Origin of the sequence: Streptomyces physcomitrii (genome assembly GCF_012273655.1) — a bacterium.
Lineage (GTDB): Bacteria > Actinomycetota > Actinomycetes > Streptomycetales > Streptomycetaceae > Streptomyces > Streptomyces physcomitrii.
The window spans coordinates 1-115063 of sequence record NZ_JAAWWP010000012.1 but is presented as its reverse complement, the minus strand read 5'-3'; the positions used below and the strand labels follow the sequence as shown (position 1 = coordinate 115063).

The window sequence follows — 115063 nt, the reverse complement described above, 5'->3', positions numbered from 1 at the left end:
TACCAGTAGCGGCCCTCGGCGCGGTAGAGGTCGGGGACGTCCAGGCGGGTGCGGCGGATGATCCAGTAGTCGGCGATGAGGATTCCGGCGACCGTGCCGAGCAGGCCGCCGACGACGCCGAGCCAGGTGAAGATGTACAGCTCGGGGGTGGAGGTCAGCTTCCAGGGCATGATCAGGACGCCGACCAGGCCGGTGAGCAGGGCGCCGGTGCGGAAGGAGATGCGCCGGGGGGCGAGGTTGGCCAGGTCGTACGCCGGGGAGACCACGTTGGCGGCGATGTTGACGGAGATGGTCGCGATGAAGACGGTGACCACCGCGAAGAGCAGGCCGAAGACGTTGTCGGTCTTGCCGGCCAGTTCCACCGGGTCCCAGACGGCGGCCCCGTAGACCTGCTGGGAACCGGCGGTCACCAGGACCGACATCAGCGCGAAGGCGGTCATCGTGGTGGGCAGGCCGAGGGTCTGGCCCCAGACCTGGGCGCGCTGGCCCTTGCCGAAGCGGGTGAAGTCGGGGATGTTCAGCGAGAGCGTCGACCAGAAGCCGATCATGCCCATCAGGCCCGGGAAGAAGACCGGCCAGAAGTCCGCTCCCCAGCCGAGCTCGGAGGGCTCGTGCAGCAGCGGTCCGAAGCCGCCCGCCTTGTTCGCGATCCAGACCAGCAGGACCACCGCGCCGACCAGGACGAAGGGCGCGGCCCAGTTCTCGAAGCGGCGCAGGGTGTCCATCCCCCGGTAGATGATGGCCATTTCGAGCACCCAGAAGACCAGGAAGCAGACCCAGAGCGTCCAGGGGTAGCCGCCGATCTCGGCGGCGCCGGTCCAGCCGCCGAAGATCTTGCCGACCAGGATGAAGATGCCCTGCCCGCCGATCCAGGTCTGGATGCCGAACCAGCAGCAGGCGACCGCGGCCCGTACCAGGGCGGGCAGGTTGGCGCCGCGCATGCCGAAGCTGGCGCGGGCCAGTACGGGGAAGGGGATGCCGTGCTTCGGCCCGGCGTGGCCGGTGAGCAGCATCGGCAGCAGCACGATGACGTTGGCCAGGGCGATGGTGAAGACCGCCTGCTTCCAGTCCATGCCGAGGGCGACGAGTCCGGAGGCGAGCGTCCAGGAGGGGATGTTGTGCGCCATCCCGATCCACAGGGCGGCGAAGTTGTACGTGGTCCAGTGCCGGTCGGCCTGCGGGACCGGCAGCAGGTCCTCGTTGCTGAAGCGGGAGTCCCCGGCCGGGGCGGGACCGGTGGAGCGGGGCGGGACGGTGGAGGTCATGGCGGCCTTTCGCTGGGGACTGCGGGGGAGGCCTCTGCTCCCCGGCACCTCCGGACCGGGTCCCGGGGCCGCGCTGCCCCGGGGCCGGGGTCAGAGCCCGGAGAGGGCGGGGATGACGGACTTCCCGTAGGCGTCGACGGTGCTCTCCTTGGCGTCGTGCATCGCGTAGACGGCGAACTGGTCGACGCCCGCGGACCGCAGTGTCCGCAGCTTCTCGATATGGGCCTCGACCGGGCCGAGCAGGCAGAACCGGTCGACGATCTCGTCGGGGACGAAGGCGGTGTCCGGGTTCCCGCTGCGGCCGTGGTGGCTGTAGTCGTAGCCCTGGCGCTCCTTGATGTACGCGGTCAAGGCCTCGGGCACCAGGCCGGAGTGCTCCCCGTAGCGGCTGACCAGGTCGGCCACGTGATTGCCGACCATGCCGCCGAACCAGCGGCACTGCTCGCGGGCGTGGTCGAGGTCCTCGCCCACGTAGGCGGGGGCGGCGACGCAGATGGTCAGCGCGTCGGGGTCGCGGCCCGCGTCCGCGGCGGCCTGGCGGACCGCCTTGACCATCCACTCGGTGAGGAAGGGATCCGCGAGCTGGAGGATGAAGCCGTCGGCCCGCTGCCCGGCGAGCGCGAGCGCCTTCGGCCCGTACGCGGCCATCCAGACCGGGAGTCTGCCGCCGTCCACCCAGGGGATCCGGACCGGGTTGCCGTCGACGACCGCCTCGCGGCCCTCGGCCAGGTCACGGATGGCGTCGATGGACTCGCCGAGGCGGGCCAGGGTGTTCGGGCGGCGTCCGGCGACCCGCATCGCGGAGTCGCCGCGGCCGATGCCGCAGACGGTGCGGTTGCCGTACATGTCGTTGAGGGTGGCGAAGGTGGAGGCGGTCACCTCCCAGGTGCGGGTCCCGGGGTTGGTGACCATCGGGCCGACGGTCAGGTGCTCGGTCTCGGCGAGGATGCGGCTGTAGATGACGAAGGGCTCCTGCCAGAGCACCGCCGAGTCGAAGGTCCAGCCGTAGCGGAAGCCGGCGTTCTCCGCGCGGCGCATCAGCTCCACGACCGCGGAGGCGGGCGGGTCGGTCTGCAGGACGAGTCCGAAGTCCATGGGCACTGCTCCTTGCTGACGGTCGGGGGCGGGTCAGCCCAGGTACTGGCAGGTGGCTCGGGGTACGTAGCTGCCGTGACCGGCGCGGCCGGTGAACTCCCGCTGGTCCAGGACGACTTCGCCGCGGGAGAGGACGGTCTCCACCCGCCCCCGGATGCGGCGGCCCTCGTAGGCCGAGTAGTCGACGTCCATGTGGTGGGTCTCGGCGGAGAGGGTCTGCTCGGCGGCCGGGTCGTAGACGACCACGTCGGCGTCGGCACCCGGGGCGATGGTGCCCTTCTTCGGGTAGAGGCCGAACATCCGGGCCGGGGCGGCGCAGGCGATGTCGATCCAGCGGCGGCGGGAGATGTGCCCGTCCACCACGGCCTGGTGGAGGAGGTCCATGCGGTTCTCCACCCCGGGCATGCCGTTGGGGATCTTGGAGAAGTCGCCGCGGCCCAGCTCCTTCTGGCCGGTGAAGCAGAAGGGGCAGTGGTCGGTGGAGACGACCTGGAGTTCGTCGGTGCGCAGGCCCTTCCAGAGCGCGGCCTGGTGCTCGCGGGGGCGCAGCGGGGTGGAGCAGACGTACTTGGCGCCCTCGAAGTCCGGCCGGTCGAGGTCGTCGGTGGACAGGAAGAGGTACTGCGGACAGGTCTCGCCGAAGACGGGCAGGCCCTTGTGCCGGGCGGCGGCCAGCTCCGCGACCGCCTCCTCGGCGGAGACGTGCACCACGTACAGCGGGGCCCCGGCGACCCGGGCGAGCTGGATGGCGCGGTGGGTGGCCTCGGCTTCGAGGAGGGTCTTGCGGACCTCGCCGTGTACGCGGGGATCGGTGCGGCCCTCGGCGAGCGCCTGCTCGACGAGGACGTCGATGGCGATGCCGTTCTCCGCGTGCATCATGATCAGCCCGCCGTTGGACGCGGCGCGCTGCATGGCCCGCAGGATCTGCCCGTCGTCGCTGTAGAAGACGCCCGGGTAGGCCATGAACTGCTTGAAGGAGGTGACGCCCTCGTCGACGAGCAGGTCCATCTCCTTGAGCGAGGACTCGTTGACGTCGGAGAGGATCATGTGGAAGGCGTAGTCGATCGCGCAGTTGCCCTCGGCCTTGGCGTGCCAGGCGTCGAGTCCCTCGCGCAGGGCCTTGCCGCGCGACTGGATGGCGAAGTCGACGATGGTGGTGGTGCCGCCCCAGGCGGCGGCCCGGGTGCCGGTCTCGAAGGTGTCGGCGGCGTAGGTGCCGCCGAAGGGCATCTCCATATGGGTGTGCGCGTCGACCCCGCCCGGCAGGACGTACTTCCCGCGTGCGTCGATCGTCCGCTCGACCGCCCAGCTCCCGGAGGCCGAGGGCGCGTCGGAGGCGGCGAGGGCGACGATACGGCCGTCCTCGATCAGGACGTCGGCGTAGGTCTCCTCGGCTGCGGTGACGACGAGACCGCCGCGGATCGCGGTGCGGGTCATGCTCCCACTCCTTAGCTGGGCTCACCCGGGCCGTTGGCCTGCGGGTGCGGTGCGGGCCGCGGGGCGGCGGACGTACCGGTGGACGGGTGACGGGTGACGGGACGGACGTGCGGGCCGGAAGTTCGGTGGGCCGGGGGCGGGAACGGCGGACCGGCGCGCGGGAGGCCGGGGCCGCCGCGCGCTGGTCCACCGGTGGAGCAGCCGCTGGAGGGCCGGGGTCAGCCGCCCCCGGTGGCGGTGCGCAGGGCCTCGCCGAGGATCCGGGCGCCCTCCTCGGCCTCGGCGACGGTGAGGCTGAGCGGGGGTGCGACCCGCAGCACGCTGCTGTGGTGGCCGCCGCCCTTGCCGACGAGCAGTCCGCCCGCGCGGGCCGCTTCGAGGACCGCCGCGGCGAGCGCGGGCGCGGGCCCGCCGGTCGCCGGGTCGGTCAGCTCGATGCCGATCATCAGGCCCCGGCCGCGTACCTCCCGTACCGCGGCGATCCCGGCCGTCGCCGCCCGCAGCCGCTCGATGAGCAGTCCGCCGACGCGGCGGGCGTTGCCCTGGAGGTCGTGTTCCAGGAGGTAGGAGAGGTTGGCCAGGCCCGCGGCCATGGTGACCGGGCTGCCGCCGAAGGTGGAGATGGAGTTGGCGCCGAGGCTGTTCATCACCTCGGCGCGGGCGACCACGCCGCCGATGGACACGCCGTTGCCGATGCCCTTGGCGAAGGTGAGGATGTCCGGCGGGCCGTTCTCCTGGTGGGCCTGCCAGCCCCAGAAGTGCTCGCCGGTACGGCCCCAGCCGGTCTGCACCTCGTCGCTGATCCACAGGATGCCGTGCCGGTCGAGGACCTCGCGGAAGGCGGCGAAGAGCCCGTCGGGGCCGGAGGTGAAGCCGCCGACGCCCTGCACCGGCTCCGCGATGAGGGCGGCGACCCCGCTCTGCGCCTGGCCGAGCAGGTCCTCCAGGTCGGCGACGCAGGCGGCGGTGAACTCCGCGTCGCTCAGCTCGGCGAACGGCCCGCTGGAGCGGACCCCGCCGTGCACCCAGAGGGTCTGCAGCGGGGACAGGCTCGTCGGCGACCAGGCGGTGTTGCCGGTGATGCCGACGGCGGAGAAGGACCGGCCGTGGTAGCTGTTGCGCATCGCCACGATCTGGTTGGAGCGCCGGTGGGTGGTGGCGAGCATCAGCGCGGTGTCGTTGGCCTCGGTGCCGGAGGCGGTGAAGAAGACCCGCGCGTCCGGGATGCCGGACAACTGGGCGACGCGCTCGGCGAGTTCGATCATCGGCCGGTTGAGGTAGAGGGTGGAGCTGTGCAGGATCCGGCCGGCCTGCTCGCTCACCGCCTTGGTGACCTCGGGCAGCGCGTGCGCCGTCATGGTGGTGAGGATGCCGCCGAAGAAGTCGAGGTAGCGGTTGCCCTCGGCGTCCCAGACGTGGCGGCCCTCGCCGTGGGTGATCTCGATCGGCCGGTCGTAGTAGAGCGCCAGCCAGTCGGGCAGGACCGCGCGGTGGCGCGCGTGCAGCTCCTCCGGGCGCCCGCTCACGGCTTGACCAGCCCCTGGTAGGCGTCGGGCCGTCGGTCCCGGTAGAAGGCCCACTGCTGGCGGACCTCGTCGATCAGGCCGAAGTCCAGGTCGCGCACGAGGAGTTCCTCCTGCTTGTCGTCGGCGACCTCGCCGACGAACTGGCCCCGCGGGTCGACGAAGTAGCTGGTGCCGTAGAAGTCGTTGTCGCCGTACTCCTCGACGCCGACCCGGTTGATGGCGGCGACGAAGTACTCGTTGGCGACGGCGGCGGCGGGCTGCTCCAGCTGCCACAGGTACGCGGAGAGGCCGCGCGAGGTGGCCGAGGGGTTGTAGACCAACTGGGCCCCGGCGAGGCCGAGTTCGCGCCAGCCCTCGGGGAAGTGGCGGTCGTAGCAGATGTAGACGCCGATCCGGCCGACGGCGGTGTCGAACACCGGCCAGCCGAGGTTGCCCGGCTTGAAGTAGTACTTCTCCCAGAAGCCCTTGACCTGGGGGATGTGGTGCTTGCGGTACTTGCCGAGGTAGCTGCCGTCGGCGTCGATGACCGCGGCGGTGTTGTAGTAGAAGCCGGACTGCTCGACCTCGTAGACCGGGACCACCAGGACCATGCCGGTCTCCCGGGCCAGCTCCTGCATCCGGGTCACCGTCGGGCCGTCCGGTACGGCCTCGGCCCACCGGTAGTGCTCGGCCTCCTGCACCTGGCAGAAGTAGGGGGCGTTGAACACCTCCTGGAAGCCGAGCACTTGCGCGCCCTGCTCCGCCGCCTGCCTCGCGTACGCCTCGTGCTTCGCGATCATCGATTCGGTGTCGCCGGTCCAAGTGGACTGGACGAGCGCCGCCCTGACGACCTTTCCCATGAACAGCTCCTTCAGGAGTCCGCTGCTGCTGTCTACGCACGTAGATCCGGGCCGTGGGGAAAGAACGTAGAAGCCCTCGCACCACTTAGGCAATACCGCCACCGTTACCCGCCGAAGACGATCACATTTCCGGGGCGCCCGGCAGGAGGCGCGCACGCCGGGGCGCGCACTCCCGGCACCCCGTCCGACCGGGCAGAATGACCCCATGCCCCGCCGCCCCGCACGCCCGCAGCCCGCCCCCGCCTGCCCCTGCGGCACCGGCGCCGCGTACGCCGCCTGCTGCGGCCGCTACCACGCCGGGAAGGAGTCCGCGCCCACCGCCGAGGCCCTGATGCGCTCGCGCTACGCCGCCTTCGCGCGCCGCGAGGAGGCCTATCTGCTGCGCACCTGGCATCCGCGCACCCGCCCGGGGCGGCTCGGGCTCGACCCCCGCACCCGCTGGCTGGGCCTGGAGATCCTGGCGGCCGAGGGCGGCTCCGCCTTCCACAGCACGGGCACCGTCGCCTTCCGCGCCTCCTACGAGGACGCGGCGGGCAGGCAGTCGCTCACCGAGCACAGCCGCTTCGAGCGGTACGCGGGCGCCTGGGTGTACGTGGACGGGGACCACGACTGAACTCCCCCGGCGCACAAGGGAGGTGACGGAGGCTCAGGGAGCCAGGACGTCGAGTTCGTGCAGGGCGCCGACGGTGATCTCCCGGGTCAGCTCCTCGGCGCGGCGGGCGTCGCCCTCGCGGACCGCCTCGGCGACCCTCACATGCAGGGTGACGGCCTCCGGATCGGGGTCCTCGAACATGACCTGGTGCTGGGTACGGCCGGTGAGCACCTCCGCCACCACATCCCCGAGGCGGGCGAACATCTCGTTGCCGGAGGCGGCGAGGATCACCCGGTGGAAGGCGACGTCGTGGACGAGGTACCCCTCCAGCTGATGGCCCCGGGAGGTGGCGACCATGCCGAGCGCGCACTCGGTCAGCTCGGCGCACTGCTCAGGGCCGGCGTTGCGCGCGGCGAGCCCGGCGGCCACCGGCTCGACCGCGGAGCGCAGCACGGTCAGCGAGCGCAGCTGCCGCGCGCGGTCCCGGCCGGCCAGCCGCCAGCGGATGACCTGGGGGTCGTAGACGTTCCACTCGGCGGTGGGCCGTACGGTCACGCCGACCCGGCGCCGGGACTCCACCAGGTGCATGGACTCCAGGACGCGGACGGCCTCGCGCATGACCGAGCGGGAGACCTCGAAGGACTGGGCCAGCTCGTCGGTGCGCAGCACACTTCCGGGCGGGTAGTCGCCGGCCGTGATGGCGGGCCCGAGCGCCTGGAGTACCCGCGCGTGCAGCCCTCTGGCCGGTGTTGTCATGGCGTCAGCCTACGAGGCGCCCACCCGGAATAAAAAGTCAGATGTTTGTGTCACAGGCTCTTGAATTCGTCATACCTAATGGGTTTCAGTGTCGTGTCACATGGATGTCGAAGAGGACGGCGAGGCCCGATGAGCACCCCCCAGGTAGTCGTCGTGATGGGCGTGTCAGGTACCGGCAAGACCACCATCGGCCCGCTGCTCGCCGCCCGGCTCGGTGTCCCCTACGCCGAGGGCGACGACTTCCATCCGCCCGCCAACATCGCCAAGATGTCCGCGGGCACCCCGCTCACCGACGAGGACCGCCGGCCCTGGCTCGACGCCATCGGCGCCTGGGCGCACCGGCGGGCCGGACTCGGCGGGGTGGTCAGCAGTTCGGCGCTCAAGCGCAGCTACCGCGACCGTCTGCGCGCCGCCGCCCCCGGCGTCGTCTTCGTCCACCTCACCGGCGCCCGGGAACTCATCGAGTCCCGGATGTCGCACCGTACCGGGCACTTCATGCCCGCCGCGCTGCTCGACTCCCAGTTCGCCACGCTCCAGCCGCTCCAGCCGGACGAGCCGGGCGTGGCCGTGGAGGTCTCCGGCAGCCCCGCCCAGATCACCGAGCGGGCCGTGACCGCGCTGCACGGTTACGCGGGCAGCCGCCCGGCCCCCTCGGCGTAGGCCCGTATCGCTCGACTCCCGTTCCCCGAACGGGCCGGACCGGTGTTCCGGCCCCCTCTCCCCCCGTCCTCCACCTTCCAAGGAAGATCGCCGTGACCCGTCTCAGCGTCGAGATGCTGGCAGCGGACGCCCCCGAGCCCATCACTTCGGCGGGCCATGCCCAGCTGGGGATAGCCGTGCTCGCCGGCATCGCCGTCATCGTCCTGCTCATCACCAAGTTCAAGCTGCACGCCTTCCTGGCGCTGACCATCGGCTCACTGGCCCTCGGGGCCTTCGCCGGGGCCCCGCTCGACAAGGTGATCACCAGCTTCACCGCCGGCCTCGGCTCGACCGTGGCGGGTGTCGGGGTACTGATCGCCCTCGGCGCGATCCTCGGCAAGCTGCTCGCCGACTCCGGCGGCGCCGACCAGATCGTGGACACCATCCTCGCCAGGGCGAGCGGGCGCGCCATGCCCTGGGCGATGGTGCTCATCGCCTCGGTGATCGGGCTGCCGCTCTTCTTCGAGGTCGGCATCGTGCTGCTGATCCCGGTGGTGCTCATGGTGGCCCGGCGCGGCAACTACTCCCTGATGCGGATCGGCATCCCCGCGCTCGCCGGACTCTCCGTGATGCACGGCCTGGTGCCCCCGCACCCCGGGCCGCTGGTCGCCATCGACGCGGTGCACGCCAACCTCGGGGTGACCCTGGCCCTCGGCGTCCTCGTCGCCATCCCGACGGTGATCATCGCGGGGCCGGTCTTCTCCCGCTTCGCCGCGCGCTGGGTGGACGTGCCGCCGCCGGAGAAGATGATCCCGCAGCGCGCCTCGGACGACCTGGAGCGGCGCCCCGGCTTCGGCGCCACGCTGGCCACCGTGCTGCTGCCCGTGGTCCTCATGCTCTCCAAGGCCCTGGTGGACATCGTGGTCGACGACCCCGAGGCCACCGTACAGCGGGTCTTCGACGTGGTCGGCTCGCCGCTGATCGCGCTGCTCGCCGCGGTGCTGGTGGGCATGTTCACGCTGGGGCGGGCGGCCGGGTTCACCCGGGACCGGCTCTCCTCGACGGTGGAGAAGTCGCTCGTACCGATCGCCGGGATCCTGCTGATCGTGGGCGCGGGCGGCGGCTTCAAGCAGACGCTGATCGACTCGGGCGTCGGCGAGATGATCCTGGAGATCTCGAAGGACTGGTCGATCCCGGCGCTGCTGCTCGCCTGGCTGATCGCCGTGGCGATCCGGCTCGCGACCGGTTCGGCGACGGTGGCGACCATCTCGGCCGCCGGTCTCGTCGCCCCGCTCGCGGCCGACATGTCGACCGCGCACACCGCGCTGCTCGTGCTGGCGATCGGCGCCGGATCCCTGTTCTTCTCACATGTGAACGACGCGGGGTTCTGGCTGGTGAAGGAGTACTTCGGGCTCGGTGTCGGGCAGACGATCAAGACCTGGTCGGTGATGGAGACCATCATCTCGGTGGTCGCCGGAGGCCTGGTGCTGCTGCTCTCGCTGATCCTGTAGCGCCTCGCCGCTCCCCCGGCGCCGAGGCGCCGCACCGCGGAGCGCCCCGGGTACCCGCGTACCCGGGGCGCTTGCGTGCCCGGGAGCCTCAGCGGGGCGAGGCCGCCGCCTTCTCCAGCTGGAAGGCCTCGTTGCCCAGGCCGATACGGGCGTGTGCCTCGGGGCGCCGGACCCTGAGGACGAGTCCGTGGACGACGCCGGTCAGCGCGGCGAGCAGGATCACCCCGGGCAGCACCCAGCTGAGCGGCGAGCCGGGGCCCGCGCCGACCAGGACGTCGAAGTCCTTGACCGTGTAGACGGCGATGACGAGCAGGGCGACGACGGCGAGGCCGGAGGCGAGCAGCCGCCAGGCCTGGGCGGCGGCCGCCCCGCGCCGCGCGAAGAAGACGATCACCGCGAGGCTGGCGGCGGCCATCAGCACGATGACGCCGAGGGCGCCGACATTGCCCATCCAGGTGAACAGGTGCAGCACGGGCGCCGTCGGGTCCCCGGTCGGCTTGTCGTCGGTGAGGGCGAAGACGCCGACCACCAGGAGCGAGACGGCGCTCTGCAGCAGGGCGCCGGTGCCGGGGGCGCCGCTGGTGCTGCTGGTCCGGCTGAAGACGGCGGGCAGCAGCCCCTCGCGGCCCATCGCGAAGGCGTAGCGGGCGACGACGTTGTGGAAGCTCAGCATCGCGGCGAACATGCCGGTGACGAAGAGGACATGGACCACGTCGGTGAAGGTGCCGCCGAGGCGCTCCTCGGTGAGGAAGAAGAGCAGCCCCGCGCTCTGCTCCCGGGAGGCGGAGACGATCCCCGCGGGCCCGGCCGCGACGGTCAGCGCCCAGCAGGTCAGCGCGAAGAAGACGGCCACGAAGCCGACCGCGAGGAACATCACCCGGGCCACCACCACCTGGGGGCGGCTGGTCTCCTCCGCGTAGACCGGCGCCTGCTCGAAGCCGAGGAAGGCCGCGACGCAGAAGCACAGGGCGGTGCCGACCCCGGCGCCGGTGAGGGTGTCCGGGTTGAAGGCGTGCAGGGACAGGCCCTCCTTGCCCGGGTCGGCGACCGCCGCGATGTCGAAGACGACGACCAGGACGACCTCGATGAGCAGCAGGACGCCCAGCACCTTGGCGTTGACGTCGATCTTCAGCAGGGCCAGCGCGCCGACCACCAGGACGGCGAGCAGCGAGGGGATCCACCAGGCGACCTCGGCGTCGAGGTAGGTGTGGCAGAGACTGGAGACCTCGTAGCCGAAGATGCCGTAGATGCCGACCTGCAGGGCGCTGTAGGCGACCAGGGCGACCACCGCGGCCCCGGCGCCGACGGTGCCGCCGAGTCCGCGGGAGATGTACGCGTAGAAGGCGCCCGCGTTGTGCACATGGCGGCTCATCTCGGCGTAGCCGAAGGAGAACAGGGCGAGGACCAGGCCGAGGAGGACGAAGAGCAGCGGCTGCCCGACGATCCCCATCACGCCGAAGGTCGTGGGCATGACACCCGCGACCACCATGAGCGGGGCGGTGGCGGCGAGCACCGAGAGCAGCAGCCCCACCGTGCCCAGGCGGCCCGCGCGCAGCGCGCGCTCCTCGCCCCGGAAGGTGCTGATGGATCCGGCGGCGCCTGACGCGGCTCTCGCCTGGCTCGACTGCGAACTGCCCGTCGTCATGGCGGGGTCGTCCTTTCCGGGGGAGGGGGGTGTGCGGTGCCTGGGGAGCCGTGCGGTGGCGGCTCAGGCCGAGCCGAGCGCGGCGTCGCGCGCGGCCCGGAAGGCGTCGAAGGGGTCGCGGTCCGGATACGACCACGGGTGCGGGGTCGCGTGCGGGCCGATCCGGTGGAAGAGCGCGGCGGCCTCGGCCGCGCGGCCCTCGCAGAACTTCGCGTGGGCGAGGAAGTTGAGGTCGACGCGGTTGCGCGGGTGCTGGTCGCGGCCGTACTGCAGCCACCAGTCGAAGGCGGACTTCATCACCTGGCGGGCCCGGCGCCCCACCCAGTGGCCCGCGGCGACCGGGTCGGCCGGTTCGCTGCCCGCGGCGGCGAGCACCCGGTAGCGCTCGGCGTGCGCGACCACCGGCAGCAGCGCCAACGGCGAGTCCACCGGCGCCTGTTCGGCCGCCCAGGCGGCGAAGTCGTAGACCTCGTGCAGCGGGTCCTGACCGGCGTCGGGCCGCCGCTCGGCGAGCCGGGCGACCATCAGATGGTGCGCGTGGTGGTGCTCGGGATGGCGGTGGCGGACCTCGTCGAAGAGCCGGACCACGTCCTCCTCGCGCCCCAGGCTGCGCTCCAGGATCAGCAGGCCGAGCCAGGGCGTCGGGTCCTCGGGCACGAGCAGCGCCACCCGGCGGCAGGCCTCCCGGGCGGCGTCCGGCTTCGCCTTGCGGTGCAGCGCGCGGAAGACGGTGGCGACGGACTCCAGGACCCGGGCGTCGGTGGACTCCGGCTCGACCAGCTGCCAGTCGCGGGCCCAGGCGACCGTGCTCGGCTCCTGCGCGAGGGCGGTGAGCCGGTGGCCTCTGCGGTCCCAGTCCTCGCCGGTCTCGGCGAGCAGGGCGCGTACGGCGCTCCAGCGGCCCTGCGCCAAGGAGACGCGGGCGGCGGCGAGTTCGGTGTCGTCCAGTGCGGCGTCGAAGACGTGCGCGGCCTTCTTGCGGCCACGTCCGAGGGGAGGCGGGGGTGGGGACACCGCGGGACTTCCTCCACGACGCGGCTCGGCTGGCGAATGATCTCGGACAGCAAAGCGGCCCCCGCGGCTCCGCGTCAAGGGCGGAGGGGAAGAGTGCACATCCTCCGGCGAGGGGCGCGGGGGCCGCTCCCGGGCGCCCCCGGAAGCCGTCCCGAAGGCCCGCCGGAGCACCCCGGGCGGCGCCCGCTCCGGCCCCGTACACCCCCTCACCTGCAACTCACCGAGGGTGGCGGCCCGTTCACTCAGCCCGTTCACCGGGGGCCCGGCCGCGCCCGCCCACCGCAGCTTTCGGCCACCACTCCCCCGATCCGGCCAAGCCCACAGTGGCGTGAATCATGGCGGCCGATTCTCCGCGATACCGGTACGGAGGGGAGGTCCCGGGCGGCGGCCCACGCCCTCACCAAGCGGCACCGCCCCCACACCGGAGGGAGAAGTTGCGCACGAATTGGACGCGTTTCGGCCGCGGCGGGCTATCGTCGGCCCTGCCCGCCCGCTTCCGCGGAACCGTGTCGAGTAGGTGCGTCAGGTGTCGGTTCTGGTCCTCGTCCTCGCCGTCGGCGCGGCCTGCTGCCTGGGCACCGGATTCGTCCTCCAGCAGCAGGCCGCCCAGCAGGCGCCGCTGAAGGACTTCATGTCCTGGCGGCTGCTGCTCGACCTGGTGCGCGTGCCGCGCTGGATCGGCGGCATCGCCTTCATGGTCTGCGGGATGGTGATGGGCGCGGTGGCGCTCGGCCGGGGCCAGGTCACCCTCGTCGAACCGCTCCTCGCCACCAACCTCCTCTTCGCCCTCCTCCTCTCCCGGCACCTGACCGGGCAGCCGCTCGGCCGCCAGGGCTGGGCCGGGCTCGCCCTGCTCGCGGGCGGCGTCACCGCCTTCATCCTGGCCGGGGAACCGGAGGGCTCCGACCAGGTGGCGGGCCCGCTGCGGCACTGGCTGATCTTCGGCATCGTCACCGGCATCGCCCTGCTCCTCGCCGCCGCGGCCCGCCACCGCCAACTGGCCGCGGGCCCGGTGCTGCTCGGCATCGCGGCGGGCCTGCTCTACGGGGTGCAGGACGCCCTGACCCGGGTGAGCGGGCTGCGCCTGAGCGAGGGCGGCTGGCCGCAGCTGCTCGCCAGCTGGCAGCCGTACGCGGTGGTCGTGATCGGGGTGACCGGGCTGCTGCTCGTGCAGAGCGCCTTCGAGACCGCGCCGCTGCGCCGCTCGCTGCCCGCGCTGACCGCCGCCCAGCCGCTGGCCGGGATCGTCTGCGGGGTGGGCTTCCTCGGCGACCGGGTGCGCACCGACACCGGCGCGCTCGCCTGGGAGGCGGCCGGGCTCGCCGCGGTGGTCACCGGGATCGTGCTGCTCGGTCTGCACCCGGCGATGCCGCCCGGCTCGGGCGGCAGCTCCGACGAGCGGCTGCGGGACCTCCAGCCGCACTGACGGCGAGGGCCCGCGGAGCGGGGGCGCGGGCCCCGGGGCCGGACGGCGCGCCCCCTGCTTGGATGGGAGGCATGAACCCCGCTGAGGAGATCCTCGACATCGTCGACGCCCGGGACCGGGTCCTCGGGCAGGCGCCCCGCGGCGAGGTCTACGCCCGCCGCCTGCGCCACCGCTGCGTCTTCGTCCTCGCCACCGCCCCGGACGGCCGGGTCTTCGTCCACCGCAGGGCCGCGGACAAGATGACCTTCGCCGGGTACTACGACATGTTCGTGGGCGGCGTCGTCGGCACCGGCGAGTCCTACGACCAGGCCGCCCTGCGCGAGGCCGAGGAGGAACTCGGCGTCAGCGGACTGCCGCAGCCCGCGCCCGCTCTGAAGTTCCTCTACGAGGCCCCCGAGGACGCCGCGCGGGGCGGCGGCGGGCAGGCGGGCGAGGCGGGGCCCTTCGGCTGGTGGTCCTGGGTGTACCAGGTGCCGCTCACCCTGCCGGTGCGCCCGCAGGCCGAGGAGATCGACTGGCACGGCTTCCTCACCGAGGAGGAGATCGACGCCCGGCTCGGCGACCGCGACTGGACCCCGGACAGCCTCGCCGCCTACGCCCTGCTGAAGTCCTGGCGGGCGAAGGAGCGCGGCTAGGTGCGCGCGGTGCGGCGGACGGTACGGCTGTGGCTGGCGCCCGGGCGCCTCGCCGAGGAGGGCGACACCCCGGACTACCGCTTCTCGCTGGCCAACGAGCGCACCTTCCTGGCCTGGCTGCGCACCGCGCTCGCGCTGATCGGCGGCGGCTTCGCGGTGGACCAGTTCCTGCCCGATCTGCGCTGGGGCCCCCGGGTCGGCCTCGCCCTCGCCCTGCTGCTCGCGGGGGCGCTGAGCGCGCTGCGCTCGGTCAGCCACTTCGTACGGTGCGAGCGGGCGATGCGGCGCGGCGAGGATCTGCCGCTGTCCCGCTTCCCCGCGCTGCTGAGCCTCGTGATCGCGGTGGTCGCGCTGGCCATGGTGGTGGTCGTCCTCGCCGGATGGCAGTCGTGAGCGGCCTCGCCGGGACCCGGCGGTGAACGGCCGGGACCCGGGGCTGCAGCCCGAGCGCACCCGGCTGGCCTGGCGGCGCACCACGCTGGCCGCCACCGTCGCCGTGGTCCTCGCCCTCAAGTCCGCGCTGACGGACGGCGCGGGACCCGCGGCCCTGCTCGGCTGCGCCCTGTGCCTGGCGGCCTGGCTGGGCTTCCTCGGCGTCGCCCACCGCCGGATCACCGCCCTCGCCTCGCGGACGGGGCGCCCCGTACCGCTGGCCCCGCGCCTCGCCGCCTCGGCCGCCGGGTGGACGGTGGCCCTCGCCCTGTGCGGGTCGGCGGTACTGCGCTGACGCCCGCCGGGGCCTCGGCGGCTCACCCTCAGGACCGGCTCGCCCAGGGCCTGTCCGGCAGAAGGCACCCGCAGTGCGCCGAACGGTCCCTAGTCCGCCCCGCCCAGGTCGGCCTCGCCCCAGTCCACGGTGACCACGAGCTTCCCGCGGGTGTGGCCCTCCTGGCTGCGGCGGTGCGCCTCGGCCGTCCGCTCCAGCGGGAAGGTCTCGGCCACCCGTACCGAGAGCACCCCGTCCTCCACGAACTCGCCGAGCCGCCGCAGGTCCTCGGCATCCGGCCGGACGAAGACGTACCGCCCGCCGAGACCGACCACCTCCGGGTCCGCGATGGAGACCAGCCGCCCCTCGGCGGGCAGCAGGGCCTCGGAGCGGCGCAGGGTGGCGCCGCCCACCGTGTCGAAGACCGCGTCCACGCCGTCGCCGGTCAGCTCGCGCACCTGCTCGCCGAGGTCCTCGGCGTAGTCCACCGGCTCGGCGCCCAGTGCGCGCAGCCAGTCGTGGTTGGCCGGGGAGGCGGTGCCGATGACCCGGGCGCCGAGGTGCAGGGCGAGCTGGACCGCGGCCGAGCCGACGCCGCCCGCCGCCGCGTGCACGAGCAGCACCTCGCCCTCGCGGATGCGCAGCGCCCTGGTGAGGACCTGGTAGGCGGTGAGCCCGGTCAGCGGCAGACCGGCGGCCTGGGCGAAGCTCATGTTGCGGGGCTTGCGGGCCAGGGTGCGGACGGGGGCGGCCACGTACTCGGCGCAGGTGCCCCGGGAGAGCATGTCCTCGCGTACGTAGCCGACGACCTCGTCGCCGACCGCGAACTCGGTGACCGAGACGCCGGGCTGGGTCACCACGCCGGAGACGTCCCAGCCGGGGATCACCGGGAAGACGGCGTCCAGGAGGCGGTCGAGCCCGCCCTCGCGGCACTTCCAGTCCACCGGGTTGACGCCCGCGGCGCACACCCGCACCAGCACCGAGTCCGGGCCCACCTTCGGGTCCTCGCACTCGCCGTACTCCAGGACCTCGGGTCCGCCGAAACTGCGGTAGCTGATCGCCCTCATGGTGCCCCCTGCTGCGGTGCCGGTGAGGTGGGCCTCTGCCGAGGCTGACACAGATGGTGCCGCCCGGCATCACGGGCGGGGCGGCACCGGGCGGGGCGGCACCGGGCGGGCGCCGCTCAGGGCCGCAGGGCGCGAAGGAGCAGGTCCGCGAGGTGGCCGGCGACCTGCTCGGCGGTGAGCGGGCCGCCGGGCCGGTACCAGGTGGAGAGGTGGTGCACCGAGCCGAAGTGGTAGTCGACCACCAGGTCGGCGGGGGTGGCCGAGGAGAAGACCCCGGAGCGCTGGCCCTCCTCGACCAGGGCCCGGAAGCGCTCGTGGTAGCGGCGGCGCTCGGCGCGTACCTGCTTGTGCTTCTCGGGGCCGAGGTGGTGCATGGAGCGGAAGAAGATGGCCGCGTCGTCGAGGTTCTCGATGGTGGTGACCACGACATCGGCCGCGGCCTCGCGCAGCCGCCGCTCGATCGGGGCGTCGGCCCCGGCGTAGGCGTTCAGGCGCTCCTGCTGGAGCCGGAGCACCCGCGCGTAGACCTCGTGCAGCAGGTCCTCCTTGGAGCCGAAGTAGTGGTAGAGCGCGCCCTTGGTGACGCCCGCCGCCTCGACGATCTCCTGTACGGAGGTGCGGTCGTAGCCCTGTTCGGCGAAGAGGCGGGTGGCGGCGGCAAGGAGTCGCTGGGGTACGGGGGCCGCCGCCCCCTCCGTCGCACTGTCCACTGCCGCCACCCCGTCCTTCTGCTCTGCCTGCTCAGCCGCCCTGCGCGCGCGACCGCAGTTCCCGTCGGAGGATCTTCCCACTAGTCGTCTTGGGAAGGTCCCGGAGGATCTCCACTTGTCGCGGGTACTTGAAGGCGGCGAGCCGCTCGGCGCAGTACGCGGACAGCTCCTCGGGCCCGGCCTCGGCTCCCGGGCGCAGGCTGACATAGGCGCGCACGGTCTCGCCCCGGTAGCCGTCGGGCGCCCCGACCACCGCGGCCTCCCGGACCGCGGGGTGGGTGTAGAGGACGTCCTCGACCTCGCGCGGCCAGACCTTGAAGCCGGAGGTGTTGATCATGTCCTTCTTGCGGTCCACGACGTACAGCCAGCCCTCGGCGTCCATGAAGCCGATGTCCCCGGTGCGCAGCTCGCCGTCCGGGAAGGTCTCGGCAGTCGCCTCGGGGCGGCCCCAGTAGCCGGGCACCACCTGCGGTCCGCGCACCGCGATCTCGCCCTGCTCCCCGAGCGGCACCTCCCGGCCCTCCGGGTCCAGGAGCCGCACCACGGTGTCCGGCCCGGGCACCCCGACCGCGAGGGTCCCGGAGACCGGGTCGACGGGGGCGCGCAGTCCGGGCGGTACGTGGGCGCAGGGCGCGCTGCACTCGGTGAGCCCGTAGCCGTTGTGGAGGTAGGGGCCGAAGGCGGCCTCGAAGCGTTCGACCAGGGCGGGCGGCAGCGGGGCGCCGCCGCTGGAGACGGAGGCGAAGGAGGCGAAGTGCTCCCGGCTCGCCGCGGGGTGCGCGGCGAGGGCCATGAAGGCGGTGGCCGGGCCGACCGTGTAGGCGGGCCGGTGCTCGGCGAAGGCGTCCAGGACCACCCCGGCCTCGAAGCGGTAGGCGAGCGCCAGGGTGCCGCCGCTGTTCAGGCAGGCGCAGAGCTGGGCGACCATGCCGGTGATGTGGAAGAGCGGGGCGAGCGCGAAGTAGCGGGGGCCCTCCGGCAGGGCGAGGCCGACCCGCTGCCGCTCGGCGTTGTAGAGCAGGTTGCCGTGGGTGTTGGCGGCGCCCTTGGGGGTGCCGCTGGTGCCGGAGGTGTAGCTGATCAGCGCGGTGTCCGCGGGCCGGGGCGGGGCGGTGCCCGGGTCGGGCAGCCCGGCGCGGGCGGTCTCGGTGAGGTCCTCGGCGTCCCCCGGCACCGGCAGCCGCTCGAAGCCGAGGACCCGCGGGTCGTCGCGGCTCTGCAGGTCGCGCTCGCAGGCGGTGAGGACGATCCGTACCGGGGAGTCGGCCGCGGTCGCGCGCAGGAAGGACTCCCAGGCGCGGTCGGAGCAGACCAGGGCGGCGGCGCCGGAGTCCCGCAGCGCGTGGCCGACCTCGGCGGACTTGTACATCGGGTTGAGCGGCACCACCGCGGCGCCCGCCTTCCAGGCGCCGAGCACGGCGAGCACGTACTGCGGGGAGTTCTGCAGGTGTACGGCCAGGCGCTCGCCGGGGGCCAGTCCGCGGGCGGCGAGCCGGGCGGCCACCGAGTCGGTGAAGGCGTCCAGTTCGCGGTAGCTCAGGCGGCCGTCGAAGTAGGCGAGGGCGGTGCGCTCCGGGTGGGCCGCGGCGCCCTCGCGCAGGGCGTGCACCAGGGAGTCGCGGGGGTGGACGGGGGCGCGCTGGGCCGGGTTCAGGACCCCGAGCCAGGGCATGGCCGCGTACGGGGAAGAGGTCATCAGCGCTTCGCCTCCCACTGCCGCTGGAGCTTGTTCATGCCGCCGAGCCAGCGGTCCGGCTCGGCGGCCCTGGCCCGGTAGAACTCCGCGACCTCGGGGTGCGGCAGGATCAGGAACCGCTCCTCGGCCATCCCCGCGAACAGGGCCTCGGCGACGTCCTCCGGCTCGATCGCGGTGGGCGCGAGGACCAGTTCCCCGGCCCCGCCCGCCGCGGTGAGCATGTCGGTGCGCACCCCCTGCGGGCAGATGGCGTGCACCTTGACGCCGCGGTGCCGGTAGGTCAGCGAGAGCCACTCGGCGAAGGCGAAGGCGCCGTGCTTGGAGACGCTGTACGGGGCGGCGCCGATCATGGTGAGCAGTCCGGCCGCGGAGACGGTGGAGACGAAGCGGCCGCCGCCGCGGGCGAGCCAGCCGGGCAGCAGCTGCCGGGCGGCCCGTACATGCGCCATCACATTGACGTCCCAGGCCGCCGCCCAGATCTCCTCCTCGGCGTCCTCGGCGCCCGGTGAGGGCAGCCCGGCGTTGGCGCAGTAGACGTCGATCCCGCCGCCGAGCGCCCGGGCGGCCTCCGGCACGACGGCCGAGGCGTCGCCCGGCACGGCGAGCCCGCCGATCTCCCGGGCCACGGCGGCGACCCGCTCCGCGTCCAGGTCGTTGACGGCGACCCGCGCCCCGGCGGCGGCGAACCGGCGGGCGAGCGCCGCCCCGATCCCTCCCCCGGCGCCGGTCACCACCACCTTGGCGTCCTCGAATGCGTCCACGGGATCGCGCACGGAATCGGTCACGGGATGGTCTCCTTCGACTCGGCTCTGGGCGCATACTAAGCAGTCGGTCAGGGCGGGTGGAAGGGTTGTGGAAGCACGGGCTCCGTTCCTCGTGGCGCCTGGTTCGTTCCGCGCGGGGGCGGGCCGCGCTAGCGTGCGTGGCCGCACATCCCAGCGAGCGAGAGCGCACGGAGGTCACCCATGAACGTGTCCAGAAGGGGCCTGCTGGCCGCGAGCACCACGGCGGCCGGCGCCCTGGCCCTCGGCGGCCCGGCCGCGGCGGCCGGTGCGGCCGGGACCGGACCGGCGGGCGGCCGGCTGCGCACCGGCTTCGAACGGCTGGCCGCCGACGGCTACGCGCTGCTCGACGGCGACCGGGTCGGCGTGGTCACCAACCCGACCGGGGTCACCGGCGGCCGGGCCCGCTCCCACGGCGCCCTGGCCCCGGTCCGGCACATCGTGGACGTGATGCACGCCGACGAACGCGTCGACCTGCGCGCGGTCTTCGGGCCCGAGCACGGCTTCCGGGGCACCGCGCAGGCGGGCGGTTCGGAGGGGCGCTACGACGACCCGGCCACCGGGCTGCCGGTCTACGACACGTACCAGAAGAGCGGGCAGGCGCTCGCCGAGATCTTCACCGCCTCGGGGGTCGACACCGTCGTCTTCGACATCCAGGACGCGGGCGCCCGCTTCTACACCTATATCTGGACCCTCTACGACTGCATGGAGGCCGCCCAGCTGGCGGGCAAGCGCTTCGTCGTCCTGGACCGGCCCAACCCGGTGACCGGCCGGGCGGCCCTCGGCCCTGTGCTGCACGAGGAGTTCGCGAGCTTCGTCGGGCGCAAGCCGATCGCGCAGGCGCACGGGATGACGGTGACCGAGCTGGCGCGGCTCTACAACGGCGAGTTCCTGAAGACGCCGGTGCCGCTGGAGACCGTCACCATGACCGGCTGGCGCCGCGGCGACTTCTACGAGGCCTCCGGTCTGCCCTGGGTGCCGCCGAGCCCCAATATGCCGACGCCGGACACCGCCCTGGTGTACTCCGGCACCTGCCTCTTCGAGGGCACCAACCTCTCCGAGGGCCGGGGCACCACGCGGCCCTTCGAACTCCTCGGCGCGGAGGGCGTCGACCGCCGCTGGGCGGAGGCCGCGAACGCCCTGGAGCTGCCCGGCGTCGGCTTCCGGGAGGCCTACTTCGCGCCGGTCTTCTCGAAGTTCGAGGGCAAGACGGTGGGCGGCGTCCAGCTGCACGTCCACGATCGCGAACGCTTCGACCCGGTGCGCACCGGCATCGCCCTGCTGGTCACCGCCAAGCGGAGCTGGAGCGGCTTCGCCTGGCGCGAGGACAACTGGATCGACAAGCTCACCGGCAGCACCCAGGTCCGTACGATGATCGACGCGGGGGCGGACACCGACGCGGTTGTGGACGCCTGGCAGCGGGAGCTCTCCACCTTCCGACACATCCGTGCACAGTACCTCCACTACCGCTGAAACCGGCCGCACCAAGGCTCGGGCGTTTAGGCATCCGCGCAGGTCAGCAGGGGTTGGTGGGCCGCCGCCCGGTCGTCTTCGGACGGCCGGGCGGCGGCCTTCTCATCGGATTCTCATCGCCGGCGGCCGATTGCCGGGATCCGGGAGGCCTGCTCGCACGTCTACGGGTAGACGTCCGTACGACGACGCCTGGTACGTGTGACGGAGGTACAGCGAGATGGCAGGATTCAGAAGCCTCGCAAGACAGGTACGCGACTCCCGCAACGACCTTGCTCTGCGCAGGTATTCACTGCGCAAATGCCTGGAGCGCTTCGCCCCCTACGGGCACCGCGCCACCTGGGACCACCTGTGCTCCCGGGCCGGTTTCGCTCCCGAGGACCGCTCCCCCGACCCCCGCCGGCTCCTCTTCGCCCTCGACGAGCTGGAGGCCGCCCGCGCGGTCTGGCTCGCCTACGAGGACGACTTCGCCGAGCGCCGCAGGCGCGAGAAGCACGAAGGACTGCGCAGCCCCGGCAGCATCGACGACTGGCACCGGCTGACCTGGGGCGGTTTCGGCGTCGCCTGGTGCGACGACCCCGAGCTGCATCCCGGCGAACCGCTCGCGGTGGTGCTCGGCCGCCTCATCGACGCCCTGGAGCGCAGCCCCGGCACCGCCTGCCCGGTCTGCGCCGGCCGCGAACTGGGCTGGAAGAACGACCTGGCCCACGAGCCCTCCTCGGCCCCGGTGTGCACCGACTGCGGAATCGTCGTCCCGCGCCCGGTCCTCACCGAGGCCGCCCTCGACCGGGCCTGGCGGACCAGGGAACTCGTCACGGCCTGAGACCTCCGGGCCCGGGCCGCCACCCGGGCCCCGGGCGCTCCGGTCCAGGTCCCGTTCACGGCCACGGTCTCGGCCACTGCCCCGGTCCCGGCCACCGCCCAGGTCTCAGCAGCAGCCCCCGAGCGGCTGCCCTTCCCCGGCGGGATCCGGCTCCGGCGCGTGAGTCCGCCGGGTCTGCCGGGTCTGCTCCGGGCGGGGCGCGTCCGCGCGGCCGCGCTCCCCGCCGGACCTGTCCTCGCGGGCCTTCTCGCCGAACAGGACCGAACCCGTGATGCGCTCACCGGTCACATCGTCGGGGTTGGAGAGCGCGCAGTTCTCCAGGGACAGGCAGCCGCAGCCGATGCAGTCGGTGAGGTAGTCCCGCAGACGGCTCAACTGCGCGATACGCGCGTCGAGTTCGGAGCGCCAGGACTCGGACAGGCGCGCCCAGTCGTCACGGTTCGGGGTGCGCTCCTCGGGCAGCTCCGTCAGCGCCTCGCGGATCGTGGCCAGCGGGATGCCCACCCGCTGGGCCGCCCGTACGAAGGCCACCCGGCGCAGCGCGTCACGCTGGTAGCGGCGCTGGTTGCCCGAGGTGCGGGTGCTGTGGATCAGCCCCTTGGACTCGTAGAAGTGCAGTGCCGAGACGGCGGCGCCGCTGCGCGCGGAGAGCTGGCCGACGGAGAGTTCGTGGATCTTCTCAGGAATCTTGGGCACTCTGCCCAGCCTACTCATCACCGGTACGGCCCGGACGGGGCCGGATCGCGTTGACATCCGGTCCCCGGCCACGCAAGCTGAGCAAGCGCTTGTACATCGATTGTGGGAGGCCCAGGGACATGGCAGAGCCGAGGATCTTCACTTCCGCCGAGGAGCTCACGGCGGCGGTGGGCGAGCAGCTCGGGTACAGCGACTGGCTGGAGGTCGACCAGAAGCGGATCGATCTCTTCGCCGAGGCGACGGGCGATCACCAGTGGATCCACGTGGACCCCGAGAAGGCGGCCGCGGGCCCCTTCGGCACGACCATCGCGCACGGCTATCTGACGCTGTCCCTGCTGCCCCTCTTCGTCCCGCAGCTGCTGCGGGTCGAGGGCGCCAAGATGGGCGTCAACTACGGCTCCAACAAGGTGCGTTACCCCTCCCCGGTGCCGGTCGGCTCCCGGCTGCGGGCGACCGGCGCGCTCACCGAGGTGACCGAGGCGGGCGGGGGCGTGCAGGTGACCGCCCGCGTCACGGTGGAGCGCGAGGGCGGCGAGAAGCCCGCCTGCGTCGCCGAGGCGGTCTCGCGCTACTACTTCTGACACCGGGGCCCCTCCCCGGCGCCGCGTACCGAACGCCCGCGCGCCGCCACCCGTCTCCCGGGTGGCGGCGCGCGGGCGTTCCGGCGTATGCGGGCTCGCGTGGTGTGCGGGCTCGCCTGGTGTGCGGGCTCGCGTGGTGCGGGCGGGCCTGGGGAACGAGGCCCCGCCCGTGTCCGGCGCCGAAAGCCTCGGCTTACCTCGATTGACGCCCCCCGGCGCGCGTTGGTCAGATCATGCCCCCACCGACTGCGGCACCTCGCAGGCCCGTGTGGCGGCACTTCTCCTCTGCACCCGCTCTCCCCTCCGGGCCGTCCGGCCGGGAGGCCCTGACGAGACCGCGCGCCCTGCCTCGGCTCGCGCGCCCGTATCCCGCACCCGGAGGTCCAGTTGACCGAGCACCGTCCCCACCGCAGAAGCTTCCTGAAGGCGGCCGGCGGCCTCTCCGCCGCCGTGGCGCTCGGCGGCGGCGGCGTCCTCGCCGCCGCGTCCACCGCGCACGCCGCCGGCGACGGCTTCGGACTGCGCATCGTGGACCGCAACGAGGGCGACCCGCGTATGTGGTACTACCGCTTCGCGACCGACGCGATCGAGTGGGACCCCGGCGTCAACGTCCTGCTGCCCGACGGATACCACACCAGCGGGCGCCGCTACCCCGTCCTCTACCTCTTCCACGGCGGCGGCACCGACCAGGACTTCATCACCTTCGACCGGGCGGGCGTCCGCGCCTGGACCGCCGGGAAGCCGATCATCGTCGTGATGCCCGACGGCGGGCACGCGGGCTGGTACTCCAACCCGGTCAGCTCCAACACCGGCCCCCGCAACTGGGAGACCTTCCACCTCAACCAGGTGCTGCCCTGGGTGGACGCCAACTTCCGTACGTACGCCGAGTACGACGGCCGCGCCGTGGCCGGGTTCTCGATGGGCGGCTTCGGCGCGCTGAAGTACGCCGCCAAGTACTACGGCCACTTCGCCTCGGTGAGCGCCCACTCCGGTCCGGCCAGCATGCGCCGTGACGCCGGGCTCGTCACCCACTGGGCCAACCTCTCCTCCGCAGCCCTCGACCTGGGCGGCGGGACCGTCTACGGGGCGCCGCTGTGGAACGAGGCGAGGGTCAACGCCGACAACCCGGTGCAGAACGTCGAGCGCTACCGCAACAAGCGGGTCTTCCTGGTGGCCGGCACCAGCCCCGACCCGGTCAACTGGTTCGACACCGCCAACGAGACCCAAGTGCTCGCGGGCCAGCGGGAGTTCCGGGGTCTGCTCGGCAACGCGGGCATCCCGCACGAGTGGCACGAGGAGCCCGGCGGCCACGTCATCCGGGACTACATGTTCCGGCGCGACCTCGACGGCATCATCGCCCGCCTCCGCAAGGCGTAGCCGCACAGGGGGGCGGCGCGGGTGTCCGCGCCGCCCCTTCGCGCGTCCGCCACCGGGCGGACGATGGGACCTGGCCGCCGGTCTAGCCTCCGGCCGGCTTCGCGCCGACCATGCGCAGCACCAGGTCCGCGTAGAGGGTGCCGACCTCGTCGGGGGTGCGGCGGCCCGCGGCGTTGAACCAGCGGGCCACGTCGATGCAGAGCGAGAGCACGGCGAGCGTGGTGCCGGGGATGTCCGGGACGTCGAACTCCCCCGCCGCCACCCCGTCGTCGAGGATGACGCGCACCTGGGCGTCGGCCTGCCTGCGCAGCGTCACGATCTCGGCGCGGCTCTCCGCGCCGAGCGCGTCCAGCTCGTACTGGACCACCCGCGCGGTGGTGTGCTGACCGGCGTGCCAGCGGACGAAGGAGCGTACGGCGCAGGCGAGCCGTTCGGCCGCGCCGCCCTCGCCCTCGGCGGCCGTCCGCAGGATCTCCACGGCCTTCTCGTGGCCGATCCGGCTGATCCGGTAGAGCAGCTCTTCCTTGGTTTTGTAGTGGATGTAGAGCGCGGCGGGGCTCATCCCGGCGCGGCCCGCGATGTCCCGCGTCGTGGTGGCGTGGTACCCGCGCTCGGCGAAGGCGTCCACCGCCGCGATGAGCAGCCGGCGCGCCGCCTCCGGGGCCACTTCGCCCCAGGGCCGGTCCTCGCCCGCGCTGTCGTCCTTGGCCGCCGCCATCCGATGCTCCTTCCGCCGTCGCGGGGAACACCCTACCTGCTGGTGAGCAAGCGCTTAGAGCTTTCGGATCCCGCGCGCGGCCGGGACCGTGCGCGGGCGCCCCGCGGACCGCGTGCTCAGGGGCCGCGCGCCCGGGGGCAGGACGCTCCCGGGCACGCGGCCGGGCTCAGAGCTTCTCGAAGGGGTCGTGCTGACTGAGCAGCTTGTCCACCCGCGCCTGGTCGACCCGGCTGACAAGGAGCCCCGCCTCCTGCCGGTCCCGGATGACCTTCGCCAGGGTGAAGCAGGAGGTCACCAGGAAGAGCACCGCGATGGTGAGGAATCCGCGGACCCAGGCGTTCGCCTCCAGGCGGTAGATGCCGACGGCGGTGGCGGTCAGGGCGACCGAGAAGGAGGCGACGGCCTGGCCGTAGAAGGCCGCCGTGCTCTGCTGCTTGACCTGTGTCTCACTCATGGGAAGAGCCTCGCGCGGCAGGGCGCCGGTCACATCCGTACGGGTACTCAGCCGCGCGGGCCCGGCGTACTCAGGACCACAGTGGGCTGAACTCCCCGTCCCCACCCGGGCGTTGCGGTTCAGAAGGCGCTGACCCCGGTGAGCGCCCGCCCGATGACGAGCTTCTGGATCTGGCTGGTGCCCTCGTAGAGGGTCATCACCCGGGCGTCGCGCAGGAGTTTGCCGACCGGGTACTCGTCGATGTAGCCGTAGCCGCCGAAGACCTGGAGGGCGTTGTTGGCGGCCCGTACCGCGGCCTCCGAGGCGAAGAGCTTGGCGGTGGAGGACTCGGTGGCGAAGGGGCGGCCGCGGTCGATGAGGTCCGCCACGCGCCAGGTGAGCAGGCGGGCCGCGTCCACGTCCACCGCGATGTCGCTGAGCAGCTCCTGCACCAGCTGGTGGTGGGCGATCGGCTTGCCGAACTGCTCGCGCTCGCCCGCGTATCCGACCGCCGCGTCCAGGGCCGCCTGCGCGATGCCGACACAGCCCGCGGCCACCGACATCCGCCCCTTGGCGAGCGCCGACATGGCCACCGAGAAGCCCTTGCCCTCGGGCGCCAGCATCGCCGAGGCGGGCACCCGTACGTTCTCGAAGTGCAGCTCCGCGGTGGCCTGGCCGCGCAGTCCGAGCTTGCCGTGCACGGTGCGGCGGCTCAGGCCGGGGGTGTCGGTGGGCACCAAGAAGGCGGAGACGCCCTTGTGGCCCGGGGCGCCGCCGGTGCGGGCGAAGAGCAGGACGACATCGGCCCAGGTGCCGTTGGTGATGAACATCTTGGTGCCGTCGATCAGATAGTCGCCGCCGTCACGGACCGCGCGGGTGGTGAGGTTGCCCGCGTCGGAGCCGGTGCCGGGCTCGGTGAGGCCGAAGCAGCCGACGTACGCGCCGGAGGTGAGCCCGGGCAGCCAGCGCTGCTTCTGCTCCTCGCTCCCCCAGTGCGCGATCGTCTTGGCGACCAGGCCGAGCGAGACGGAGACGATGCCGCGCACCGAGGAGTCGCCGCGCCCCAGCTCCTCGGTGACCAGGCAGTACGCGAGGTGGTCACCGCCGCTGCCGCCGTACCGCTCGTCGACGGTCAGGCCGAGGAAGCCGACCTCGCCCAGCTTCTTCACCAGGGAGCGGTCGACGCTCTCGGCGCGGTCCCAGTCGACGACATGCGGCGTGATCTCGCGGGCGACGAAGTCCTCGGCCAGCCGCCGTACGGCCGACTGCTCCTCGCTGAGCTCCAGGTTCACGGGTGCTCCCGTCGGAAATTAGCACTGCTAGTTTTTGGCTGGCAGCCCTACTATGTGCCGCATGGCCCGACCACGCAAGCCCCTCCTCAGCGCCGACCGGATCGTCGCCGCCGCACTCGTCCTGGTGGACGAGGAGGGGCTGGACGCGGTCTCCACCCGGCGGCTCGCCGCCGAACTCGGGGTGAGCGGGCCCTCGCTCTACAACCACTTCCGCACCAAGGACCAGATCCTGGAGGCGGTGGCCGACGCGGTCAGCGCCCAGGTCGACCTGTCGATGTTCGAGGACGGCCGGGACTGGCGCCGCGCCCTGCACGACTGGGCCGTCTCCTACCGCGAGGCGCTCACCGCCCACCCGCACCTGGTGCCCGTACTGGCGCGGGGCCCCGGGCGGCGCCCGGCCGGTCTGCGCCTGGCCGACGCGGTCTTCGGCGCGATGGTGGCGGCCGGGTGGCCGCCCGCACAGGCGACCTCGATCGGCGCGCTGATGCGGTACTTCGTGCTCGGCTCCGCGCTCGGCTCCTTCGCGGGCGGCTTCGTGGACGACGTCAGCGCCTATGACCCCGCCGACTACCCGCACCTCGGCCAGGCCCATCTGCTCGCCGAACGCCAGGAGCAGATCGACGCCCGCGCCTTCGAGACCGGCCTCAGCGCCCTGCTCGACGGACTCGCGCTCCAGCACGCCAGGTCGACCGGCGCCGGCACCCCCTCCTGAGCCCCGCGCCCCGCACGCCCCGCACACGCGAGGGGCGCCCGCCGCGCGCGGGCGCCCCCTGAGCCGCTGCCGGGCGGCCGTCCCGCCGCCCCGGTGGCCTCACCAGCCGACGGCGACCGCCAGCCACTGCGGGTCGTTGTGCGAGACGAAGGAGGACTGCCCCGCGAAGTCGTCGTACGGGAAGCCGTACGAGAGCCGGTCGATGGAGTGGTCGTGCCAGAACTTCGCGTAGTAGTTCGCCGGGGCCTCCTTGTAGTAGAGGTCCGGGGAGGACCACTGGTCCTCGGGGAGCTGCGCCACATGGCGGTTGAGCGCCGAGCACTTGCCGGCCTCGTTGGCCAGCACGCCCGCGCAGCCGAAGATGTCGGAGGTGGGCGCGTTGATCCCGACCGAACTGGCGTAACCGCTCATGTAGTCGGCGTACTTGCCGCCCTCCCGGAAGTCGGGGACGCCGCCGGGCGAGGGGATCCGGTACGGCTTCTCCACCTCGCTGAGGGAGGCGAACTCGGCGGGCACGGCGTCCTTGAACTTCTGCCAGGTGGCCTCCCGGTCCTCCTGGAAGGTCTCGTAGTCCTCGCCGACCTGCACGTCGTAGCCGTCCTCGGCGTGCAGCCGCATGGCCAGCTTCAGGGCGAAGGCGTCCACCCGCGTGGTGTTGCCGTTGAAAACGTTGTCACCCACCGTGAACTCGATGAAGTCGGCGTACTTGCTGTCCGGCGAACCGAGGTGGAAGTACATCCGCCCGGCGGAGTTGGCCGCCATGTCCAGCGTGTCCTGCTCGGCGATCGAGTGCGTTTCGTTGTTGAACGTCCAGTAGACCTCGCTGTCCGGGTACTTGCCGTTGGTCCGGTTGAGGATCTTGACCGTCAGGACGTTCTGCGCGGGCGGGATGCTGCCGGTGTCCCCCCAGAAGGAGTCCGGCGGCTGGCCGTCGGCGCGGACGGCGGGGTGGCGGTCGGGCGCCTGGCTCGCACCGGCGGGGGTGGCGCCCGTGAAGGCGCAGAGTGCTGCCAGCGCGGTGACCAGGAGTGCAGGACCGCGGCGGCGCGCCGTCGGACGAAGGGTGGGGGGCATGGTTCCTCCCTGACTCGGGTGGCGGGCACGGCAGGCGGGCGCCTGCGAGGCCATGGCGGGGCCTCCACCCCGTCCCGGTCGGCTCCGGGGGCGGAACGGGGGGCGAGGGCCCGCTCAGAGAGTCCGCCCATGGCATGCGCGTGTCAAGATGATGGATTCAAGACATGAACGGTGATCAAGGGAGAGCCCGGTCGGTGAGTTCGTTACCTCGACACGGGCACCCGCCACCGCCCGGCCGCCGCCCCGGCGCGGACTCCGGAGCGCCGTCGCCCGCCGGCCGCCGCCCGCCGGCCTTTCGACAGCCGCCGCCGCGGCCGGTTTTCGCGCCCCGGGCAGGCGGAGCCGAGCCTTCACCAGGACAACACATTCCGGTTCTCGACTGGCCCCCGGGACAGCGGCAAACTGACATGCTCACGCCTATCAGCCCGCCGTCCCCCACCAGGACTGATGAAGAGGACCCCTGTGAACGGCAATCCGCCCTCCCGGTTCATCCCCTCCCGTCGCGCGAGGCGACTGAGCCTCTCCGGCCTCGGCGCCGCCCTCGTACTCGTCGTCGCCTTCCCGACGGCCGCCTTCGCCGACCCGCCCGGCTCGCTCCCCACCAGCGCCGGGGAGCGGGAGAAGACCTACCAGCCCGCCTACGACTACGACACCGACGGCTGCTACGCCACCCCGGCCATCGGCCCCGACGGCACCATCGCCCCGGGCCTGGCCCTCGGCGGTGACGTCAACGGCAACTGCCGGGACGCCTCGGACCTGGACAACACCAACACCTACTCGCGCGAGAAGTGCAACAACGGCTGGTGCGCGATCGCCTACGCCAGCTACTTCGAGAAGGACCAGGCCGCCCTCGGCCCGGGCAGCGCCGGGCACCGGCACGACTGGGAGCACGTGGTCGTCTGGGTCAAGGACGGGGAGTCGGAGGCGCAGTACGTCTCGACCTCCAACCACGGCGGCTTCACGATCCACAACCGGGCCGACCTGCCCTTCGAGGGCACCCACCCGAAGGTCGTGTACCACAAGGACGGGATCCTGACCCACTGCTTCCGCGCGGCCAACGGCAACGACGAGCCGCCGGAGAACCACAAGGGCAGCTGGCAGTACCCGGCCCTGGTCGGCTGGGACGGCTACCCCGCGGGGCTGCGCGACCGCCTGGTCCAGGCCGACTTCGGCAGCGCCACCCTCGGCATCAAGGACGACACCTTCGCCTCGCACCTGGCCTCGGCCAAGCCGGCGGACATCCCCTTCGACCCCAACGCCTGAGCGGGGGGCGCCCGTCGGGGCGCCCCCGCCCGGGCTCAGCTCAGGGGAACACGACCAGCGCCCGGCCGCCCTTGCCCGCCACCATGCGGTCGAAGGCGGCCGGGATGTCCGCGAGGCCGATCCGCTCGGTCACCAGCACGCCCAGGTCGAAGGCGCCGCCGCGGATGTGCGCGGCGATCTCCGGCAGGTCCTTCGCCGGGTCGGAGTTGCCGTAGACGCAGCCGCTGAGGGTGCGGCCGTAGTGGAAGATCTCCAGGGCGTTGAAGCTGACCTGCTGGTCCTTGCCGCCGATGCCGACCACGGTGGTGCGGCCGCCGCGCCGGGTGGACTCCCAGGCGGTGCGGATGGTGACCGCGCGGCCCACGCACTCCACGGCGACATCCACGCCCTGGCCCCCGGTCAGCGCGCGGATCTCCTTGGCGGTGGTCTCGGAGGCGAGGACGAACTCGGTGGCGCCCGAGGCCCTGGCCAGCTCCTCCTTCTCCGGTGAGACGTCCACGGCGACGATGGTGGCGGCCCCGGCGATCCGCGCCGACTGCAGGGTGGCGAGACCCACTCCCCCGACGCCGAAGACGGCCACCGTCTCGCCGGGCTGCACCCGCGCCGAGTGGTGGACGGCCCCGTAACCGGTGAGCACCGCGCAGCCGAGCAGGGCGGCCTCGGCGAGCGGGACGCCCTTCGGCGCGGGCAGCAGGCACTTCTCCGCGACCACGCTCTCCTCGGCGAAGGCGGCGACGTTCAGGCCCGGGTACAGCTCGCCGCCGTCCGCCCGGTGCGCGTAGACGCTGCGGGCGCCGGTCAGCGCCTCGGCGCAGAGCCAGACCTCGCCGAGCGAGCAGGCATGGCAACTACCGCAGGACGGGGCCCAGTTGAGGACGACCTCGTCGCCCGGGGCCACGCTGGTCACCCCCTCGCCGACCTCCAGGACGGTCCCGGCGCCCTCGTGGCCGAGCACGGCGGGCACCGGCACCCGCATGGTGCCGTTGCTCAGCGAGAGGTCGGAGTGGCAGACCCCGGCGGCGGCGAGCCGCAGCCGCACCTGACCGGGTCCGGGGGCGGGCAGGTCGATCTCGGCGAGCTCCAGGGGGGAGCCGACGGCGGGCAGTACGGCGGCGCGGACCACGTTCACAACTCCTGACGAAGGCACAGCGGTTCGGGACCGGGAACAGTAGCGGCCCCGGGTGTCACGGCGGCCCGGAACGCGGAACTCCGGGGGCGGGCTCGGGGCGCAGGGCCCCGGACTCCGGACGGACTCCGGGCTCCGGGCCCCGGGCTCAGGCGACGGGGCTCGGGTTCCGGTTCGGGACGGGGCGCCCCGGGCTCTGAAGTCCGGGCCCGGGGACCGCCGTTCAGAACTGGAGCGACTTGGTCTGCAGGTACTCGCTGAGTCCGTGGCCGCCGAGTTCGCGGCCGACGCCGGACTGCTTGTAACCGCCGAAGGGGGCGAGGATGTTGAAGCGGCCGCCGTTGATATCGACCTGGCCGGTCTCCAGCCGCCGCGCGAAGGCGGCGGCCTCCTCCTGGTCCGCCGCCCAGACCGCCCCGGCGAGGCCGTAGACGGTGCCGTTGGCGATGCGTACCGCCTCGTCCTCGTCGCGGTACTTCAGGATGCTGAGGACCGGGCCGAAGATCTCCTCCTGGGCGATGGTCATCTCGGGGGTCACCTCGGCGAAGACCGTGGGGCTCACCCAGTAGCCCTGCTCGCGGGGCGCCTCGGGGCCGCCGGTGACCAGGCGGGCGCCCTCGGCGATGCCCTTCTCGATGTAGCCGCGGACCCGCTGGTGCTGCTTGGCGTTGACCACCGGGCCGATGCGGTCGCCGTACTTGTCCGCGGCCTGCGCGGCGAGGGCCACGGCCTGCTCGTACTGGTCCTCGTGGACGAGCATCCGGGTCCAGGCGCTGCACGTCTGGCCGGTGTTGGACATGACGTTGGCGACGCCGACGTTGACCGCCTTGGCGAGGTCGGCGCTCGGCAGGATGACATTGGCGGACTTGCCGCCGAGTTCGAGGGCGACCCGCTTGACGGCGCCGCCCGCGGTGGCGCCGATCTGCCGCCCGACCGCGGTCGATCCGGTGAAGGAGACCAGGTCCACGCCCTCGTGCTCGGCCAGCGCCTGCCCCGCGACCGGTCCGAGCCCGGTGACCAGGTTGAAGACGCCCGCCGGCACCCCGGCCTCGTGCACCGCCTCGGTGAAGAGCTGGGCGGTGAGCGGGGTGTCCTCGGCGGGCTTGAGGACCACGGTGCAGCCCGCGGCGAGGGCGGGGGCGACCTTGGCCACGATCTGGTGCAGCGGGTAGTTCCAGGGGGTGATCGCGCCGACCACGCCCACCGGTTCGAGCAGTACGGTCGAGTTGCCGACCTTCTCCTCGAAGGCGTACCCGGCCGCGAGTTCGGCGTACGAGCCCGCCACCGCGACCGGCATCCCGGTGTGCACCGACTGCGAGAAGGCGAGCGGGGCGCCCAGCTCGGCGGTGACGGTCTCGGCGATCTCGTCCTTGCGGGCGGCGAGCGCGTCGCGCAGGGCGCCGAGGCGGGCGGCCCGCTCCGCGGGCGGGGTGGCGGCCCAGGCCGGGAAGGCGGCCCGGGCCGCGCGTACCGCGGTGTCGATGTCCTCGGCGGTCCCGGCCGGGACCGTGGCGATCACCTGCTCGTCGGCCGGGTTCACGACGCTGAGCGACTCGGTTCCGGCGGCCGGCCGCCAGTCCCCGTCGATGTACATGCCGTCGTGCGCCTTCATCAGTACCTCCCGGGCAGTGGACTCGTCCGCGCCCCAAACTAGCGGCGTTAGTTTTGGGGCGCCAGAGCGAGCCGTCCACCACCGCGGAGCTTCCGCGCCGGAGAGCGGAGCGGACGGAGCCGGGAAGGGCTCAGCAGAACCAGCCGTCCTGCACCCAGCCCTTGCGGTTGACGTCTCCGTAGGCGAATCCGTAGACCCAGCTGCCCTGCTTGCTCTCGACGAGGAAGGTCTGGCCCTGCTGCAGGGTGCCCATCCAGGCGCCCACCGGCTGGGTGCGGACGAAGAGGTCGCTGGCGCAGACGGTCTCCCGCTCGCCGATGGTGCCGTTGGCCGCCTGGGCGGAGCCGGCGGAGCCGAGCAGCAGCGCGGCCGTGCCGAGCACGGCGGCGATCGCACCGGCGCGGGCGCGCGGGCGCCGGGTCAGGATGTTCGGGGACATGGGGTCTCCTGGGGTCGAAGAGGGTGAGAGGCGGAGAGACGAGGGGGAAACGGCGGGAGGGCTGCCGCGGGGCGGGCTACCAGGAGCCCCAGCCGCCGAGGCACTCCACGCGCACATAGCCCCAGTCGTTGGGGCCGAAGTCGAAGGTGGCGGCCCAGCCGTTGTAGACGGGGTGGGCGCCGCGGGTGTGGCCGACCTTGTCGCCCTTCGGGAGGGTCCGCTTGAGGCCGGTGGGGCCGCCGGCGCTGTCGTAGTTGGCGTAGAAGCTCGCCGAGTCGCAGGTGATCACCGCGTGGTCCGGGGTGACCGGGTCGGCGATCGCCGCGGACTGCTGGAGGGCGAAGACCGCGGCGGCTCCGGCGAGGACGGCGAAGGTCTTGCGGATCTTGGTCATCTGGGGGCAACTTCCGCTGGGACGACAGGGGTTGACGCGCGTAGCGAGGCCGAACTCCTGCATATTGGCATGCACACAACAGCCCGACAATGGGGCGGCCGGGGGCAGTGGAGCGGACTTCAGCGCACCCGCTCCCGCGCGGCCCCGAGGGCCGGTTTTCCCTCGGCGTCGGCCTGCGGCGCCTCGCCCCGCAGGCCCAGTCCCGCGGCGAGTACGAGCAGGCCGCCGAGCAGTACGAACGGGGCCGCGGCGCCCGCCGTGCCCGCGAGGAGACCGGCCGCGGCGGGGGCGGCGACCTGCCCGAGGCGGTTGCCGGTCAGCCGCAGGGCCAGGGCGGTGGAGCGGGCCTCGGCGGGCGCCGCCCTGACCACCGTGGTCATGGACAGCGGCTGGCCCACGCCGAGGCAGAAGCCGAGGACCGCGAGGAGCACCGCGAGCGCCCCGACGGGCAGCGGCAGGGCGAGGGCCGCGCAGAGCAGCCCGGCCGCCAGGCAGGTCGCGGTGAGCAGCGCCCGGCGGCCGCACCACCGCAGCATCGGGCCCATCACCAGGCGGCAGGCGATGGTGGCGCCCGCCCGCAGGCTGAGCAGCACGCCGACCACCGCGGGGGCGATACCGCGCTCCTCGCCGACCACCGGCAGATAGGCGGTCAGGATGTCGGTCGCGGAGAGCACGGCCAGGCTGATGAACATGCCCGCGGGTACGCCCCGGGCGCGCAGGATCCGCCCCACCGGCGGCCGTTCGGCGCGAGGGCCGGGGGCGGGACCGGGCCCGCGGTGCTCGATCCGCCAGGTCCACAGCAGGGCGAAGGCGCCGCCCGCGGCGGCGAGCAGCAGGGCGAGCGCGCTGGTGTGGGACCGGTCGCCGCCGATGACGGCACCGGCGGCGACCGGTCCCGCGAGCTGCCCGAGCGAGGCGCCGATGGTGAAGTGGCCGAAGTTGCGGTCCTGCTGCTCGGGCGGCGACTGCCGGGCGACGATCGACTGCGCCCCGATCACGAAGGCCAGGTGCCCGAGGCCCATCACCCCGCTCCACAGGGCCATCGCGCCGAGCGAGCCCGCGGTGCCGCTCAGCGCGCAGCCGCCGGAGATCAGCAGCACGCCCAGCGGCAGCAGCGGGGCGCAGCGGCCCCGGTCGGTACGGCGGCCGAGCGGCACCGCGGCGAAGAGCGGCAGCAGGGCGTAGACGCCCGCGATCACCCCGACGGCGCGCTCGTCGGCGCCGAGGGCGAGGGCCCGGTAGGAGACCGCGGGCCGGGCCATCGAGACGGCGCCCTGCGCGAAGCCGAAGGCGAGGACGAGGCGCAGCAGCCAGGCCCGGTTCGTACCGGCGCTCGCGCGGGGTGCGTACGGCATGGATCGGCGGGGCCCGGCGGCTCAGAGGATGCCGAAGAGGAGCCCGGCGCCGAGCACCACGAGGGAGGTGAGGGCGGCCCACTTGACGGTGAAGCGGGTGTGGTCGCCGAACTCGACCTTGGCCATGCCGACCAGGACGTAGACCGCGGGGACCAGCGGGCTGGACATGTGCAGGGGCTGGCCGACGATCGAGGCGCGGGCGATCTCCAGGTTGGTCACGCCGTGCGCGGAGCCCGCCTCGGCGAGGACCGGCAGGACGCCGAAGTAGAAGCCGTCGTTGGACATGAAGTAGGTGAGCGGCAGGCTCAGCAGGCCGGTGACCAGGGCCATGTGCGGGCCCATCGACTCGGGGATCACCCCGACCAGCCACTTCGCCATGTGGTCGACCATGCCGGTGCCCTGGAGCACCCCGGTGAAGACGGCGGCGGCGAAGACCATCCCGGAGACGTTGAGGACGTTCTCCGCGTGCGCCCCGATCCGGGCCTTCTGCTCGTCCATCCGCGGGAAGTTGACGGTGAGCGCGAGGGCGGCGCCGAGCAGGAAGAGCACCGGGATCGGCAGCCACTCCATGATCATGGCGGTGAGCAGCAGCACGGTCAGGGCGGCGTTGAACCAGTACAGCTTCGGGCGCAGCGTCTCGCGGTCCGGGTCGAGGCCGCGCAGTCCGTCGTTCTCCTCCCCGGCGGGGGCCGCGTGGTCGCCGGTGCCGCCGGATCCCCGCCCGGTGGCGATGCCCCCGGCCGCCTTGGCGCCCGCCCCGACGAGCACCTGCTCGTCCTCGGCGGCGGTCTCCTTCTCGTTCTCCTCCGCCGCACCGGGCGCCGTGAGGATCCCGAGCCGCCTGCGCTCGCGCATGCCGAGGACGTACGAGAGGACGAGGACGGCGAGCAGGCCGACGGCGAGCGCCGGGATCATCGGGACGAAGACGTCGGCGGCGTCGACCTTGAGCGCGGTGGCGGCGCGGGCCGTCGGGCCGCCCCAGGGCAGGGTGTTCATGACGCCGTTGGCGGTGGCGGCGACGCCGGTCATCACGACGAGGCTCATGCCGAGGCGTTTGTAGAGCGGGTACATCGCCGAGACGGTGATCATGAAGGTGGTGGAGCCGTCGCCGTCCAGCGAGACCACCGCGGCGAGCAGGGCGGTGCCGATCACGATGCGCAGCGGATCGGCCTTGCAGAAGCGCAGGATGCCGCGGACGACCGGGTCGAAGAGCCCGACGTCGATCATCACCCCGAAGTAGACGATGGCGAACATCAGCATCGCCGCGGTGGGGGCGAGGGTGCCGACCCCTTCGAGGACGTAGTCGCCGAGATGGGCACCCTTCCCGACGAAGACGCAGAAGAGTGCCGGGATGAGCACGAGCGCCGCGATCGGCGACATCTTCTTCATCATGATCAGGACCAGGAAGGTCGCGATCATGGCGAAGCCGAGGATGGTCAGCATGGGTGGACACCTAACGTTCGCCCTTGAACTCCCCACCGGGCCGGGGGTGCGGACGACGTTAGGTGGCCACTTTGCTGTCATCAAGGCGTAACACTGCGAGCAATAAGAGCAAAACCCCAGCTCAGCCGGGGGTCACCGGTGAGCGCTCGGTACGGCCGCGCTGAGCTGCACCGGAACCGCGTTGAGCACCGCGGTGCCCGAGAGCGGGTCGAGGAGGGTGCCGTCGAGCAGCTGGTTGACGTTGACGCCGGGGTCGGCGGCGGCCACCCGCAGCCGGGTGCCGGGCCGGTCGTGGCCCCAGCCGTGCGGCAGGCTCACCACCCCGGTGCGCACCGTGTCGGTCAGCTCCGCGGGGACCACCACGGCTCCGCCGCCGCCCTCGACGCGTACGGGGGTGCCGTCCTGCACGCCGAGGCGGGCCGCGTCCTCGGGGTGGAGGTGCAGGGTGCAGCGGTTGGAACCACCGGTCAGCGCGGGCACGTTGTGCAGCCAGCTGTTGTTGGAGCGCAGATGGCGGCGGCCGACGAGGAGCAGCTGGTCCGGGCTCTGGTCGAGGGCGGCGCTCAGCCGCGGCAGGTCCCCGGCGATCGGCCCCGGGAGGAGTTCGATGCGCCCGGAGCGGGTCTTGAGCGGTCCGGGCAGCCGGGGCCGCAGCGGGCCGAGGTCGATGCCGTGCGGGTGGGCGAGGACCTTGCTGAGGCTGAGGCCCTCGGGGTCGGCGCCGAAGCCCTCGCCGTACGGGCCGAGGCGCAGCATCATGTCGAGCCGCCGCTCGGCGCCGTCCTCGCCGGTGAGCCGGGCGGTGAGTTCGGCGACCTCGCGTCCGTGCACCGGTGAGCGGGGGTCGGCGACGGCCTTGCCGAGGGTCTGGGCGATCACCAGGGCGTCCACGGCACCGGGGTCGGTGCGCTCTCGCCCCCGCTCGGTCTCGCTCCAGTAGGTGCCGCCCGCCGCGAGGACGAGCCGGGCGAGGATCTCCGACTCGTCGGGGCGCCCCTCGGACCGGGGCAGGGCGGCGCGGCTGTAGCGGACCTGGTTGCGTACCGCGAAGCCGTTGAAGGCGTAGTCGAAGTGGGCGCTCTGCGAGGGCGGCGGCGGGGGCAGCACCACGTCCGCGTGCCGGGAGGTCTCGTTGAGGTAGGGGTCGACGCTGACCATGAAGGAGAGCGAGGCGAGCGCCGCGTCGAGGCGGTCGCCGTCGGGCGCGGAGAGCACCGGGTTGGCGGCGACGGTGAGCAGCACGCGGATCGGGGTGCCGCCGGGCCCCGAACCGTCCGCGCCCGGCTCACCGGCGGTGCCCTCGTCGAAGGTGTCGATCTCCTCCGCGAGGGCGGCGAGCGGGAGTTCGCCCTTGGCCTCGGGGTGGCGGGAGACCCGGCTGTGCCAGCGGCCGAGGTCGAAGCCGCGGCCGGGACCCGCGGGGCGGTGCGCGGCGCGGTCGGTGGCGGAGAGCGGGAAGAGGGCGCCGCCGGGGCGGTCGAGGTTGCCGGTGAGGATGTTCAGTACGTCGACCAGCCAGCTGGTGAGGGTGCCGTGGGCGACGGTGCTGCTGCCGATGCGGCCGTAGACCGCGGCGGTGGGGGCCCCGGCGAGTTCGCGGGCGAGGGCGCGCACCGTATCGGCCGGGACGTCGCAGGGTCCTGCGACCTTCTCCGGGGTGAACTCCCGTACCGCCTCGGCGAGTTCGTCGAGGCCCTCGACCAGGTCCGTCAGGGCGCCGAGGCGGACCAGCTTCTCCTCGAAGAGGACCTGGGTCATCGCGGCGAGCAGCAGGGCGTCGGTGCCGGGCCGGATGGCGAGGTGGCGGTCGGCGAGGCGGGCGGTGCGGGTGCGGCGCGGGTCGACGACGGTGAGGGTGCCGCCGCGGGCGCGCAGGGCGCGCAGCCGGCCGGGGAAGTCGGGCGCGGTGCACAGGCTGCCGTTGGACTCCATCGGGTTGGCGCCGAGCAGCAGCAGGTGGTCCGTGTGGTCGAGGTCGGGGACCGGGATGGCGAAGGCGTCGCCGAAGAGCAGGCCGCTGGAGACGTGTTTGGGCATCTGGTCGACGGTGCTGGCGGTGAAGAGCCCGCGGGTGCCGGTCACCGTGCTGAGCAGCGGCGGGTAGAGGGCACCGGCGACGGTGTGCACGTTCGGGTTGCCGAGGACGATGCCGAGGGCGGCGGGGCCGTGCTCCTCGATCAGCGGGCGCAGCCGCGCCGCGACCGCGTCGAAGGCCTCCTCCCAGCTCACCTCGCGCAGTTCGCCGTCCTTGCGGAGCAGCGGGGCGCTCAGCCGGTCGGGGTCGGCGTCGGCCTGCGGGAGGGCGGCGCCCTTGGGGCAGATGAAGCCCTTGCTGAACACGTCCTCGGTGTCGCCCCGGGCGCCGGTGAGGCGGCCGTCCTGGACGGTGAGGCGGAGCCCGCAGGTCGCCTCGCACAGCGGGCAGACACGGAGGACGGTACGTGGTGCGGACATGAGCGCTCCCGGCGGCGGTGGCTTCCCTGGCACACGGACCCCCCAGAGCATACCGACCGGTAGGCACGGCGCCAGAGGGCCCGCGGGCCGGAGAGCGGCCGGGCCGGCCCGGGGTCAGTCCAGGCGCTTGGCCAGATAGGCCTGGAGCAGTTCGCGCATCTCGGCGATGATCCGCGGGTCGCCCTCGGGGCTCACCCGGAAGGCCAACTGCACCAGGGCGTCGGCCGATTCGACGGCGACCAGGAAGGTGCGGTGCAGGTCCTCGTCGGGGCGGCGGCCGAGGTGGGTGGCGAGCAGTTCGGAGAGCTGGCCCGCGAGCAGGTGGTTGGGGCGGCCCTTCGGGGAGCCGACCGGGATCTGGTTGCCGAAGTCGACGTAGCTGAAGCCGGGCATCGTCCGCTTCATGTCCAGGTACTCGTCGAGCACCGCGTCCATCACGCCGCGCCAGTCCCCCGGCGCCATGGCGGCGAGGCGGCGGGTGATGCGCGCGCTGTAGTCGGCGAGGTTGCGTTCGGCGAGGGCCTCGACCATGGCGCGTTTGTTGCCGAAGAAGCGGTACACGGAGCCGATCGGCACGCCCGCCCGCACGGCGACGGCCCGGGTGCTGAGGTCTTCGTAGCCGGCCTCGTCGAGCAGATCGGCGCAGGCGTCGAGGATCCGGCTGAGCCGTTCGGCGCTGCGCTGCTGGACGGGTGCACGGCGGAGTGAGGTGGAGTGCTGCACGCACTTCATGATGCCCTGCCGCGCGGTCCGGTAATACGAACAACCCTTCCCCTAAGGGGTCGCGTACCGCATGAAAAGGGGCCGATGCGGCACGGCGGACGGAAATCGATACCCGCGGTCACCGGATCTCCCACCGGATCTCCCCCGAAGGGGCGGCGGTTCCCCCTTGCGGGACGGCGAGCACAATCCTACGGTGTCCCATAGGAATCATGGACGAGGGAGCGACGATGAGCGGGGACGCACGCAAGACCGCCGCGGCACTGGAGTACCTCACGGGCTTCGGCAACGAGCACAGCAGCGAGGCGGTGCCCGGCGCCCTCCCGCTGGGCCGCAACTCGCCGCAGCGCGCACCGCTCGGCCTCTACGCGGAGCAGCTGAGCGGCACCGCCTTCACCGAGCCGCGGGCCCGCAACCGCCGCTCCTGGCTCTACCGGATCAGCCCCTCCGCGGCCCACCCCGCCTTCGTCCGCGGCCAGAACGCGGCCGTGCGCACCGCCCCCTTCACCGAGCAGGTCCCCGACCCCAACCGGCTGCGCTGGGACCCGCTGCCCGCCCCCGCGCCCGGTACCGATTTCCTGGCCGGACTGTGGACCCTCGGCGGGAACGGCGACGCCCTGCAGCGCACCGGCATGGCCGTGCACCTCTACCACGCGAACGCCGCCATGGAGCGGGTGTTCAGCGACGCGGACGGCGAGCTCCTGATCGTCCCCGAGCGCGGCGGGCTGCTGCTGCGCACCGAACTCGGCCTGCTCGCCGCCGAACCGGGCCAGGTGGCGCTGATCCCGCGCGGCGTCCGCTTCCGGGTGGAGCTGCTCGACGACAGCGCCCGCGGCTATGTCTGCGAGAACTACGGCGCCCCCTTCCAGCTGCCCGACCTCGGCCCGATCGGCGCCAACGGCCTCGCCAACGCCCGCGACTTCCAGGCCCCCGTCGCCGCCTACGAGGACGTCGAGGGCCCTGTCGAGGTGGTCAACAAGTACGGCGGCAACCTCTGGCACGCCACCTACGCGCACTCCCCGCTGGACGTCGTCGCCTGGCACGGCAACCTCACGCCGTACGTCTACGATCTGCACCGCTTCAACGTCATCGGCTCGATCAGCTACGACCACCCGGACCCCTCGATCTTCACGGTGCTCACCTCGCCCTCGGACACCCCGGGCCTCGCGGGCGTGGACTTCGTGGTCTTCGCCCCGCGCTGGCTGGTCGGCGAGGACACCTTCCGGCCGCCGTACTTCCACCGCAATGTGATGAGCGAGTACATGGGCCTCGTCGAGGGCGCCTACGACGCCAAGCAGGCCGGGGAGGGCGGCTTCGCCCCCGGCTGCGGCTCGCTGCACAACATGATGTCCGCGCACGGCCCGGACCGGGAGACCTTCGAGAAGGCGAGCGCCGCCGAGCTGCGGCCGCAGCGCATGGACGACGGGCTTGCCTTCATGTTCGAGACCCGCTGGCCGGTCCTCACCACCGGGCAGGCGGCACAAGCCGGACACCGGCAACCGGGCTACGACGCCGTATGGCAAGGTCTGGAGCGGCACTTCACACAGGGATAGCGATTTGGGAGAGGCCGTGACCGCTTTCGCCCCGGATTCGATCGTCCTCAACCGCAAACTGCCCCTGTGGTACCAGGTCTCGCAGTCCCTGCGCGCCTCGATACTGGGCCGCCCCGCCGACGCCCCGCTCAGGCTGCCCACCGAGGAGCAGCTCGCGGGGCACTACGGGGTCAGCGTGCTCACCATGCGCCAGGCACTGAAGGAGCTGGAGGACGAGGGCCTCATCAGCCGCCACCGCAGACGCGGCACCTTCATCGAACCGAGCGCCCTGCGCGGCGCCCCGGTACGCCTCCTCGGCTCGGTCGACGCGATCGTGGCCCAGCAGTCGGGCATGAGCACCGAGTTGCTGTCCCACGGCACCGGCCCGGTGCCCGGCGCCCTCGCCGAGCACTTCCCCGGCGCGGCGGAGGTGGCCACGTACCACCGGCTGCGGCGGGACGAGGAGACCGGGGAGCCGACCAACCACGCGGTCAACCACGTACGGGCCGAACTGGCCGCGCGGATCGACCTCGCGGACCTGGAGCGGCGGCCGATGACCAAGGTGCTCCGGGACCTCGACGGGGTGCACATCAGCCGGATCACCGACACCGTCGAGGCGCGGCTCGCGGACCCGGAGACCGCGCGGCTGCTCGAAGTGCCGCTGCTCAGCCCGATCCTGCACTACACCGGTATCAGCTACGACGCCGAGGGCGCGGTCCTGGACGTGGCCGTCATCCGCTACCGCGGCGACCGCTTCTCCTTCACCGTCACCCTGGACGCGCACTGAAGCGAGCGCCCGGAGCCCCTGACGCGAGGAGCCGGAAGCGGGCGCTCGCGTACCCCCGGCCGGCACACCGGCCCCCCTCTGCGCCCTCTCCCCGCACAGCCGACTACCTCAGCGCCGCGCACCCGGAAATCTATGCTCGCCGAGGTAGACATTGGGCAGCGGCGTGGCTATGGTTCTTCTCGTAGCCGAGAGAAACAAGAAGGCCCGGCAGACACGAACTGCCGGGAGGTGGCGCTTCTCCAGGCCACCAGCAGTACGCATCACCGGCAGTACGCGGCGGACGCGGCCTGAGCAGTACGCAGGACGCCCACCCCGCCCGACAAGCAATTGATCACCGAGGAAGGAACGGAGGAACCAGGCACCATCAGGATCGCCCGGGCGGTATGACGAGCCCGGGTACCGCAGGACATCGAAGGTGAGGTGGTCCACGGTCACGCAACCGCGATCCCCGCAGCTCCGGCAGTTTCCGAGCCGGATACGCGGAAACAGAAGGCCGGCGCAGTACCGAGGCCGGCAGATGGTGTAGTAGCTCCTTCGGGGCCCTGGTGCCAGATGGCACCAGGGCCCCTCGACGCGTCCACAGAGAGGTGCGATGACCGCAGACGATTCGTTCGACCGGCTCGACGACGACGACTATCCCGCGTACACGATGGGCCGGGCCGCGGAGATGCTCGGCACCAGCCAGGGCTTCCTCCGGGCCATCGGCGAAGCCCGCCTGATCACCCCGCTCCGCTCCGAGGGCGGGCACCGGCGCTACTCCCGGTATCAGCTCCGCATCGCGGCCCGCGCGCGGGAACTCGTCGATCAGGGCACCCCCATCGAGGCCGCCTGCCGCATCATCATCCTGGAGGACCAGCTCGAAGAGGCCCAGCGCCTCAACGCGGCGTACCGGGCGGGCGGGGCGGCGGATCCACCGCCCCGGGCCCGGAGGCCGGACGGGGGTGCCGGCACCTGAGAGGCGGCATCGCCCGGAAGGCACAGGCGTGCCCGCATTCCGCGCTTCGGTCGAGCCGGAATCTGCGGCCGCCGGACGAGGATGTGACACACGGCGCGGGGACATTGCCGCCGGGCCGGACCGGGGCGGGTATTCCGCGCGGCGGCGGGCCGAAACGGCGTGCTAGTGTCGATCCCGGTTGTCCACGCGGTTTTCGAACCCCCAGCAGCTCCGAGCGGCCTCCGCGCCGCATACGGGAGCGCTTGATACTTCCGGTCACTTCCGGGTCGTTTCCGGGTCATTTCCGGTCAGGGCGTCATCGCGGCAACACGGTATCCGCGCCTGCGGATCCCTGCGTACTGCCCCAAGGAGATGCGACATGGCTTCCGGTACCGTGAAGTGGTTCAACGCGGCCAAGGGCTTCGGCTTCATCGAGCAGGAAGGCGGCGGCCCCGACGTGTTCGCCCACTTCTCGCAGATCGCCGCCGAGGGCTTCCGCGAACTGGTCGAAGGCCAGCAGGTCACCTTCGACGTCGCCCAGGGCCAGAAGGGCCCCACCGCCGAGAACATCGTCCCCGCCTGAACACCCGAAGCGCACTCCGCCGCCGGGGCCCGCATCCGCCGGGATGCGGCCCTCGGCCGCGGGCATTTCCCGCACCCGGTCCCACCTGCGGCGGCGAACGCCGCCCGCGGACCGCGGCAGGGGCACGGAGAATTCCCGCTCCGCGCTCCGCCGGCGCCCCGCTTTCCCTGTCCGCCCGATGCCCTGCCTTTTCCGCTTTTCCGGCACGGGCCTCCCGCGGACAGCTGTCCTTTTCCATTCCCTCCGGCTCGTCCTTGCGATTCCCGCGCCATTCCCGGCTGCCGGAATTCCTTGATACGTGCCGTATCAAGGAAGGTTCTCGATGAACCCCACACGTACGAACAACCGCTCCGCACGCAACCGCCGCCGCTCCGGCGGTGCCTCCTACGGCTCCGGTACGGTCCCCGCACCCCGGTTCGGCCGCTCCGGCGCACCGGGCAGGTCCGGCAACCCCGGCCGGTCCGGGAACGCGGGCGGCTCCGGCGGCCGTGGCCGACGGCCCGCCGCCATCCAGGAGTTCGCCCTGCCGGAGACGGTCACTCCGCCGCTGCCCGCCGTCGAGTCCTTCACCGACCTCGACCTGCCCGCCGAGCTGCTGGCCGCGCTCACCGCCCAGGGCCTGACCGAGCCGTTCCCGATCCAGGGCGCGACGCTGCCGAACTCCCTGGCGGGCCGCGACGTCCTGGGCCGCGGCCGCACCGGCTCCGGCAAGACGCTGGCCCTCGGCCTGCCGCTGCTCGCCCGGACCGCCGGAGGGCGCGCCGAGACCCGCCGGCCGCTGGCCCTGATCCTGGTCCCCACCCGGGAGCTCGCCCAGCAGGTCACCGACGCCCTCACCCCGTACGCCCGGGCCGTCAGGCTGCGCCTGGCCACCGTGGTCGGCGGGATGCCGATCCGCAAGCAGGCCAACGCGCTGCGCGACGGCGCCGAGGTCGTGGTCGCCACCCCCGGGCGCCTCAAGGACCTCATCGACCGCGGTGACTGCCGCCTCGACCGGGTCGCCGTCACCGTCCTCGACGAGGCCGACCAGATGGCCGACATGGGCTTCATGCCGCAGGTCACCGCCCTCCTCGACCAGGTGGGCGCCGACGGCCAGCGGATGCTGTTCTCGGCCACCCTGGACCGCAACGTCGACCGCCTGGTCCGCCGCTACCTCAGCGACCCGGTCGTCCACTCCGTCGACCCCTCCCAGGGCGCGGTGGTCACCATGGAGCACCACGTCCTGCATGTGCAGGGCGCCGACAAGCACCGGATCACCACGGAGATCGCCGCACGCGAGGGCCGGGTGATCATGTTCGTGGACACCAAGCGCGCCGCGGACCGCCTCGCCAAGGACCTCCTCGGCAACGGGGTACGGGCCGCCGCCCTGCACGGCGGGAAGTCCCAGCCCCAACGCACCCGTACCCTCGCCCAGTTCAAGACCGGGCACGTCACCGCCCTGGTGGCGACGAACGTGGCGGCCCGCGGCATCCACATCGACAACCTCGACCTCGTCGTCAACGTGGACCTGCCGAGCGACCACAAGGACTATCTGCACCGCGGCGGGCGCACCGCCCGCGCGGGCGAGTCCGGCCGCGTCGTCACCCTGGTCACCCCCGAGCAGCGCCGCGAGATGACCCGGCTGCTGGCCGCCGCGGCCATCCGCCCGCAGACCGTCCAGGTCCGCCCCGGCGACGAGGCCCTGCACCAGGTCACCGGCGCCCGGACCCCCTCCGGTGTGCCCGTCGTCCTCGCCGAGCCGACGCCGGCGCCCCAGCCGCGCAAGCGCGGCGCCTCCTCCCGCGGCCGCCGCGGCCCGGGCGCCCGGCGCGGTGGCGGCAACGGGGGCGGGCGCCAGTCCACCCTCGGCAAGGCCGCCTGAGCGGCAACTGCCCTGCGGCCGCCGGGCTTTCAGCGGCGCCCGGCGCCCGATGCCGGACCGTCACGGGCACCGGCGCCCGGCCTGGACCGGAACGCACTGCGGGCCCCGCCGATGTCGGCGGGGCCCGCGGCCCGGCACCCGGACCGCGCCGGACCGCGGGGGCTCAGGGGTCCTACCGGGTGCGGTAGGCCTCCAGTTCACCGATCGAGGTGAAGGTGCGGGTGCCGCCCGGGGCGCCGATGATCCGTACGCCGTCTCCGGCGACCGGGGCGAAGCTCAGCTCGTAGGTGCGGTGCGGGCCCGCCGAGGAGTTGTAGGGGTAGGCCGGGGCGGTGCTCAGCTGGGAGACGTCCTTCCAGACGCCCTTCTGGCGCACCTGCACCCGCAGGTCCCGGGCGAACCAGCCGCCGTCGGGGAACATCGCGCCCGTGGTGTAGGCGACCTTGTCGAGCGTGTACTGCCGGGGCCAGGTGAAGCCCCACCAGCTGTCGGCCTTGGCCTCGTCGTTCCAGTCGTCCTCGGACTCGGTGCGGTTGCCGTTGTTGTAGAAGCCGCTGTTGCCGAAGTGCGCGACCCGCTCGGTGGGCACGGTACCCGGTTCGCGGGCCAGGTTGCGGGCCGCGTCCGGCGGGTTGTCCGGCGCCGAGGAGGTGGCGGGCGCCAGCTTCAGCTGCCGCAGGGAGTAGGTGTACGACCAGTGGTCGCCCGCGGGCACTCCGCCGCCGCAGGGGCAGGCATTGGACTGCAGCCACATCGAACGGCCGTCCGCGCTCAGGTACTTGGAGGGGATCGTGGTCGCGTAGCCGCCGTGCTTGGCGTGCGTCCACGGATAGCCGCCGAAGTCCTTGGCGTCGAAGCGGCGCCAGGGGCCCCAGGGCGTCGGCGACTCGTAGAACTCGAAGGTGTACTCGGTCCACGAGGTGTACAGATAGCGGCCGAGCGGCTTGTTGTAGACGACTCCGCCCTGGCTGATCACGCTCATGTTCTTCGCGCGGCCCGCGGTGTAGACGTCCGGGTAGACCCGCCGGTCGTCCTCGATGACGGCCTTGCGGCGGGCGATGTCGGCGCTCCACACCGGCTTGCCCGCGCTGTCGCTGCCCGCGGCGAACTCCCAGGCCGCCCGGTTCATGATCTCCGCGCGCGGCACCCGGGCCAGGAAGACCTGGGTGGGGTCGGGGACCGAATCGTCGAAGGAGTCGCGCCAGTTGTGGTCGAGTCCGTAGGCGTAGACGTAGCCGTCGGGCGCGTTGCCGTAGGCCTTGCCGTAGTCGAGGAACATCACCGTGGTGAACAGGCCGTCCGGGAACATCGGCCCGGACCTGTCCCACTGCCAGGTGCGGCCGTGGTCGGTGGACTTGGCGACGGTGGCGGCGGGCGCGTCGTTGAAGTCGAAGGCGAGGTCCTGCACGGCGAGGTAGAGGTCCCCGCCGACGCAGGCCATCCCGGTGGGCTTACGGGTGTGCTCCGCGTTCCAGACCTGGCCCACGGCGTCGCCCTGGGAGAGGCTGGTGCCGCGCAGGCTGCCCGGCATGCCCTCGATCCGGGCCACCCCGATGTCGCTCATCGGGGCCCCGAAGCCGACCCCGTCGCCGTAGGCGGTGTAGACGTGGTCGTCGTCGGACCAGCAATTGGGCCACAGATCACCGTGGTTGACGTTGTCGCCGACCGCGGGGGCGCCGACCGTGGCGCCCGGGGCGACGTCCACGGTGGCGAAGAAGTCACTGGCCGGAGGCGAGACCGCGGGCCGGGCCGGGGCCCCGGATCCGCGGGCCGGGGCGTCGCTGCCGCTCGCCAGGGGCGCCGCGGTGGCGGCGAGGCCCAGGGCGAGCGCGGCTGAGGCGAGCGTCCTGGTGAAGGTCCGCCGTCGGCGGGGTCGTACCACTGCGGGCATGAGCAGCTCCCGTGGCCGGGTCGTGGAGGGGTGAGCGTGCGCGGTCCGGTGGAGCGGGGAAGCAGAGCGTGGAACCGAGCGCGGCGCCGCGCGTGGAATTGAGCGTCGCGCGGCGCGGTAATCGATTTCAGCGGCACCGTAGACGTGCCGCCGGGGCCGGTCAAGCCCCGGCGGCAGAAGTCCTGTTGACGGGTGGGAGCGAGACGCTCGACGGCACCGGGGGCCGGCTGCGCGAGCGGCCCGCGATCAGGCCCCGGGGCCGGCCGTGCTCTCCCGCGCGTGCAGCTCGGTGCGGAGCACCACCGTCTGCAGGGGCCGCTCCCCGCCGCTGATCCGCTCCTGCAGCAGGGTGGCCGCGGTGAACCCCAGGTCGTACGAGGGCAGCCGGACGGTGCTCAGACTGGGCCTGACCAGCGGGGCCCAGGGGATCTCGCCGAAGGAGAGCACCCCGAAGCCGGGCGCCGCGAGCCCGGCCTCGGCCAGGGCCTGGAGGGCACCCACCGCCATCAGGTTGTTGGCGGCGAAGACGGCGTCCGGCGGCTCGGGCAGGGCGAGCAGTTCGCGCATCGCGCGGTGGCCGCCCTCGACCCGGAAGTCGGCGTAGCGGATGCGCTCCTCGCGCAGCGCCTCGGCGGCCCGGGTCTCGGTGGGGTTCTCCCGGACGAAGTCCCGTACCGCGGTGCGGTATCCGGCGAGCCGCTCCTCCGAGGTGGAGGCGCCCTCGGGTCCGGTGAGGCAGGCCAGGCGCCGGTAGCCGCGCTCGAAGAGGTGCCAGGTGGCCTCCTCCGCGCCGTGCGCGTTGTCGACCAGGACCACGTCCACGGTGGAACCGCGCGGGCGCCGGTCCACCGCGACCACCGGCATCTTGCGCGATTCGAGGGCCGAGAGGTCGGTACGCGAGCGGGAGGCGGCGGCCACGATCACCCCGGCCATCTGCTCGGCGAGCGCGATCTCCAGATACCGGCGCTCCTTGGCCACGTCCTCGTCGGTGTTGCAGAGCACCACCGAGAGGTTGGTCTGCTGGGCGGCGTCCTCGACCCCGCGGGCCATGGCGGTGAAGAAGGGGTTCTCGATGTCGGGGATGAGCAGGCCGATCACGCTGGCGCGCTGGGTGCGCAGCGAGCGCGCCACCCGGTTGGGCGCGAAGCCCAGCTCGGTGGCGGCTGTCCGGACCCGTTCCGCGCGTTCGGCGGTGACCCGGCCGCCGTTGAAGACCCGGGACACGGTCGCCGGGGAGACCCCGGCCGCGCGTGCCACGTCGTGGATGGTTGTCGCCACTGCTGCTCCCGCCCTCTGTGCCCCGGGGCGGGTGTCGGCGCGCGGACCGGCTTCTTTGCCGCTCCGCGTCGCACCCCTTGACACCCCGGTGAGACGAACCCTACGTTCGCGTGAAATGGATTTCAAGTGATCCACCCGTCCGGGCATTCCGGACTCGTTGCTGCTCAACTCCCCCTTGTCTCCCCCGTGTTGGCAGGGCTTTGGCAGGGAAAAGCAAGAAATCGTTTTCAGACCTGGAGCCGCGTGTGTGGACCCCGTACGGCATGGACGCCCTCTCCCTGCGCAGCAGCGCGGTGAGCCGCTCGATCAGCGCGGAGAACCCGACCGGCGCCAAGGGCGGCGGGGGCCGGGCGACCGAGGGCACCGGGGCGAAGGCCGCGAGCCTGCTCGGGCGCGGCTGGAAGATCTCCCCCAGCATCGACATCGCCCCCGGTGAGACGGCCGAGCTGGCCGACATCGCGGGCCCGGGCACCATCCGCCACCTGTGGTGCACCACCGCCCCGCACCGCGCCTGGCGCGGCACCCTGCTGCGGATGTACTGGGAGGGCGCCGAGGACCCGGCCGTCGAGGTGCCGCTCGGCGACTTCTTCGGCCAGGGCTGGAACCAGTACGCCCAGCTCTCCTCCACGATGGTGGCCGCCAATCCGAACGGCGGCCTCAACTCCTACTGGCCGATGCCCTTCCGGGACTCGGCGCGGATCACCCTGGAGAACCTCTCCGCGGAGACGGTCACCCTCTACTACCAGGTCGACTACGAACTGGGCGAGGTCCCGGCGCAGGCAAGCTATCTGCACGCCCGCTGGCGGCGCAGCAACCCGGTCCCCCGCGGCGAGGTGCACACCCTGCTCGACGGGGTCAGGGGCCAGGGCCACTACGCCGGCACCTACCTCGCCTGGGGCGTCAACAGCCCCGGCTGGTGGGGCGAGGGCGAGGTGAAGTTCCACCTGGACGGGGACGAGGAGTTCCCCACGATCTGCGGCACCGGCACCGAGGACTACTTCGGCGGCGCCTGGAACTTCGACGTCCCCGAGCAGGGCTACACCGCGTACACCACGCCCTTCCTCGGCCTGCACCAGATCCTGCGGCCGGACGGGCTCTACGCCAGCCAGCAGCGGTTCGGGATGTATCGGTGGCATGTACCCGACCCGGTGCGCTTCGCCGAGGACCTGCGGGTCACGGTGCAGAGCCTCGGCATCGGCCCCGGGCACGACAACGGCCTGCCGCACCGCTACCGGCACACCAGTGACGACCTGGCGAGCACCGCCTTCTTCTATCTGGACGCCCCGGACTCCCCCGCTTCGCGGCCGCCCTCCCCCGGCCGCCTGGACCTCGAAGTCGACTGACCCGCGGGCGAGTTCGACTCCGGGGTCGAGGCGGCCGCCCACCGGCCCGCCGCCCACCCCGCGCCCCGCCCCCTCCGTACCCGATCCCCCGTACCCGATCCCCGCACGCGACCCGACACGAGGACAGGAGCACCGCTCATGCTCCAGCACGGCAAGGACGCCGCGCCCCCGCCGCCCACCCGCCGCCGGTTCCTGACCGGCATGGCCGGTGCGGCGGGGGCCCTGGCCGCCCCGGCGGCGCTCACCGGCTGCGGCTCGGCGGGCTCCGGCGGCGGCGAGCTGGTCTTCTGGAACTTCTACGGACCCCAGCACGGGCCCGACCCGGCGGCCAACCGGCAGAGCGAGTGGTTCACGAAACTGGTCGCCGACTGGAACGCCCGCGAACGCGTGAAGGTCAGGCTCCAGTACCTGCCGACCTCCGCCTACCTCAACGGCTCCAAGGTGCCGACCGCCTTCGCGACCGGCGCGGGCCCGGACATCTTCCTGTGCAGCCCCGGCGACTTCCTGCGCTACTACAACGGCGGCGTCCTGGAGGAGCTGACCCCGTACCTGGACAAGGGCGTGGTCGAGGACTACGGCTCCACGCTCACCAGCCGCATGGTCGGGGACAAGGTCTACGCGCTGCCGATGGAGAACGAGCCGCTCGCGATGTTCTACGACGTGGGCGCCTGGGAGAAGGCGGGCCTGTCCGAGGGCGACATCCCGGGGACCTGGGACCAACTGCTCGACGTCGGCGACAAGTTGCGCCGCCGCGGACGGGCCGGACTGGTCTTCGAGACCCAGCCGGGCTACTTCCAGAACTTCACCTGGTACCCCTGGATGTGGCAGGGCGGCGGCGACGTCCTCGACCGCGAGGGCGCCCCCGCCTTCGACTCCCGCGCCACCCGCCAGGCCCTCCAGCTCTGGCAGGACGCGGTACGCCACGGCATCGCCCCGCGCACCAACCCGGCCGCGGGCGACCTGGTCGCCGGCTTCCGCTCCGGTCAGGCCGCCCTGTGGCAGAACGGCATCTGGCAGGTGGCCGGCTTCAAGGCGGCGGCACCGAAGTACCGCTACGGGGTCTTCAAGCTGCCGGTGCCCGCGGGCGGCAAGTACGTCACCGCGCTCGGCGGCTGGTCCTTCTGCGCCAACGCCCGGGGCCGCGACCCCGAGGCCGCCGCCCGCTTCTGCGCCTGGGCGCTCGGCAGCATGCGCGAGGACTGCGTCGCGCGGATGACCGAGTGGTGCACCGTCGCCAAGTCCGATGTGGCGCCGCGTACCTCGGCCCTCGAACTGGGCGCGCGCAAGGGCGGCTACGACGCCGCGGCGATGCGCGCCTTCAAGGACGAGATCTTCCCCGGCGGCCGCGCCGAGCCCCGCTACCCGCCGGTCGTCTACAAGGCGATCTCCGACGCCGTCCAGGGCAGCATGCTCGCCGGCCGCTCCGTGTCCTCCCAGGCCGAGCGCGCCGCCGAGTCGATCGCCGCCTACACCAAGAGCTACCAGGGGGCGAGTTTGATATGACCAGCCTCGGCACCGTGCCCGACACCGCCGCCCGGCGCCCGGCCCGCGCCGCGCGCGAGCGCCGGCGGCTCAGCCGCAAGCACCGCGAGTGGCTCGCCGCCGCGCTCTTCCTCGCCCCGGACTGCATCGGGCTGCTGCTCTTCGTCGGCATCCCCATGCTGCTCTCGATCTTCCTCGGCTTCTTCCAGGTCAGCGGCTTCGGCAGCTACCGCTGGGTCGGCCTCGGCAACTACGAGCGGATGATGTCCGATCCGCTGTTCTGGGACGCGATGCGGATCACCGCGATCTACGTCGTCGTCCTGGTGCCGGTGCTCTTCGCGGTCAGCCTCGGCCTCGGCCTCCTGGTCAAGCAGAAGCTGCCCGCCGTCGGCGCCTTCCGTACCGCGCTCTTCCTGCCGTACGTGATCAGCCTCGTGGTGGTCGGGCTGCTGTGGAAGTTCCTCCTGGACGACCAGGTGGGCGCCGTCAGCGGGGCCATCGAGGACGCCGGGCTCGGCCATCACTCCTGGCTCGGCGAGCCCTCCCTCGCGCTCGCCTCGCTGATCGCGGTGACCGTCTGGGTGATGATGGGCTACTACATGGTCATCTTCCTGGCCGGCCTCCAGGAGATCCCGCAGGAGTTCTACGAGGCCGCGAAGATCGACGGTGCCGGGCCCTGGCGGACCTTCCGCAGCATCACCTGGCCGCTGCTGCGCCCCACCAGCTTCTTCGTCCTGCTGATGTCCACGGTGGCCGCGCTGACCGGCGGGCTCGACCTGATCTTCGTCCTGACCTCGGGCGGACCCGCCAACGGCACCTCGCTGGCGATCTTCTACATCTACCAGCAGGCCTTCATCTTCGGCGAGTACGGCTACGCCTCGGCGCTCGGCTCCTTCCTGGTGCTGATCATGGTGCTGGTCTCGGCCGTGGTCTTCCGGGTCACCCGCGGCGGGAGGTTCGACGATGGCGAATGAGACCCTGACCGGCTCGTCCGGGAGCCGGGGCGACTCCCCGCCCGCCGTGCGCGCCCGGCGCGGCATCGGCCGCGCGCGCTCCGCCCGGGCCGGTCTGACCCTGCTCGCGCTGGTCCTCGCCGTGGCCTCCGTGCTGCCGGTGCTCTACATGGTCTCGGCCTCCTTCAAGAGCCGGGACACGGTCACCGACGGGAAGCTGTTCCCGAGCGAGTTCACCTTCGACAACTACCGCTATGTCTTCACCGAGGTGCCCTTCACCCGGTACCTGCTCAACAGCTTCCTGATCTCCGCGGTGATCACCGTGGTGGCGCTGCTCTTCCACTCGATGGCCGCCTACGCGCTGGCCCGGCTGCGCTTCCCGGGCCGGGAGAAGCTGTTCGCGCTGATCTTCTCCACCCTGCTGGTGACCGCCCCGGTGGTACTGATCCCGCTCTTCCTGGTGGCCAGGGAGCTGAACCTGCTCGACAGCTACGCGGGCCTGATCATCCCGGCGATCTTCAACGCCTTCGGCATCTTCCTGCTGCGGCAGTTCTACCTGGGGCTGCCGCGCGAGCTGGAGGAGGCGGCGATCGTCGACGGCTGCGGGCACTGGCGCGTGTACTGGTCGATCGTGCTGCCGATGTCCCGGCCGATCCTCTCGGCGCTCGCGGTCTTCTTCTTCCTGGCCAACTGGAACGCCTTCGTCTGGCCGCTGGTGGCCACCAACGACCCGGATCTGACCGTGGTCCAGCTCGGCATCTCCACCCTGCAGAACCAGTACACCTCGAACTGGAACTACATCCTCGCGGCGGCCACCGTCGCGGCCCTGCCGATGCTCGCGCTCTTCTTCGCCTTCCAGCGGCAGATCGTGGAGTCCATCAAGACGTCCGGCATCAAATGACCCTCCGGCGGCGGGCGCCCGGCCCCGGCAGCCGCGCCCCGCCCCCGCGTCCGCCGCACCCGACCACCCCGCACATCCGCCGCACCCCACCCCACGGAGGCACCTTCATGGCACGCATCGGTCTGCTCTCGCTCTCGGACGGGCGCGACTTCGTCCACCGCGACGTCACCGAGCACATCGCCCGCGCCGCCCGCGAACTCGCCGCCATGCTCACCGAGGCCGGGCACGAGGTGGTCCTCGCCCCCGAGCAGGTCAGCAGCAACACCCTCGCCACCAGCCAGGCCCGCTGGCTCAGCGACCAGCACCTCGACCTCACGATCTTCCACCACTCGGTGTGGACCTTCCCGCACTTCACCATGCTCGCCGCCGAGGCCACCCGGGGCCCGCTCCTGATGGTCGCCAACATCGACCCGCAGTTCCCCGGCATGGTCGGACTGCTCGCGGGCGGCGGCGGCCTGGACCAGATAGGCCGGGTGCACAGCCGCGCCTGGGGCGACCTCGGCGAACCGGCCGTACGCGAGCGGATCCTCGCCGAGGTCCGGGCGGCCACCGCGGTCCAGCGACTGCGCGGCTCCACCTTCGGGCGGATCGGCGGGCGCCCGATGGGCATGTACACCGCGGTCGCCAACACCGACCAGTGGATGCGGCAGTTCGGGGTGGACGTCGAGGAGATCGACCAGTGGGAGATCGTCCGGCGCAGTGAGAACGCCTCGCAGACCCGGGTCACCGCCGCCCGCGAGTGGCTGGAGAAGCGCGCCGCGGGCGTGCACTACGACGGCAAGCAGCTCACCCCCGAGCTCCTGGAGCGCCAGATCCGCTCGTACTACGCGATGCGGGAGCTGATCGAGGAGTGGAACCTCGACTTCTCCGGCATCAAGGGCCAGCCGGAGCTGACCACCCACTTCTGCACCATGGACGTCGCCGAGGCCTTCCTCAACGACCCCTACGACTGGGAGGGCCCCAAGGAGACCCATGTGACGGCCACCGAGGCCGACATGGACGGCGCGCTGAGCATGCAGCTGCTCAAGCTGCTCTCCGGCGACCCGGTGCTCTTCGCGGACGTGAGGCACTACCACGCCGACCGGGACGTCTGGGACCTGTGCAACTCGGGCCAGCACGCCACCTGGTACGCCGCCCGCTCCGAGGACCCCGCCGAGAACCTCTCCAAGGTCCACTTCCACCCCGAGGTCTTCTACTTCCCCGCGGGCGGCGCCAGCGTCCAGCACCTGGCCGCGCCCGGCGACCTGACCTTCGCCCGGCTCACCCGCGACAGCGGCGAGTACCGGATGCACGTCATGCGGGGCTCCTTCGAGACCTACGACGAGGCCACCAACGACCGGATGATGCGCGCCTCCACCTTCGAGTGGCCGCACGCCTTCGCCCGCCTGGACGCCCCCGCCGACGACTTCCTCGGCCGCTTCGGCTCCAACCACATCCACGCGGTGCCCGGTGACTACGTGGCCGAACTGCGTTCCGTATGCCGCCAGTTGGGGATCCGCTTCGACGGCTTCGGCTCGGCGGCCTGAGCCGGGCGAAGGGCAGGAACCACGGAGGAAGGACATGACCTCATCGGCACCGCCCCTGCTCGCCATGCGGGGCATCGCCAAGTCGTTCCCCGGCGTCCGCGCGCTCAGCGGCGTCGACCTCACCGTGCACGCCGGTGAGGTCGTCGCCCTGCTCGGCGAGAACGGCGCCGGCAAGTCGACGCTGATGAACATCCTGGCCGGGGTCCACGCGGACTACGAGGGCAGCATCCTGCGCGACGGCGAGCCGGTCCCGCTGCACTCCCCGCGGGACGCCGCCCGGCACGGCATCGCGATGATCCACCAGGAGCTCAACCTGGTGCCCGAACTCTCCGTCGCGGAGAACGTCTTCCTCGGCCGGGAGCCCACCACCGCCCGCGGCACCGTCCGGCGCCGCGAGATGGAGGAGCGCACCACCCGGCTGCTCGCCGGACTCGGCCTCGACCTGCCGCCCCGCCGGGCCCTCAAGCACTGCCAGATCGCCGAGCGCCAGCTGATCGAGGTGGCCAAGGCGCTGAGCCTGGACGTGCGGATCCTGGTGATGGACGAGCCGACCTCGGCCCTCGCCGACGCCGAGGTGCGCAGACTGCACGCCGTGATCCGCGGGCTGACCGCGCGCGGCGTCGGCGTCGTCTACATCTCGCACCGCCTGGAGGAACTCGAGGAGATCGCCGACTCGGTGACCGTGCTCCGCGACGGGGTGTGCACCGGGCGCCGCGCGATGGCCGAGACCAGCCGCGCCGAACTGGTCCGCCTGATGGTCGGCCGCCCCCTGGACGAGCTGTACCCGCGCCGCCCCGCGCAGGCCCCGGCCGCTCCCCCGCGCCTGAGCGTACGGGGCCTGCGGCTGCCCTCGGTGGGCGGCGGCCCCGCCCTGCACGGCATCGACCTGACCGTCGCGCCCGGCGAGATCGTCGGGCTCGCGGGGCTGATGGGCGCCGGGCGCACCGAGGTGCTCCAGTCCCTCTTCGGGCACTACGGGGCCCGGGCGAGCGGCGAGTTCACCCTGGACGGCCGTGCCTACCGGCCGCGCAGCCCCGGCCAGGCCATCCGCCGGGGCCTCGCCCTGGTCGCGGAGGACCGCAAGGCGCAGAGCCTGGTCCTCGGCAACACGGTCCGCTTCAACGCCTCGCTCGCCGCGCTCGGCAGATTCGGCACCCCCTGGCGGACGGTGCGGCGGCGGCGCGAGGCGGCGGCGGTGCGCGGGCAGCTGGACGCGCTCGCGGTGCGCACCCCGGGCATGGAGGTCCCGGCCGGGCAGCTCTCCGGGGGCAACCAGCAGAAGGTCGTGCTCGCCAAGTGCCTGCTCACCGAGCCCGGGCTGCTCCTGATGGACGAGCCGACCCGGGGCATCGACATCGGTGCCAAGGCGCAGATCCACACCCTGATGGACAGGCTCGCCCAGCAGGGCACGGCGATCCTCGCGGTCTCCTCCGAACTGCCGGAGCTGATCGGCATGTGCGACCGGATCCTGGTGCTCTGCGAGGGACGGCTGACCGGCGAGTTCCACCGCGACCCCGCCCGGGGCCCGGTGGCCGACGAGGAGTCCCTGCTCACCGCGGCGATGGCCCGCCGGACGGTGGCCGAGGCCCCGAAGACGGCGGTGGTGGACCCCGGTGCGGGACCGGCCGTGCCCGCGCCCCGCGCCGGGGGACCGGCCGCCCGGGGCGGCGGGGCCGACAGCTCCCGGGGCGGCCCCGAGGAAGCGAACGAGGACGAGGAGAGCGGCGCATGACGAGCACCCTCGACACCGCCGAGGCGGCCGAGGCGAAGGCACCCGGGAGGCTGCGGCGGCTGCTGCCGCTCTTCGGCTCCCTGCAGAGCTATATCGGCCTGGTGCTGATCTTCGCGGCCGGGGTCGCCACCAAGGGCGATGTCTTCCTCAACCAGACCAACCTCACCAACGCGGTGGGCAACTTCTCCTCCCGCGGCATCCTGGCGGTCGGCGTCACCCTGGTCATCATCACCGCGGGCATCGACCTCTCGGTGGGCTCCCTGATGGGCTTCGCCTCGATGGCCGCGGCGATGATGCTCTTCCACCACGACATGCCGGTCTGGCAGATCGTGCCGCTGTGCATGCTGATCGGCGCCGCCTTCGGCTTCGTCAACGGCGCGGGCACCTCCTGGCTGCGCATCCAGTCCTTCGTGATGACGCTGGCCATGCTCTCCATCGCCCGCGGCCTGGACCGGCAGATGTCCGACAACGCCTCGGTCGGCACCACCGTCGCGGGCCCGGACGGCAAGCTCACCGAGAACTCCGCCTCCTTCCAGGGCCTCGGCACCCCCGGGCACAACGTCCTGGTCGGCGTCCTCGGCCCGGACGGGATCTACTTCCCCGTCCTCGCCTTCGTCCTGGTCTGCGTCGTCTTCCATCTGCTGCTCTCCCGCACCCGCTTCGGACGGCATGTGTACGCGGTCGGCGGCAACCCGACCGCGGCCCGGCTCTCCGGCATCAACGTCACCTTCGTGGTGATCGCCGTGTTCACCCTCTCCGGCATGCTCGCCGGTTTCGCCGGGCCCATCGACGCGGCGTACAGCGCCTCGGCGGACCCGATGGCGGGAAACGGCTACGAACTCGACGCGATCGCCGCGGCCGTGATCGGCGGGGCGAGCCTCGCCGGCGGCAAGGGCACCATCGCCGGCACCTTCGTCGGCGCGCTCATCCTCACCCTGCTCGACAACGTCCTCGGCCTCAACGCCGTCAGCGACAACTGGCAACTGGTCATCAAGGGCTCGATCGTCGTGTTCGCCGTGGTCCTGCAACGCCCGGACCTGCTGCGCGGCGCGGGCCGCCGTCTCGGCCGCCGCTTCGGCAAGACGCCACCCAGCGAGGAGAAAACCGCATGAAACGCACCGCTACCTCCGTACTGGCCGCCCTGTGCGCCGCGGCCCTCGCCGGCGGCTGCGCCTCCAAGACGGACTCCGCCGACGGCGGCGACTCCGGCAAGGACGGCGGGCAGTTCGTCATCGGCTACTCGCAGTCCAACAACGCCGAGCCCTACCGCCAGCAGCTCAACAAGCAGCTCAAGCATTTCGTGGCCCGGCACGAGAACCTCAAGCTGCTTCCCATCACGGACGCGCGGCAGGACAACGCCACCCAGGTCAGCCAGGTGCAGAGCTTCATCCAGCAGAAGGTGGACCTGCTCATCGTCTCGCCGAACGAGCCCGCCCCGCTGACCCCGCCGGTGGAGCAGGCCTGCAAGGCGGGCATCGACGTGCTGATCCTGGACCGTACGGTCAACACCGACTGCTACACCTCCTTCATCGGCGGCGACAACTACGCGATCGGCCAGAAGGCGGGCGAGGCCGCCGTCAAGGCGCTGCCGGACGGCGGCAACGTCGCCGAGCTGCGCGGGGTGCTCTCCGCGCAGCCGCAGATCGACCGCGACAAGGGCTTCCGGGACGCGGTGAAGGGCCACGGCATCAAGATCGTCGAGGCCCGCGAGGCCAAGTGGACCCGGCCCAACGCCATCAAGGTGATGAACCAGTGGCTGGCCCGCGGCACCGAGATCGACCTGGTCTACGCGCACAACGACGACATGGCGATCGGCGCGCACGGCGCGGCCTCCGGCGCGGGCAAGGCGAAGAGCATCAAGTTCCTCGGCATCGACGGCCTCGCCATCCCGGACGGCGGCATCCGCGCCGTCCAGCAGGGCCGCCTGCTGTCCACCTTCGTCTACCCGACCGGCGCCGAGGAGGCCGCCGAGGCCGCCTACGCCCTCTCCCAGGGCAAGAAGCCGAAGAAGAAGCAGACCCTGCCGACCGTGGAGGTCACCAAGGCCAACGCGGCGAAGATCTACGAGGAGTACGACGTCAGCGGCGGCTGACCACCGCCCGCCGCCGTACCCGTACGCCCGCACCCGCCCGTCACGGCGTGCCCCGGCCCCGGGGGGGGGGGGGCGGCGGGCCCCCCCCCCCCCCCCCACCCCCCCCCCCCCCCCCCCGGGGGGCCCCCCCCCCCGGGGGGGGCCACGCCCCGGACCCCAGGACCGCCATGACCTCCTCCGCCGCCCCGAGCGGGCTGCTCCTCGGCATCGACATCGGCACCTCCTCCGCCAAGGGCGTCCTCGCCCGCCCCGACGGCACCCTGCTCGCCTCGGCCCAGCGCGAGCACACCACCTCCTCGCCGCGCCCCGGCTGGTTCGAGCACGACGCCGAGGACATCTGGTGGGCCGATCTGCGCGCCCTGGCCCGGGAGTTGCTGGCCCAACTGCCCGCGGGCGAGCGGCTCGCCGGGGTCGGTGTCAGCGGCATCGGCCCCTGCCTGCTCCCGGCGGACGCGGCGGGCGCCCCGGTCCGGCCCGCGATCCTGTACGGGGTGGACACCCGGGCCGGCGCCCAGATCGCCGCGCAGAACGCGCACTACGGCGCCGAGGAGATCATCCGCCGCTGCGGCGCCCCGCTGACCAGCCAGGCGGTGGGCCCCAAGTTCGCCTGGCTGCGCGAGCGGGAGCCGGCGGCCTGGGCCCGTACCCGCCGCTGGTTCATGGCCAGTTCGTACCTCACGCACCGGCTCACCGGCGCCTATGTCCTCGACCACCACTCGGCCAGCCAGTCGGTGCCGCTGTACGACCCGCGGGCGGGCGCCTGGATCCCCGAGTGGTGCGAGGAGATCGCGCCGGGCCTGGAGTGGCCCCGGCTGGTGTGGCCCGCCGAGACCGTCGGCGAGGTCACCCCCGAGGCCGAGGCGGCGACCGGCATCCCCGCCGGGACGCCCGTGGTGGCGGGCATCGTGGACGCCTGGGCGGAGGCCACGGCGGCGGGCGTACGGGACCCGGGGGACGTGATGCTGATGTACGGCACCACGATGTTCCTGGTCAACGTGGTCGGCGAACCGGTGGGCGACGCCCGCCTGTGGGGCACCGCCGGGGCCTTCCCCGGCACCCACTGCCTGGCCGCGGGCATGGCCACCTCCGGGGCGGTCACCGGCTGGCTGCGCGAACTGACCGGCGCCTCCTACCCGGAGCTGACCGAGGAGGCCGACCGGCTGCCGCCCGGCGCCGAGGGCCTGCTGATGCTGCCGTACTTCGCCGGGGAGCGCACCCCGCTCTTCGACCCGGACGCCCGGGGCCTGATCCACGGGCTGACCCTGCGGCACGGCCGGGGCCACCTCTACCGGGCCGCCCTGGAGGCCACCGCCTTCGGGGTCCGGCACAACCTGGAGACCATGGTGGAGGCGGGCGGCTCACCGGAGCGCCTGGTCGCGGTCGGCGGCGGCGCCCGCGGGCTGTGGACCCGGATCGTCTCCGATGTCACCGGGCGCCCCCAGCAGGTGCCCCGGCACACCATCGGCGCCGCCCACGGGGACGCCCTGTTCGCGGCGCTCGGCACCGGTCTGGTCTCGGCCGCGGACCTCGGCGGCTGGAATCCGGTGGCCTCCGTGGTGGAGCCCGATCCGGCCACCGGGGAGGTCTACGAGGAGCTGTACGGCCTCTACCGCGAGCTGTATCCGGCCACCCGGGAAGCCGCCCATGTCCTCGCCGCCCGCCAGCACAAGGACGCCTGAGGGGCGGGTGATCCGCCCCCGGTCCCGTCCCCCGAAGGACGCCGCCGTCGTACGATGCCGGGCGTGACCGACGACGACGCGCCGCTGCTCGCGGACCTCCTGCCGTGGTCCGTCGCCGCCCCGCGCCTCGGCCGGGCCTGGCCGCTGGCACCCGACGCGGCCTCGCTGAAGGCCCGTTGGGAGGCCTTCGGCAAGGCGGAGGGCACCGAGCGCGAGCGGCTGCTCGGCCCCACCCGCTCCCGCACCCTGCACACCGCGGTGGCCCAGCTCCCCGGCCGCCGCACCGGCACCGGCCGGCTTGCCGGTGCGCTCGGGCCCTGCCCCGAGCCGGTGCGCGTCCTGCACGCCCCCTTCGACGAGCAGTGGCTGATACCCGACCACCGGCTGATCGACGCGGCCCGCCCCGAGCTGTGGCGGGTCGCCGACGCCCGGCAGATCTTCCTGGTGGAGCAGGCCTTCACCCCCGGCGCCGAGAGCCCCCCGCTCCTCGCCACCTCGCTGCTGCCGGGCGCGGTCCTCCCGCCGGACGGGCAGCCGCACACCGTACGGCCGGGCAGGATCAGGCCGCTCTTCCGGCGCCCGGGCGGTCAAGAGCCCAATCTGGCACCGGGGTTGAGCGCCTTCCTGGACGCCCGTCTCGGTCTGTCCACCACCCCCGAGGACCTCCTCGCCTGGATCCTCGCCGTCGCCCGGGGCGGGCCGAAGGGCCCCCTGGTACCGCTGCCGACCGGACCGGAGGTCTGGACCCGCGGCGTGGAACTGGGCCGGCGCCTGCTCTGGCTGATGCGGCGCGGCCCCGGCGAACGGCCCCGGATGCCGGGCGGCAGGCGGCCCTATGTGCGCGCCCCGCTGCCCGCCCGGCCCCCGGCCCCGGAGTACGACCCCGAGGAGGAGACCCTGCTGGTCGGCACCGGCCGCGTCTCCCCCGTACCCGCCGGGGCCTGGGAGTTCCGGGTCGGCCAGGTCCGGGTCCTGGAGGCCTGGTTCGCCCGCCGCGCGACGGCCGGGGAGCCCGGGAGCCTCGCCGCGCTCGCTCCCGCCGCCTGGCCGCAGTCCCGCACCTCCGAGCTGCTCGAACTCCTCACCGTGCTCGCCCTCCTCGCCGAACTGCGCCCCCGGCAGGAGGAGTTGGCCGCCGAACTGGCCGGTGCTCCCGGCCGGGCGGAGCTGACCGCGGCGGGCGTACTGCCGCCGCCGCCCGCCGCGCGGCGCCCCGCCTCCGTACTCGACCACCAGGAGGAGGGCCCGGGCGGGCAGTTCGCGCTGCTGTGAGGCGGGGCGGCCGGGGCGCTCGCCGAGCGGCGGCCGGGGCGGTCCGGCGGCGCGTGACGGAGGCCTCGGTGACAAGGCCGCCCGCCGGGGACATGATCCCTCGCATGGAGCCCCACACCACCTCGCCCTCCCCTGCTGTGCAGCCGCTGCCGCTGGACGGCCTCACCGTCGTCGCCGTGGAGCAGGCCGTCGCCGCCCCCTTCGCCACCCGGCAGCTCGCCGACCTCGGCGCCCGGGTCATCAAGGTGGAGCGCCCCGGCGGCGGCGACTTCGCCCGCCACTACGACACCGCCGCCGCGGGCCTTGCCTCGCACTTCGTCTGGTGCAACCGCGGCAAGGAGTCGATCGCCCTGGACCTCAAGGACCCGCGCGGGCTGGACGTGCTCGGCCGCCTGCTCGCCACCGCGGACGTCTTCGTGCAGAACCTCGCCCAGGGCGCGGCCGCCCGCCTCGGCCTGGACGCGGCCACCCTGTGCGCCGCCGACCCCCGGCTGATCGCGGTGGACATCTCGGGCTACGGCAAGGGCGGCCCGTACGCGGACCGGCGGGCCTACGACATGCTCGTCCAGTGCGAGGCGGGCCTGGTCTCGGTGACCGGCACCCCCGAGCAGCCGGTGAAGTCCGGCATCCCGGCGGCCGACATCGCGGCCGGGATGTACGCCTTCTCCGGGGTGCTGGCGGCGCTGGTGCGGCGCGGGACCACCGGGCGCGGCGGCCCGGTGGAGGTGTCGATGCTGGAGGCGCTCGCGGAGTGGATGGGCCATCCGCTGCACCACACGATCCACGGCGGCACGGCGCCGGTACGGACCGGCCTCGCCCACACGGTGATCGCCCCGTACGACGCCTATCCCACCGCGGACGGCGGCCGGGTGCTGCTCTCGGTGCAGAACGACCGGGAGTGGCGCAGGCTCGCCGCCCAGGTGCTCGGCAGTCCGGAACTCGCCGAGGACCCCGATTTCGCCACCAACGCGGCCCGGGTGGCCCACCGGGGACGCACCGACGCCGCCGTCGCGCGGGCCCTCGGGGAACTCACCGCCGAGGAGGCGCTGCGGCGGCTGGACGCGGCGGGGATCGCCTGTGCGCGGCTGCGCGGGATGACCGGTCTGGCCGCGCATCCGCAACTGGCCGCGCGGGACCGCTGGCGGGAGATCGGCTCCCCGGCCGGTCCGCTGCGGGCCCTGCTGCCACCCCTCACGCTGCCCGGCGGGGAAGAGGCGCGGATGGGGGCGGTGCCCGGGCTCGGCGAGCACACCGAGGCGCTGCTGCGCTCCGTGGGGGTGACGGAGGCGGAGATCACGCAGCTGCGCCAGGACGGTGTGATCGCCTGAGCGGTGACCGGAGTGCGGTAGGGGTCAGCGCCCCCCGAGCAGCGTGCGGCGCAGCCGCCGCAGCGGAGCGAAGAGGGAGACCTTCCGCACCCGGGCACGGCGGCCCGTGGGGGTGTGCTCCTGCGGCCTCTCGCGGCTGGTCAGCTCGCGCATCAGCAGCGTGGCCTCCGCGGCCTCGCGCTGCGGGACCACGGGTCCGCCCATCACGGCGAAATGCCGGTCGAGCCGCGACTTGGTCGCGCTGCTCCCGCAGTTGATGGCGGGCACTCGCGCCCTGTTTCGTACAGTTATCTGTTCCATGTCACTCCCCACCCGTACGACGGCACCCGGCCCGGGCAGCTCAACACTATCGTCCCCACGGGACGCACGTGTATCCCGATACCCGTATTCACCTTTCCCACAAGGGTGTTGACGATCACTCTCCGAATCCAGCCCTCCCCTTGAGCATGCCCGAAACCCTCCGGGTCAGCCATGACTCCCGGCAGCGAACGGACCCGGTGACGGGGCGTGAGGGCGGGGGTTGCGGGCCGGGGAGGCGGGGCCCGGCGTGTCGAGGGGCGGACCCGGCCCCGGTACGCGGCAGGTCCGGGCACCCCGAAGGAGGCCCGGACCCGCCGAACGCTGCGGCACTCCCCGTCAGGAAGCGCTCTCCAGCGCGGGGAGGTAGCCGCCCGACTGACCGGCGGCCGTCGGGTGGTACGAGTTGGTGACGTCCGGGAGGCTGACGCTGTGCAGCCAGGCGTCACCGGAGCAGATCTCGTGACCGGTGAAGTTGCCGACGACGCTCGCGAAGCTGAAGCCGTGGGCGGCGGCGCGAGCCGAGGTGACCTGGTTCAGGAGGTCGGAGGCGCCGTTGACGGCGGAGCGCTCCTCGTCCGTCAGACCCGCCACGCAGCTTCCGTCGATCTTGTAGAAGCGCGGGTAACCGAGCACGACCACATGCGCGTTGGGGGCGCGCGAGCTGATCTCGTCGTAGACCTGGTCGAGCTTGGCGGGCAGCTCGTTCTCGACGAAGGAGCGGGCCGTGTTGATCCGGCTGATGCAGTTGTCCTCGCCCGGCAGGACGCAGTTGATCATCACGTCCGAGAAGCCGGCGTCGTTGCCGCCGATGGAGATGGTGACGGTGCCGGTGCTGGTGCTCAGCGGGCCGAGCTGGTTGGCGAGCACATCGCCGGTGACCGCGCCGGAGCAGGCCACGAAGTCGAAGGAGGAGGGCGAGTGGGCGTTGGCCCACAGCTGCGGGTAGGCGTTCGCGCTGCGCTTGCAGCCGCTGCTGTCGTAGTCACCCGCGCCCACTCCGGAGGAGTAGGAGTCGCCGAGGGCCACATAGCCGTCGGCGGCGGCCTGGTCCGCGCTCGCCGCGCTCGCCCCGGTGAGCGCGGCGGCCCCGGCCAGGGTGAGGGCCGAGACATAGGCCGCAAGTCTCTTCAGTTTCATCTGCTACCTCCGTGGGGGGATCTCTGCGCAACTGTGTTAGCACGCGGGGAAGTTGACTGGAAGTGTCCATGTCAATCTTTTCCTCGACACGCCACCCGCGCCCTTCTCCGGTTCCGCACACACCCGTACAGACAGGACCTGACCGACCCTCGGCCGCGCCGCGGACTACTCGCGTAGACCGGGTGCCGCGCGCCTTCCCGGGGGTGCCCGGGAAGAGGTCGGTCGGGTGCCTGTCTCATGCCCCGCCGGCAGGCGGTCCACGCGCGTCGACCGCCTCGAACCCGTGTTTGTGTGCGGGGAGTTGACGCCCTTGCCGGGGCACAGCGGAGCTTTCCCGCCCACAAGGGGCAGCGGGCGGGGGCACGGAAACCGGGTGCACCGGACAGAGCGGTGACGGATCATGGCGGCATGCCCGCGAACCCAGAGGAAGCCCTGCCGATCCGGCTCAACGTCGATGACAGCGACTCCCCTTCGGATGTCGTAGACGCCCTGTTCCTCGGCCGCTTCGCCACCGGCGAGCAGCCGTACTCGCACAGCGTGAACATCGAACGCGTACGCACCGGCGCCACCCTGCTGCCGCCGGGGGCACGGGTGCTGCGCGCGGCCCGCGACGACGACCGCAGCGCCGTGCTCGCCGAGGGCCAGGGCTGGACCATGCTCGTCTCGCGCTGGAGCCGGGGCGCCGATGTCACCGTCACCGCCACCAGCGCCGAACTCGCCGAGCAGACCGTCTCCGCGGCCACCGAGGGCGCCCAGGACGAACCGGAGCCGCAGCCCGAGGACGTCACCATGGGCTTCTGGTACGTCTCCCCGCGCCGCGGACCGCACCGGACGACCCGTCAGATCTCCGCGGGGACCTGGCCCGAGGTCCGGCAGAACTACACTGCGCCGGTGGCCGACGCCATGGACGGGCTGATGAAGACCACCCCGGAGGACATCACCGGGCGGCTGCTCCTGCTGCACGGACCGCCCGGCACCGGCAAGACCTCCGCGCTGCGCACCCTCGCCCGCTCCTGGCGCGACTGGTGCCAGGTCGACTGCGTACTCGACCCGGAGCGGCTGTTCAGCGACGTCGGCTACCTGATGGACATCGCGATCGGCGAGGACGAGGGCGCCGCGAAGAGCCGCTGGCGGCTGCTGCTCCTGGAGGACTGCGACGAGCTGATCCGCGGCGAGGCCAAGCACACCGCGGGCCAGGCGCTCTCCCGGCTGCTCAACCTCACCGACGGGCTGCTCGGCCAGGGCCGCAACGTCCTGGTGGGCGTCACCACCAACGAGGACCTGGAGCGGTTGCACCCCGCCGTGGTGCGCCCGGGCCGCTGCCTCGCCCGGATCGAGGTCGGGCCGCTCACCCGCGCCGAGTCGCTGGGCTGGCTGGGCGAGGAGGCCGCCGGCCACGAGAGTGCCCTCGGCCGCGAGGGCACCACCCTCGCCGAGCTGTACGCGCTGCGCCGGGGCACCTCCCCCGCCTCGGTGCCGGACCAGCGGCCGGGGGCGGACGCGGGGCTGTACCTCTGAGCCGTGCGCTCCCCCGGGAGGAGTTCGGTCGGCGGGAGGGGTTCAGTCCGCCGTGCCATAGGCCGCGCGCAGGGCCTGGTGGGCGGCGCGCAGGGCCTCGTCCTCGGTCAGGCCGAGCCGTCTGGCCTGGGCCGCGAAGGACTGCGCGGCCTCGGCCGCCCTGCGGTCCGCGGCCTCGCCCGCGGCGGCGATGAAGGTGCCGTTGCGGCCGCGGGTCTCGATCACCCCGTCGCTCTCCAGGGCGCGGTAGGCCTTGGCCACCGTATTGGCGGCGAGGCCGAGTTCCTGGGCGAGGCCGCGCACGGTGGGCAGCCGGTGGCCCACCGGCAGCCGCCCGGTCCTGGCCTGCTTGGAGATCTGCGCGCGCAGCTGCTCGTACGGGGCGGTGCCCGCGTCGTCGTCGATGCTCAAACCGGTCTTCGAGGTCACCGGGCGATTGTCCCGCACCGAGGCGCGCGGGCGCCCCGGGACCGGCGGACGGGCGGGAATCGGGCGGGGAATCGGGCGCCGAATATCAGGAGGCGCCCCGGGCGGTGCCGCGCGTAGCGTGCGCCGCATGGATGTGATCGTTCGCCCGCTGCGCCCCGGGGACCCCGCGGACGCCGAGGCCTTCGTCCGGGTGCGCCGCCGCGCCCTGCCCTTCATGGTGATGACCGCCGGCTCCCTCGCCTTCGACCTGGCGCACGCCCCCGCGCGGAAGCGGTTCCGGCCGCTGGTCGCCGAGGAGGACGGCGAGGTCATCGGCACCGCGCAGGTCGGCATCGCGCACGAGAGCGCGGAACCGGGGCAGGGCTTCGCCAATCTCTACGTACGGCCGGACCGGGAGGGGCGCGGCGCGGGCTCGCTGCTGCTTGCCGCCGCGGAGGAGCATCTGGCGCGCTCCGGGGCGCGCGAGGTCTGGTCCTGGGTCTACGACGAGCCCCGCAACCGGGAGTTCGCGGTCCGGCACGGCTACACCGCCAAGCGCTCCGCGCACTTCCTCCGCCTGGACCTGGTACGGGACGCGCTGCCGCCGCGCCTCGAACCCCCGGCCGGGGTGGAGTTGCGGCCCGCCTCCTCCTTCGCGGCCGATCCGCGGCCGGTCTTCGCCCTGGACGCGGAGACCACGGCCGACGAGCCGAGCGATGTCGGGGCGGTCCTCGCGGACTACGAGGGGTGGCTCGCCGACACCTGGCACCACCCGCTGACCGATCTGGAGCTGACCACCGTCGCCGTGGTGGACGGGCGCCCGGTCGCCTTCAGCCTGGCCCAGACCGACCGCGAGACGCGCTACTCCTCCGGCATGACCGGCACCGCGCGCGCCCATCGCGGCCGGGGCCTGGCCAAGCTGGTGAAGAACGACTCGCTGCACCGCGCCCGGGCGGCCGGGATCCGGGAGGCCTTCACCGGCAACGACACGGACAACGGCCCGATGCTCGCCGTCAACACCTGGTTCGGCTACCGGGTGTGCGGGACGGAGGTGCGCCATGTCCGGGCACTCGGCTGAACTCCCCGGGACGGTACGGGTGGTCCTCGTCAAGGCGGGCCGCACGAAGATCCGCTACCCGGCGCGGCTGCTGAGCGACGACGGGGAGCGGCTGACGGTCCGCGCCCCCTGGGCGGGCGAGGGCACCCGGGACTTCGGCTTCGTCCGCTTCGAGCCGGGGGACGTCTTCACCGAGCACTACTGGCGGCACCGGTGGTACGCCGTCAAGGAGGTGCGCGCCGCCGACGGCACCCTCAAGGGCTGGTACTGCGACATCACCCGGCCCGCGGTGCTCGGCGGCGGCGAGCTCACGGTGGAGGACCTGGACCTCGATCTGTGGCGCTCGGCGGACGGGCGGCAGGTGCTGCGCCTGGACGAGGACGAGTTCGCCGAGAGCGGTCTCGCGGCGCGCGATCCACAGGCGGCGGCTCAGGCCCTGGCCGCCCTGGACGCCCTCGAACTCCTCGCCCGGCGGGGCGACTTCGAGGCCCTGATCGCGGACTGAGACCGCATTCAGGCCACTCGAACCGGTCGTGATGCGCCGTTTCTCCCGCTTTGTGATTGCAGTTTTGTCATCGGGGGGCCTTCTCATGGTCATCACGTGCTTCGGATGGGTATGCCTCACCACAGCGTGACAGTCGCCACTGACAGCGCGCCGTTGATGAGGAACGCTCCCGGCACGGGTTCACCTCGGTACTCAGGTACGGGACCCGGTGGGCACCAAGGAGGCAGTCATGCGCCGTGTGACCGTACAGCGCCCCGTCGTCAAGCAGCCCTCCCGCCGCGTACGCGAGGAGGCCGAGGAGAAGACCGCGCGCCGGACGGAGGTCCGCAAGGACATCCGCCGGACGTGGTGGCCCGAGGACTGAGCACCCGGGCCCTTCCGGGACCCGGCACCTTCCGGACAGGGCACCTTCCGGGACAAGGGATGTCCCGCCCGGCGGACCGGGCGGGACATCTGTTCAGCCGGGACTTCCGTTCAGGCGGGACGCCCGCTCAGGAGAAGCAGGTGGTGGGTGTGGCGTGCGCCGGGTCCAGGGCGTTGGCCACCTCGTGGAAGACGACCTTGTCCGTGGTGCCCGCGAGCACATGCTCGGAGAGGTCCACGGCGCAGAGGTCCTGCAGCCTGATGTTGCGTACGCCGGGGCCGTCCAGGAACTGGGTCCGCCAGGGCGTGACCACCTCGTCGTACTGCGTCGCGATCACCGTGTACTGCACGCCGGGCACGGTGTCCCCGCCCGCGTTGAGCTTCTGCATCAGGGGCGAGCCGACGACCTGGTCGGTGAGGGCCGGGGTGTGCTCGTTGAGCAGGTTCTCGATGCCCGGGAAGTAGGGCAGCAGCTTGGTGAAGCCGCTGAGGGTGGTGCCGTGGTTGCTCGGCGCGATGCCGACCAGCGCGTTGACCTTGTCCGCGCCGCCGAGGAACTTCAGGTAGTAGCGGGGCATCATGCCGCCCTGCGAGTGCCCCACCAGGTCGACCTTGCCCGCCCCGGTGGCGGAGCGGACCTTGTCGACGAAGGTGCCGAGTTGCGCGGCCGACTTGTCGACGGGGCCGAGCCCCTTGAAGACCGGGACCCCGGGCAGTTCCCCGTAGTTCAGGGAGAAGACGCAGTAGCCCCGGTCGACCAGATACGGGGCGAGGACCAGCCAGTTGTCGACGGAGTTGGCGAAGGTCCCGTGCACCAGGACCACCGGGCGCGGATGCGCGGCGGAGGGCTTGCAGGAGTAGTCGTTCCAGCCGGAGCTGACGGCCGCGGTCCGCTCGGGTGCGGTCGCGGCGGCCGCGGGGGCGGCGGTGAAGGCGGCGGCTAGCAGGAGGCCCGCGGCGAGTGAGCGGCGCAGGCGCTTCCAGGGCAGCGTCACGTGATCTCCTTGCGGCTCGGTGAAAGGGAGAGGGGGATTCCGCCTGTGATCCGGATCACGAGGTGCCGTGCTCATGCCAAATTACGCGCCAGTAGCCCCGGATTGAAGCTCCGCGTCAGCAGAAAATTGCCGGGCCGGTACGCCCACCCCGCGCACCCGGGCCGGGGTGGGGACCCGGCGCCTCCGATCAGGTGGCGGCAAAGCCCACCGCCCGCGACACGGCACCGGACCGGCCGCCGGAGGCGCCAGACTGCGCGGGCCCGGCCTTCACCCACCTCAGGAGCCCGCCATGGACCACCCCTCCCCCGGCTCGCCCGCCGACCGCGTCCATCCCGCCGTCTGCGCCCACACCCACCTCTTCCCCGGGGGCAGCTGCCGCTTGCGGGAACTCCCCGACCCCGAGGGCTTCGCCGCCGCTCCCCGGCCCCTCGGCCTGGCCCTGCGCTTCTCCGACGGGGTCGTCGTCGCGGACGCGGAGCTGCTGGTCGCCGAGGACGGGGACACCGTCCTCACGGTCCCCGCGTACACCACCGGAGCGGGCACCCCCATCTCCGAACGCCTGTGGCCGGTACGGAAGTTGCTGCCGGACGGCGAGGAGGTGGAGGTACGGGTCGGCGCGCCCGCCCAGCTCTGAGGGGCTCCGTCCGGGCGGTGAGCCGCACCGCGGGGGCGCCGCCCGGGCGATGAGCCACGCGGCGGCGCCCTCGCCGGCCTTCCGGCGGACGCGGGGCGTTCACGCGGTGGTCGCGGTGTGAAAGCCCCGTGGTTTTCCGGGGTTTTTCCGGTACTCCCTGGCGCGCGTGTCGTGCACAAGACAATGCTGATCAGCCGAGTGTGCTCACGTGCATCCCCCACCACAGGAGTCACCTTGCTCAACCACGCTCTGCCCAGAGCAGCCCTCGCGCTGACCGCCCTCGGCGCCCTGGCGGTCCTGCCCGGCGGCTCGGCCGCGGCCCAGCAGGAGGCGGCCGCGCCGACCGCCACCGGCCGCGCCCCGGAGCCGGTGCCGCGCACCGCGGACGAGATGCTGCGGCCCGTCGCACCGCCCCCGGCCAGCACCCTGGACACCGGGGCGGGCGCCGCGGGCCCCGGGGCCACCTCCATCTCCGACGGCGACGGCCTGGAACTCGGGCACCGCAGCCGTCCCATCGCCCCGGGCGTCACCATGGACGCGTACGACCGCCTGGAGTCCGACAAGTGGCTGCGGGTGCACTCGCTCTCGGTGGACCTCGACGGCGGCACCAAGGTGGACTACCTGGACTCCGGCAAGGTCGCCGGGCGCAAGACCCTCTCCGAGCTGGCCGCCGGGCACGACCCCGGCAAGGGCCGCCGTACCGTCGCCGCGATCAACGGTGACTTCTTCGATCTCAACGGCACCCAGGCACCGGCCGGTTCGGGTCTGCGCGGCGGAGAGTTCGTCAAATCGCCCGCGGAGAAGAACAACCGGGTCGTGGGGGTGGGCCCCGCCGACGCGGGCCGGATCCTGGAGCTGTACTTCGACGGCACCCTCACCCTCCCCGACGGGAAGCACGCGCTCGGCGCGCTCAACACCGCCGATGTGCCCGCGGGCGGCATCGGCGCCTACAACTCCCAGTGGGGCGAGGCCGACCGGAAGCTGACCGTGGACGGCGGCGAGCGCGCCACCGAGGTCAGCGTCGTGGACGGCAAGGTCACCGCGGTCGGCGACAAGCCCGGCAAGGGCGCGATACCCGAGGGCACCACGGTGCTGCTCGGCAGCGACGCCGGGGCGGACACCCTGGCGGGCCTGAAGGCGGGCGACAAGGTCTCCCTGGAGTACAGCCCCCGTACCGACAAGGGCGAGGTCCCCGGCACCGCGATCGGCGGCCGGGAGCTGCTCGTGGTGGACGGCGAGCCGGTCGACCACGAGGGCGGCGGCAACAACGCCAACGCCGCGCGCACCGCCGTCGGCTTCTCCGAGGACGGCAGCAAAATGACGGTGCTGACCGTCGACGGCTGGCAGACCGACAGCGTGGGCGTCACCCTCACCGAGCTGGGCCTGATGATGAAGCGCGCCGGTGCCCACAACGCGCTCAACCTCGACGGCGGCGGCTCCACCGCGCTCCTCGCCCGCACCCCGGGCAGCGACGAGATCCCGCTGCAGAACAGCCCCTCGGACGGCCGGGAGCGCGATGTCCCCAACGGCCTCGCCTTCACCGCCCCCGAGGGCAGCGGCAAGGTCCAGGACTACTGGGTCGAGACCGCCATGAAGGCCGCCGACGCGGCCACCGTCGACCAGGTCAAGGGCGGCCACCCCGAGCGCGTCTTCCCCGGCCTGACCCGCGAACTCACCGCCAGCGCCTACGACGAGACCTACGGACCCGCGGACGCCACCCCGCAGTGGACCAGTTCGGACCCGGCGGTCGGCGAGGTCGACGCGAAGGGCGTGTTCACCGCCGGGCACGGCGGCACCGCGAAGGTCACCGCGGCCGGCGGCGGCGCCTCCGGCGACGTCGAACTGACCGTCCTCGACAAGCTCGACCGGATCCAGCCGAGCACCCGCCGGGTCGGCATCGGCAGCGCCGAGGAGAGCGGCCACTTCGGACTCGTCGGCCTGGACGCCCACGGCGGCAGCGCCCCGATCGAACCCGCGGACGCCACCCTCGACTACGACCACGACCTCTTCTCGATCACCCCGGACGACCGGGGCGGCTTCACCGTCAAGGCCGAGGACGGCTCCGGGGAGCAGCTCTCCGGGCAGGTCACCGCCGAGGTCGGCGGCAAGAGCACCGTCCTCGCGGTCACCGTCGGCCTCACCGAGCAGCAGGAGGCCGACTTCGACGACGCCGAGTCCTGGAAGTTCAGCCAGGCCCGCGCCGACGGCTCGCTCGAACCGACCCCGGAGGGCCACGACGGCACCGGCCTGGAGATGACCTACGACTTCACCAAGTCGAACGCCACCCGCGCCGCGTACGCCACCCCGCCCGAGACGATCCCGGTGGCGGGCCAGCCGCAGTCCTTCGGCCTGTGGATCAAGGGCGACGGCAAGGGCACCTGGCCGACCCTGCACCTCAAGGACGCGGCGGGCGCCGACCAGTTGCTGCGCGGCCCCTTCGTCGACTGGACCGGCTGGAAGAAGATCGAGTTCAAGGTCCCGGCCGGGACGAACTACCCGGTCAGCGTGCACCGCTTCTATGTCGCCGAGACCATCGCCTCCCGGCAGTACGCGGGCAAGGTCACCTTCGACGACCTGACCGCCGAGGTCCCGCCGGACGTGGACCTGCCCGCGCAGCCGGTCGCGAAGGACCCGCTCATCTCCACGGCGGCGGACGCGGACGGCCGCGACTGGCGGTTCGCCGTGATGTCCGACGCGCAGTTCGTGGCCGCGGACCCGGACAGCCCGGTGGTCGCCCAGGCCCGCCGCACCCTGAAGGAGATCAAGGCCGCCCGGCCCGACTTCCTGGTGGTCAACGGCGACCTGGTGGACGAGGGTTCACCGGAGGACCTCGCCTTCGCCCACAAGGTCCTCGACGAGGAACTGGGCGAGGACCTGCCCTGGTACTACGTACCGGGCAACCACGAGGTCATGGGCGGCAAGATCGACAACTTCACCGAGGAGTTCGGCGCCGCGCAGCGGACCTTCGACCACAAGGGCACCCGCTTCCTCACCCTCGACACCTCCAGCCTGACCCTGCGCGGCGGCGGCTACGAGCAGATCAAGGAGCTGCGCGGCCAGTTGGACAAGGCGGCGAAGGACCCGGACATCGGCTCGGTGGCGGTGATCGAGCACGTGCCGCCGCGCGATCCCACCCCGCAGCAGGGCAGCCAGCTGAACAGCCGCAAGGAGGCCGCGATGCTGGAGAACTGGCTCACCGACTTCCGCCGCACCACCGGCAAGGGCGCGGGCTTCATCGGCTCCCATGTCGGCACCTTCCACGCCTCGCACGTCGACGGGGTGCCCTACCTGGTCAACGGCAACTCCGGCAAGGCCCCCGCCACCGCGCCCGACCAGGGCGGCTTCACCGGCTGGTCGATGGTCGGCGTCGACCCGGTGCCGGCCGGGCAGCAGGAGGACACCCGGAACCGGCCGTGGGCGGGCGGCCCCGACTGGCTGTCCGTGCAGACCTGCGCCCATGTGGACGGGCTCGGCCTGAGCGCCCCGGACCGACTCCCCGTGGACAAGGCCGAGTCGGTGACCGCCACGGTGACCCAGGGCGAGGGCGAGGGCGAGGAGGCGCGCGAGGTGCCGGTCGGCTTCCCGCTGAGCGCCGACTGGTCGGGCTCCTCGAACCTGTACGTCGGCGCCCCGGACGATGCGGGCCCCGCCGACGTCGCGGCGTACGACCCCGCGACCGGCAAGCTCACCGGCCTGCGCCCCGGCAAGGCCACCGTACGGGTCACGGTCAACGGCACCGCCGAGGAGGCCTCCTTCACGGTGGACTGAACCGCCGCCCGGGTGCGGTGCCCACCGGTCCTCCGGCGGCACCGCACCCGGGCGGGACGGTGTGCGCTTCCCCGCGCCGAGCGGCCGGTCGAACGGGCGGTCCGCCTGGTCAACCGGCCTTCTTGGCCGGTGGGTCGGGGGTGCCCCGGCGCCGCTTCGACTCGGGCTTCGCGTGCGGCTTCGGATCCGGTTCCGCCAGGGTGCCCGGCATGACCGCCCGGGGGCCGAACTTCGCGCGGGCCCGGTCGGCGACCTCCTCGATCCGGCGGAGCTTGTCGTCCACCGGGTCGAAGCTGAGCTGGCGGGAGGCGCTCTCGGCGGGGCCGAGTCCCTCGGCGCGCAGCAGGATCCCGCGCACCCTGGCCCGCTGGAGGCCGAGCGACTCGTACATCCGGTACGCGGCGGCGCTCAGCACCGCCGAGTGCGCCCCGGCCTCGGGCAGCCGTCTGCTGCGGGTCAGCCCGGCGTGGCCGGTGCGTCCGACGCAGCGCACGGTCAGGCTCAGGGTGCGGCACACCTGGTGCTCGGCGCGCAGCCCCGCGCCGAGTTCACCGGCCGCGGCGAGCAGGGCGCGCCGGTGCAGGAAGGGGTCCAACTCGTCGCGGTCGAAGCGGCGTTCGGCGGTCAGCGAGCGGGCGGCGGCATCCGGCACCACCCGGCTGCGGTCGGTGCCCCGGGCCCGCTCGCGCAGCTCCCGGCCGGCCCGGGCGCCGAGCAGCCGCTGGAGGGCGGGCAGCGGGGCGGCGGCGACCCGGCCGAGGGTGTCGAGCCCGTAGGAGTCGAGCGTACGGACGGTCGCCCGGCCCACCCCGGGCAGCGCGGCCACCGGCCTGCCGGAGAGGAACTCCCCCACCCCGTCCGCCTCCTCGGGCACCACCCGGGGCCTGCCGGGCTCCGCCTCGGCCGCGGCCATCCGGGCCGGTACCGGGGTGGGCCCGGCCCCGACCACGCAGTCCACCCCGTGCCGGGCGAGCGCGCGGACCCGGATCACCTCGGCGAGCTGGACGGCGTCCCGGCCGAAGTACCGCTCGGCCCCGCGCAGGTCCGCGAGCGCCCCGTCCGGCGGCAGCGCCTGCACCAGCGGGGTGAACTCACCGAGCAGCGCGAGCAGTTGGGACATCACCCCGTCCTGCCCCGGGGCGAGTCCGAAGCGTACGCAGAGCACGGTCATCCCGCGCTCCCGGGGCTCTGGTGCCAGAGCTTGCGCGGGGGCCCGTTCCCCTCACCCGCGGGGCGCAGGTCGGCCCAGGGGTGCATCTCGTAGCCGGTGGGCATCCGGATGCGGCGGCCTCCCGTACCGTCCGCGCCGACTTGGCCGCCTCTGGCCTCGCTGCTTCCGGTCTCGCGGCCTCCGGTCTCGCTGCCTTCGGTCTCGCCGCCTCCGGTCTCGCTGTCGCTGGCCTCACGGTCTCCGGTCATGCCGTCTCCAGCCTCGCCGTCTCCGGCATCGGAGATTCCGGCATCGGAGTCTCCGGATCCGGCGGTGGCCGTGCCCTCGCCGGTGGCCGTGCGGTCCGCGCCCGGCCCGGCCGGGCTCGACCCGGCCGTGCCCGGCCCCGGGGGTTCCGCGGCGAGGTGGCGGGCCACCGCGTCCAGGCCGCCGGTGGCGCGGAGTTCGGACAGGTCGGCGAGGTTCCAGGCGGCCTCGCCGACCACGCTGAGGCTGCGCGGTCCGCGCCGCTGCACCACCCCGCGCACCAGGAGCAGCCAGGAGTGGAAGACCGTATGGGCGCAGGCGGCGTGGGCGTCGTCGAAGAAGGCGAGGTCGACCAGGCCGGTGCCGTCGTCGAGGGTGGTGAAGATGACCCGCTTCCCGGAGCGGATCGGCGGGGTCTGGGTCGCCGCCTTGGCGCCCGCGACCAGGACCGTCTCCCCGTGCCTGGCCGCCCGCAGCCTGCGCGCGGAACGCACCCCGAGTTCGGTGAGGAACTCCGTGTGGTCGCCCATCAGATGGCGGGAGGCGTCCATGCCGAGGACGCCGAGTTCGGCGCTGAGGCGCTCGGCGTCCCCGAGGTCGGGCAGGCCCGCGGGCGCGGTGCCCCGGCCTCCGGCGAGCGGGAGCTGCTCCCCGTAGGAGCCGCGGGCGCCGCGGTGGAGTTCGCTCAGATGCAGTTGCAGGTCGCGGCGGTTGGCGCCGAAGGCGTCGAGGGCGCCGACCTGGGCGAGCCGCTGGGCGACCGGTTTCCCGGGCCGGCCGCGCTCCCAGAAGTCGAGGAGCGAGGAGTAGGGCTGGGCCCGCTCGATACGGGCGGCCTCGGCCTCGCCGATGCCGTGCACATCGCCGAGCGCGAGCCGGATCCCCCAGCGCGGGGCCGCCCGCCGCCCCGCCGCCCGCTCCCCGGATCGCCCTTCCTCGGACACCAGTTCGATACGGTGGGCGACCGCCGAGCGGTTCACGTCCAGCGGCAGCACCGGCACCCCGCGCCGCCGCGCGTCCGCGAGCAGCAGCCGCTTCGGGTACATCCCCGGGTCGTGGGTGAGCAGTCCGGCGTAGAAGGCGGCCGGGTGGTGGGCCTTCAGCCAGGCGGACTGGTAGGTCGGCACCGCGAAGGCGACCGCGTGGGCCTTGCAGAATCCGTAGCTGCCGAAGGCCTCGATGATCTCCCAGGTACGGGCGACGGTCGCGGCGTCGTATCCGCGCCCGGCCGCGTGCTGCGCGAACCAGAAGCGGATCCGGCCCTGCGACTCCGGGTCGGAGAGCCCGCGCCGGACCCGGTCCGCCTCGCCCCGGCCGCAGCCGGTCATGATGTCGACGATCCGGATGATCTGCTCGTGGAAGACCACCACCCCGTAGGTCTCGCGCAACGGTTCCTCCAGGTCGGGGTGCGGGTAGCGGACGGGCGCGCGGCCGTGCCTGGCCTCGATGAAGGGGCGCACCATGTCGGCGGCGACCGGGCCAGGCCGGAAGAGCGAGATGTCGACGACCAGGTCCTGGAAGTCCGCGGGCTGCAGCCTGCCGACCAGGTCGCGCTGGCCCGGCGACTCGATCTGGAAGCAGCCGAGCGTCTCGGTGGACCGGATGAGCCGGTACGTCGGCGGGTCGCCCTCGGGCACCGCGTCCAGGTCGACGCGCTCCCCGCTCGCCCGCTCCACCTCGGCGACCGCGTGCGCCATCGCCGACTGCATGCGTACGCCGAGCACATCGAGCTTGAGCAGGCCGAGGTCCTCCACGTCCTCCTTGTCGAACTGCGACATCGGCAACTGCTCCCCGCTGGTCGGCACCACGGGGGTGCGGGCGTGCAGCGAGGCGTCCGAGAGCAGGACCCCGCAGGGGTGCATGGCGACGCCGCGGGGCAGCGCGTCCAGCGCCTCGACCAGTTCCCACAGCCGCCGCCTGCCGCCCTGCTGCCTCATCTCCTCGGCGAGCGGGCGCAGTTCGGGCAGCTCCCGCATCGCGCTGCGGGCGTCGCGGGCGCGGATGTGCGGGAAGGCCTTGGCGATGCGGTCGATGTCGGCGGGGTCCAGGGAGAGGGCGGCGCCCACGTCGCGGATCGCGTGGCGGACCCGGTAGGTCTCGGGCATCGCGACGGTGGCGACCCGTTCGGCGCCGAAGCGGGCGAGGATCGCGCGGTAGGCCTCCAGGCGGCGGGCGGACTCCACGTCGATGTCGATATCGGGCAGGACGAAGCGGCGGGTGGAGAGAAAACGTTCCATCAGGAGGTCGTGGGCGAGCGGGTCGGCGTGTGCGATCCCCAGCAGGTGGTTGATCAGGGAGCCGGCGCCCGAGCCGCGGGCGGCGACCCGGATGCCGAGGCCCCGGATGTCGTCCACGACCTGGGCGACGGTCAAGAAGTAGGAGGCGAAGCCGTGGTGGGCGATGATGTCCAGCTCGTGGTGCATCCGCTCCCAGTAGCCGCGGGCGCCGGGCCCCCGGTCGTAGCCGCGCAGCAGCATCCCGGCGGCGGCCCGGGAGGCGAGGACGCGCTGGGCGGTGCGGCCCGCGGCGCCCACCAGATGGGGTTCGGGGAAGCGTACGGAGCCCATGCCGAGGTCGTCCTCGGGGTCGACCCGGCAGGCGGCCGCGGTGTCCCGGGTCTGTTCGAGCAGGCGGTGGGCGGTGTCGCGGCGGTAGCCCGCGGCCTCCACGATCCGCTCGGCGGCCTGCCGCATCGCCCCGGCGTCCTTGAGCCAGCGCTCCCCGCTGTCCAGTTCGCCGCGGGCGTCGACGGGCACCAGGCGGCGCGCGGCGTCCAGCACGTCGGCCACCGGTCCCGCCCCGGGGTCGGCGTAGCGCACGTCGTTGCTCAGCACCGGGCGCACCCGCTGCTCGGCCGCGAAGCCGACGGTACGGGCGGCCAGGCGCAGCGAACCGGGTCCGGTGCCCTCGCGGCCGTGCCAGACCGCTTCGAGGCGCAGGTCCTCGCCGAAGAGTTCCCGCCAGGGCGCGAGCAGCCGGGCCGCGCGGTCCGGGCGGCCCGCGGCCAGCGCCCGGCCGACGTCGGAGGCGGGGCCGAGCAGCACCGTGAGGCCCTCGGCGGGCAGCGCGGCGCGGTTGAGCAGCGGCTCGCCCTCGGCGGTGTGCGCGGCGGAGACCAGCCGGCAGAGCGAGGCCCAGCCGAGGGCTCCCTCCCGGGCGAGGAAGGTGACCCGGGGCGAGGACTCGTCGACGAAGGCGCCGCCGCGTACCGGTGCCCGCCGGACACCCGAGACGTCCCGTCCGGGGCGCCGGGTTTCGGCCACCGCGAGCTCCACCCCGAAGAGCGGGCGGATCCCCTCCCGCGCACAGGCCTTGGCGAAGCGGACCGCTCCGGCGAGGGTGTTCCGGTCGGTCAGCGCGAGGGCGTCCATGCCCCGCTCGGCGGCGCGGGCGGCCAGCCGTTCCGGATGCGAGGCCCCGTACCGCAGGGAGTATCCGGAGGCGGCATGCAGATGCGTGAAGCCCGGCACACGCACCTCCCAACCGTCCGGTTTCCTGCCTCCCCGGTCTCCACCATAGACCACTCTTCGAACGTACGTACGAGAGGCGGGGCGGCCCGGACCTTCGGGAACCGGCCAGGCGGCACCGGCCCCGGAATCACGGGGCTCCGGCCCTTTCCGGCCACGGCGGGACGGGGGCCCCGTCGCTTCGGGGTCCGGCTCCGGACACCGCGGGACCCCGGTTCCGGAGGCGCGAAATCCCGGTCCCCCGGCCCCCCGGTCGCCGCGGGACCCGCCCGGGCGGGCACGACGGAGGCCGGCCCGGCGGAGCACCGGGCCGGCCTCGGCCGGTCGTGAAAGGGCTCCGGCCCGCCCGGGTGAGCGGGCGGGCCGGAGAGTGGCGCGTGTGGTGCGGTGATGCGTGTGGTGCGGTGGGTCAGCCGATCTCGGCGCCGAACTCGGAGAGCGCCTCGGGCACCGGCTGGAAGAAGGTCTCGCCACCGGCGGAGCAGTCGCCGCTGCCGCCGGAGGTGAGGCCGAGCGCCTGGTCACCGGCGAAGAGCGAGCCGCCGGAGTCGCCGGGCTCGGCGCAGACGTCGGTCTGGATGAGGCCCTCGACGGTGCCCTCGGCGTAGTTCACCGTGGCGTTCAGGCCGGTGACGGTGCCGTCGTGGACCTGGGTGGTCGAGCCGCTGCGGGTCACCTGCTGGCCCTCGGTCGCCTCGGAGGCGCCCGCGATGGCCTGGGTGCTGCCGTTGTAGAGGTCCACCTCGCTGGGGTGCGCGGTGTCGCCCGTGTACTTCACCAGGCCGAAGTCGTTGCCCGGGAAGCTGGAGCCGGCGTTCTCACCGATGACCGGGCCGCCCTGCGACTCGGACCAGCTGGTGATGGCCTCGGTGCAGTGGCCCGCGGTGAGGAAGTGCGGCTCGCCGCCGACGGTGACGTTGAAGCCGAGCGAGCAGCGGCCGCCGCCGCCCCAGATCGCGTCGCCACCGGCGATCAGCGACTTGAACTCGCCCTTGCTGTGCTTGAGCTGGACCTTGCTGCCGAGCTGGTCGACGACCTTGTTCAGCTTGGCGAGTTCGGCGCCCTTGACCGTGCGGTCGACGGTGACGACGACCTTGTTGGCGGAGTTGTCGACGGACCAGGCGGTGCCCGGGATGCTCGCCTTGTCCTTGAGCGTGGCGCGGGCGCCCTTCAGCTCGGCGAGGGAGTGGTCGACGACCTTGGCCTTGGCTCCGGCCGACTCGACCGCGGAGGCCGCGTCCTGGTTCAGGACGTTGACGACCAGGTGCTTGCTCTGGGCGTCGTAGTACGAACCCGCGGCCTCGCTGCCGAGGTCCTTGGTGAGGGAGGAAGCGAGCTTTCCGGCCGCCGTCGCGGAGAGCGATTCGGCGGAGACATCCGTGCTGGCGTTCGCGGACTGCAAGGAGATTCCCGCGACGACCAGGGCGGCGACACTCGCGCCGGTCACGGCGATACGCCGGGTGGAAATGCGTCGGTGCTTCACGTACGTCCTCCTGTGGGGGGACGACTCCGGGGGCACGTGGGGTTTGCCCGGAGCCGGAAGGCTGATGGCGGGGACCCGACGGAAAGCCAGTAATGCGTCGCGTCCATGCCAACGGTTGGCCCCACTATCCCCACGGAGAAGCGAACCGGACAAGGTCGACTTCACGTCGCGTCGAGGAGCGCGGCCACCGCTCTCCGGGCAGACGAAGACACCTGGTCAGGGCGGGACCGTCCCATTCGCAAAGGCGGATTGCGAAGTTCCGGCCGCTTCCTCTCCAGGTGTAGACCTGTCTTGTTCTCGCCCTTTGTTGAGGCTGATGGACCCCCTGACGACGTCGGACTCCGACCCCGGGGACGCGCGAAAAAACCGATGCGGCACAATGCGCGCCGCCCTCGGCTCCCGCCCCGGTCCCCCGCCGTACGGCGTCAGCCGGAACGGCACCTGTGGACGGGCGGCGGGCCCCCGCGTCCGAGGACGACGGGAGCCCGCCTCACAGGAGGGACCGTGCCGCGCGCGATCCGGCGGCGGACGCCGGCGCGACTCAGTAGACGCTGACCCCGTAGGCGCTCAGCGCCTCGGTGACCGGCTGGAAGAAGGTCGTTCCGCCGGAGGAGCAGTTGCCGCTGCCGCCGGAGGTCAGGCCGTAGGCGGTGCTGCCGCCGTAGAGCGGGCCGCCGGAGTCGCCGGGCTCGGCGCAGACCGTGGTCTGGATGAGGCCCGAGACGATGTCGCCGCCGCCGTAGTTGACGGTGGCGTTCAGGGCGGTGACCCGTCCGCTGTGGGTGCCGGTGGTGGAGCCGGTCCGGGTGACGGTGGTGCCCACGGAGGGGGTGGCGGCACGCGTGATGTCCACGCCGCCGGCCGTACCGGGCTTGGCGATCGAGGTGTTGGTGTACCGGACCAGGCCGTAGTCGTTGCCCGGGAAGCTGGAGCCGGCGGTGGAGCCGAGCACCGTGCTGTGCCCGGAGTTGGACCACCAGGTGCCCGCGCCGTCGGTGCAGTGGCCGGCGGTCACGAAGAAGGAGGCCCCGGAGCTGTCCCGGACGTTGAAGCCCAGGGAGCAGCGCCAGCTGCTCGCGTAGATGGCGTCGCCGCCCGCGATCAGCTTGTTGAACGTACCGGGGGTGTGCTTGATCTGCAGGGCGCCGGCCTCGGCTCCGGCGTCCTTCTTGAGCTGGGCGATCTCCGCCTTGGAGACGGTGCTGTCGACGGTGACGACCAGCTTGTTCGTCTTGGCGTCGACGGCCCAGGAGGTGCCCGCGACATCGGACTCGAGGACCGAGTCGGCCGCCTGGCTGAGCTGGGTGGCGCTGTACGTGGTCGTCTCGCCGGCGTGTGCCGCGGGCACGGCGAGGGCCGCCGCGGCCACCAGGCCGGACGAGAGGGCGATCAGGCGCGTACGTCTCGCCACGCCGCTGCTGCGGGGGGTGGTGCGCATCAACCTCACTGCTGGTTCCTCCCAGGGAACTCGGGGGCCCGCGTGGGGCCGGGGCCCGTGAGACGCGGTCGGCGCCCGGCCTCCCGGACCCCGGGCCGCCGTGCACCTGACAAGCGCTGCTCGGAGTATTCGGTCGGGAATTGAGCGGCACAAGGGTGGCTTTCAGCCGTCCCCCTCGCCCGGCGCCCGGCGAAGCGGAATCCGGCGGAGGCGCACGCGGGCACCCGGCGCGACGGCCCTCGCGCCGGGTGTTTCCCCCGGGTGAACTCCCGTCGCGCACCCAGCCGGAGGACAGCAGCCGCAACCCGCCCGCCTCGACGGGCATGCCGAGGTACGGCCGGTACCGTACGGGATGAATCGCCCCGGCACCGCGAGGCCCGGTGCGAAGACGCCGGTGGCGATCCCCGGAAGGCGGCCCTGGCCGGGCTCGGCGGGTCGAAGTCGCGTACCGCCCAGGCGCCTTGACGCTCCGGGAGGACCAGCCGGCGGCGCCCGGGGGCGACCCGGGCCGCGGCCGGCGGACCACTGTCGGGGCCGAGTCGGCAGCTCTGGGGCGAAGGGCGCTTCGTCGACGATCAGCCCGTCCCCGGCGGCCGCCCTGAGCACCGGCACCCCGCGCTCCGGCGGGAGGATCCAACTCGCCCGGGATGGCCGGAAGTCGACCGTCCGGATAGCCGGAGAGCCAATGTGTGCTACATGGCGCCGTCAGCGCCCAGGGCGCCGGGACCTCGGCGGCCCGCTCACGTCCCCCGCGGCGGTGCCGGTTCGCCCAGGCCGAGGTGGGCGCGCAGGGTGCTGCCCTCGTACCGGGTGCGGAAGACGCCGCGTTCCTGGAGGAGCGGCACCACCTTGTCCACGAACTCGTCCAGGCCGCCGGGGGTGACATGCGGGACGAGGATGAAGCCGTCCGCGGCCTCGGCGGCGACGAACTCCGCCATCTCCGCGGCCACCGCCGCCGGAGTCCCGACGAAGGACTGCCGCGCGGTCGTCTCGATCACCGTCTGCCGGGCCGAGAGCCCCTTCTCCTCGGCGAGCGCCCGCCACTTGGCCGCCGTCGCGAGCGGATCCGCGAGCCGCACCCGGCCCTGCGCGAGCGAGCTGTCCGGCTCGGGGTCGAAGTCGGGCAGCGGGCCGTCCGGGTCGAGGGCGGACAGGTCCACGCCCCAGACCTGTTCCAGGGCGAGGATCGCGTTCTGCGGGGAGACCTGGAGCCTGCGGATCACCGCGGCCCGCTCCTCGGCCTCGGCGTCGGTGTCGCCGAGGACGACGGTGACCCCGGGCATGATCTTCAGGTCCTCGGGGCGGCGGCCGTGCGCGGCGAGCCGTCCCTTCACCTCGGCGTAGAAGGCGCGGCCCGCCTCCAGGGTGCCGTGCCGGGTGAAGACGATGTCGGCCGAGGCCGCCGCGAAGTCCCGCCCCTCGGCGGAGTCACCGGCCTGGATCACCACCGGGTGCCCCTGCGGCGCCCGGGGCACCGTGAACCGCCCCGCGATGTCGAACTGCCTGCCCCGGTGCGCGAAGGGCCGCTGCTCCCCCTCGGGGGTCCAGGAGTCCCAGAGTTCGCGTGCCGTGGCGAGGAACTCGGCGGCGCGGGTGTAGCGGTCGGCGTGGTCGAGGTAGCCGCCGCGCCGGAAGTTCGCCCCGGTGAAGGCGTCGGAGGAGGTGACCACGTTCCAGGCGGCGCGGCCCCCGCTGAGGTGGTCCAAAGTGGCGAGCCTGCGGGCGAGTTCGTAGGGCTCGTTGAAGGTGGCGTTGACGGTGCCGGCGAGGCCGAGGTGCTCGGTGACGCCCGCGAGGGCGCTGAGCACGGTCAGCGCCTCGGGCCTGCCGACCACGTCGAGGTCGTGGATACGGCCCTTGTGCTCGCGCAGCCGCAGCCCCTCGGCGAGGAAGAAGAAGTCGAAGAGGCCGCGCTCCGCGGTCCGTGCGAGGTGCTCGAAGGAGGAGAAGTCGATCTGCGAGCCGAGGAAGGGGTGCCGGGCCGGGCCGCCGCCGGGGCGCCGGGCCCCCGGCTTCGCCGTGCCGTTCTCGGCGGCGAGGACGTCCTCGGGGCGGCCGAAGGGATCGGCGCTCCATACGGTGGTGTTGTTGACGCCCGGGAAGTGGGCGGCCAGATGGATCTGCCGGGGCGGCCTGCCCCGGTCGGCGGCTGTGCTCATGACTGCTCCCCGGTGAGGGCGTACTGGTTGGCCGGGCGGGGCAGCCGCAGGTGCTCCCTGAGCGTGCTGCCCGGGTAGAAGGTGCGGAACAGGCCGCGGTGCTGGAGCAGGGCGACGGTGCCGTTGACCAGCCGTTCCAGGTCGCCGCGCGGGTCGGCGGGCCGCAGGTGGAAGCCGTCCACCGCGCCCGACTCGTGCCAGGCGGCGAGGAGTCCGGCGAGGCCGACCGGGCCGCCCCGGTACAGCGGGCCCTCGGCGGTCCCCCGCGGACCGCCGCCGCCGTGCCCCGGGGACGCGGCGCCCTCGCCGCCCGCGAGGTCGACGGTGAGCGAGGCGAGCACCCGCAGCTCGTCCGGGTCGCGGCCCGCCGCCCGGGCCTGTTCGTGCAGCGCGGCGCGCGCCTCGGCGGCCTGCTCGGGCGAGGTGGCGGCGACGAGGGCGACGTCCGCGTACCGGGCCGCCGTCCGGCGGGCGTGTGCCGAGGCCGCCTCGACGACGGTGACCGGGTGGCCCTGCGGCGGGCGCGGCACGATCGAGGGGCCCTTCACCGAGAAGGTGTCCCCCTGGTAGTCGGCGTAGTGCAGCTTCTCGCGGTCGATGAAGCGGCCGGTGGCCGTGTCCCGGATCTCCGCGTCGTCCTCCCAGCTGTCCCACAACCGCCGGGCGGCCTCCACCACTTGGCCCGCCTCGTGCCAGAGCCGCTCCTCGGGCGCCGAGTGCCGCCGTCCGAAGAGGCGGGCCTCGCCCTCGGTGGTGGACACCTCGGCCCGCCAGCCGGCCCGGCCGCGGCTGACCCAGTCCAGGGTCGCCACCTCGGCCTGTACGTGGAAGGGCTCGGTGTGGGTGGTGGTGAGGGTGGGGACCAGGCCGATCCGGCTGGTGGCGGGGGCGAGGGAGGCGAGGACGCCGAGCGCGTCGAGGCCGGGCCGCAGGAAGGAGTCGTCCAGGGTGACGAAGTCGAGGCCGCCGGACTCGGCCAGCCGGGCCGCCTCGGTGTACCGGGCGGGGCGGTGGACGTCCGGCTGGTCGAGGGCGGCGGCGAGGTGGAGCCGGCCGCGGCCGGTGGATGCGGTCATGAGGAGTCGCCTTTCACGGACGGGGCCCGGCGCGGAGCGCGGTTCACAGGACTTCGCGGACCGCGGTTCACAGGACTTTGGAGAGGAAGGCACGGGTGCGCTCGTGCCGCGGGCGGTCGAGGACCTCGGCGGGGGTGCCGCGTTCGACGATGCGGCCCTCGTCCATGAAGACCACCGTGTCGGCGACCTCGCGGGCGAAGCCGATCTCATGGGTGACCACGATCATCGTGGTGCCCTGTTCGGCCAGGTCCCGGATGACGTCGAGGACCTCGCCGACGAGTTCGGGGTCGAGGGCGGAGGTGGGCTCGTCGAAGAGCAGCAGCCTGGGTTCGAGGGCGAGCGCGCGGGCGATGGCCACCCGCTGCTGCTGGCCGCCGGACAGCTGCCGCGGATAGGCCCGCCGCTTGTCCGCGAGGCCCACCCGCTCCAGGAGCCGGTCGGCGCGGGCGACGGCCTCGGCCCGGGACAGGCCGAGCGCCGAGACCGGGGCCTCGGTGAGGTTGTCCAGGACGGTCAGGTGCGGGAAGAGGTGGAAGTTCTGGAAGACGAAGCCGATCCGGGTGCGCTGCCGCAGGATCTCGCGCTCGCGCAGCTCGTAGAGCCTGTCGCCGACCCGCCGGTAGCCGATCAGGCCGCCGTCGACGCTGATCTGCCCGCGGTCCACCTTCTCCAGGTGGTTGAGGGTGCGCAGCAGCGTGGACTTGCCGGAGCCGGAGGGCCCGAGCACCACGGTCACCTCCCCCGGGTACACGTCGAGGTCGATTCCGCGCAGCACCTCATGGCTGCCGAAGCGCTTGTGCACACCCCGGACCTCGACCATGGGCGCCTGGCCCGGGTCCTCGGGGGGCGCGGCGGTCCCGGCGCCGGTGGTCTTTGTCAGGGCGGGTGTGCCGGTGGTCTCGGTCATCGGATCCTCTGCGGTTCGGGAAGGCGGCGGGGGCGGAAGTCGCCCCGGGGGCGGGCCCGTTCAGGCCGCGGCGCGGGCGGCGGGCTCGCGCAGCAGACACAGCAGCGCGCGGGCCGCGGCGTCGTTCTGCCGGAAGGCGGGACTGTTGGTACGGGGCCGGGTGAACGCCCCCGAGCTGCGGGCGTCGGTGTGCGGGCCGAGCGCGAAGCGGCGCGGATGGGTGCCGCCGCCGGTCCGGCGCAGCCGCCCGTCGGCGGGGTCGACGGCGAGCAGTCCCTCGGGGCCCGCCACCGCGTCCTCGGCGTACAGGGCCCGCAGCAGCAGGTCGCGGGTGCGCCCGAGGTGCGGTTCCGGCAGCCGGGCCTCGACCAGGGCGCGGGCGTCCAGCCGGGCGCCGGGCACCGAGCTGCTGCGCGCCCGGAAGACGCCGTCCTCGCGGGCCACGGTGAGCCCGGCGCCGAGGAACCGTACGATCCCGGCGCGCGAGAGGGCGAGCAGCTGGCGCAGCCGGGGTCCGGGCGGGCCGGAGGCGAGGTAGCTGAAGAAGCCGTGCCAGTCGGTGCCGGTGTCGCCGAGCCGGGCCAACTGCCCGTAGACGGAGAGCAGTCCGAGGAAGACCGCGAGGTCGGGGCTGTGCGCGGGGTCGTGGCTGCGGTCCAGGTCGGCGGCGACGTACGCGCGCAGCGCGGACTGCAGTCCCTCGAAGGAGCCGTGGCGCACCCCGCGCAGCGGCCGGTCGCGGGCGGCGAGGTCGAGCCGGTCGGCGGGGTCGACGCCCGCCCGGTCGAGGAGATCGCGCAGCTCGCGTCCCGGCGGGCGGCCGGGGTCGGCGGGCGTCGGGAAGTCCTCGGGGGCGAGGGCCGCGTACCCCTTCTCGAACGCGGCCCAGTCCAGGCCGGTGCGCTCCGGGTGGGCGGTGAACAGCCGGTGGTAGTGGGCGAAGCCGAGTTCCTTGGCGATCAGCGGCCAGACGTCGCGGCGGAAGTCGAAGCCGCCGGGCCGCGCCCGCAGCTCCTCGACCTGCTCGGGGCCGAGGAAGCGGGGCAGCGGCGGGTTCGCGCCCGTCCAGGGGTAGCCGATCTTGGAGTGGTAGGGCACCCCGCGCCGGGAGCCGACGTGTAGCACCGGTTCGCGGCCGGAGGGTAGGTAGCGCAGGCCGCCCGGCGCCCCGGGCTCCTCCTCGTACCGGCCGCCGCGGCCCTCGGTCAGCAGGACCATCAGGTCGACGAAGGCGAGGCCGAAGCCGCGGACCAGGACCGGTTCGCCGGGTGCGAGCGCGGAGAGGTCGCTGTCCGCGGTGAAGTCCGGCGGCAGGTACAGCAGCCCGTGCCGCTCGGCGTAGGCGGTCGACTCCCGCTGCTCCGCGTCGGGTTCGGCGTCGAGGTGGCCGAGGGTGAGCACCACCGCCTCGGCCTCCAGGGGCTCGGCGCGGCCCTCCAGATGGACCCGCTGCACCCCGCCGGGGCCCTCGGTCAGCCGGACGGCCCGGGCCGGGTGGTGCCGGACGGTGAAGTCGCCGGGCAGTGCGGCGAGGGTGTGCTCGTAGACCCAGCGCAGATAGCCGCCCTGGATCTGCCGCCCGGGGAAGGCCTGGCCGGGCAGCCCCGACCAGGCGTCGAGGGCGGGGCCCGGGCGTACCGGGCCCTCGGTCTCCACCGTCTCGTCGGTGAACATGGTGACGTCCTCGGCCATCGAGTTCATCCACAGCAGCGGCGACTGCGCCTCGCGCCAGATCCGCCCGCCGCCCGGCGGATAGGGGTCGACGAGGTGGATGTCGAGCCCGTCCCCCGCGTACAGCGACGGGGCGTTGGCGGCGATCCGCTCCAGTACGCCGGTCCCGCGCGGACCGGCGCCGACGATCACCAGTCGGGGCCTCATCGCGCACGCCCCGAGCCGCGCGCGTAGTGCCGCTCCACGTAGAACTGGCCCGCGCCGAGCACCGAGGTGACCACCACGTACCAGAGGGTCGCGACCAGGAGCAGCGGGATGACCTGGTAGGTGCGGTGGTAGACGAGCTGGACCGAGTAGAGCAGGTCCTGTACGGCGATGACGCTGACGATGGAGGTGCCCTTGAGGGTGCCGATCAGCATGTTCCCGGCCGGGGGCACGATCGCGCGCATCGCCTGCGGCAGCACGATGCGCCGCCAGCGCCGCAGCCGCCCGAGCCCGAGCGCCTGCGCGGCCTCGATCTGGCCGGCGTCGACGGAGAGGATCCCGCCGCGGACCACCTCCGCGGCGTACGCGGCCTCGTGCAGGGTGAGTCCGATGATCGCGATGGTGACCGGGCCGAGCAGGTCGACCGTCTTGACCCCGAAGAGCTGCGGGTAGAGCGCGCCGATGTTGAACCAGAACAGCAGCTGGACCAGGATCGGCATCGAGCGGAACAGCCAGACGTACCCCCAGCTCACCGCCCGCAGCACCGGGTTGGTGGAGAGCCGCATCGCGGCGAGCAGGGTGCCGAGGGCGAAGCCGAGCGCCATCACCACGGCGGTGAGCCACAGCGAGAGCCAGAGCCCGCGCAGCACCGAGGCCGAGGTGAAGTAGTCGCCGACGACGTCCCACTGGAAGGCGTCGTTGCGGACCACCGAGTTGAGGGCGAGCCCGAGGAGGGCCAGGACCACCAGGGCGGCGGCCCACTGTCCGTAGCGGCGCTGGGGGACGATCCGGGGCGGTCCGCCCGGGGAGGCGGTGGGGCCTCCCGCCGCGGGGACCTTGGGATGGGCGAGGGTGTCGGAGGACATGCGAAGGCTCCGTGATGCTCGTCTCGAACACGGTGGTGCCTTCACACGGGCGGCCCGTGGGCGCGCCTTACGGCCGAGCCCCTCAGCAGGGCCGAGTGATGAGAGTACGGCGCCGCGACGCGCCGCTGTCAAGGCTGTCCATACTGTGAGCAGGGCCCCGAGGGGCAGTTGACGCACCCGGGGATGCCTGCTCCACTTGTGCCATGCATCCGCAGCAGTGGCTGGTCACGCGCTCCCACATCGACTTCGGTCGCGTGTGGTCCGCGTCGTGTTGAGGCTCCGCTGAGCCGACCCCCTGCGCTGCCCGCATCTTCTTCGGTGCCCGGGCCGGTCTCCCTCTTCTGATCCCGGTACGCCCCGCGGTGCGCGGCCTGCCGGTACGCCGGCCCCGGCACCCGGGGCCCGACCGCCCCACCCCGCCTTCACACGGCACCGAGCACCCCTCCCCTCGCTCTCCCCTTCTGCCCTGCGGCAGTTCTCCTCCCTGATCCGTCCTTCCTCCGCTGCTTCCACCTGTCCTTGGTTTGTCGATCCCGCCTGCCCTGGCGGCACACCGCGGCGGCCCCTGAAGACCGCCGCGGCACTTCGCCGTATCTGGAGACCCTGAGAAATGAACGCCTCCCCGCGCCGCACCCGGCGCCACACCACCGTGTTCGCCCTGATCACCGCGAGCGCGCTCGCCCTGACGGCCTGCGGCGGTTCCGACGACGCGGGCCCCGGCGGCGAGGGCAAGGGCGCGGTGCCGACCGAGGACGTGGTCTCCGGCGTCGAGAAGGACGCGGCGGCGGCCCGGCTGCTGCCCGCGGAGGTGCGCGAGCGGGGTTCGCTGCGCCTGGCCACCAACGTCGGCGGCAGCCCGCCCGGCAACTCCTACCTGGAGGACGGCAAGACCATCACCGGCCTGGACGCCGACATCGCCACGGCCACCGCCAAGGTGCTCGGCCTGCGGCTCAGGACGGAGGCGGCGGGCTTCGAGGCGATCCTGCCCGCCCTCAGCAGCGGCAAGTACGACGTGGGCACGGGCAACTTCGGGGTGACCGAGGCCCGCCGCAAGACCATCGACTTCGTGACGTACATCAACGACGGCCAGGGCTTCGCGGTCCGCGAGGACAGCGACCTCAAGAAGGTCACCGACCTGAAGCAGCTGTGCGGACTGGACGTCGGCACCAGCGCGGGCACCACCTTCGAGGCCACCCTGGAGGAGAACAAGCACATCTGCGCCGAGTCCGGGAAGAAGCCCTACGAGGTCAAGACGTACGCGGAGCAGGGCGCCCTGTGGCCCGCGCTCCAGCAGGGCAGGACCGATGTGCTGATGAGCACCATCAACGGGCTGCGCTACGGGGTCGCCCAGCAGGAGGGCCTGAAGTTCCTCGGCGAGTTCCACCGGCTGGACGTCGGCTTCGCCTTCAAGAAGGGCACCCCGCTCGCCCCCGCCTTCCAGGCCGCGGTCAACCGGCTGATCGAGGACGGCACCTACGCCCGCATCCTGAAGAAGTGGGGCACCGAGAAGTCCGCCCTGCCCGCCTCGAAGATCTCCCCGCCCGAGATCAAGGACTGAACATCGAGGACTGAACCCGGCGCGGAACCGGCCGCCGGAGCCCGCCCTCGGCGACGGCTCCGGCGGCCGGGCCGTTCCCCGCTCCGGTACGCGGGCCGCCCGCCGCGGGCCCGCGGGGCTCAGCAGCTGCAGTCGCAGCACTCACAGCATTCGCAGCAGTCACAACAGCCGTCGCAGCCCCCGCAGTCGCAGTTCCCGCACCAGCCGTCGCGCTGCTGCCGGGACCAGGGGCCCTCGTACTGATCGGCGCAGCAGACCTGGCAGGTGCAGAAGAGGCCGAGCGCCACGGCACAGCCGGCGAGCAGCCCCCGCGGCCGACGCGGCGGACGCCCGCCTCCGCCGCCCCCGCCGTCCTCGGGCCCACCGGGACCGGCCGGGCCGCCGGGGCCGCCGGGCGCGGGGGTGGTGTACGGGCCGGGCTGGGCATAGGGGTTGCCGGTCCCCGGGCCGGGCTGGGGGTAGGGAGTGCCCCCCTGCGGGCCGGGCTGGGCGTACGGGTTCCCGGGCACGGGCGCCCCCGGGTACGGCGCGCCCTGCGGAGGGCCGAAGGCGCCCTGGGCGGGCGCGTGGCCGCAACTCGCGGTGCCGAAGGCCCGGTCCACCGATCTGGCCAGTTCGTGCACGAGCAGCTGATGGGCCAGCTTGGCGTCGGTGAACTCGGCCTCGCGCAGGGCGAGGCGGATCCCGTGCAGGGCGTCGTCGGCGAGGCGGCGGGCCTCGGAGCGCGGGGTGCCGGTGGCGGTCAGCGGGTTCCAGGCCCCGGCGGCGGCGTCGGCCGACTGGTCCTCCACCGCGTCGAGCAGGTGCGCGAGGCGGCCGAAGAGGCGGCCCGCCTCGGCGAGCGGCGCCGCGTTCCCCGGCCGTCCCGCGAGCACGGCGGTGTGCGCGAAGGCCGCCGCGGTCGCCGTCTCGGTGGGCTCGGTGACGGTGAGCAGCGGCGTCCCGGGCCCGGCCAGGGCCTCGATGCCGGGCTGCCGGTCCACCGCGTCGAGCAGTACGGCGGTGTCGAAGCCCACGGCGGAGCCACCGCGGTGCCCGGCGCGGTTCCAGCCCGCGGCGACCCGGCGGGCGGCCACCGCGAGGGGGCGGCGCGCCAACAGGCCGTCCCCGTCGGTGAGATGGTCCTGCATCTTGGCGGAGGCGAGCACCAGGGAGACCGCGGCGGCCAGCCGGGCGCCCTCACCGGTGGCGACCGAGGCGGTGCGCATCCCGCGCAGCGGGCAGGGACCCGCGGTGCGCCTGCCGTCCGCGGCCCGGGGCGACTGGGCCTCCGTCAGTACGGAGATCAGCAGTCCGTCGTAGTTGGTGACCACCCGCGCGAACTGCCCGTGGTCCCCGCGCAGCGCCAGGCACAGTCCGCACAGGTGCGCCGTCCACTGGCTTTTGAGTCCCCCGGTCAGGCGGTGTGCACAGGGCCTGACTATTCCGAACACGACGGTCCCCCACGGTCGTACGATCTTGGCGGCGAGCATCGTATCGAGCAGGCATTCACCCGTACGCGCCGCCCATCACCCGTACGCCGTGAAGAATCATATTTCACTCACCGTCAGCATCCGTACGATGCAAGGGCCTTGGGATTCCGCGCGCCCGAGGGGCGCGTGTGCACCAGTCACGTCACGAAATGCCCGCACGGCTGTTATCTCCTTGGCATGAGATCCGCATCATGGACCACGATGGGGAAAAGAACACAGAAGACCGCTGTGAGAGGAGGCGTCCATGGGATCGGTGCGCAAGGCGAGTGCCTGGCTGGGCCTCGTCGACGACAACGCCGACGAGCGTTACTACGACGGATACGAAGACGACTCGGCCGAGGGGCCCGAGCGCGGCGATGCCTGGGTGACCGACCCGCGGGTGCGGGTGGCGGCGGACTCGGCCGAGGACCGGGGCCACCGGATCGGCACGGTCACCCCGGACGGCTTCCGTGACGCGCGCCGGATCGGCGAGCTCTTCCGCGACGGTGTCCCGGTCATCATGAACCTCACGGCCATGGAGCCCGCCGACGCCAAGCGCGTGGTCGACTTCGCCGCGGGCCTCACCTTCGGCCTGCACGGTTCGATCGAGCGGGTCGCCAACCGGGTCTTCCTGCTGACGCCCGCCCACACCCAGATCGTCAGCGGCCAGGCCTCCGGCCGCTCCTCGGACGGCTTCTTCAACCAGAGCTGAGCAAGGCCCTCGCCCCGGCGCCGCGGTCACCGTCCTCCGGTCACCGGAAGGCGTCGAGCCCGGTGAGGGCCTTGCCGAGCACGAGCTGGTGCATCTCGACGGTCCCCTCGTAGGTGAGCACCGATTCCAGGTTCGTGGCGTGCCGCATCACCGGATATTCCAGTGAGATGCCGTTGGCGCCGAGGATCGTGCGGGAGGTCCGGCAGATTTCGATGGCTTCGCGGACATTGTTGAGCTTGCCGAAGCTGACCTGCTCCGGACGCAGCCGCCCGGCGTCCATCCGGCGGCCCAGATGGTGGGCGAGCAGAATTCCCTTGTGCAGTTCGACCGCCATGTCGGCGAGCTTCGCCTGGGTCAGCTGGAATCCGCCGATCGGCCGGTCGAACTGCTCCCGGGTCTTGGAGTAGGCGACCGCGGACTCGAACGAGGAACGGGCGGCGCCCATCGCGCCCCAGACGATTCCGTAGCGCGCGTGGCTCAGGCAGCTGAGCGGTCCGCGCAGCCCGGTGCCCTCGGGCAGCACCGCCTCCTCGGGCAACCGCACCTCGTCCAGGACCAGTTCACTGGTGACCGAGGCGCGCAGCGACCACTTGTGCTTGATCTCGGGGGCGGAGAACCCCGGCGCGTCGGTCGGCACGACGAAGCCGCGGATGCCCTCGTCGGTCTGCGCCCAGACGACGGCCACCTGCGCGACCGAGCCGTTGGTGATCCACATCTTGCGGCCGCTCAGCACCCAGTCGCCGCCCTCGCGCTTGGCGTGGGTACGCATCGAGGCGGGGTCCGAGCCGTGGTCGGGCTCGGTCAGGCCGAAGCAGCCGATGATCTCGCCCGCGGCCATCCCGGGCAGCCACCGCTGCTTCTGCTCCTCGGAACCGAAGCGGTGGATCGCGTACATGGCGAGCGAGCCCTGTACGGAGACCAGTGAGCGCAGGCCCGAGTCGGCCGCCTCCAGCTCCAGGCAGGCGAGTCCGTACTGCACCGCGCTGGCGCCCGCGCAGCCGTAGCCCTCCAGGGACATGCCGAGGGCGCCGAGCGAGCCGAGCTCCTTGGCCAGCTCGCGGATGCCGGGCAGCTCGCCGCGCTCGTACCACTCGGCGATGTGCGGCAGGACCCGGTCGGCGGCCCAGGAGCGGACCGCGTCGCGGATCGCGAGGTCCTCCGGGCTCAGCAGGTCGTCGATGCCGAGCGGGTCGGCGGGGTCGAAGGGCGGCAGCTTCGAGGGTGCGGGCATGGCGGTCGGCCTCCGGCGCGGAAAACTAGCAGTGGTAGTCAGCGTGCGGGGCCGACGTTACGGCGCACCGGGCGGCGCGTCCAGGACAGGGCGCCCGGGGCGGCCGGTCCGAACAGGGGTGCCGGGCGCTCAGCGCAGCGGCTCGGCGGCCACCGGCGCGCGCTCGCGGGCGGACTGCGCGGGCAGCGAGAGCGCGGGCTGCTGCCCGGCCGGGGCGGCGGGCTGCGGCTCCGCGCACTCCGCGAGGTGCTCCGGCGAGCAGTCCATCAGCTTCGGCAGGCGCAGCGCGGCCACCGCGCCGAGCAGCAGCAGGGCGGCGCTGACCAGGAGCGAGACATGCAGTCCGGTGAGGAAGGAGTCGCGGGCCGCGGCGCGCAGGGCGGCTCCGGCCGGGCCGCCGAGCCGGTCGGCGACCTCGTAGGCCTCGCCCAGGGAGTGGCTCGCCTTGGCGGAGGCGCCGGAGGGCACGCCCTCCACCCGGTCGAGGCCGGGCGAGTACGCGGCGTTCATCACGCTGCCGAGCAGGGCGATGCCGATGCCCGCGCCGAGCTGGTAGGAGGTCTCGCCGATCGCCGCGGCGGCGCCCGCCTGCGCCCTCGGGGCCTCGCTCAGCATGGACTCGTAGGCGCCGAAGAGGGTGACCTCCAGGCCGAAGCCGAGCAGGACGAAGCCGAGGAGCATGAGGCCGGGGTCGTCCTCGCCGCCCATCGCGGTGAGGACCACCACCGCCGCGGCGGTGAGGCAGAAGCCGGCGCAGACCATCCGGCGGGGCCCGAAGCGGTGCAGCAGACGGGACCCGGCGAGACCGGCGGCCATCGCGGCGACGGTGAGCGGGAGCAGCCGAAGGCCGGTCTCCAGCGGGGTGAGGCCGAGGACGAGCTGCAGGTACTGGGCGGCGATGAGTTCGAGGCCGACCAGGGCCAGCATCGCGAGCACGATGCAGCCGACCGCGGTGGAGAAGGCGGGCCGGGCGAACATCCTGAGGTCCACGAGCGGATGGGCCCGCCTGCGCTGGCGCCGTACGAAGGCCACCAGCAGGCCCGCCCCGGCGAGCAGCGGCAGCAGGGTCAGCGGGCCGAGCGGGTCCTCGCCGCCGCCCGCGCGTTTGACCCCGAGCACCATGCCGAAGAGTCCGGCGGCGGCCATCAGCGCCCCGAGGACGTCCCAGGGTCCCGAGGGGTCGCCCTTGGACTCGGGGAGCAGCATCCGGCCGACCGGGATGCTCACCAGCATCAGCGGGATGTTGATGAGGAAGACCGAGCCCCACCAGAAGTGCTCGATCAGGAAGCCGCCGAGCAGCGGGCCGACCGCGGCGCCCACCGCGGCGACCGCGCTCCAGATGCCGATCGCCAGCGCCCGCTCCCGCCGGTCGGGGAAGACCTCGCGGAGCAGCGAGAGGGTCGCCGGCATGATCATCGCGCCGCCGACGCCGAGCAGGGCCCGGGCCAGTATCAGCACCTCCGGGGTGCGGGCGAGGGCAGCGAGCGCGGAGGCGAGCCCGAAGAGGGCGTAGCCGAGGAGCAGCACCCGGCGCCGTCCGATGCGGTCGCCGAGGGTGCCGAAGAGGATCAGCAGCGAGGCGCAGACCAGCGGGTAGACGTCGACGATCCACAGGAGTTCGACCGAGCCGGGCTTGAGGTCCTCGCTCACCGCGGGGACGGCCACGTGCAGCACGGTGGCGTCCACGGCGACCAGGAGCAGGCTCACGCAGAGCACCACGAGGACGAGCCAGCGGTTGGCCCCGCCCACCGGGCGGTGCCGGGCGGCGGCCGCGAGGCGGGACGCGGCCGTGGTCGTCCCGGACATGTACTACCTCCCAGAGGGTCCTCGACGGGGCGGGGTGCCGGGGAGCCGCACCTCCGCGGCACGGGCGCCCGGGCGGTACTGCCTTCCCGCGGCTGGCCTCGGCGAAAGCGAGTGAGTCGACAGAGTACGCGAGGGATCCGGACAGCCGAGTGGCGGACCTCTCACCGGCCGCGGGGCTCCCGGTGGCGCGGACCACCCGGCCCAGCCCGCTCTCGGGCCCCCGGCGCCGGGCGGGGCGGGCCTCGGGGCACCGGCCGGAACCCGCCCGGCCCGCTCGCCCGCCCGGCCGGTGGCCGCGGGGAAAACTCACGCAAATACACTGGTGAACGCCGGGAGTACGGGCCCCGAAAGGTTGTTCCGTAAATTCGCGGGAAAATCGTGGGCGGCAGCCCGGGAAATCGGGGAAACCCTGCCGAATTACCTCGCCCGTGAGAGCAATGCCACATCACATGGTCATCACAAACCCCTCGGTTCGAGGAGAAGATCAGCTCACTCCCTGTAGCTTCGATTGGGTGCGCACCGAACGAAACCTCACCCGTCTCGGCCGGGTCTTCGCCCGCCTAGACCGTGAGCCGGAACGGCCGGCCCACATCGACGTGCCGTCGATGAGCCGCCACAGGGTCGTGTTCTTCGCCGCGACGCTGGCGTTCTACGCGGCCATCGTCGCCGCGGTGGTGACGACGACCTGGCTGGTCCGCCTGGACTGGCAGGTCATGTTCTTCCGTCCGTACCAGCAGTGGCCCGAGATCCACGCCTTCCTGGACTACTACGTCGTCCTCGGCCAGCGCGGCCCGACCGCGGTGATGGTGGCGGCCTGGCTGGGCTGGCGCTCCTGGCGGCAGCACACGCTGCGGCCGATGCTCGCGCTCGGCGCCTCGCTGCTGCTGCTCAACATCACCGTCGGCGCCGCCAAGCTCGGCATGGGCCGGCTCGGCCCGCACTACGCCACGGTGATCGGCTCCAACGAGATGTGGCGGGACGGCGACATATTCCCCTCGGGGCACACCGCGAACGCGGTCGTGACCTGGGGCATCCTCGCCTATCTCGCCTCCACCCCGCGGGCCAGGCGCTGGCTGTCGGCGCTCTCGGCGGTGGTGGCCCTCGGCGTCGGACTGACCACCGTCTACCTCGGTACGCACTGGCTGAGCGATGTCGTCCTCGGCTGGGCCGCGGGGCTGCTGATCCTCCTCGCGCTGCCCTGGTGCGAACCGCTGATCGCCTCGGTCGAGGCCTGGCTGTTCCGGCTCCGGGACCGCCTGCGGGACCGCGGGACCGCCGCCCCGGTGCCGGTCGCCCCGGTGCCCGCCCTGGTCCCCGCCGAGGCGAAGGACAGCGACATGGCGGCCCGGGAGGCCGCCCGGGCGCCGCGCCCCACCGGCCACGCCCCCGGCACCCTCCACACGAGCCGTTCGGAGCGGTCGCCGGGCGCCCCGGCGGGCAGCAGACGCCCCCCGCAACCGGACCGCCTGCCGCGCACCAACCCCTCGGCCCGCCCCGTCGCGGGCGGCTGAGCGCTCCGGACGGGCGCCGCACAGGTCGCCACGCTCCGGACGCGCGCGGGTCACCCGGCGCGGCCCGGCCGTACGCGAGCACGGCGAAGGCCCCGGCTCCTCCTGCGAGCCGGGGCCTTCGCGCTGTCGTACCGGCCGGTTCCTCTCCGGTCGGACCGTCGTCCTGCCTGCCTGCTGTCCGCCGCGGGGGCTCAGCCCTTCCAGGAGCGGCGTACGACGCCGTCCGCGACCTCGAAGTTCAGCCGTCCCGCGAGGTACTCCATGGTGATCATCGCGCCGGGCGGTACCGCGCGGACGGTGGACCAGCCGCGGGCCCGTGCCTGGTCCTCGGCGGCCTCCGCGCCGAGTCCCACGTAGGTCTCGGGCTCGTCCTGCGGCTCTTGGGGCGGGGTCGGAATGCGTGCCATGCGGCCCACCGTAGGCGGCGGGCGCGGGAGGCGGTAGTCCCGGCCGGGCGCGGGGTGCGCCCAGCACGGACACCCAGCGTCACCGTCGCCCTCCCGTCACACTTGTGTCACAGCTGATCAACACGGGGATCGGCGATTGCCGCTTCGTACTGCCGAGCGGTTACCCGTTTGGACGACACCCGTCCGGGTCAATTCGGGGACGCTCAGCCCGGTCGCAAAAATAACCCCCGGGAATTGCGTGCACTCTTGAAAACGCGTCACTTGTTTTCCCCCGGAGAATTACGGACCACGGGCGCGCTGTCATGGAACCTTCACGTCTTTCCCACAGGATCCGCGCCCGGTCCGGTGCGGGCGGACACCGACAGGCGGCGAGCGAAACCCATGGTCTCCCCCACGGACACCCGTAGCGAGGCACCGCCCGCACTCCCGCCCGCCCCGGCGCGGGGCCGCGGCCGGGTCCTCGTCGACTGGCTGACCACCACGGACCACAAGAAGATCGGGCACCTGTACCTGATCACCTCCTTCTGCTTCTTCCTGGCCGCCGGGCTGATGGCCCTGCTGATGCGCGCGGAGCTGGCCCGCCCGGGCCTCCAGGCGCTCTCCGGCGAGCAGTACAACCAGCTCTTCACCCTGCACGGGACGATCATGCTGCTGCTGTTCGCGACCCCCACCTTCGCCGGGTTCGCCAACGAGATCATGCCCCTGCAGATCGGCGCCCCCGATGTGGCCTTCCCCCGCCTGAACATGCTCTCGTACTGGCTCTTCCTCTTCGGCGGCCTGATGGTGATCGGCTCCCTGCTCACCCCGGACGGGGCCGCGGACTTCGGCTGGTTCGCCTACGCCCCGCTCAACAGCGGCGTGCACACCCCGGGCGTGGGCGCCGACCTGTGGATCATGGGGCTGGCGCTCTCGGGCTTCGGCACGATCCTCGGCGCGGTGAACTTCCTGACCACCGTCATCGGGATGCGCGCCCCGGGGATGACCATGTTCCGGATGCCGATCTTCACCTGGAACGTGCTCTTCACCTCGATCCTGGTGCTGATGGCCTTCCCGGTGCTCGCCGCCGCGCTGCTCGCCCTGGAGGCCGATCGCCGGTTCGGCGCCCAGGTCTTCGCCCCGGCGAACGGCGGCGCGCTCCTGTGGCAGCACCTGTTCTGGTTCTTCGGGCACCCGGAGGTCTACATCATCGCGCTGCCGTTCTTCGGCATCATCACGGAGATCATCCCGGTCTTCGCCCGCAAGCCGATCTTCGGCTACGCGACCCTGGTGGCCGCCACCATGACCATCACCGGGCTGTCCGTGGTGGTCTGGGCGCACCACATGTTCGCCACCGGCGCGGTGCTGCTGCCGTACTTCTCGCTGCTGTCCTTCCTGATCGCGGTGCCGACCGGGGTGAAGTTCTTCAACTGGTCCGGCACCATGCTGCGCGGCTCGCTCTCCTTCGAGACCCCGATGCTCTGGGCGACCGGCTTCCTCGTCTCCTTCCTCTTCGGCGGGCTGACCGGCGTGATCCTCGCCTCGCCGCCGCTCGACTTCCACGTCACCGACACGTACTTCGTCGTCGCCCACTTCCACTACGTGGTCTTCGGCACCGTCGTCTTCGCGACCTTCGGCGGATTCCACTTCTGGTGGCCCAAGTTCACCGGCAAGCTGCTCGACGAGCGGCTCGGGAAGATCCACTTCTGGACGCTCTTCACCGGCTTCCACACCACCTTCCTGGTGCAGCACTGGCTGGGCGCCGAGGGCATGCCCCGCCGGTACGCCGACTATCTGGCCGCCGACGGCTTCACCGCGCTCAACACCCTCTCCACCATCGGCGCCTTCCTGCTCGGCCTGTCCACGCTGCCCTTCCTCTACAACGTCTGGCGCACGGCGAAGTACGGCGAGAAGGTCACCGTCGACGACCCCTGGGGATACGGGCGTTCGCTGGAGTGGGCCACCTCCTGCCCGCCGCCCCGGCACAACTTCGTCACCCTGCCGCGGATCCGCTCGGAGTCCCCGGCCTTCGACCTGCACCATCCCCGCTACGCGTATCCGGCCGTGAAGGACCGCCCCCACGCGCCAGTGAGTCAGACAGACGGTCCCGGAGCACCCGGCACTCCTCGATGAGCGCGGTGGGTTCCAGCACCTCGAAGTCGAAGCCGAGCAGCAGCACATGGAGGAGCAGCACGTCCGTCCGGTGGGCCCCGGTGCGCAGCAGGCAGCTGCCCGCGCTCTCCGCCTCCAGGACCCCGGCCGAGGGCGAGACCCGGGCGGCCGCCTCCGCCAGCGGTACGAAGAGCCGCACCACCGCCCGGACCGCGTACACCCCGGTGGAGACGCCGCGGGAGACATAGGCCGCCAGGTCCTCGGCCGGCGGCGGGCGGGGCACGAAGCGCGGGCCGTGCGGCGGGCGGAGGGTGAGCCGGTCCACCCGGAAGGTGCGCCAGTCCTCGCGGTCCAGGTCCCAGGCGACCAGGTACCAGAGCCGTTCGGTGCAGACCAGCCGGTGCGGCTCGGCCCGGCGCCGGGTCTCGGTGCCGCCGTGGTCGCGGTAGCCGAAGCGCAGCGTCACGAAGTCCCGGCAGGCGTGGGCGAGTTCGGTGAGCAGGCCCGGGTCGGCGGCGACCGCTCCCGGGCCGCGGAGCAGGGGGACGGTGTACGCGGTGAGCGCGCCGACCCGGCGGCGCAGCCGGTCCGGGAGCACCTGCTCCAGCTTGGCGAGGGCGCGTACCGAGGTCTCGCCGATGCCCTCGACGCCGTGCCCGGCGGCCGTCCGCAGCCCCACCGCGACGGCCACCGCCTCCTCGTCGTCGAGCAGCAGCGGGGGCAGTTCGGCGCCGGCCCCGAGCTGGTAGCCGCCGCCGGTACCGGGGCTGGCGTTGACCGGGTAGCCGAGTTCGCGCAGCCGGTCCACGTCCCGGCGCACGGTGCGCGCGCTCACCCCGAGCCGGTCCGCCAGCGCCGTGCCGGACCACTCGCGGTGGGCTTGCAGCAGGGACAGCAGACGCAGCAGTCGGGCCGAGGTCTCCAGCATGGCGCCGAGTCTGCCAGGCCTTGCGGACAGGCCGCGTCCGCAAGGCCGGCCGTACGGCGGCATCGGTCGGGTGCGGTTCCGGTCGGGTGCGGTTCCGGTCGAGCGCGGTTCCGGTCGAGCGCGGGCGGGGCACTCGCGGTCGCGCCGTACGCGGTCCCGGTCGGGCCGGGCGCTCAGCCCGCTCGGGACCGGTCCCCCACCGGGAACGCTTGAGCCCGGTCCCCCGGGAACGCGCCCCCTCAGACCCGGTCCACCGCCAGCGAGAGGTTGTTGTCGACGGTGTAGTACGGCCGGGCCGTCAGCTCGCCGCCCGCGGTACGGACCGTGGTGGGCGGATAGGTGAACACCGCCTTGCGGTCGGCGATGTCGTCGAGCAGCCGGGCGAGGCGGGCCCGCGGCCCCGGTTCGCCCTCGGGCAGCAGCCACAGGTCCCAGACGCCGGGCCCGGCCGCCTCGGTGAGCCGCGCGTAGTCCACGGAGAGGGTGAAGGCGCCCGCGGTGCCGGTGAGTCGGGCGCGTACCACCGGCTTGTCGCGGTGGCGGCCGCGGAGTTCGGCGTGCCCGCCGGGGGTCAGCCGGGCGCCGATCAGCCGCCCGTGCACGGTCAGTCGGTCCTCGGTCGGCAGGACCTCCCCGGCCTCGGCGTGCGGGGCCCGCCACCAGCTGCGCACCGTCAGGTTGCCGTGCTTGGTCGCGTACGGGATGCGTACCGCGACATGGCCGAGGGCGCCGCCGGGGACCCGGTCGACCAGCGAGCGCAGGTCGAGCAGGCGGGGCGTGAGCCGCAGCGGCTCCTCGCCGGTCACCTGGGCGAAGGCGTCCCAGCGGCCCTCGGCGAGGGAGACCCCGCTCGGCAGCGCCGCCCGCAGCCGGCCGCCCGCGGACGGGGAGAGCGGCAGCCGCACCTCCTCGGCGGTCTCGGCGGTGTCCTCGCCGGCGCGCCGCCTGAGCAGCAGGTGCGCGGTGCCGGGCGTGCCCGGGTCCTCGACGTCGAAGGTGAGTCCGCCCGCCGAGTCGGCCACGCAGTCGGCGTGCAGCAGCTGCGGCGCCGCGTCCTCGCGCCGGTCGTCCGGGGAGGCCGGAAGCAGGGTGGTCATGCGGTGCGCCCCTTCAGGATGGCGGTACGGCCGGCGTCGCCGAGGGCGTAGACGCTGCCGAGCAGCGCTCCCCTGGTGCGGTGCAGGGAGCCCCGCATCCGGCCGCCGCCGCGGCGGGTCAGGTCGGTCAGCAGGGACTCGAAGCGCTCGCCGACCTGCGAGGGGTCGAAGCGCTCGGAGTCCCGCAGGGCGGCCGCGGCCATCCCCTTGCGCAGCTCGTCGTCGTTGATGAGTTCGAGCAGGCCGGAGGCGATGGACCTGGCGCTGCCGGTCTTCACCAGGCGCCCGTCGACCCCGTCGTCGATGATCTCGCCGGGCCCGTGCGGGCAGTCGGTGGCGACCACCGGCAGCCCGCAGCGCATGGCCTCGACGATGGTCATCCCGAAGGACTCCAGGCTGGAGGTGACCGCCGCGATGGAGCCCTTGGCCCACTCGGGCTCGATCGGGTTGGCCCGGCCCATCAGATAGACGTGGTTGTAGAGGCCGAGCCGGTCGATCAGCCCGCGCAGCTTGTCCTGCTGCCTGCCCGAGCCGTAGATCCGCAGCCGCCAGTCGGGCCGCGAGGCGCGCACGATGTCGAAGGCCTTGATCAGCAGGTCGTAGCGCTTGACCGGCGCGAGCCTGCCCGCCGCGACGACCCACTTGCCGGAGCCGTCGGCGGGCTGCACGCTCGGCGCGGGCACCGAGTTGGGCACCGCCTCGATCCGCACCCCGGGCAGCCGCATCTTGTGCCGGTAGGCCCGCGCGTCCGCCTCGGTCGTCGTGGTCAGCGCGTCCAGGCGGGGGTACACGGCGCGCAGTTGCCTGCGCAGGGAGGGCGTGTGGCTGTCGAGGGTCAGGTGCTCCTGGCCGATGCGCACCGGTCCCGGCCGGGTCTCGCGGGCCAGGTGCACATTGAGTCCGGGGCGGGTGCCGATGACGACATCGGCCTCGACGCCCTTGAGGTACGCGGCGATACGCCGGTCGGTCAGCCGGCTGTACTGCGCGTACCTCCCCTCGGCGTTCGGGAAGACCGAGGCGGGGCGCAGGTAGTCGGGTGCGTCCCCCTCGTAGGTCGGGCTGTCCTTGCGGATGTCGACGAGATGACGGACCTTCACGCGCGGGTCATGGCTGAAGGTCGGCTGCTCGCGGTGCCGGAAGACCGAGACGATCTCGACCTCGTGGTGCTCGGCAAGCGCGTCGGCGAGGTTGTAGGTGGTCCGGATGGTCCCGCCGATTCCGTACGCGTTGTGGAGGAGAAAGGAGATGTGCATACGGCCCCGTATCGCATTGTTTGCCTGCGGATGACCCAGCTCATCCGCCTACCGGAAGGTTAGACCCGGGTGTTCGCCCGATGGTTGGGCATCATCATGGTCTTGTTCCAAGACCGTTTCCCGATTGAGAGGCGGTTTCGGGAACTCATCTGTATCCGTGCAGGTGGGGAGCGGGATACGGCCTCGCCGGGGAATCCGCCGAACGGTGCATACGCGTGTTGACGCGGGCCCGGAGCACCGCAGGCCAGGACTTGCCGGGGCGCTTTGTCGCACATGTGTGCCCCGAGGGACCCGGCGGGCCGGGGGCCGTGACCCGGACGGCGGATTCCCCGTTGTCCTGGATTGAGCCGGGAGTTGCCCGGCGGCCGCACGAACCGATACCGAGGAGCCCCCCGTGCCGCGCATGCTCGACCTCAGCGACGACGTACGTGCCGAGATCGGCGACGAGGAAGCCGACAGGCTGCTCGTCGGCGACAACACCCCCGGGGGCTACGACTGCACCTCCTGCCGCACCCCCGGCGACTCGGAGCAGGAGCACACCAGCACGGTCCTGTTCGTCGGCGAGGAGACCGCGGTCCTCGCCTTCGCCCACGCCACCTGCCTGCCCTCCCAGGTGGTGCGGGTGACCGAGGACCAACTCCAGGGCGCGGTGCGCTCGCTGACCGAGGACGAGGCCCCCGCCGCGGACGCCCCGGGGCCCGCCGTGCTCGGCGTGACCAGCGGACTCGTGCTCCTGGAGGACGAGTTGCACCCGGCGCTCGTGGTCGAGCCGACCGGCGCGGTGGCCCGGCCCGGCAGCACCGCCGGGGTGGACGAGTTCCTCTCCCTGCTGCTCGATCACGGCTTCCAGCCGCTGCCCCGCCTGGACGCCGTACCGCGGGTGCTGCACGGCTGGTCGGTGCTGGTCGCCACCGGTCAGCTGCACGCGATCCTGCAGCCGGGCGCCTCCGGCGGGGCGCCGGTCGCCTGGTGGCAGGCGCACCGCCCGCTGCAGGTGACCGACAGCTGGCGCACCGCCGCCGCCAAGCTCCAGCAGGTGCTGGTCTTCGCCGCCCCGGCCGGTTCCATCGGCCGCCAGCCCCGCGAGGACCTGCTGCGGAACGCCCTGGACCGGGCGGCGGCGGGCGGCCTCCTCGCGGGCGCCGCGATGCCGCTCTCCGGCACCTGAGCGCGGCGGCGGGCTCCCGGGCGCACCCGATTCCCGGACCGTCGGGGCGAATTGGGCGCGCCGCCCGCATCCGAGAGCCCGGTGGGTCGTTGGCTCATACGTGCACGCCTACGACCCCAACCGCCGCCCGCTGAGCCCGATCCCCTCGATGCGCCCCGCGCACGACCTCGGGGCACCCGTCTCCCCCACCCCGATCTACGACGCGCTCTACGCGGAGTACCGAAGGGCCTTCAAGGCGCTTCCGGGTGACCGGACGGGCGAGGAACACCTGACCTTCCGCGGTTTCGGCGCGGACCTCACGGACCTGTGGGCGGGGCGGCACGATCCGCTGCCGGGGGTCACCCACCACTCGGGCACCTACCAACTGCCGGAACCGGGCCGCCGCAAGGGCCGCCACCGCACCCCGCCGCCCGCCTGGCAGCCGGTCGGACGGCTGCCGGGCGCCGGGGACCGGGTGCCCGCCGCGCTCCCGCCCGCTCCGCGCCGGGAACGCTGAACCGGCGCCCGCCGCGCGAGGACGCCCGGCACGTCCCGGCACAGGAGGAGGGCCGCCCCGGCTGATCCGGGGCGGCCCTCCTCGTGCCGCCGTCTCATCCCGCCCTGGGCGGCGGCTACTTCTTGCGGCCGCGCTTCTCGCGTACCCGTACCGAGATGTGGATCGGGGTGCCCTCGAAGCCGAACTCCTCGCGGAGCCTGCGCTCCACATAGCGCCGGTAGCCGTGCTCGATGAAGCCGGAGGCGAAGAGCACGAAGCGGGGCGGCTTGGTGCCGGCCTGGGTGCCGAAGAGGATCCGGGGCTGCTTGCCGCCGCGCACCGGGTGCGGGTGGGAGGCGACGAGTTCGCCGAGGAAGGCGTTGAGACGGCCGGTGGGCACCCGGGTCTCCCAGCCCGCGAGCGCGGTCTCGATCGCCGGGACCAGCTTTTCCATGTGGCGGCCGGTGCGCGCCGAGATGTTGACCCGGGGCGCCCAGGCCACCTGGGCCAGCTCGGTCTCGATCTCGCGCTCCAGGTAGTAGCGGCGCTCCTCGTCGAGGGTGTCCCACTTGTTGTACGCGAGGACCAGGGCCCGCCCGGCCTCCACCGCCATCGTCACGATGCGCTGGTCCTGGATGCTGATGCTGTCGGCGGCGTCGATCAGGACGACGGCCACCTCCGCCTTCTCCACCGCGGCGGCGGTGCGCAGCGAGGCGTAGTAGTCGGCGCCCTGCTGCAGATGGACCCGCTTGCGGATACCGGCGGTGTCCACGAACTTCCAGGTCCTGCCGCCGAGTTCGATCATCTCGTCGACCGGGTCGCGGGTGGTGCCGGCGAGTTCGTTGACGACGACGCGCTCCTCGTCGGCCACCTTGTTCAGCAGGGAGGACTTGCCGACGTTGGGGCGGCCGATGAGGGCCACCCGGCGGGGGCCGCCGACCGCGGTGCCGAAGCGCTGCGCGGGCGCCTCGGGCAGCGCCTCCAGTACGGCGTCGAGCATGTCGCCGGTGCCGCGGCCGTGCAGGGCCGAGACCGGGTGGGGCTCGCCCAGGCCGAGCGACCAGAGGGCGGTGGCGTCGGCCTCGCCGCTCGGGCCGTCCACCTTGTTGGCCGCGAGCACCACGGGCTTGCCCGCCTTGCGCAGGAGCCGGACCACGGCGGTGTCGGTGTCGGTGGCGCCCACCGTGGAGTCGACCACGAAGACCACCGCGTCGGCGGCCTCGATGGCGTACTCGGCCTGGGCGGCGACGGAGGCGTCGATGCCGAGGACGTCCTGCTCCCAGCCGCCGGTGTCGACGACCTTGAAGCGGCGGCCCGCCCACTCGGCCTCGTAGGTCACCCGGTCGCGGGTGACGCCGGGCTTGTCCTCGACGACGGCCTCCCGGCGGCCGATGAAGCGGTTCACCAGGGTCGACTTGCCGACATTGGGGCGGCCGACGACGGCGAGCACCGGCAGCGGGCCGTGCCCGGCCTCCTCGATGGCGCCCTCGACGTCCTCGGCGTCGAAGCCCTCCTCGGCGGCCAGCTCCATGAACGCCGCGTACTCGCTCTCGCCGAGTTCGCCGTGGTCGTGCTCCGCGGCCTCGGAGGCCGCCGAAGGCTCGGCGTCCCCGGGCTGGATGGGGTCGTTCATGAAGTGCGTACCTCGTTCATCGTGGTGATCGTGGCCCACCGGCGCGGGCGGCCCACTGCTCAAGTGTCACTCAGCGCCCGGTCAGCCGCCTGGCGTTCTCCAGGTGGGCGGCGAGCCGCTCCTGGATCCGCACGGTGGCCTCGTCGAGCGCCTTGCGGGTGCGCCGCCCGCGGGTCTCACCGGGACCCCCCGAGGCCTCCTGCGCCTCGAAGGGTTCACCGAAGACCAGGTCGATCCTGCTGCGCAGCGGCGGCCAGGCCGGTATCAGGCGGCTGCGCCCCTCGGCGCTGCCGAGCACCGCCACCGGCACGATGGGCGCCCCGCTGCGCACCGCGAAGTAGGCGAGTCCGGCCCGCAGCGAGCTGAAGTCGCCCTCGCCCCGGGTGCCTTCGGGGAAGATGCCGAGCACGCCGCCGTTGTCCAGGACGCCCAGGGCGCGCATGATCGCGGCGCGGTCCACCGAGTCGCGGTCGACGGAGAGCTGCCCGATGGCGTCGAGGAAGCTGCCGAGCGGGCCGCCGAACATCTCCTTCTTGATCAGGAAGTGCACGGGGCGCGGGGAGGCGCCGAGCAGCATCGGCCCGTCCACGAAGTGCGAGTGGTTGACGGCGAAGATCAGCGGACCGCGGGCCGGGACCCGCCAGGCGCCGAGCACCCGCGGACGGTAGAAGCCGTGCACGAGCGGGACGCCGATGCGTCTGCCGAGTTCGGCGCTCCGCTCGGTGGGCGCCGGTGCGGGAGCGCTCACTTCGCGGCCCGCTTCTCCTCGACGAGGGTGACGACGCACTCGATGACCTGCTGGAGGGTGAGCTCGGTGGTGTCCACCTCGACGGCGTCGTCGGCCTTGGCGAGCGGCGAGGTCTTGCGGCTGGAGTCGGCGGTGTCCCGCTTGATCAGCGCCTCGCGGGTGGCCTGCACGTCCGAGCCCTTCAGCTCACCGCTGCGGCGGGCGGCGCGCGCCTCCGGCGAGGCGGTCAGGAAGATCTTGAGGTCGGCGCCCGGCAGCACCGTGGTGCCGATGTCGCGGCCCTCGACCACGATGCCCCCGGCGGCGGAGGCGGCGATGGAGCGCTGCAGCCCGGTGATCAGGCTGCGCACCTCGGGCACCGCGCTGACGGCGCTGACCTTGGAGGTCACCTCGGGGGTCCGGATGGCCTGCGCCACGTCCCTGCCGTCCACCGTGATGGCGGGGGCGGCCGGGTCGGTGCCGGAGACGATCTCGGGCTTGGCCGCGGCGGCGGCGACGGCGGCCGGGTCCGCGACGTCGATGCCGTTCTCCACCATCCAGCAGGTGATCGCCCGGTACTGGGCGCCGGTGTCCAGGTAGCTGAGGCCGAGCTGGGCGGCGACGGCCTTCGAGGTGCTCGACTTGCCGGTGCCGGAGGGGCCGTCGATGGCGACGATGACGGCCGGGGTGGTCTCGGCGGCGGTTTCCACGGCGAAGGACACCTTCCTGGTACGGGGTGAGGGCGCGAGCGGGGCGCGACGGCGCCCCGCACAAGGTTACTGGCTCCGCGAAGGCCCGGTTCACGGCCGTCGGACGCGGACCCCACACCGTACCTTCCGGGGGCGAGGGGGCTGTCGGCACCTTCCGGTACGCGGGTTCCGCCGGGACCGGCCGGGTACCGGGCGGCCCGGTGCCCCCTCAGGTGCGCAGCGCCCAGCCCTGCTCGCCGAGCGCCCGGGTGAGCACCGGCACCGCGCCCGGCTCCACCATCAGCTGGACGAAACCGGCCTGCTGCCCGGTGGCGTGCTCGATGCGGACGTCCTCGACGTTGACCCCGGCGCGGCCCGCGTCCGCGAAGATCCGGGCGAGCTGCCCCGGCTGGTCGTCGATGAGCACCGAGACGCTCTCGTACGTACGCGGGGCCGCGCCGTGCTTGCCGGGGACCCGGACCTGCCCGGCGTTCCCGCGGCGCAGGACCGCCTCGACGCCCGAGCCGCCCCGGGTGCGCTTGTCCTCGTCACAGGACTGCAGGGCGCGCAGCGCGGCCACCGTCTCGCCGAGGTCCTCGGCGACCTCGGCGAGCACGTCCGCGACCGGGCCGGGGTTGGCGGAGAGGATGTCGATCCACATCCGGGGCTCGGAGGCGGCGATCCGGGTCACATCGCGGATGCCCTGGCCGCACAGCCGGACCGCGGCCTCCTCGGCCTCCGCCAGGCGGGCGGCGACCAGGCTCGACATCAGGTGCGGCATGTGCGAGACCAGGGCGACGGCGCGGTCGTGCGCCTCCGCGTCCATGACCACCGGGACGGCACGGCACAGGGCGACGAGTTCGAGGGCGAGGTTGAGGACCTCGGTGCCGGTCTCCGGGGTGGGCGTGAGCACCCAGGGCCGCCCCTCGAAGAGGTCGGGGACGGCGGCGAGCGGTCCCGACCGCTCCCGGCCGGACATCGGGTGGGTGCCGAGGTACGCCGAGAGGTCGAGCCCGCGGGCCCGCAGTTCGCGCAGCGGCCCGCCCTTGACGCTGGCCACGTCGAGGTAGCCGCGGGCGAGTCCGCGCTCCATGGCGTCCGCGAGGGTGCCCGCGACCCGGGCGGGCGGCACCGCCACCAGGGCGAGGTCGACCGGAGCCTCGGGGGGTGTGTCGGTCCCGGCGCCGAGCGAGGCGGCGGTCCGTACCGCCTCGGGGTCGTGGTCGGCCAGGTGCACCCGCACCCCGCGGGAGGCGAGGACCAGGGCGGCCGAGGTGCCGATGAGTCCGGTGCCGATGACGAGCGCGCTTCTCACTGGGCGATGTCCTTGCGGAGGGAGGCGGCGGCCCCGAGGTAGACGTGCGTGATCTCGGCGCGCGGGCGGTCGGACTCGATGTGCGCGAGCAGGCGGACGACCCGGGGCATGGCGCCGTCGATGTCGAGTTCCTGGGCGCAGATCAGCGGGACGTCGGTGATGCCGAGCTTGCGGGCGGCGGCGGCCGGGAAGTCGCTGTGCAGATCGGGGGTGGCGGTGAACCAGATGCTGATCAGGTCCTCGGTGCCGAGGCCGTTGCGGGCCAGGACCGCGGTGAGGAGTTCGCTGACCTGCTCGTCCATGTGCTCGGCGGTGTCCCGCTCCAGCTGGACGGCGCCCCTGACCGCTCGTACCGCCACCCTGTCGCTCCTCGCCTGCTCGACTCGTGCCGCCGTGCCCGCCGCGGGCGTCCTCCGGGCGGCCGACGCCGCTTCCGGCGTACCCGCCCAGGGTAGTCAGCCCGGGCGGGGGCGGCGTACCGAGCCCGCCCTTCGAGACCGCGGCCAAAGCCCGGGCCGGGCCGTGCGGCGGGCCCCGGCCGGGGGCCGAAAAGCCGTGGTGGGCCGGGGCGCCCGCTCGTAGTCTCGGCGCATGTCCGAAGCCCCGGCGGGCGCTGTCCTGCCCGATCCGCCCGGCCCCGCCGCCCTGGTGGAGCGCCACACCGTGTACGCCTGTGTCATGGGCTCGCGCGCCTTCGGCCTGGCGACCGAGGGCAGCGACACCGATCTGCGGGGCGTCTTCGCGGCGCCCGCCCCGCTGTTCTGGCGGTTCGAGAAGCCGCCGGAGCATGTGGAGGGCCCCGCGCCGGAGCAGTTCTCCTGGGAGATCGAGCGGTTCTGCTCGCTCGCCCTGCGCGCCAACCCGAACATCCTGGAGTGCCTGCACTCCCCGCTGGTCACCCGCCTCGACGACACCGGCCGTGAACTCCTCGCCCTGCGGGGGGCCTTCCTGTCCCGCCGGGTGCACGAGACCTTCGTCGGCTACGCCCACGGCCAGCGCAGGAAGCTCGAAGCCGATGTCCGCCGCCACGGGGCACCGCGCTGGAAGCACGCCATGCATCTGCTGCGGCTCCTGATGAGCTGCCGCGATCTGCTGCGCACCGGGCGGCTGGCCGTCGAGGTGGGCGAGCAGCGTGAGCCGCTGCTCGCGGTGAGGCGGGGCGAGGTCTCCTGGACCGAGGCCGAGAAGTGGATGCACCGCCTCGCTGCGGAGGCCGAGCGGGCGGCGACCCGCACCCCGCTGCCCGCGGAGCCCGATGCCCGCCGGGTGGAGGACTTCCTCGTACGGGTGCGGCGGCGGTCGGTGGCCGGGGACCCGGCGGAAGACGGGACGGCTCGGACCGCCTGACGGCGAGCACCGCGCAGATCCCGCAACCTCGCGGCGGCGCCCGGGACTTCACCGCGAGCGCCCCCTCGACGGCGTGTGTGCCGCCCCGTTCCCGGGGAATGCGGGCATCCCCGGAAGACGCCGGGTGCCGGGCAGCCGCGGACGGGCGGTGCGCGGCCTCGCCTCCTCCGGGTGGAGCGGGGCGGTACGAGGAGGCGGGCCATGGAACAGCTGGGCACGGACGAGGGCGTACGGCACCTGGGGTGGCTGGAGTTCGGCGCGGACGGCGGCTTCGACCGGGAGCGGGCGGCGCGGACCCTGGCCGCGGTCGGGGACAGCGGCGTCGAGGACCTGTACGTGTTCGTGCACGGCGCGCACAACGACCCGGCCCTCGGTGCGGGCTTCGACCGCGGGATGCTGCGCCTCCTGGCGGAGCAGCTGCCACCCGGGGCACCGGCCCCCGGTGCGGTGGGCGTGCGGTGGCCGTCGCTGGTCTTCCGGGACGAGGGCGCGCCGGGAGTCGAGGAGGACACACTGCGGGCGGAGCGCGCGGCGAGACCGGCGCTCACCCGGCTGATGCGGGAGGACCTCCTCCGGATCCTGCCGGACAGCGCCGTCGCCCTCGACACCCTGGCGGAGCTGCTCGCCGACCGCCCCCGGCGCGCCGCCGCCTTCGACGACTTCGGCTCCGCGCTGCGCCGGCTCGCGGAGGTCCCGCTGCACGACCCGCGCGCCGACTACACCAGCGACACCGAGGGGGAACTGCTGCCCCAGGCGGACCCGTTGATGCTGGTGGAGGACACGCAGGCGATCTGCGCGGAGTTCACCGGCGCGCTGCGGGACGCCCGCGAGAACTGGGAGCGCGGCGAGGAGGAGCGGGACGGGGAACGGGAGGAGCGCGCGGAGCCCGAACTCACCGAGGACCCCTCCGAGGAGGGCACCCTCCAGGAGGTGCAGACCGCCGGGCCCCGGCCCGTGGAGCCGCCCAGCGCCCGGGTGGGCCGGATCGGGACCGTGGTCGGCCCTGGCCCGGTGGGTGGGGACCAACGGGAGCTGGACCCGGATGAACTCTGGTACGGGGCACACGAGTTGCTCAGGCAGGTCGTCCACCACGTGCTGCGGCGGAGGGCGGGTCTTGTCGGGCAGCTCGGTCTCGGCGCCTGCTTGCGCGAGCTGGTCGATCCGGACCGGGTGCGGATCCATCTCGTCGGCCACGGGCTGGGCGGGCGGCTGGCCGGATTCGCCCTGCGCGGCCTCGGCAGGAGCGGCCCCGGCCGGAGCGCGGGCCGCGTGCACAGCCTCACCCTCCTGCAGGCCGCCATGTCCCACTTCGCCTTCTCCGGCAGCATCCCGCAGCACGTCTCGGGGCACGGGGCCCTGTGGGAGCACGAGCGGTTCGTCGAGGGGTCCGTGGTCTGCTGCTTCTCGCGGCACGACCTCGCCCTCGGGCTGATGCACCCCCTGGCCGCCCAGATGGCCGGCGACTCCGCGGAACTCTCCTCGGTCGCCCGGAAGTGGGGGGCGGCGGGCTTCGACGGACTGCACGGGCTGAACGGCACCGCGGCGCAGGGGATCGAGGCGGTCGTCGAGGCGGGGCTCCCGGACCCCGGCATCGTCAACGTCGACGCCTCCTCGCTGGTGCGGCGCGGAGACCCCGCCACCGGTGGCGCCCACCACGACGTGCTCCACCCCGCGGTGGCCGCCCTGCTGCTGCGGCAGATCCCCGCCTGACGCCGGGGGCCCGCTCGGCGACCACCGCCCGGTGGTCGGCGGCGGGCGGCCCGGCACCCTTCGGCACCGCCCCCGGAGCCGTCGTCCGCCGCTCAGAAATCGTCGTCCGCCGCTCAGAAATCGTCGTCCGTCGCTCAGGCGTCCCAGAGCGCCCCGAGCGTCACCAGGCGGCTTTCGTACTCGATGCGGTCGGCCCATTCGCTGGGCCAGGTGCCGGTGCCGTGGTGGGCCCCGGCGAAGGCTCCGGTCAGGGCGGCGAGCGAGTCGGAGTCGCCGGAGGTGCAGGCGGCCCGGCGCAGGGCGGTGACCGGCTCGTCGGCGAACTGCAGGAAGCAGAGCAGCGAGGTGGCGAGCGCCTCCTCGGCGATCCAGCCCGCGCCGGTGGCCTCGCAGGGGTCGGCCTCCGGGGAGGCGGACCCGAGCGCCGAGCGCAGCCGCTCCAGGGAGTCCAGGCACTCGTCCCAGCCGCGCCGGATGAACTCCTCGGCCGAGGCCGCGTGGCTCCGGGTCCACAGGTCGCCGAGCCAGTGCTCGTGGTAGGTCTCCCGGTTGTCCCCGGCGTACGCGCGCAACTGGTCGAGCAGTGCGGCGGGTTCGGTGCCCTCGGCGAGCAGGCGTATCGCGTGGGCGGTCAGGTCGGAGGCGGCCAGCGCGGTCGGGTGGCCGTGGGTGAGGGCGGCCTGCAACTGGGCGCCGCCCGCCCGCTGTTCGTCACCGAGGCGGGGTACGAGGCCGAGCGGGGCGACCCGCATATTGGCACCGCAGCCCTTGGAGTCGACGCGGCTGGCGTCCTGCCAGGGGCGCCCGGCGTCGGCGAGGAGCTCGCAGGCGCGCAGGCAGGTGGCGCCCGGGGCGCGGTCGTTCTCCGGCGAGACGGACCAGTCGACGAAGGCCGCCCGTACCGCCTCGGTCATCTGCGGGGCGTCCAGCGGGCCGCGGTCCATCGTCTCGCGCAGCGCGTCGCCGAGGGCCAGGGTCATCTGGGTGTCGTCGGTGACCTTGGCGGGGTCCGGCAGCTCCAGCTCCCGCCAGGGGCCGTGCGCGGCGAGGATCGCGGGCAGGTCCTGGAACTCGGTGGGTGCGCCGAGCGCGTCCCCGAGGGCGAGGCCGAGCAGGGAACCGGTGGCGGCGGCGAGCACGGGAGGCTGGGTCATCAGGGGCGTCCTTCGGGTCGCAGGAGCGGCGGGTGCAGGGCGGTGGCCGGGCCCGCGCGGTAGAGGGCGGCGGGTTTGCCGCGGCCCCCGGTGAGGCGGGCGGCGCCCGGGACCGGCTCGACGAAGCCGGGGGTGGCGAGCACCTTGCGGCGGAAGTTGGGGCGGTCCAGGCGGGTGTCCCAGACCGTCTCGTAGACCTGCTGGAGCTCCCCGAGGGTGAACCGCGGCGGGCAGAACTCCGTTGCCAGGCAGGTGTATTCGAGCTTGGCGCCGATGCGCAGCCGGGCGTCGGCGAGGATCTGCGCGTGGTCGAAGGCGAGCGGTCCGGCGGCGGCGGGGGCCACCCAGTCGGCGCGGGCCGCGTCTCCCCCGCCGCGCGGCTCGGGCAGGTCCGGTACGAGCGCGGTGTAGGCGACCGAGACCACCCGCATCCGCGGATCGCGGTCGGGTGCGCTGTAGGTGGCCAGCTGCTCCAGGTGCACCGCCTCGGCCAGTGCCCCGGCGAGCCCCGTCTCCTCGGCGAGTTCGCGGCGGGCGGCGGACTCCGCGGACTCCGCGGGCCGGACGAAGCCGCCGGGCAGGGCGCGGTGGCCGGCCCAGGGTGCCTGCCCGCGTTCGACGAGCAGCACCTGCAGCAGGCCCTCCCGGACGGTGAACACCGCCAGATCGACCGCCACCGCGAAGGGTTCGAAGGCGTACTTGTCGTAGCCCTCGGGCATCTCGTGCTCGTCCGGCGTCTCGTGCTCCTCGGGCTTGTCGTGCGCCTCCGGCCTGGCGTCGTGCGCCTCCGGCTCGGCGTGCACCTCCGGTTTGCCGTCGTACTCCTCCGGCTTGCCGTCGTGCTTCTCCGGTCTGTTGTCGTGCCTCTCGCGGCGCGCGGCCCGTACGCGGCCGGTGTCCGCGGGGCTCACCGGCCCTCCCCGGCGGCACCGGCGCCCGTCAGATCGGGCAGCGGATCGCCGAACTCCCAGCCCGCCGCGAGCAGGGCGTCCACCGCGCCGACGGCCGTCCGCAGCCGCTCCTCGCGGGAGCCGCGCAGGTGCACGAACGGCCGCCCGGTGCGCGCGAGTTCGGCCTGGAAGCGCCCGGTCATCCAGGGGCGCAGCTCCTCGCCGTCGCGCAGCCCGTCGTCCTCGAAGGGCACCGACGCGTGGTCGGTGAGCAGCCACAGGTGGTGCCGTACGCGGTCGGCGATCTCCTCGGTACGGGGGCTGCGTCCGCCGAGGTAGCGCTCGTGCCAGAGGGTGGTGGCGAAGGAGTCGGTGTCGCAGAAGAGCACCGGTCCGCCCGCGCGGGCGGCCTCCTCCTCCAGGGCGTTCTGCCGCTCGGCGATGAGCGGGAACTCCGCCGCGGTGAACTCCGCGTCCTCCCACCGCGCTTCGGGCCGCCGGACGTGCAGCGCGGCGAGCTTGCGCTCGCTGTACCGGCGCCCGTACTCGGGCACCCAGCGCGTCGCGGCCCAGACCCCGCCGCGCGCCCGGTAGTGGGCGGCGAGCGCGCGGGCCAGGGTGGTCGTCCCGGTCGACTCGGCGCCGAGTACGACCACCCGCCGGGTCAGCGCGGCCCGTACCGGCGGGGCGAGGTGGTGCCACTGGGCGACCGGGTCGGCGCGCACCGCGGTGCCGGAGACCGGGAAGGCCGCCCGGGCCGGGTCGACGCACTCGTGGACCGCCCCGAACCGCCGGGCCAGCTCCGCCCCGTACTCCTCGGAGGTGAACACCGCGTCCACCCGCTCCGGCACACCCCGGCGGAAGACGGCCAGGTGCGCGTCCCAGATCTCGGGGTCGGCGAGGTTCATCGGGATGTCGTCGACGATCCCGATGACCCGGCAGTCCGGGTGCGTCTCCCGCATCCACCGGACCCGGTCGGCCAGCGGCAGCGTCTCCACCGAGGCGGCGCAGACCAGCACGGTCAGCCGCTCGCAGCGGGCGCGGGCGGTGCGGACCAGATGGTGGTGCCCGGCGTGCGGCGGATAGAACTTGCCGAGGACCAGGCCGTGCCGAGGGCGGCTCACGCCGCCGCCCCCGCCGCGAGCGGGCGCCCCGTCTCCAGCTCGGCGCGCCAGTTGCGCAGTCCGAGCAGGCACAGGGCGAGGAAACCGGCGTAGAGCAGGGAGGTGAGGTACAGCTCCTTGTACGCGTACAGCGGGATGTACACCAGGTCCGCGGCGATCCACAGCCACCAGGACTCCAGCCGCTTGCGGCACTGCCCGTAGGTCGCCATCAGGGAGAGCGCCGTGGTCAGCGCGTCCCAGAAGGGGACCGTCGAGTCCGTCTGCCGGTCGAGCAGCACCATCAGACCGAGGGTGCCCACCACCCCTGCCGCGCACAGCCACAGCCATTCCCCGCGGCGGGTACGGCTGACCGCGAGGCCGCCGGGACCGGGACCACCCCCGTGGGCCCAGGTCCACCAGCCGTACACGGCAAGGGTGATGAAGACCAGTTGGAGGGCGGCGTCCGCGTACAGGCCCGAGTCGGTGAACAGCAGGATGAACAGCAGGTTGTTGGCGATGCCGATCGGCCAGTTCGCCATCCGCTGGCGTGCGACGAGCCAGACGCACAGCGCCCCGCTGCCGAAGCCGAGCACCTCGGTCCAGCTGACCGGGGTGTCGAGCACGGTGAACAGGGTCGTCCGCAGGGGATCGAGCAGGTCCGCGAGACTCACTCCCGCCTCCTTAATGGTCAGTACGACTATAAAGAGGGGGAGGTGGGGGCGCAAGGGGTTTCCGGTGGGGTGACCGGGCGGGACGCGGGCCCAAGAGGCGCTGCCGTACGGGGAGTCGGCGGAGGCGTGTCAATTCGGCGGAGGTGTGCGGAGCCGGCGGTCGAGGGGGCGTGCACGAAGAGGTAGCGGGTGGTGCACTCCAGGGCGTCGCGGAGGGTCTCGGAGTTCTGGATGGCGAGGGCGAGGGCGCCGAGCATGCCGATGTCCTG

At 73.4% G+C, this 115063-nt stretch carries 98 protein-coding genes and 1 pseudogene (1 of these 99 cut by a window edge); 43 read left to right on the top strand and 56 right to left on the bottom strand.

The annotated features are described in order from the left end of the window. From HFV08_RS20015 to HFV08_RS19995, 5 genes are all read right to left on the bottom strand, one after another. On the bottom strand, positions 1–1265 hold the 5' portion of the coding sequence (locus HFV08_RS20015) for an NCS1 family nucleobase:cation symporter-1 (RefSeq protein ID WP_168541116.1). 232 nt of this gene lie to the left of the window's left edge; the window shows 1265 of its 1497 coding nt (coding positions 1–1265); its start codon is at positions 1263–1265; its stop codon lies off the left edge, out of view. 90 nt (positions 1266–1355) lie between these two features. Next, positions 1356–2360: a TIGR03842 family LLM class F420-dependent oxidoreductase gene (locus tag HFV08_RS20010; protein ID WP_168541115.1), complete on the bottom strand. Its 1005-nt coding sequence runs from the start codon at positions 2358–2360 to the stop codon at positions 1356–1358. A gap of 33 nt (positions 2361–2393) precedes the next feature. After that, positions 2394–3797 carry a dihydropyrimidinase gene (gene hydA, locus HFV08_RS20005; protein WP_168541114.1) on the bottom strand — a complete coding sequence of 468 codons (1404 nt, stop codon included), beginning with the start codon at positions 3795–3797 and terminating at the stop codon, positions 2394–2396. A gap of 218 nt (positions 3798–4015) precedes the next feature. Beyond that, a complete protein-coding gene (locus HFV08_RS20000) occupies positions 4016–5323 on the bottom strand; it encodes an aspartate aminotransferase family protein (protein ID WP_168541113.1) in 1308 nt (435 codons plus the stop codon). Continuing rightward, positions 5320–6162, bottom strand: a complete 843-nt coding sequence (locus tag HFV08_RS19995; protein ID WP_040254912.1) for a nitrilase-related carbon-nitrogen hydrolase — start codon at positions 6160–6162, stop codon at positions 5320–5322. Before HFV08_RS19995 ends, HFV08_RS20000 begins: the two co-directional genes overlap by 4 nt. A 205-nt stretch (positions 6163–6367) precedes the next feature. On the opposite strand from HFV08_RS19995, the gene HFV08_RS19990 reads away from it, so the two are divergent. After that, positions 6368–6775 carry a YchJ family protein gene (locus tag HFV08_RS19990; RefSeq protein WP_168541112.1) on the top strand — a complete coding sequence of 136 codons (408 nt, stop codon included), beginning with the start codon at positions 6368–6370 and terminating at the stop codon, positions 6773–6775. 33 nt (positions 6776–6808) lie between these two features. On the opposite strand, the gene HFV08_RS19985 is transcribed toward HFV08_RS19990, so the two are convergent. Then, positions 6809–7510, bottom strand: a complete 702-nt coding sequence (locus HFV08_RS19985) for a FadR/GntR family transcriptional regulator (protein ID WP_168541111.1) — start codon at positions 7508–7510, stop codon at positions 6809–6811. A gap of 129 nt (positions 7511–7639) precedes the next feature. Here HFV08_RS19985 and HFV08_RS19980 point away from each other — a divergent pair, with 129 nt between their 5' ends. Further along, positions 7640–8170: a gluconokinase gene (locus HFV08_RS19980; protein WP_168541110.1), complete on the top strand. Its 531-nt coding sequence runs from the start codon at positions 7640–7642 to the stop codon at positions 8168–8170. A 92-nt stretch (positions 8171–8262) separates the two neighbouring features. After that, the gene (locus HFV08_RS19975) at positions 8263–9660 is read left to right on the top strand and encodes a GntT/GntP/DsdX family permease (RefSeq protein WP_168541109.1); all 1398 of its coding nucleotides are present in this window, start codon (positions 8263–8265) and stop codon (positions 9658–9660) included. Positions 9661–9748: 88 nt separating this feature from the next. Here the strand turns inward: HFV08_RS19975 and HFV08_RS19970 are convergent, their stop codons facing one another. After that, positions 9749–11305, bottom strand: a complete 1557-nt coding sequence (locus tag HFV08_RS19970; protein ID WP_168541108.1) for an APC family permease — start codon at positions 11303–11305, stop codon at positions 9749–9751. A gap of 63 nt (positions 11306–11368) precedes the next feature. Beyond that, positions 11369–12319: a tetratricopeptide repeat protein gene (locus HFV08_RS19965; RefSeq protein WP_040254903.1), complete on the bottom strand. Its 951-nt coding sequence runs from the start codon at positions 12317–12319 to the stop codon at positions 11369–11371. A 526-nt stretch (positions 12320–12845) separates the two neighbouring features. Between HFV08_RS19965 and HFV08_RS19960 the strand changes: the two genes are divergently transcribed. The 4 genes from HFV08_RS19960 to HFV08_RS19945 all read left to right on the top strand — a co-directional run bounded on the left by HFV08_RS19960 (position 12846) and on the right by HFV08_RS19945 (position 15107). After that, entirely contained in the window at positions 12846–13745 is a 900-nt protein-coding gene (locus HFV08_RS19960; protein ID WP_168541107.1) for a DMT family transporter, read from the top strand. Between the two features lie 71 nt (positions 13746–13816). Further along, the gene (locus HFV08_RS19955) at positions 13817–14380 is read left to right on the top strand and encodes an NUDIX domain-containing protein (RefSeq protein WP_168541106.1); all 564 of its coding nucleotides are present in this window, start codon (positions 13817–13819) and stop codon (positions 14378–14380) included. Continuing rightward, complete coding sequence (locus tag HFV08_RS19950) at positions 14381–14773, top strand: YidH family protein (protein WP_168541105.1); 393 nt, start codon at positions 14381–14383, stop codon at positions 14771–14773. It abuts the gene before it with no gap. Between the two features lie 22 nt (positions 14774–14795). Continuing rightward, positions 14796–15107: a DUF202 domain-containing protein gene (locus HFV08_RS19945; protein ID WP_168541104.1), complete on the top strand. Its 312-nt coding sequence runs from the start codon at positions 14796–14798 to the stop codon at positions 15105–15107. A gap of 89 nt (positions 15108–15196) precedes the next feature. Here HFV08_RS19945 and HFV08_RS19940 read toward each other — a convergent pair whose 3' ends face one another. The 4 genes from HFV08_RS19940 to HFV08_RS19925 form a co-directional block, all read right to left on the bottom strand. Continuing rightward, positions 15197–16153 carry an NADP-dependent oxidoreductase gene (locus HFV08_RS19940; protein WP_168541103.1) on the bottom strand — a complete coding sequence of 319 codons (957 nt, stop codon included), beginning with the start codon at positions 16151–16153 and terminating at the stop codon, positions 15197–15199. A gap of 116 nt (positions 16154–16269) precedes the next feature. Then, positions 16270–16863 carry a TetR/AcrR family transcriptional regulator gene (locus HFV08_RS19935; RefSeq protein ID WP_168541102.1) on the bottom strand — a complete coding sequence of 198 codons (594 nt, stop codon included), beginning with the start codon at positions 16861–16863 and terminating at the stop codon, positions 16270–16272. Positions 16864–16894: 31 nt separating this feature from the next. Beyond that, on the bottom strand, positions 16895–18559 hold the full coding sequence (locus HFV08_RS19930; protein ID WP_168541101.1) for a class I adenylate-forming enzyme family protein: 1665 nt from the start codon (positions 18557–18559) through the stop codon (positions 16895–16897). Beyond that, complete coding sequence (locus HFV08_RS19925) at positions 18559–19320, bottom strand: SDR family oxidoreductase (protein ID WP_168541228.1); 762 nt, start codon at positions 19318–19320, stop codon at positions 18559–18561. Before HFV08_RS19925 ends, HFV08_RS19930 begins: the two co-directional genes overlap by 1 nt. A gap of 204 nt (positions 19321–19524) precedes the next feature. On the opposite strand from HFV08_RS19925, the gene HFV08_RS19920 reads away from it, so the two are divergent. Both HFV08_RS19920 and HFV08_RS19915 read left to right on the top strand, forming a co-directional pair. Beyond that, on the top strand, positions 19525–20814 hold the full coding sequence (locus tag HFV08_RS19920) for an exo-beta-N-acetylmuramidase NamZ family protein (protein ID WP_168541100.1): 1290 nt from the start codon (positions 19525–19527) through the stop codon (positions 20812–20814). Between the two features lie 217 nt (positions 20815–21031). Continuing rightward, positions 21032–21634: a hypothetical protein gene (locus tag HFV08_RS19915; protein WP_168541099.1), complete on the top strand. Its 603-nt coding sequence runs from the start codon at positions 21032–21034 to the stop codon at positions 21632–21634. Positions 21635–21739: 105 nt separating this feature from the next. Here the strand turns inward: HFV08_RS19915 and soxR are convergent, their stop codons facing one another. Then, entirely contained in the window at positions 21740–22330 is a 591-nt protein-coding gene (gene soxR / locus HFV08_RS19910) for a redox-sensitive transcriptional activator SoxR (RefSeq protein ID WP_168541098.1), read from the bottom strand. A gap of 119 nt (positions 22331–22449) precedes the next feature. Here soxR and HFV08_RS19905 point away from each other — a divergent pair, with 119 nt between their 5' ends. Then, positions 22450–22911 carry a MaoC family dehydratase gene (locus tag HFV08_RS19905; RefSeq protein WP_040254890.1) on the top strand — a complete coding sequence of 154 codons (462 nt, stop codon included), beginning with the start codon at positions 22450–22452 and terminating at the stop codon, positions 22909–22911. 387 nt (positions 22912–23298) lie between these two features. Beyond that, positions 23299–24288 (top strand): alpha/beta hydrolase-fold protein, encoded by a 990-nt coding sequence (locus HFV08_RS19900; protein ID WP_168541097.1) that lies wholly within the window; start codon positions 23299–23301, stop codon positions 24286–24288. A gap of 82 nt (positions 24289–24370) precedes the next feature. Here the strand turns inward: HFV08_RS19900 and HFV08_RS19895 are convergent, their stop codons facing one another. From HFV08_RS19895 to HFV08_RS19885, 3 genes are all read right to left on the bottom strand, one after another. Beyond that, positions 24371–25006: a TetR/AcrR family transcriptional regulator gene (locus HFV08_RS19895; protein ID WP_168541096.1), complete on the bottom strand. Its 636-nt coding sequence runs from the start codon at positions 25004–25006 to the stop codon at positions 24371–24373. A 166-nt stretch (positions 25007–25172) separates the two neighbouring features. Then, positions 25173–25460: a YiaA/YiaB family inner membrane protein gene (locus tag HFV08_RS19890; protein ID WP_168541095.1), complete on the bottom strand. Its 288-nt coding sequence runs from the start codon at positions 25458–25460 to the stop codon at positions 25173–25175. Between the two features lie 119 nt (positions 25461–25579). Beyond that, the gene (locus tag HFV08_RS19885; RefSeq protein WP_168541094.1) at positions 25580–26731 is read right to left on the bottom strand and encodes an acyl-CoA dehydrogenase family protein; all 1152 of its coding nucleotides are present in this window, start codon (positions 26729–26731) and stop codon (positions 25580–25582) included. A gap of 61 nt (positions 26732–26792) precedes the next feature. On the opposite strand from HFV08_RS19885, the gene HFV08_RS19880 reads away from it, so the two are divergent. Then, entirely contained in the window at positions 26793–27443 is a 651-nt protein-coding gene (locus HFV08_RS19880) for a TetR/AcrR family transcriptional regulator (protein WP_168541093.1), read from the top strand. A 99-nt stretch (positions 27444–27542) separates the two neighbouring features. On the opposite strand, the gene HFV08_RS19875 is transcribed toward HFV08_RS19880, so the two are convergent. After that, positions 27543–28517 (bottom strand): glycoside hydrolase family 64 protein, encoded by a 975-nt coding sequence (locus tag HFV08_RS19875; RefSeq protein WP_168541092.1) that lies wholly within the window; start codon positions 28515–28517, stop codon positions 27543–27545. Positions 28518–28964: 447 nt separating this feature from the next. Between HFV08_RS19875 and HFV08_RS19870 the strand changes: the two genes are divergently transcribed. After that, positions 28965–29780 carry an NPP1 family protein gene (locus HFV08_RS19870; protein ID WP_168541091.1) on the top strand — a complete coding sequence of 272 codons (816 nt, stop codon included), beginning with the start codon at positions 28965–28967 and terminating at the stop codon, positions 29778–29780. A 40-nt stretch (positions 29781–29820) separates the two neighbouring features. Here the strand turns inward: HFV08_RS19870 and HFV08_RS19865 are convergent, their stop codons facing one another. The 8 genes from HFV08_RS19865 to HFV08_RS19830 form a co-directional block, all read right to left on the bottom strand. Continuing rightward, the gene (locus tag HFV08_RS19865) at positions 29821–30903 is read right to left on the bottom strand and encodes a zinc-binding dehydrogenase (RefSeq protein WP_168541227.1); all 1083 of its coding nucleotides are present in this window, start codon (positions 30901–30903) and stop codon (positions 29821–29823) included. A 226-nt stretch (positions 30904–31129) separates the two neighbouring features. Further along, complete coding sequence (locus HFV08_RS19860; protein ID WP_168541090.1) at positions 31130–32518, bottom strand: aldehyde dehydrogenase family protein; 1389 nt, start codon at positions 32516–32518, stop codon at positions 31130–31132. A gap of 130 nt (positions 32519–32648) precedes the next feature. Beyond that, complete coding sequence (locus tag HFV08_RS19855; RefSeq protein ID WP_210430538.1) at positions 32649–32957, bottom strand: hypothetical protein; 309 nt, start codon at positions 32955–32957, stop codon at positions 32649–32651. Positions 32958–33033: 76 nt separating this feature from the next. After that, entirely contained in the window at positions 33034–33351 is a 318-nt protein-coding gene (locus tag HFV08_RS19850; protein WP_168541089.1) for a hypothetical protein, read from the bottom strand. 119 nt (positions 33352–33470) lie between these two features. Next, the gene (locus tag HFV08_RS19845; RefSeq protein ID WP_168541088.1) at positions 33471–34706 is read right to left on the bottom strand and encodes an MFS transporter; all 1236 of its coding nucleotides are present in this window, start codon (positions 34704–34706) and stop codon (positions 33471–33473) included. Between the two features lie 21 nt (positions 34707–34727). Next, positions 34728–36149 carry a CitMHS family transporter gene (locus tag HFV08_RS19840; RefSeq protein ID WP_168541087.1) on the bottom strand — a complete coding sequence of 474 codons (1422 nt, stop codon included), beginning with the start codon at positions 36147–36149 and terminating at the stop codon, positions 34728–34730. Between the two features lie 132 nt (positions 36150–36281). Then, on the bottom strand, positions 36282–38603 hold the full coding sequence (locus HFV08_RS19835; protein WP_168541086.1) for a molybdopterin-dependent oxidoreductase: 2322 nt from the start codon (positions 38601–38603) through the stop codon (positions 36282–36284). 114 nt (positions 38604–38717) lie between these two features. Continuing rightward, a complete protein-coding gene (locus HFV08_RS19830) occupies positions 38718–39335 on the bottom strand; it encodes a TetR/AcrR family transcriptional regulator (protein WP_168541085.1) in 618 nt (205 codons plus the stop codon). A gap of 218 nt (positions 39336–39553) precedes the next feature. On the opposite strand from HFV08_RS19830, the gene hmgA reads away from it, so the two are divergent. From hmgA to HFV08_RS19805, 5 genes are all read left to right on the top strand, one after another. Continuing rightward, complete coding sequence (hmgA, locus tag HFV08_RS19825; RefSeq protein WP_168541084.1) at positions 39554–40876, top strand: homogentisate 1,2-dioxygenase; 1323 nt, start codon at positions 39554–39556, stop codon at positions 40874–40876. A gap of 16 nt (positions 40877–40892) precedes the next feature. Beyond that, positions 40893–41642, top strand: coding sequence for a GntR family transcriptional regulator (locus HFV08_RS19820; protein WP_040254873.1), 750 nt, complete (start codon positions 40893–40895; stop codon positions 41640–41642). Between the two features lie 592 nt (positions 41643–42234). Then, positions 42235–42597, top strand: a complete 363-nt coding sequence (locus HFV08_RS19815; RefSeq protein WP_168541083.1) for a MerR family transcriptional regulator — start codon at positions 42235–42237, stop codon at positions 42595–42597. Positions 42598–42955: 358 nt separating this feature from the next. After that, entirely contained in the window at positions 42956–43159 is a 204-nt protein-coding gene (locus HFV08_RS19810) for a cold-shock protein (protein ID WP_168541082.1), read from the top strand. A 322-nt stretch (positions 43160–43481) separates the two neighbouring features. After that, a complete protein-coding gene (locus HFV08_RS19805; protein ID WP_168541081.1) occupies positions 43482–45020 on the top strand; it encodes a DEAD/DEAH box helicase in 1539 nt (512 codons plus the stop codon). Between the two features lie 172 nt (positions 45021–45192). On the opposite strand, the gene HFV08_RS19800 is transcribed toward HFV08_RS19805, so the two are convergent. Continuing rightward, positions 45193–46911, bottom strand: a complete 1719-nt coding sequence (locus tag HFV08_RS19800) for a DUF4185 domain-containing protein (RefSeq protein ID WP_168541080.1) — start codon at positions 46909–46911, stop codon at positions 45193–45195. 246 nt (positions 46912–47157) lie between these two features. Beyond that, positions 47158–48189, bottom strand: coding sequence for a LacI family DNA-binding transcriptional regulator (locus tag HFV08_RS19795; RefSeq protein WP_312885740.1), 1032 nt, complete (start codon positions 48187–48189; stop codon positions 47158–47160). 245 nt (positions 48190–48434) lie between these two features. Between HFV08_RS19795 and HFV08_RS19790 the strand changes: the two genes are divergently transcribed. The 11 genes from HFV08_RS19790 (at position 48435) to HFV08_RS19740 (ending at position 62497) form a co-directional block, all read left to right on the top strand. Further along, a complete protein-coding gene (locus tag HFV08_RS19790) occupies positions 48435–49532 on the top strand; it encodes a glycoside hydrolase family 172 protein (RefSeq protein WP_312885739.1) in 1098 nt (365 codons plus the stop codon). A gap of 138 nt (positions 49533–49670) precedes the next feature. Further along, positions 49671–51035, top strand: coding sequence for an ABC transporter substrate-binding protein (locus HFV08_RS19785; RefSeq protein ID WP_168541079.1), 1365 nt, complete (start codon positions 49671–49673; stop codon positions 51033–51035). Then, positions 51032–51988 (top strand): carbohydrate ABC transporter permease, encoded by a 957-nt coding sequence (locus HFV08_RS19780; protein WP_168541078.1) that lies wholly within the window; start codon positions 51032–51034, stop codon positions 51986–51988. Before HFV08_RS19785 ends, HFV08_RS19780 begins: the two co-directional genes overlap by 4 nt. Beyond that, positions 51978–52868: a carbohydrate ABC transporter permease gene (locus HFV08_RS19775; RefSeq protein ID WP_168541077.1), complete on the top strand. Its 891-nt coding sequence runs from the start codon at positions 51978–51980 to the stop codon at positions 52866–52868. The genes HFV08_RS19780 and HFV08_RS19775 overlap by 11 nt, the downstream gene beginning before the upstream one ends. 107 nt (positions 52869–52975) lie before the next feature. Then, complete coding sequence (locus HFV08_RS19770; RefSeq protein ID WP_168541076.1) at positions 52976–54394, top strand: L-fucose/L-arabinose isomerase family protein; 1419 nt, start codon at positions 52976–52978, stop codon at positions 54392–54394. 34 nt (positions 54395–54428) lie between these two features. Further along, positions 54429–56126, top strand: a complete 1698-nt coding sequence (locus HFV08_RS19765) for a sugar ABC transporter ATP-binding protein (protein WP_168541075.1) — start codon at positions 54429–54431, stop codon at positions 56124–56126. Continuing rightward, a complete protein-coding gene (locus HFV08_RS19760) occupies positions 56123–57238 on the top strand; it encodes an ABC transporter permease (protein WP_168541074.1) in 1116 nt (371 codons plus the stop codon). Before HFV08_RS19765 ends, HFV08_RS19760 begins: the two co-directional genes overlap by 4 nt. Next, positions 57235–58218: a substrate-binding domain-containing protein gene (locus HFV08_RS19755; RefSeq protein ID WP_168541073.1), complete on the top strand. Its 984-nt coding sequence runs from the start codon at positions 57235–57237 to the stop codon at positions 58216–58218. Before HFV08_RS19760 ends, HFV08_RS19755 begins: the two co-directional genes overlap by 4 nt. A gap of 167 nt (positions 58219–58385) precedes the next feature. Beyond that, positions 58386–59897: an FGGY-family carbohydrate kinase gene (locus HFV08_RS19750; RefSeq protein WP_168541072.1), complete on the top strand. Its 1512-nt coding sequence runs from the start codon at positions 58386–58388 to the stop codon at positions 59895–59897. A gap of 54 nt (positions 59898–59951) precedes the next feature. Next, the gene (locus tag HFV08_RS19745) at positions 59952–61169 is read left to right on the top strand and encodes a type ISP restriction/modification enzyme (protein ID WP_210430536.1); all 1218 of its coding nucleotides are present in this window, start codon (positions 59952–59954) and stop codon (positions 61167–61169) included. Positions 61170–61273: 104 nt separating this feature from the next. Further along, positions 61274–62497 carry a CaiB/BaiF CoA transferase family protein gene (locus tag HFV08_RS19740; RefSeq protein WP_168541070.1) on the top strand — a complete coding sequence of 408 codons (1224 nt, stop codon included), beginning with the start codon at positions 61274–61276 and terminating at the stop codon, positions 62495–62497. Positions 62498–62521: 24 nt separating this feature from the next. On the opposite strand, the gene HFV08_RS19735 is transcribed toward HFV08_RS19740, so the two are convergent. Then, positions 62522–62797: a hypothetical protein gene (locus HFV08_RS19735; RefSeq protein ID WP_168541069.1), complete on the bottom strand. Its 276-nt coding sequence runs from the start codon at positions 62795–62797 to the stop codon at positions 62522–62524. A gap of 336 nt (positions 62798–63133) precedes the next feature. Then, positions 63134–63934, bottom strand: coding sequence for an SGNH/GDSL hydrolase family protein (locus HFV08_RS19730; RefSeq protein ID WP_168541068.1), 801 nt, complete (start codon positions 63932–63934; stop codon positions 63134–63136). A 408-nt stretch (positions 63935–64342) separates the two neighbouring features. On the opposite strand from HFV08_RS19730, the gene HFV08_RS19725 reads away from it, so the two are divergent. Next, positions 64343–65452, top strand: coding sequence for a DUF5925 domain-containing protein (locus HFV08_RS19725; RefSeq protein WP_168541067.1), 1110 nt, complete (start codon positions 64343–64345; stop codon positions 65450–65452). A gap of 42 nt (positions 65453–65494) precedes the next feature. Here HFV08_RS19725 and HFV08_RS19720 read toward each other — a convergent pair whose 3' ends face one another. Beyond that, a complete protein-coding gene (locus HFV08_RS19720) occupies positions 65495–65881 on the bottom strand; it encodes a GntR family transcriptional regulator (protein WP_312885736.1) in 387 nt (128 codons plus the stop codon). A gap of 127 nt (positions 65882–66008) precedes the next feature. Here HFV08_RS19720 and HFV08_RS19715 point away from each other — a divergent pair, with 127 nt between their 5' ends. The 3 genes from HFV08_RS19715 to HFV08_RS32120 all read left to right on the top strand — a co-directional run bounded on the left by HFV08_RS19715 (position 66009) and on the right by HFV08_RS32120 (position 67786). Beyond that, a complete protein-coding gene (locus tag HFV08_RS19715; RefSeq protein ID WP_168541065.1) occupies positions 66009–66938 on the top strand; it encodes a GNAT family N-acetyltransferase in 930 nt (309 codons plus the stop codon). Beyond that, a complete protein-coding gene (locus HFV08_RS19710) occupies positions 66919–67422 on the top strand; it encodes a ribonuclease FAU-1 family protein (RefSeq protein WP_168541064.1) in 504 nt (167 codons plus the stop codon). Before HFV08_RS19715 ends, HFV08_RS19710 begins: the two co-directional genes overlap by 20 nt. 229 nt (positions 67423–67651) lie before the next feature. After that, positions 67652–67786, top strand: coding sequence for a hypothetical protein (locus HFV08_RS32120; protein WP_281373515.1), 135 nt, complete (start codon positions 67652–67654; stop codon positions 67784–67786). 127 nt (positions 67787–67913) lie between these two features. On the opposite strand, the gene HFV08_RS19705 is transcribed toward HFV08_RS32120, so the two are convergent. Continuing rightward, on the bottom strand, positions 67914–68774 hold the full coding sequence (locus tag HFV08_RS19705; protein WP_246341903.1) for an esterase/lipase family protein: 861 nt from the start codon (positions 68772–68774) through the stop codon (positions 67914–67916). A gap of 295 nt (positions 68775–69069) precedes the next feature. Here HFV08_RS19705 and HFV08_RS19700 point away from each other — a divergent pair, with 295 nt between their 5' ends. Further along, positions 69070–69414 (top strand): hypothetical protein, encoded by a 345-nt coding sequence (locus HFV08_RS19700; protein WP_168541062.1) that lies wholly within the window; start codon positions 69070–69072, stop codon positions 69412–69414. A 390-nt stretch (positions 69415–69804) separates the two neighbouring features. After that, the gene (locus tag HFV08_RS19695; RefSeq protein ID WP_376770678.1) at positions 69805–73182 is read left to right on the top strand and encodes a phosphodiester glycosidase family protein; all 3378 of its coding nucleotides are present in this window, start codon (positions 69805–69807) and stop codon (positions 73180–73182) included. A gap of 109 nt (positions 73183–73291) precedes the next feature. On the opposite strand, the gene HFV08_RS19690 is transcribed toward HFV08_RS19695, so the two are convergent. The 9 genes from HFV08_RS19690 to HFV08_RS19650 all read right to left on the bottom strand — a co-directional run bounded on the left by HFV08_RS19690 (position 73292) and on the right by HFV08_RS19650 (position 87870). Further along, entirely contained in the window at positions 73292–74353 is a 1062-nt protein-coding gene (locus HFV08_RS19690; protein WP_168541061.1) for a DNA polymerase Y family protein, read from the bottom strand. Further along, the gene (locus HFV08_RS19685; protein WP_168541223.1) at positions 74350–78069 is read right to left on the bottom strand and encodes a DNA polymerase III subunit alpha; all 3720 of its coding nucleotides are present in this window, start codon (positions 78067–78069) and stop codon (positions 74350–74352) included. Before HFV08_RS19685 ends, HFV08_RS19690 begins: the two co-directional genes overlap by 4 nt. A 406-nt stretch (positions 78070–78475) precedes the next feature. Further along, positions 78476–79549 carry a S1 family peptidase gene (locus tag HFV08_RS19680; RefSeq protein ID WP_168541060.1) on the bottom strand — a complete coding sequence of 358 codons (1074 nt, stop codon included), beginning with the start codon at positions 79547–79549 and terminating at the stop codon, positions 78476–78478. 541 nt (positions 79550–80090) lie between these two features. Beyond that, positions 80091–80996 (bottom strand): S1 family peptidase, encoded by a 906-nt coding sequence (locus HFV08_RS19675; RefSeq protein ID WP_168541059.1) that lies wholly within the window; start codon positions 80994–80996, stop codon positions 80091–80093. Positions 80997–81727: 731 nt separating this feature from the next. After that, positions 81728–83146: an NtaA/DmoA family FMN-dependent monooxygenase gene (locus HFV08_RS19670; RefSeq protein WP_246341895.1), complete on the bottom strand. Its 1419-nt coding sequence runs from the start codon at positions 83144–83146 to the stop codon at positions 81728–81730. After that, entirely contained in the window at positions 83143–84222 is a 1080-nt protein-coding gene (locus tag HFV08_RS19665) for an LLM class flavin-dependent oxidoreductase (RefSeq protein ID WP_168541058.1), read from the bottom strand. Before HFV08_RS19665 ends, HFV08_RS19670 begins: the two co-directional genes overlap by 4 nt. Positions 84223–84289: 67 nt before the next feature. Continuing rightward, complete coding sequence (locus tag HFV08_RS19660; protein ID WP_168541221.1) at positions 84290–85042, bottom strand: amino acid ABC transporter ATP-binding protein; 753 nt, start codon at positions 85040–85042, stop codon at positions 84290–84292. A 147-nt stretch (positions 85043–85189) separates the two neighbouring features. Next, positions 85190–87007, bottom strand: a complete 1818-nt coding sequence (locus tag HFV08_RS19655; RefSeq protein WP_168541057.1) for an FAD/NAD(P)-binding protein — start codon at positions 87005–87007, stop codon at positions 85190–85192. Next, positions 87004–87870, bottom strand: a complete 867-nt coding sequence (locus HFV08_RS19650) for an amino acid ABC transporter permease (RefSeq protein ID WP_168541056.1) — start codon at positions 87868–87870, stop codon at positions 87004–87006. The genes HFV08_RS19655 and HFV08_RS19650 overlap by 4 nt, the downstream gene beginning before the upstream one ends. 610 nt (positions 87871–88480) lie before the next feature. On the opposite strand from HFV08_RS19650, the gene HFV08_RS19645 reads away from it, so the two are divergent. Then, entirely contained in the window at positions 88481–89428 is a 948-nt protein-coding gene (locus tag HFV08_RS19645; RefSeq protein WP_168541055.1) for an ABC transporter substrate-binding protein, read from the top strand. 119 nt (positions 89429–89547) lie between these two features. Here HFV08_RS19645 and HFV08_RS19640 read toward each other — a convergent pair whose 3' ends face one another. Beyond that, complete coding sequence (locus HFV08_RS19640; protein ID WP_168541054.1) at positions 89548–90861, bottom strand: DUF5685 family protein; 1314 nt, start codon at positions 90859–90861, stop codon at positions 89548–89550. Positions 90862–91144: 283 nt separating this feature from the next. Here HFV08_RS19640 and HFV08_RS19635 point away from each other — a divergent pair, with 283 nt between their 5' ends. Next, a complete protein-coding gene (locus HFV08_RS19635; RefSeq protein WP_040254834.1) occupies positions 91145–91591 on the top strand; it encodes a cell division protein SepF in 447 nt (148 codons plus the stop codon). A 40-nt stretch (positions 91592–91631) separates the two neighbouring features. Here HFV08_RS19635 and HFV08_RS19630 read toward each other — a convergent pair whose 3' ends face one another. Next, positions 91632–92822 (bottom strand): acyl-CoA dehydrogenase family protein, encoded by a 1191-nt coding sequence (locus HFV08_RS19630; RefSeq protein ID WP_168541053.1) that lies wholly within the window; start codon positions 92820–92822, stop codon positions 91632–91634. Between the two features lie 129 nt (positions 92823–92951). Continuing rightward, positions 92952–94628: an MFS transporter gene (locus HFV08_RS19625; RefSeq protein WP_168541052.1), complete on the bottom strand. Its 1677-nt coding sequence runs from the start codon at positions 94626–94628 to the stop codon at positions 92952–92954. A gap of 512 nt (positions 94629–95140) precedes the next feature. On the opposite strand from HFV08_RS19625, the gene HFV08_RS19620 reads away from it, so the two are divergent. Then, entirely contained in the window at positions 95141–96139 is a 999-nt protein-coding gene (locus HFV08_RS19620; RefSeq protein WP_168541051.1) for a phosphatase PAP2 family protein, read from the top strand. A 191-nt stretch (positions 96140–96330) separates the two neighbouring features. On the opposite strand, the gene HFV08_RS19615 is transcribed toward HFV08_RS19620, so the two are convergent. Continuing rightward, positions 96331–96546: an I78 family peptidase inhibitor gene (locus tag HFV08_RS19615; protein ID WP_168541050.1), complete on the bottom strand. Its 216-nt coding sequence runs from the start codon at positions 96544–96546 to the stop codon at positions 96331–96333. 381 nt (positions 96547–96927) lie between these two features. Here HFV08_RS19615 and ctaD point away from each other — a divergent pair. Further along, positions 96928–98601: pseudogene (ctaD, locus tag HFV08_RS19610) on the top strand (aa3-type cytochrome oxidase subunit I); the annotation flags it as partial. Here the strand turns inward: ctaD and HFV08_RS19605 are convergent. From HFV08_RS19605 to HFV08_RS19595, 3 genes are all read right to left on the bottom strand, one after another. Next, positions 98516–99562 (bottom strand): helix-turn-helix transcriptional regulator, encoded by a 1047-nt coding sequence (locus HFV08_RS19605; RefSeq protein ID WP_168541049.1) that lies wholly within the window; start codon positions 99560–99562, stop codon positions 98516–98518. The pseudogene ctaD and the gene HFV08_RS19605 sit on opposite strands and share 86 nt — an antisense overlap. 239 nt (positions 99563–99801) lie before the next feature. Beyond that, entirely contained in the window at positions 99802–100659 is an 858-nt protein-coding gene (locus HFV08_RS19600) for a hypothetical protein (RefSeq protein WP_168541048.1), read from the bottom strand. Then, a complete protein-coding gene (locus HFV08_RS19595; RefSeq protein ID WP_168541047.1) occupies positions 100656–101912 on the bottom strand; it encodes a glycosyltransferase family 4 protein in 1257 nt (418 codons plus the stop codon). The genes HFV08_RS19600 and HFV08_RS19595 overlap by 4 nt, the downstream gene beginning before the upstream one ends. Before the next feature lie 394 nt (positions 101913–102306). On the opposite strand from HFV08_RS19595, the gene HFV08_RS19590 reads away from it, so the two are divergent. Both HFV08_RS19590 and HFV08_RS19585 read left to right on the top strand, forming a co-directional pair. Beyond that, positions 102307–103080 carry a DUF8842 C-terminal domain-containing protein gene (locus tag HFV08_RS19590; protein ID WP_168541046.1) on the top strand — a complete coding sequence of 258 codons (774 nt, stop codon included), beginning with the start codon at positions 102307–102309 and terminating at the stop codon, positions 103078–103080. Between the two features lie 100 nt (positions 103081–103180). Next, entirely contained in the window at positions 103181–103576 is a 396-nt protein-coding gene (locus tag HFV08_RS19585; RefSeq protein WP_168541045.1) for a hypothetical protein, read from the top strand. A gap of 115 nt (positions 103577–103691) precedes the next feature. On the opposite strand, the gene der is transcribed toward HFV08_RS19585, so the two are convergent. The 5 genes from der to aroH form a co-directional block, all read right to left on the bottom strand. Then, the gene (der, locus tag HFV08_RS19580) at positions 103692–105188 is read right to left on the bottom strand and encodes a ribosome biogenesis GTPase Der (RefSeq protein WP_168541044.1); all 1497 of its coding nucleotides are present in this window, start codon (positions 105186–105188) and stop codon (positions 103692–103694) included. 70 nt (positions 105189–105258) lie between these two features. Beyond that, on the bottom strand, positions 105259–105975 hold the full coding sequence (locus HFV08_RS19575; protein ID WP_168541043.1) for a lysophospholipid acyltransferase family protein: 717 nt from the start codon (positions 105973–105975) through the stop codon (positions 105259–105261). Continuing rightward, complete coding sequence (cmk, locus tag HFV08_RS19570) at positions 105933–106637, bottom strand: (d)CMP kinase (RefSeq protein ID WP_168541042.1); 705 nt, start codon at positions 106635–106637, stop codon at positions 105933–105935. The genes HFV08_RS19575 and cmk overlap by 43 nt, the downstream gene beginning before the upstream one ends. Positions 106638–106833: 196 nt before the next feature. Beyond that, complete coding sequence (locus HFV08_RS19565) at positions 106834–107919, bottom strand: prephenate dehydrogenase (RefSeq protein WP_168541041.1); 1086 nt, start codon at positions 107917–107919, stop codon at positions 106834–106836. Further along, on the bottom strand, positions 107916–108278 hold the full coding sequence (gene aroH, locus HFV08_RS19560; protein WP_168541040.1) for a chorismate mutase: 363 nt from the start codon (positions 108276–108278) through the stop codon (positions 107916–107918). The genes HFV08_RS19565 and aroH overlap by 4 nt, the downstream gene beginning before the upstream one ends. A 232-nt stretch (positions 108279–108510) precedes the next feature. On the opposite strand from aroH, the gene HFV08_RS19555 reads away from it, so the two are divergent. After that, on the top strand, positions 108511–109266 hold the full coding sequence (locus HFV08_RS19555) for a nucleotidyltransferase domain-containing protein (RefSeq protein WP_168541039.1): 756 nt from the start codon (positions 108511–108513) through the stop codon (positions 109264–109266). 201 nt (positions 109267–109467) lie between these two features. Further along, positions 109468–110976, top strand: coding sequence for a hypothetical protein (locus HFV08_RS19550; protein ID WP_168541038.1), 1509 nt, complete (start codon positions 109468–109470; stop codon positions 110974–110976). 134 nt (positions 110977–111110) lie between these two features. Here HFV08_RS19550 and HFV08_RS19545 read toward each other — a convergent pair whose 3' ends face one another. The 4 genes from HFV08_RS19545 to pnuC all read right to left on the bottom strand — a co-directional run bounded on the left by HFV08_RS19545 (position 111111) and on the right by pnuC (position 114794). Further along, positions 111111–112130, bottom strand: coding sequence for an ADP-ribosylglycohydrolase family protein (locus HFV08_RS19545; protein ID WP_168541037.1), 1020 nt, complete (start codon positions 112128–112130; stop codon positions 111111–111113). Further along, positions 112130–112849, bottom strand: coding sequence for an NUDIX hydrolase (locus tag HFV08_RS19540; protein WP_168541220.1), 720 nt, complete (start codon positions 112847–112849; stop codon positions 112130–112132). The genes HFV08_RS19545 and HFV08_RS19540 overlap by 1 nt, the downstream gene beginning before the upstream one ends. Before the next feature lie 188 nt (positions 112850–113037). Continuing rightward, on the bottom strand, positions 113038–114144 hold the full coding sequence (locus tag HFV08_RS19535) for an AAA family ATPase (protein WP_168541036.1): 1107 nt from the start codon (positions 114142–114144) through the stop codon (positions 113038–113040). Then, on the bottom strand, positions 114141–114794 hold the full coding sequence (gene pnuC, locus HFV08_RS19530) for a nicotinamide riboside transporter PnuC (RefSeq protein ID WP_168541035.1): 654 nt from the start codon (positions 114792–114794) through the stop codon (positions 114141–114143). The genes HFV08_RS19535 and pnuC overlap by 4 nt, the downstream gene beginning before the upstream one ends. Between the last annotated feature and the right edge of the window lie 269 nt (positions 114795–115063).

Bases quoted from the DNA above. Each gene is read 5' to 3' on its own strand.
- HFV08_RS19830 (WP_168541085.1), bottom strand. From the start codon at position 39,335: ATGAAGTGCGTGCAGCACTCCACCTCACTCCGCCGTGCACCCGTCCAG.
- HFV08_RS19670 (WP_246341895.1), bottom strand. From the start codon at position 83,146: ATGAGCACAGCCGCCGACCGGGGCAGGCCGCCCCGGCAGATCCATCTG.
- HFV08_RS19875 (WP_168541092.1), bottom strand. From the start codon at position 28,517: ATGCCCCCCACCCTTCGTCCGACGGCGCGCCGCCGCGGTCCTGCACTC.
- HFV08_RS19750 (WP_168541072.1), top strand. From the start codon at position 58,386: ATGACCTCCTCCGCCGCCCCGAGCGGGCTGCTCCTCGGCATCGACATC.
- HFV08_RS19780 (WP_168541078.1), top strand. From the start codon at position 51,032: ATGACCAGCCTCGGCACCGTGCCCGACACCGCCGCCCGGCGCCCGGCC.
- HFV08_RS19895 (WP_168541096.1), bottom strand. From the start codon at position 25,006: ATGGCGGCGGCCAAGGACGACAGCGCGGGCGAGGACCGGCCCTGGGGC.
- HFV08_RS19765 (WP_168541075.1), top strand. From the start codon at position 54,429: ATGACCTCATCGGCACCGCCCCTGCTCGCCATGCGGGGCATCGCCAAG.
- HFV08_RS19710 (WP_168541064.1), top strand. From the start codon at position 66,919: ATGTCCGGGCACTCGGCTGAACTCCCCGGGACGGTACGGGTGGTCCTC.
- HFV08_RS19775 (WP_168541077.1), top strand. From the start codon at position 51,978: ATGGCGAATGAGACCCTGACCGGCTCGTCCGGGAGCCGGGGCGACTCC.
- HFV08_RS19815 (WP_168541083.1), top strand. From the start codon at position 42,235: ATGACCGCAGACGATTCGTTCGACCGGCTCGACGACGACGACTATCCC.
- HFV08_RS19600 (WP_168541048.1), bottom strand. From the start codon at position 100,659: ATGACCACCCTGCTTCCGGCCTCCCCGGACGACCGGCGCGAGGACGCG.
- HFV08_RS19855 (WP_210430538.1), bottom strand. From the start codon at position 32,957: ATGTCCCCGAACATCCTGACCCGGCGCCCGCGCGCCCGCGCCGGTGCG.
- HFV08_RS19915 (WP_168541099.1), top strand. From the start codon at position 21,032: ATGGCAGGATTCAGAAGCCTCGCAAGACAGGTACGCGACTCCCGCAAC.
- HFV08_RS19690 (WP_168541061.1), bottom strand. From the start codon at position 74,353: ATGACCGTGCTCTGCGTACGCTTCGGACTCGCCCCGGGGCAGGACGGG.
- hydA (WP_168541114.1), bottom strand. From the start codon at position 3,797: ATGACCCGCACCGCGATCCGCGGCGGTCTCGTCGTCACCGCAGCCGAG.
- HFV08_RS19660 (WP_168541221.1), bottom strand. From the start codon at position 85,042: ATGGTCGAGGTCCGGGGTGTGCACAAGCGCTTCGGCAGCCATGAGGTG.
- HFV08_RS19665 (WP_168541058.1), bottom strand. From the start codon at position 84,222: ATGACCGCATCCACCGGCCGCGGCCGGCTCCACCTCGCCGCCGCCCTC.
- HFV08_RS19920 (WP_168541100.1), top strand. From the start codon at position 19,525: ATGAACGTGTCCAGAAGGGGCCTGCTGGCCGCGAGCACCACGGCGGCC.
- HFV08_RS19770 (WP_168541076.1), top strand. From the start codon at position 52,976: ATGGCACGCATCGGTCTGCTCTCGCTCTCGGACGGGCGCGACTTCGTC.
- HFV08_RS19625 (WP_168541052.1), bottom strand. From the start codon at position 94,628: ATGTCCGGGACGACCACGGCCGCGTCCCGCCTCGCGGCCGCCGCCCGG.
- HFV08_RS19835 (WP_168541086.1), bottom strand. From the start codon at position 38,603: ATGTCCGCACCACGTACCGTCCTCCGTGTCTGCCCGCTGTGCGAGGCG.
- HFV08_RS19850 (WP_168541089.1), bottom strand. From the start codon at position 33,351: ATGACCAAGATCCGCAAGACCTTCGCCGTCCTCGCCGGAGCCGCCGCG.
- HFV08_RS20010 (WP_168541115.1), bottom strand. From the start codon at position 2,360: ATGGACTTCGGACTCGTCCTGCAGACCGACCCGCCCGCCTCCGCGGTC.
- HFV08_RS19755 (WP_168541073.1), top strand. From the start codon at position 57,235: ATGAAACGCACCGCTACCTCCGTACTGGCCGCCCTGTGCGCCGCGGCC.
- der (WP_168541044.1), bottom strand. From the start codon at position 105,188: ATGAACGACCCCATCCAGCCCGGGGACGCCGAGCCTTCGGCGGCCTCC.
- HFV08_RS19740 (WP_168541070.1), top strand. From the start codon at position 61,274: ATGGAGCCCCACACCACCTCGCCCTCCCCTGCTGTGCAGCCGCTGCCG.
- HFV08_RS19725 (WP_168541067.1), top strand. From the start codon at position 64,343: ATGCCCGCGAACCCAGAGGAAGCCCTGCCGATCCGGCTCAACGTCGAT.
- HFV08_RS19700 (WP_168541062.1), top strand. From the start codon at position 69,070: ATGGACCACCCCTCCCCCGGCTCGCCCGCCGACCGCGTCCATCCCGCC.
- HFV08_RS19745 (WP_210430536.1), top strand. From the start codon at position 59,952: ATGCCGGGCGTGACCGACGACGACGCGCCGCTGCTCGCGGACCTCCTG.
- HFV08_RS19845 (WP_168541088.1), bottom strand. From the start codon at position 34,706: ATGCCGTACGCACCCCGCGCGAGCGCCGGTACGAACCGGGCCTGGCTG.
- HFV08_RS19880 (WP_168541093.1), top strand. From the start codon at position 26,793: ATGGCCCGACCACGCAAGCCCCTCCTCAGCGCCGACCGGATCGTCGCC.
- HFV08_RS19540 (WP_168541220.1), bottom strand. From the start codon at position 112,849: ATGCCCGAGGGCTACGACAAGTACGCCTTCGAACCCTTCGCGGTGGCG.
- HFV08_RS19785 (WP_168541079.1), top strand. From the start codon at position 49,671: ATGCTCCAGCACGGCAAGGACGCCGCGCCCCCGCCGCCCACCCGCCGC.
- HFV08_RS19860 (WP_168541090.1), bottom strand. From the start codon at position 32,518: ATGAAGGCGCACGACGGCATGTACATCGACGGGGACTGGCGGCCGGCC.
- HFV08_RS19595 (WP_168541047.1), bottom strand. From the start codon at position 101,912: ATGCACATCTCCTTTCTCCTCCACAACGCGTACGGAATCGGCGGGACC.
- HFV08_RS19605 (WP_168541049.1), bottom strand. From the start codon at position 99,562: ATGCTGGAGACCTCGGCCCGACTGCTGCGTCTGCTGTCCCTGCTGCAA.
- HFV08_RS19760 (WP_168541074.1), top strand. From the start codon at position 56,123: ATGACGAGCACCCTCGACACCGCCGAGGCGGCCGAGGCGAAGGCACCC.
- HFV08_RS19985 (WP_168541111.1), bottom strand. From the start codon at position 7,510: ATGACAACACCGGCCAGAGGGCTGCACGCGCGGGTACTCCAGGCGCTC.
- HFV08_RS19630 (WP_168541053.1), bottom strand. From the start codon at position 92,822: ATGCCCGCACCCTCGAAGCTGCCGCCCTTCGACCCCGCCGACCCGCTC.
- HFV08_RS19615 (WP_168541050.1), bottom strand. From the start codon at position 96,546: ATGGCACGCATTCCGACCCCGCCCCAAGAGCCGCAGGACGAGCCCGAG.
- HFV08_RS19970 (WP_168541108.1), bottom strand. From the start codon at position 11,305: ATGACGACGGGCAGTTCGCAGTCGAGCCAGGCGAGAGCCGCGTCAGGC.
- HFV08_RS19730 (WP_168541068.1), bottom strand. From the start codon at position 63,934: ATGAAACTGAAGAGACTTGCGGCCTATGTCTCGGCCCTCACCCTGGCC.
- HFV08_RS19550 (WP_168541038.1), top strand. From the start codon at position 109,468: ATGGAACAGCTGGGCACGGACGAGGGCGTACGGCACCTGGGGTGGCTG.
- HFV08_RS19545 (WP_168541037.1), bottom strand. From the start codon at position 112,130: ATGACCCAGCCTCCCGTGCTCGCCGCCGCCACCGGTTCCCTGCTCGGC.
- HFV08_RS19645 (WP_168541055.1), top strand. From the start codon at position 88,481: ATGAACGCCTCCCCGCGCCGCACCCGGCGCCACACCACCGTGTTCGCC.
- HFV08_RS19800 (WP_168541080.1), bottom strand. From the start codon at position 46,911: ATGCCCGCAGTGGTACGACCCCGCCGACGGCGGACCTTCACCAGGACG.
- HFV08_RS19990 (WP_168541112.1), top strand. From the start codon at position 6,368: ATGCCCCGCCGCCCCGCACGCCCGCAGCCCGCCCCCGCCTGCCCCTGC.
- HFV08_RS19555 (WP_168541039.1), top strand. From the start codon at position 108,511: ATGTCCGAAGCCCCGGCGGGCGCTGTCCTGCCCGATCCGCCCGGCCCC.
- hmgA (WP_168541084.1), top strand. From the start codon at position 39,554: ATGAGCGGGGACGCACGCAAGACCGCCGCGGCACTGGAGTACCTCACG.
- HFV08_RS19870 (WP_168541091.1), top strand. From the start codon at position 28,965: ATGAAGAGGACCCCTGTGAACGGCAATCCGCCCTCCCGGTTCATCCCC.
- HFV08_RS19995 (WP_040254912.1), bottom strand. From the start codon at position 6,162: ATGGGAAAGGTCGTCAGGGCGGCGCTCGTCCAGTCCACTTGGACCGGC.
- HFV08_RS32120 (WP_281373515.1), top strand. From the start codon at position 67,652: ATGCGCCGTGTGACCGTACAGCGCCCCGTCGTCAAGCAGCCCTCCCGC.
- HFV08_RS19905 (WP_040254890.1), top strand. From the start codon at position 22,450: ATGGCAGAGCCGAGGATCTTCACTTCCGCCGAGGAGCTCACGGCGGCG.
- HFV08_RS19805 (WP_168541081.1), top strand. From the start codon at position 43,482: ATGAACCCCACACGTACGAACAACCGCTCCGCACGCAACCGCCGCCGC.
- HFV08_RS19930 (WP_168541101.1), bottom strand. From the start codon at position 18,559: ATGACCTCTTCCCCGTACGCGGCCATGCCCTGGCTCGGGGTCCTGAAC.
- HFV08_RS19635 (WP_040254834.1), top strand. From the start codon at position 91,145: ATGGGATCGGTGCGCAAGGCGAGTGCCTGGCTGGGCCTCGTCGACGAC.
- HFV08_RS19955 (WP_168541106.1), top strand. From the start codon at position 13,817: ATGAACCCCGCTGAGGAGATCCTCGACATCGTCGACGCCCGGGACCGG.
- HFV08_RS19655 (WP_168541057.1), bottom strand. From the start codon at position 87,007: ATGAGGCCCCGACTGGTGATCGTCGGCGCCGGTCCGCGCGGGACCGGC.
- HFV08_RS19650 (WP_168541056.1), bottom strand. From the start codon at position 87,870: ATGTCCTCCGACACCCTCGCCCATCCCAAGGTCCCCGCGGCGGGAGGC.
- HFV08_RS19840 (WP_168541087.1), bottom strand. From the start codon at position 36,149: ATGCTGACCATCCTCGGCTTCGCCATGATCGCGACCTTCCTGGTCCTG.
- HFV08_RS19715 (WP_168541065.1), top strand. From the start codon at position 66,009: ATGGATGTGATCGTTCGCCCGCTGCGCCCCGGGGACCCCGCGGACGCC.
- HFV08_RS19940 (WP_168541103.1), bottom strand. From the start codon at position 16,153: ATGAGGGCGATCAGCTACCGCAGTTTCGGCGGACCCGAGGTCCTGGAG.
- HFV08_RS19980 (WP_168541110.1), top strand. From the start codon at position 7,640: ATGAGCACCCCCCAGGTAGTCGTCGTGATGGGCGTGTCAGGTACCGGC.
- HFV08_RS19695 (WP_376770678.1), top strand. From the start codon at position 69,805: ATGCTGCGGCCCGTCGCACCGCCCCCGGCCAGCACCCTGGACACCGGG.
- HFV08_RS19735 (WP_168541069.1), bottom strand. From the start codon at position 62,797: ATGGAACAGATAACTGTACGAAACAGGGCGCGAGTGCCCGCCATCAAC.
- HFV08_RS19890 (WP_168541095.1), bottom strand. From the start codon at position 25,460: ATGAGTGAGACACAGGTCAAGCAGCAGAGCACGGCGGCCTTCTACGGC.
- HFV08_RS19810 (WP_168541082.1), top strand. From the start codon at position 42,956: ATGGCTTCCGGTACCGTGAAGTGGTTCAACGCGGCCAAGGGCTTCGGC.